93 protein-coding genes and 3 pseudogenes (1 of these 96 running past the window's edge) are annotated in these 115,343 nt (G+C 71.6%); 53 read left to right on the forward strand and 43 right to left on the reverse strand.

What is annotated here, in order from left to right; translation table 11 throughout:
• The 3 genes from JK363_RS31360 to JK363_RS31370 all read right to left on the reverse strand — a co-directional run.
• On the reverse strand, positions 1-315 hold a 315-nt coding region (locus JK363_RS31360; protein ID WP_307821934.1), incomplete at its 3' end, for a phosphoenolpyruvate-utilizing N-terminal domain-containing protein.
• A 78-nt stretch (positions 316-393) separates the two neighbouring features.
• Entirely contained in the window at positions 394-843 is a 450-nt protein-coding gene (locus tag JK363_RS31365) for a PTS sugar transporter subunit IIA (RefSeq protein WP_201880389.1), read from the reverse strand.
• Positions 844-1,027: 184 nt separating this feature from the next.
• Positions 1,028-1,915, reverse strand: a complete 888-nt coding sequence (locus tag JK363_RS31370) for an NAD(P)-dependent oxidoreductase (RefSeq protein ID WP_201880391.1) — start codon at positions 1,913-1,915, stop codon at positions 1,028-1,030.
• Between the two features lie 131 nt (positions 1,916-2,046).
• Between JK363_RS31370 and JK363_RS31375 the strand changes: the two genes are divergently transcribed.
• The 4 genes from JK363_RS31375 (at position 2,047) to JK363_RS31390 (ending at position 4,487) form a co-directional block, all read left to right on the forward strand.
• Positions 2,047-2,472 carry a winged helix-turn-helix transcriptional regulator gene (locus tag JK363_RS31375; RefSeq protein WP_201880394.1) on the forward strand — a complete coding sequence of 142 codons (426 nt, stop codon included), beginning with the start codon at positions 2,047-2,049 and terminating at the stop codon, positions 2,470-2,472.
• Positions 2,469-3,302, forward strand: coding sequence for a dihydrofolate reductase family protein (locus JK363_RS31380; RefSeq protein ID WP_307821935.1), 834 nt, complete (start codon positions 2,469-2,471; stop codon positions 3,300-3,302). The genes JK363_RS31375 and JK363_RS31380 overlap by 4 nt, the downstream gene beginning before the upstream one ends.
• 80 nt (positions 3,303-3,382) lie before the next feature.
• Positions 3,383-3,961 (forward strand): GNAT family N-acetyltransferase, encoded by a 579-nt coding sequence (locus JK363_RS31385; protein ID WP_201880399.1) that lies wholly within the window; start codon positions 3,383-3,385, stop codon positions 3,959-3,961.
• 37 nt (positions 3,962-3,998) lie between these two features.
• Positions 3,999-4,487 (forward strand): hypothetical protein, encoded by a 489-nt coding sequence (locus JK363_RS31390; RefSeq protein ID WP_201880402.1) that lies wholly within the window; start codon positions 3,999-4,001, stop codon positions 4,485-4,487.
• A gap of 41 nt (positions 4,488-4,528) precedes the next feature.
• Here JK363_RS31390 and JK363_RS31395 read toward each other — a convergent pair whose 3' ends face one another.
• Complete coding sequence (locus tag JK363_RS31395) at positions 4,529-5,170, reverse strand: LysE family translocator (RefSeq protein ID WP_201880405.1); 642 nt, start codon at positions 5,168-5,170, stop codon at positions 4,529-4,531.
• A 166-nt stretch (positions 5,171-5,336) separates the two neighbouring features.
• Between JK363_RS31395 and JK363_RS31400 the strand changes: the two genes are divergently transcribed.
• The gene (locus JK363_RS31400; protein WP_201880408.1) at positions 5,337-5,987 is read left to right on the forward strand and encodes an HAD family hydrolase; all 651 of its coding nucleotides are present in this window, start codon (positions 5,337-5,339) and stop codon (positions 5,985-5,987) included.
• A 53-nt stretch (positions 5,988-6,040) separates the two neighbouring features.
• On the opposite strand, the gene JK363_RS31405 is transcribed toward JK363_RS31400, so the two are convergent.
• Together JK363_RS31405 and JK363_RS31410 are read right to left on the reverse strand one after the other, a co-directional pair.
• Positions 6,041-6,748 carry a ribonuclease H family protein gene (locus tag JK363_RS31405; RefSeq protein ID WP_201880410.1) on the reverse strand — a complete coding sequence of 236 codons (708 nt, stop codon included), beginning with the start codon at positions 6,746-6,748 and terminating at the stop codon, positions 6,041-6,043.
• Positions 6,749-7,146: 398 nt separating this feature from the next.
• Positions 7,147-8,163 (reverse strand): MFS transporter, encoded by a 1,017-nt coding sequence (locus JK363_RS31410; protein WP_372444893.1) that lies wholly within the window; start codon positions 8,161-8,163, stop codon positions 7,147-7,149.
• Between the two features lie 149 nt (positions 8,164-8,312).
• On the opposite strand from JK363_RS31410, the gene JK363_RS31415 reads away from it, so the two are divergent.
• On the forward strand, positions 8,313-8,939 hold the full coding sequence (locus JK363_RS31415; protein WP_201880416.1) for an AF_1327 family membrane protein: 627 nt from the start codon (positions 8,313-8,315) through the stop codon (positions 8,937-8,939).
• Between the two features lie 19 nt (positions 8,940-8,958).
• Here the strand turns inward: JK363_RS31415 and JK363_RS31420 are convergent, their stop codons facing one another.
• Positions 8,959-9,621, reverse strand: a complete 663-nt coding sequence (locus JK363_RS31420; protein ID WP_201880419.1) for a DUF416 family protein — start codon at positions 9,619-9,621, stop codon at positions 8,959-8,961.
• Positions 9,622-9,795: 174 nt separating this feature from the next.
• On the opposite strand from JK363_RS31420, the gene JK363_RS31425 reads away from it, so the two are divergent.
• Together JK363_RS31425 and JK363_RS31430 are read left to right on the forward strand one after the other, a co-directional pair.
• Entirely contained in the window at positions 9,796-10,230 is a 435-nt protein-coding gene (locus tag JK363_RS31425; RefSeq protein WP_201880422.1) for a hypothetical protein, read from the forward strand.
• 87 nt (positions 10,231-10,317) lie between these two features.
• A pseudogene (locus JK363_RS31430) lies at positions 10,318-10,737 on the forward strand (ferredoxin reductase domain-containing protein); the annotation flags it as partial.
• A 33-nt stretch (positions 10,738-10,770) separates the two neighbouring features.
• Here JK363_RS31430 and JK363_RS31435 read toward each other — a convergent pair.
• The 3 genes from JK363_RS31435 to JK363_RS31445 all read right to left on the reverse strand — a co-directional run bounded on the left by JK363_RS31435 (position 10,771) and on the right by JK363_RS31445 (position 13,713).
• Positions 10,771-11,457: a hypothetical protein gene (locus tag JK363_RS31435; RefSeq protein ID WP_201880427.1), complete on the reverse strand. Its 687-nt coding sequence runs from the start codon at positions 11,455-11,457 to the stop codon at positions 10,771-10,773.
• A gap of 56 nt (positions 11,458-11,513) precedes the next feature.
• The gene (locus JK363_RS31440; protein WP_201880430.1) at positions 11,514-12,248 is read right to left on the reverse strand and encodes a DUF998 domain-containing protein; all 735 of its coding nucleotides are present in this window, start codon (positions 12,246-12,248) and stop codon (positions 11,514-11,516) included.
• A 175-nt stretch (positions 12,249-12,423) separates the two neighbouring features.
• Positions 12,424-13,713: an MFS transporter gene (locus JK363_RS31445; RefSeq protein ID WP_307821936.1), complete on the reverse strand. Its 1,290-nt coding sequence runs from the start codon at positions 13,711-13,713 to the stop codon at positions 12,424-12,426.
• A gap of 54 nt (positions 13,714-13,767) precedes the next feature.
• Between JK363_RS31445 and JK363_RS31450 the strand changes: the two genes are divergently transcribed.
• Positions 13,768-14,514 carry an AraC family transcriptional regulator gene (locus tag JK363_RS31450; RefSeq protein ID WP_201880434.1) on the forward strand — a complete coding sequence of 249 codons (747 nt, stop codon included), beginning with the start codon at positions 13,768-13,770 and terminating at the stop codon, positions 14,512-14,514.
• Between the two features lie 68 nt (positions 14,515-14,582).
• A complete protein-coding gene (locus JK363_RS31455; RefSeq protein WP_201880436.1) occupies positions 14,583-15,503 on the forward strand; it encodes a cobalamin-binding protein in 921 nt (306 codons plus the stop codon).
• 57 nt (positions 15,504-15,560) lie between these two features.
• Here the strand turns inward: JK363_RS31455 and JK363_RS31460 are convergent, their stop codons facing one another.
• Both JK363_RS31460 and JK363_RS31465 read right to left on the reverse strand, forming a co-directional pair.
• Positions 15,561-17,135 carry a carboxylesterase/lipase family protein gene (locus JK363_RS31460; RefSeq protein WP_201880440.1) on the reverse strand — a complete coding sequence of 525 codons (1,575 nt, stop codon included), beginning with the start codon at positions 17,133-17,135 and terminating at the stop codon, positions 15,561-15,563.
• 212 nt (positions 17,136-17,347) lie between these two features.
• A pseudogene (locus JK363_RS31465) lies at positions 17,348-18,732 on the reverse strand (FAD-binding oxidoreductase).
• 230 nt (positions 18,733-18,962) lie between these two features.
• Here JK363_RS31465 and JK363_RS31470 point away from each other — a divergent pair.
• The 3 genes from JK363_RS31470 (at position 18,963) to JK363_RS31480 (ending at position 21,951) form a co-directional block, all read left to right on the forward strand.
• Positions 18,963-19,577: a TetR/AcrR family transcriptional regulator gene (locus JK363_RS31470; RefSeq protein WP_307821938.1), complete on the forward strand. Its 615-nt coding sequence runs from the start codon at positions 18,963-18,965 to the stop codon at positions 19,575-19,577.
• 223 nt (positions 19,578-19,800) lie between these two features.
• On the forward strand, positions 19,801-21,042 hold the full coding sequence (locus JK363_RS31475; protein WP_236076256.1) for a Glu/Leu/Phe/Val dehydrogenase dimerization domain-containing protein: 1,242 nt from the start codon (positions 19,801-19,803) through the stop codon (positions 21,040-21,042).
• A 150-nt stretch (positions 21,043-21,192) separates the two neighbouring features.
• Positions 21,193-21,951 (forward strand): nucleotidyltransferase domain-containing protein, encoded by a 759-nt coding sequence (locus tag JK363_RS31480; protein ID WP_201880445.1) that lies wholly within the window; start codon positions 21,193-21,195, stop codon positions 21,949-21,951.
• A 272-nt stretch (positions 21,952-22,223) separates the two neighbouring features.
• Here JK363_RS31480 and JK363_RS31485 read toward each other — a convergent pair whose 3' ends face one another.
• The gene (locus JK363_RS31485) at positions 22,224-23,693 is read right to left on the reverse strand and encodes a carbohydrate-binding protein (protein ID WP_201880447.1); all 1,470 of its coding nucleotides are present in this window, start codon (positions 23,691-23,693) and stop codon (positions 22,224-22,226) included.
• 666 nt (positions 23,694-24,359) lie between these two features.
• Here JK363_RS31485 and JK363_RS31490 point away from each other — a divergent pair.
• Positions 24,360-24,548, forward strand: a complete 189-nt coding sequence (locus tag JK363_RS31490) for a hypothetical protein (RefSeq protein ID WP_201880448.1) — start codon at positions 24,360-24,362, stop codon at positions 24,546-24,548.
• 5 nt (positions 24,549-24,553) lie between these two features.
• Here JK363_RS31490 and JK363_RS31495 read toward each other — a convergent pair whose 3' ends face one another.
• The gene (locus tag JK363_RS31495) at positions 24,554-25,462 is read right to left on the reverse strand and encodes an alpha/beta fold hydrolase (RefSeq protein ID WP_201880450.1); all 909 of its coding nucleotides are present in this window, start codon (positions 25,460-25,462) and stop codon (positions 24,554-24,556) included.
• A gap of 146 nt (positions 25,463-25,608) precedes the next feature.
• Between JK363_RS31495 and JK363_RS31500 the strand changes: the two genes are divergently transcribed.
• A complete protein-coding gene (locus tag JK363_RS31500; RefSeq protein ID WP_201880606.1) occupies positions 25,609-27,624 on the forward strand; it encodes an AfsR/SARP family transcriptional regulator in 2,016 nt (671 codons plus the stop codon).
• 13 nt (positions 27,625-27,637) lie between these two features.
• Here the strand turns inward: JK363_RS31500 and JK363_RS31505 are convergent, their stop codons facing one another.
• Both JK363_RS31505 and JK363_RS31510 read right to left on the reverse strand, forming a co-directional pair.
• Positions 27,638-28,396, reverse strand: a complete 759-nt coding sequence (locus JK363_RS31505; RefSeq protein ID WP_201880453.1) for a class I SAM-dependent methyltransferase — start codon at positions 28,394-28,396, stop codon at positions 27,638-27,640.
• A 95-nt stretch (positions 28,397-28,491) separates the two neighbouring features.
• Positions 28,492-29,298, reverse strand: a complete 807-nt coding sequence (locus JK363_RS31510) for an AAC(3) family N-acetyltransferase (RefSeq protein WP_201880455.1) — start codon at positions 29,296-29,298, stop codon at positions 28,492-28,494.
• A 267-nt stretch (positions 29,299-29,565) separates the two neighbouring features.
• Here JK363_RS31510 and JK363_RS31515 point away from each other — a divergent pair, with 267 nt between their 5' ends.
• Positions 29,566-30,033, forward strand: coding sequence for a lamin tail domain-containing protein (locus tag JK363_RS31515; protein WP_201880458.1), 468 nt, complete (start codon positions 29,566-29,568; stop codon positions 30,031-30,033).
• Between the two features lie 91 nt (positions 30,034-30,124).
• On the opposite strand, the gene JK363_RS31520 is transcribed toward JK363_RS31515, so the two are convergent.
• Positions 30,125-32,104, reverse strand: coding sequence for a glycoside hydrolase family 84 protein (locus tag JK363_RS31520; protein ID WP_307821939.1), 1,980 nt, complete (start codon positions 32,102-32,104; stop codon positions 30,125-30,127).
• A gap of 367 nt (positions 32,105-32,471) precedes the next feature.
• On the opposite strand from JK363_RS31520, the gene JK363_RS31525 reads away from it, so the two are divergent.
• A complete protein-coding gene (locus JK363_RS31525; protein ID WP_201880460.1) occupies positions 32,472-33,707 on the forward strand; it encodes a cytochrome P450 in 1,236 nt (411 codons plus the stop codon).
• Positions 33,708-33,712: 5 nt separating this feature from the next.
• Positions 33,713-33,931 carry a ferredoxin gene (locus JK363_RS31530; protein WP_201880612.1) on the forward strand — a complete coding sequence of 73 codons (219 nt, stop codon included), beginning with the start codon at positions 33,713-33,715 and terminating at the stop codon, positions 33,929-33,931.
• A gap of 14 nt (positions 33,932-33,945) precedes the next feature.
• On the opposite strand, the gene JK363_RS31535 is transcribed toward JK363_RS31530, so the two are convergent.
• From JK363_RS31535 to JK363_RS31545, 3 genes are all read right to left on the reverse strand, one after another.
• The gene (locus tag JK363_RS31535) at positions 33,946-35,049 is read right to left on the reverse strand and encodes a branched-chain amino acid aminotransferase (RefSeq protein ID WP_201880462.1); all 1,104 of its coding nucleotides are present in this window, start codon (positions 35,047-35,049) and stop codon (positions 33,946-33,948) included.
• A gap of 157 nt (positions 35,050-35,206) precedes the next feature.
• Positions 35,207-36,346, reverse strand: coding sequence for an acyl-CoA dehydrogenase family protein (locus tag JK363_RS31540; RefSeq protein WP_201880464.1), 1,140 nt, complete (start codon positions 36,344-36,346; stop codon positions 35,207-35,209).
• A gap of 27 nt (positions 36,347-36,373) precedes the next feature.
• Positions 36,374-39,877, reverse strand: a complete 3,504-nt coding sequence (locus tag JK363_RS31545; protein WP_201880466.1) for an indolepyruvate ferredoxin oxidoreductase family protein — start codon at positions 39,875-39,877, stop codon at positions 36,374-36,376.
• 166 nt (positions 39,878-40,043) lie between these two features.
• Between JK363_RS31545 and JK363_RS31550 the strand changes: the two genes are divergently transcribed.
• A complete protein-coding gene (locus JK363_RS31550; protein ID WP_201880467.1) occupies positions 40,044-40,484 on the forward strand; it encodes an Lrp/AsnC family transcriptional regulator in 441 nt (146 codons plus the stop codon).
• Positions 40,485-40,518: 34 nt separating this feature from the next.
• On the opposite strand, the gene JK363_RS31555 is transcribed toward JK363_RS31550, so the two are convergent.
• The 3 genes from JK363_RS31555 to JK363_RS31565 form a co-directional block, all read right to left on the reverse strand.
• On the reverse strand, positions 40,519-41,160 hold the full coding sequence (locus JK363_RS31555) for a LysE family translocator (RefSeq protein WP_201880468.1): 642 nt from the start codon (positions 41,158-41,160) through the stop codon (positions 40,519-40,521).
• Between the two features lie 101 nt (positions 41,161-41,261).
• The gene (locus JK363_RS31560; RefSeq protein WP_201880469.1) at positions 41,262-41,933 is read right to left on the reverse strand and encodes an enoyl-CoA hydratase-related protein; all 672 of its coding nucleotides are present in this window, start codon (positions 41,931-41,933) and stop codon (positions 41,262-41,264) included.
• Positions 41,934-42,202: 269 nt separating this feature from the next.
• Positions 42,203-42,868, reverse strand: coding sequence for a TetR/AcrR family transcriptional regulator (locus JK363_RS31565; RefSeq protein WP_201880470.1), 666 nt, complete (start codon positions 42,866-42,868; stop codon positions 42,203-42,205).
• Between the two features lie 94 nt (positions 42,869-42,962).
• On the opposite strand from JK363_RS31565, the gene JK363_RS31570 reads away from it, so the two are divergent.
• A complete protein-coding gene (locus tag JK363_RS31570) occupies positions 42,963-44,132 on the forward strand; it encodes an ABC transporter permease (protein ID WP_307821940.1) in 1,170 nt (389 codons plus the stop codon).
• Positions 44,133-44,194: 62 nt separating this feature from the next.
• On the opposite strand, the gene JK363_RS31575 is transcribed toward JK363_RS31570, so the two are convergent.
• Complete coding sequence (locus JK363_RS31575) at positions 44,195-44,647, reverse strand: nuclear transport factor 2 family protein (protein WP_201880471.1); 453 nt, start codon at positions 44,645-44,647, stop codon at positions 44,195-44,197.
• A 141-nt stretch (positions 44,648-44,788) separates the two neighbouring features.
• On the opposite strand from JK363_RS31575, the gene JK363_RS31580 reads away from it, so the two are divergent.
• Both JK363_RS31580 and JK363_RS31585 read left to right on the forward strand, forming a co-directional pair.
• Positions 44,789-45,358, forward strand: coding sequence for a PadR family transcriptional regulator (locus tag JK363_RS31580; protein ID WP_201880472.1), 570 nt, complete (start codon positions 44,789-44,791; stop codon positions 45,356-45,358).
• Positions 45,345-46,148, forward strand: coding sequence for an SGNH/GDSL hydrolase family protein (locus JK363_RS31585; RefSeq protein ID WP_201880473.1), 804 nt, complete (start codon positions 45,345-45,347; stop codon positions 46,146-46,148). The genes JK363_RS31580 and JK363_RS31585 overlap by 14 nt, the downstream gene beginning before the upstream one ends.
• A 39-nt stretch (positions 46,149-46,187) precedes the next feature.
• Here JK363_RS31585 and JK363_RS31590 read toward each other — a convergent pair whose 3' ends face one another.
• On the reverse strand, positions 46,188-47,114 hold the full coding sequence (locus tag JK363_RS31590) for an aminoglycoside phosphotransferase family protein (protein ID WP_201880476.1): 927 nt from the start codon (positions 47,112-47,114) through the stop codon (positions 46,188-46,190).
• A gap of 216 nt (positions 47,115-47,330) precedes the next feature.
• Between JK363_RS31590 and JK363_RS43015 the strand changes: the two are divergent.
• Both JK363_RS43015 and JK363_RS31595 read left to right on the forward strand, forming a co-directional pair.
• A pseudogene (locus JK363_RS43015) lies at positions 47,331-47,888 on the forward strand (cysteine hydrolase family protein); the annotation flags it as partial.
• A 30-nt stretch (positions 47,889-47,918) separates the two neighbouring features.
• Complete coding sequence (locus JK363_RS31595) at positions 47,919-48,431, forward strand: GNAT family N-acetyltransferase (protein WP_372444896.1); 513 nt, start codon at positions 47,919-47,921, stop codon at positions 48,429-48,431.
• Positions 48,432-48,476: 45 nt separating this feature from the next.
• On the opposite strand, the gene JK363_RS31600 is transcribed toward JK363_RS31595, so the two are convergent.
• From JK363_RS31600 to JK363_RS31615, 4 genes are all read right to left on the reverse strand, one after another.
• On the reverse strand, positions 48,477-51,149 hold the full coding sequence (locus JK363_RS31600) for a SpoIIE family protein phosphatase (protein WP_201880621.1): 2,673 nt from the start codon (positions 51,147-51,149) through the stop codon (positions 48,477-48,479).
• Between the two features lie 268 nt (positions 51,150-51,417).
• Positions 51,418-52,947 carry an L-piperidine-6-carboxylate dehydrogenase gene (amaB, locus tag JK363_RS31605; RefSeq protein WP_201880478.1) on the reverse strand — a complete coding sequence of 510 codons (1,530 nt, stop codon included), beginning with the start codon at positions 52,945-52,947 and terminating at the stop codon, positions 51,418-51,420.
• Between the two features lie 92 nt (positions 52,948-53,039).
• Complete coding sequence (gene hglS / locus JK363_RS31610; protein WP_201880482.1) at positions 53,040-54,425, reverse strand: 2-oxoadipate dioxygenase/decarboxylase; 1,386 nt, start codon at positions 54,423-54,425, stop codon at positions 53,040-53,042.
• A gap of 58 nt (positions 54,426-54,483) precedes the next feature.
• The gene (locus tag JK363_RS31615) at positions 54,484-55,653 is read right to left on the reverse strand and encodes an NAD(P)/FAD-dependent oxidoreductase (protein WP_236076257.1); all 1,170 of its coding nucleotides are present in this window, start codon (positions 55,651-55,653) and stop codon (positions 54,484-54,486) included.
• A gap of 176 nt (positions 55,654-55,829) precedes the next feature.
• On the opposite strand from JK363_RS31615, the gene JK363_RS31620 reads away from it, so the two are divergent.
• Together JK363_RS31620 and JK363_RS31625 are read left to right on the forward strand one after the other, a co-directional pair.
• Positions 55,830-56,744: a LysR family transcriptional regulator gene (locus tag JK363_RS31620; RefSeq protein WP_201880486.1), complete on the forward strand. Its 915-nt coding sequence runs from the start codon at positions 55,830-55,832 to the stop codon at positions 56,742-56,744.
• A 310-nt stretch (positions 56,745-57,054) separates the two neighbouring features.
• Positions 57,055-58,470 (forward strand): amino acid permease, encoded by a 1,416-nt coding sequence (locus tag JK363_RS31625; protein WP_201880624.1) that lies wholly within the window; start codon positions 57,055-57,057, stop codon positions 58,468-58,470.
• A 91-nt stretch (positions 58,471-58,561) separates the two neighbouring features.
• Here the strand turns inward: JK363_RS31625 and JK363_RS31630 are convergent, their stop codons facing one another.
• Positions 58,562-59,476: a LysR family transcriptional regulator gene (locus JK363_RS31630; protein ID WP_201880489.1), complete on the reverse strand. Its 915-nt coding sequence runs from the start codon at positions 59,474-59,476 to the stop codon at positions 58,562-58,564.
• A gap of 220 nt (positions 59,477-59,696) precedes the next feature.
• Between JK363_RS31630 and JK363_RS31635 the strand changes: the two genes are divergently transcribed.
• The 3 genes from JK363_RS31635 to JK363_RS31645 all read left to right on the forward strand — a co-directional run bounded on the left by JK363_RS31635 (position 59,697) and on the right by JK363_RS31645 (position 65,108).
• Positions 59,697-62,654 carry an FAD-binding and (Fe-S)-binding domain-containing protein gene (locus tag JK363_RS31635; RefSeq protein ID WP_201880492.1) on the forward strand — a complete coding sequence of 986 codons (2,958 nt, stop codon included), beginning with the start codon at positions 59,697-59,699 and terminating at the stop codon, positions 62,652-62,654.
• Positions 62,647-63,795 carry a Glu/Leu/Phe/Val family dehydrogenase gene (locus JK363_RS31640; protein WP_201880495.1) on the forward strand — a complete coding sequence of 383 codons (1,149 nt, stop codon included), beginning with the start codon at positions 62,647-62,649 and terminating at the stop codon, positions 63,793-63,795. The genes JK363_RS31635 and JK363_RS31640 overlap by 8 nt, the downstream gene beginning before the upstream one ends.
• Before the next feature lie 125 nt (positions 63,796-63,920).
• Entirely contained in the window at positions 63,921-65,108 is a 1,188-nt protein-coding gene (locus JK363_RS31645) for a PP2C family protein-serine/threonine phosphatase (RefSeq protein ID WP_307821941.1), read from the forward strand.
• 42 nt (positions 65,109-65,150) lie between these two features.
• Here JK363_RS31645 and JK363_RS31650 read toward each other — a convergent pair whose 3' ends face one another.
• Positions 65,151-65,525: a hypothetical protein gene (locus JK363_RS31650; RefSeq protein WP_201880498.1), complete on the reverse strand. Its 375-nt coding sequence runs from the start codon at positions 65,523-65,525 to the stop codon at positions 65,151-65,153.
• A gap of 191 nt (positions 65,526-65,716) precedes the next feature.
• Here JK363_RS31650 and JK363_RS31655 point away from each other — a divergent pair, with 191 nt between their 5' ends.
• Positions 65,717-66,244 (forward strand): GNAT family N-acetyltransferase, encoded by a 528-nt coding sequence (locus tag JK363_RS31655; RefSeq protein WP_201880501.1) that lies wholly within the window; start codon positions 65,717-65,719, stop codon positions 66,242-66,244.
• A gap of 7 nt (positions 66,245-66,251) precedes the next feature.
• On the opposite strand, the gene JK363_RS31660 is transcribed toward JK363_RS31655, so the two are convergent.
• The 5 genes from JK363_RS31660 to JK363_RS31680 form a co-directional block, all read right to left on the reverse strand.
• The gene (locus JK363_RS31660; RefSeq protein ID WP_201880504.1) at positions 66,252-67,070 is read right to left on the reverse strand and encodes a family 1 encapsulin nanocompartment shell protein; all 819 of its coding nucleotides are present in this window, start codon (positions 67,068-67,070) and stop codon (positions 66,252-66,254) included.
• Positions 67,051-68,154 (reverse strand): Dyp-type peroxidase, encoded by a 1,104-nt coding sequence (locus JK363_RS31665; RefSeq protein WP_201880507.1) that lies wholly within the window; start codon positions 68,152-68,154, stop codon positions 67,051-67,053. The genes JK363_RS31660 and JK363_RS31665 overlap by 20 nt, the downstream gene beginning before the upstream one ends.
• A gap of 170 nt (positions 68,155-68,324) precedes the next feature.
• Positions 68,325-74,720, reverse strand: a complete 6,396-nt coding sequence (locus JK363_RS31670) for a type I polyketide synthase (RefSeq protein ID WP_201880510.1) — start codon at positions 74,718-74,720, stop codon at positions 68,325-68,327.
• 117 nt (positions 74,721-74,837) lie between these two features.
• The gene (locus JK363_RS31675) at positions 74,838-76,154 is read right to left on the reverse strand and encodes a beta-ketoacyl synthase N-terminal-like domain-containing protein (protein ID WP_201880512.1); all 1,317 of its coding nucleotides are present in this window, start codon (positions 76,152-76,154) and stop codon (positions 74,838-74,840) included.
• A gap of 52 nt (positions 76,155-76,206) precedes the next feature.
• Positions 76,207-76,416, reverse strand: a complete 210-nt coding sequence (locus JK363_RS31680) for a DUF5988 family protein (protein WP_201880514.1) — start codon at positions 76,414-76,416, stop codon at positions 76,207-76,209.
• 427 nt (positions 76,417-76,843) lie between these two features.
• Here JK363_RS31680 and JK363_RS31685 point away from each other — a divergent pair, with 427 nt between their 5' ends.
• The 8 genes from JK363_RS31685 to JK363_RS31720 all read left to right on the forward strand — a co-directional run bounded on the left by JK363_RS31685 (position 76,844) and on the right by JK363_RS31720 (position 85,400).
• Positions 76,844-77,335, forward strand: a complete 492-nt coding sequence (locus JK363_RS31685; RefSeq protein ID WP_201880516.1) for an Lrp/AsnC family transcriptional regulator — start codon at positions 76,844-76,846, stop codon at positions 77,333-77,335.
• 131 nt (positions 77,336-77,466) lie between these two features.
• On the forward strand, positions 77,467-78,276 hold the full coding sequence (gene ddaH / locus JK363_RS31690) for a dimethylargininase (RefSeq protein ID WP_201880520.1): 810 nt from the start codon (positions 77,467-77,469) through the stop codon (positions 78,274-78,276).
• Complete coding sequence (gene rocD / locus JK363_RS31695; RefSeq protein ID WP_201880523.1) at positions 78,276-79,520, forward strand: ornithine--oxo-acid transaminase; 1,245 nt, start codon at positions 78,276-78,278, stop codon at positions 79,518-79,520. The genes ddaH and rocD overlap by 1 nt, the downstream gene beginning before the upstream one ends.
• A gap of 377 nt (positions 79,521-79,897) precedes the next feature.
• On the forward strand, positions 79,898-82,192 hold the full coding sequence (locus tag JK363_RS31700; protein ID WP_201880525.1) for a chorismate-binding protein: 2,295 nt from the start codon (positions 79,898-79,900) through the stop codon (positions 82,190-82,192).
• Positions 82,193-82,202: 10 nt separating this feature from the next.
• Positions 82,203-83,507, forward strand: coding sequence for an AMP-binding protein (locus JK363_RS31705; protein ID WP_201880528.1), 1,305 nt, complete (start codon positions 82,203-82,205; stop codon positions 83,505-83,507).
• Complete coding sequence (locus JK363_RS31710; RefSeq protein WP_201880532.1) at positions 83,500-84,351, forward strand: aminotransferase class IV; 852 nt, start codon at positions 83,500-83,502, stop codon at positions 84,349-84,351. The genes JK363_RS31705 and JK363_RS31710 overlap by 8 nt, the downstream gene beginning before the upstream one ends.
• A 67-nt stretch (positions 84,352-84,418) precedes the next feature.
• Positions 84,419-85,036, forward strand: a complete 618-nt coding sequence (locus tag JK363_RS31715; protein WP_201880534.1) for an Rv1733c family protein — start codon at positions 84,419-84,421, stop codon at positions 85,034-85,036.
• A 73-nt stretch (positions 85,037-85,109) separates the two neighbouring features.
• Positions 85,110-85,400, forward strand: coding sequence for a DUF1876 domain-containing protein (locus tag JK363_RS31720; protein WP_201880537.1), 291 nt, complete (start codon positions 85,110-85,112; stop codon positions 85,398-85,400).
• Positions 85,401-85,437: 37 nt separating this feature from the next.
• Here the strand turns inward: JK363_RS31720 and JK363_RS31725 are convergent, their stop codons facing one another.
• A complete protein-coding gene (locus tag JK363_RS31725; RefSeq protein WP_201880541.1) occupies positions 85,438-86,142 on the reverse strand; it encodes a FadR/GntR family transcriptional regulator in 705 nt (234 codons plus the stop codon).
• Between the two features lie 149 nt (positions 86,143-86,291).
• On the opposite strand from JK363_RS31725, the gene JK363_RS31730 reads away from it, so the two are divergent.
• From JK363_RS31730 to JK363_RS31755, 6 genes are all read left to right on the forward strand, one after another.
• Positions 86,292-87,548 carry a cellulase-like family protein gene (locus JK363_RS31730; protein WP_307821942.1) on the forward strand — a complete coding sequence of 419 codons (1,257 nt, stop codon included), beginning with the start codon at positions 86,292-86,294 and terminating at the stop codon, positions 87,546-87,548.
• Positions 87,549-87,809: 261 nt separating this feature from the next.
• Positions 87,810-90,287, forward strand: a complete 2,478-nt coding sequence (locus JK363_RS31735) for a SpoIIE family protein phosphatase (protein ID WP_201880546.1) — start codon at positions 87,810-87,812, stop codon at positions 90,285-90,287.
• A 68-nt stretch (positions 90,288-90,355) separates the two neighbouring features.
• The gene (locus JK363_RS31740; protein ID WP_201880548.1) at positions 90,356-91,756 is read left to right on the forward strand and encodes an MFS transporter; all 1,401 of its coding nucleotides are present in this window, start codon (positions 90,356-90,358) and stop codon (positions 91,754-91,756) included.
• Entirely contained in the window at positions 91,747-92,919 is a 1,173-nt protein-coding gene (locus JK363_RS31745; protein WP_201880550.1) for an anhydro-N-acetylmuramic acid kinase, read from the forward strand. Before JK363_RS31740 ends, JK363_RS31745 begins: the two co-directional genes overlap by 10 nt.
• A 70-nt stretch (positions 92,920-92,989) precedes the next feature.
• Entirely contained in the window at positions 92,990-94,990 is a 2,001-nt protein-coding gene (locus JK363_RS31750) for a hypothetical protein (protein WP_236076258.1), read from the forward strand.
• Positions 94,991-94,995: 5 nt separating this feature from the next.
• Positions 94,996-96,474 (forward strand): ABC transporter substrate-binding protein, encoded by a 1,479-nt coding sequence (locus tag JK363_RS31755; protein ID WP_201880551.1) that lies wholly within the window; start codon positions 94,996-94,998, stop codon positions 96,472-96,474.
• A 225-nt stretch (positions 96,475-96,699) separates the two neighbouring features.
• Here JK363_RS31755 and JK363_RS31760 read toward each other — a convergent pair whose 3' ends face one another.
• The 5 genes from JK363_RS31760 to JK363_RS31780 all read right to left on the reverse strand — a co-directional run bounded on the left by JK363_RS31760 (position 96,700) and on the right by JK363_RS31780 (position 104,400).
• Complete coding sequence (locus JK363_RS31760) at positions 96,700-98,652, reverse strand: ATP-binding SpoIIE family protein phosphatase (protein WP_201880554.1); 1,953 nt, start codon at positions 98,650-98,652, stop codon at positions 96,700-96,702.
• A 45-nt stretch (positions 98,653-98,697) separates the two neighbouring features.
• Positions 98,698-99,417 carry a class I SAM-dependent DNA methyltransferase gene (locus tag JK363_RS31765; RefSeq protein WP_201880557.1) on the reverse strand — a complete coding sequence of 240 codons (720 nt, stop codon included), beginning with the start codon at positions 99,415-99,417 and terminating at the stop codon, positions 98,698-98,700.
• A gap of 77 nt (positions 99,418-99,494) precedes the next feature.
• A complete protein-coding gene (dnaK, locus tag JK363_RS31770) occupies positions 99,495-101,378 on the reverse strand; it encodes a molecular chaperone DnaK (protein ID WP_201880562.1) in 1,884 nt (627 codons plus the stop codon).
• Between the two features lie 114 nt (positions 101,379-101,492).
• The gene (sthA, locus tag JK363_RS31775; RefSeq protein WP_201880564.1) at positions 101,493-102,896 is read right to left on the reverse strand and encodes a Si-specific NAD(P)(+) transhydrogenase; all 1,404 of its coding nucleotides are present in this window, start codon (positions 102,894-102,896) and stop codon (positions 101,493-101,495) included.
• 85 nt (positions 102,897-102,981) lie between these two features.
• A complete protein-coding gene (locus JK363_RS31780) occupies positions 102,982-104,400 on the reverse strand; it encodes an MFS transporter (RefSeq protein WP_201880567.1) in 1,419 nt (472 codons plus the stop codon).
• Between the two features lie 122 nt (positions 104,401-104,522).
• Between JK363_RS31780 and JK363_RS31785 the strand changes: the two genes are divergently transcribed.
• Positions 104,523-105,539 (forward strand): Lrp/AsnC family transcriptional regulator, encoded by a 1,017-nt coding sequence (locus JK363_RS31785; RefSeq protein ID WP_201880569.1) that lies wholly within the window; start codon positions 104,523-104,525, stop codon positions 105,537-105,539.
• A 205-nt stretch (positions 105,540-105,744) separates the two neighbouring features.
• Here the strand turns inward: JK363_RS31785 and JK363_RS31790 are convergent, their stop codons facing one another.
• Positions 105,745-106,473, reverse strand: a complete 729-nt coding sequence (locus tag JK363_RS31790) for a YoaK family protein (protein WP_201880572.1) — start codon at positions 106,471-106,473, stop codon at positions 105,745-105,747.
• Between the two features lie 424 nt (positions 106,474-106,897).
• Between JK363_RS31790 and JK363_RS31795 the strand changes: the two genes are divergently transcribed.
• From JK363_RS31795 to JK363_RS31830, 8 genes are all read left to right on the forward strand, one after another.
• Complete coding sequence (locus tag JK363_RS31795) at positions 106,898-107,929, forward strand: 2,5-dihydroxypyridine 5,6-dioxygenase NicX family protein (RefSeq protein WP_201880574.1); 1,032 nt, start codon at positions 106,898-106,900, stop codon at positions 107,927-107,929.
• Between the two features lie 64 nt (positions 107,930-107,993).
• Positions 107,994-109,265, forward strand: a complete 1,272-nt coding sequence (locus tag JK363_RS31800) for an FAD-dependent monooxygenase (protein ID WP_201880577.1) — start codon at positions 107,994-107,996, stop codon at positions 109,263-109,265.
• 85 nt (positions 109,266-109,350) lie between these two features.
• Positions 109,351-110,751: an MFS transporter gene (locus JK363_RS31805; RefSeq protein WP_201880579.1), complete on the forward strand. Its 1,401-nt coding sequence runs from the start codon at positions 109,351-109,353 to the stop codon at positions 110,749-110,751.
• A gap of 34 nt (positions 110,752-110,785) precedes the next feature.
• Positions 110,786-111,649, forward strand: coding sequence for an FAD binding domain-containing protein (locus tag JK363_RS31810; protein WP_201880581.1), 864 nt, complete (start codon positions 110,786-110,788; stop codon positions 111,647-111,649).
• Between the two features lie 68 nt (positions 111,650-111,717).
• Complete coding sequence (locus JK363_RS31815; RefSeq protein ID WP_201880632.1) at positions 111,718-114,060, forward strand: xanthine dehydrogenase family protein molybdopterin-binding subunit; 2,343 nt, start codon at positions 111,718-111,720, stop codon at positions 114,058-114,060.
• A complete protein-coding gene (locus JK363_RS31820; RefSeq protein ID WP_201880583.1) occupies positions 114,057-114,554 on the forward strand; it encodes a (2Fe-2S)-binding protein in 498 nt (165 codons plus the stop codon). The genes JK363_RS31815 and JK363_RS31820 overlap by 4 nt, the downstream gene beginning before the upstream one ends.
• The gene (locus JK363_RS31825; protein ID WP_201880585.1) at positions 114,555-115,247 is read left to right on the forward strand and encodes an SRPBCC family protein; all 693 of its coding nucleotides are present in this window, start codon (positions 114,555-114,557) and stop codon (positions 115,245-115,247) included.
• A protein-coding gene (locus JK363_RS31830) for an isochorismatase family protein (RefSeq protein ID WP_201880586.1) crosses the window boundary here: on the forward strand, positions 115,244-115,343 show its 5' end (the start). It continues 575 nt past the right edge of the window; the window shows 100 of its 675 coding nt (coding positions 1-100); the start codon lies at positions 115,244-115,246; the stop codon falls past the right edge of the window. The genes JK363_RS31825 and JK363_RS31830 overlap by 4 nt, the downstream gene beginning before the upstream one ends.

The following is a 115,343-nucleotide window of genomic DNA, read 5'->3' on the forward strand; positions in this document are numbered from 1 at the left end:
GGAGTCGTACACGGCGCGCTCGGCCGTGCTTCCGGCGACGATCCGGCGGTCGACGTCGGCCAGGAGTTCCGGATCCCGCGCCATCAACGCCTGCGCCTCGAGGACGGCCCGGGCCTCGCCACCGGCGAGGTGGCCACGGGCGACGAGGTCGGCGGCCACCGCCTCGACCGCCTGCCGCGCCCGGCCCTGCTCGCGAGGCGCCTCCCCTTCGGCTATCCGCTCGGCCGGCGGTTCCAGCATCGCGGTGCCCATGCGGCGTACTTCGCCGATCGCCACTCCGTGGCTCACACCGACGCCTCGCAGCGTTGTTCCCATCTCACCTGTCTCCGGTCGTGCGGCGTCCGCGCCGCGGGGCTGGTTGTCCTGCGCGCCGCCGTGACGACGGCAGCGACGTCACGTCCAGAGGAAGAGACCGTCGCCGGGCTTCACCTCGCCGTCGGCACGGACACCGGACAGGGAGTCGGCCGCCGCCTCGAGCGCCACGACCGGGGACACCGGTGACTTGCCCGCGGCCTCGACGGCGGCGGGGTCCCAGCGCACCACACCCTGGCCACGGATCACGGTGTCGCCCTTGCTGACCAGGAGCTCGAAGCCCTCGCCGCCCAACTGCACCGTGTCGATGCCGAGATGGGTGAGTACACCGTGTCCTTCGTCGTCGACCACGACGAACGCGTGGTGGTGCAGGGACAGCACAACGCCGTCCAGGGGCGCGACCGCCTCCTGCGGCTCCCTGACCGGATCGATGGCGGCGCCCGGACCGACCATCGCCGCCGAGAAGACGGGGTCCGGCACTGCCGCCAAGCCGACGGCACGCCCGGCAAGCGGTGACGTCACACGGGTCACGATGGCCCTCCTGAACAACACGGCAAACGCCCGTTGCCTGATCCATGGGGTGCCGAGCGGCGCATGAGCTGCGCCACTCAGTGGTGTAGACCAGTTGTAGCACGGAGGCCGCCGCACGCGGAACCTCGTGCGTGCGGCTTTCGCCCCGATGCAACTCAGCCCGCTATGGCTGACCTGGTTGTTCTCAGGCCGGTTGCCTGATGCTCTCGATGATGCGGGGGAAGCCCTCCCGTCCGTGACCCGCATCGATCTGACGCTGAATCAACTTCTGCACCACGGCCACCACCTCGGTACTGATGCCCTGCTCGGCAGTTGCGGTCACGAGGTGATCCAGGCTGGAGAACTCGAGGCTCTGCTGCCCTTCGACGGTGTAGTCGCCACCGTCGACCACCGCGGCGAAGCCCTCGAAGGCTCCGGTCATGGCGGTCAGCCAGGGCGCGGCCATGGTGGCGAACTCACCCGCCGTGACACCGGCCGGCGCGACCATGGCGGCCCCGTGCAGGAATCCGGCGAACATGACGTACATGCCCGCGAGGAGGGCGAGGTCGTAGAGGGAGGCCAGCCCGGGGTCGTCACCGAAGTAGGTACTCATTCCCCACAGTTCGAGCAGTGGCTTGTGCTCATGGAAGACCTCGGCCGATCCGCTGTAGAGGACCGATGCCCCAGGCCGGCCGATCATGTCCGGTACGGCCATGATGCCGCCGTCCAGATACGCCACCCCGACACCGGCGGCCCAGGCGGCCATCTCCCGTGACTGCTCCGGAGTGGTGGTCGTGACGTTGATCAGTGTGCGTCCGGCCAGCTCGGCGGTGAGCGGGTCGAGCACCTCGTGGACCGATACGTGGTCCAGCAGGCAGGCAATCACCACATGCCCGGACCGGACCGCGTCACCGGCCGTGGCGGCGGACGTGGCGGCGGACGTGGCGCCCTGCGCCACGAGGTCGTCCGCCTTCCCGGATGTGCGGTTCCAGACGGTGGTCGGGTATCCGGCCTTCACCAGCGCGCCCGCGAGGGCGCTGCCCATCGCGCCCAGCCCGAGAACACTCACCTGGACATCGTTGTTCATTGTCATGATGCGGGGCTCCCCCTCGTGTTGATCGTTCGGTTCGATCCTCTCCGCCGCCGGTAGGGTTGACCAGTACGGACCAAATAGTCAGGTACTCACCTGTGGGTAAGTACACCTGGGAGAGTTGGAGAAGGCGCATGGCATCGTCAGCGCGACGTGGTCCCTACTTCTGCGGTATCGACGCGGCGATGGATGTCGTCACGGGGAAGTGGAAATCGCTGATCCTGTGGGAGTTGCACCACCACGGGACGCGCCGGTTCGCCGAGCTCCGGCGCGGGTTGCCGGGTGTCAGCGAGAAGATGCTGATCCAGCATCTGAGGGAGATGGAAGAAGACGGCCTCGTCCATCGCGAGGTGTTCCGCCAGGTGCCACCGAAGGTGGAGTACTCACTGACCGAGCACGGTGTCTCGCTCAACGCCGCGCTCGCCCCTCTGGGGCAGTGGGGCAGCGAACGCATACAACGGATCGGGGCCGAGAAGATCGGGGCCGCCCAGAAGGGCGCTCACCGATCAGCGCCCGACTGCTCAGCGCACGGACCTACACCGCCCACCAGAACGGGGTGAGTTGGCACCTCACCGCGCTGTTCTACGCCGTTGCCCTCGCGGGGAGCGCACCGGTGGTGACCGAGGTCGACGGCTCTACGGATGCGGCGAGGTGGATGCCCCTGTCGCAGCTGCGCGACTCCACGCTGTCACCGGCCGCCGTCGACGCGCTCCGGCTGCTCGACGAGGTGGCCCCGCGCACCGAGGATCCCGCTTGGCCGACCGCGCAACCTGCGCGCGTACTCCTGACCACTCCACGGAGGTCACACACTGTGCGAAAGCTCATCTACTTCGTCGCCATGACCCTGGACGGCTTCATCGCCTCCCCCGACTCCGACCACTCGATGTTCATCGAGGGCGAGGACCACGGGGCGTGGGTGCTGGAACACATGCCGGAGACGGTCCCCACGGCCTACCGGCACCTGGTTCCGGGCCTTGCCGAGACCGGGAACCGCCGGTTCGACACGGTGCTGATGGGACGGGCGACCTACGAGTTCGGCCTGCGCGACGGCGCTACGAGTCCTTATGGACATCTGCGCCAGTACGTCATGTCCACCAGCCTGGACAGCGTCCCGGACGCCGCGATGGGCCTCGTCTCCGAGGACCCACTGGAGTTCGTCCGCACCCTGAAGAAGGAACACGGACTGGACATCTGGCTCTGCGGCGGCGGCAAGCTCGCCGCCGCGCTCCGCGACGAGATCGACGAACTCATCGTCAAGATCAACCCCGTGGTGATCGGCTCGGGCATCCCGCTCTTCGACTCGGCTCACTCACCGCAGCGATACGACGTCGTCTCGGGCGAGATCTACGACAGCGGTGTCACGATCATGACCTACGCCCGACGCGGCTGAGCGCCCACATCAGCCGTACGTCCGCGTGGGGTTGCGAAATCCCGTTGCCCGCCGGAGCAGCCGCATACGATCCTCCCGGGATGGACCTTCCACCGCAGGTGATCGAGCTGGACGGCGTGACGCTGCGCCGCTTCAACGGCGAGGCGGACCTTCCGGAGCTCTTCCGGGTCCTCGAGGAATCGCTGGAGCACCTGCGCCCATGGGTGCACTGGGTCGCCGAGCACAGCCTGGCCAGGACGACCACCTTTCTCGCCAGCCGCGCCGAGCGCTGGGCGGACGGGGACGCGTTCTCCTACGCGATCGTGCTCGACGGAGGGATCGTCGGCGCCTGCGGGCTGTTCCGGCACGATGACACTCCGGCCAACAGCTACGAGCTCGGCTACTGGCTGCACCCCGCCGCCACCGGCCGTGGTGTCGCCACCCGGGCCGCCCGCGCCCTGGTCGAACAGGCCTTCCGGCTCCCCGGTATCGACTATGTCGAGATCGTCCACGACCCGGCCAACCTCGCAAGTGGCGCCATTCCGGCCCGCCTTGGCTTCATCGAACATCTCCGTCGCCCAGCCGAGCGCCTCGCTCCGGCCGAGACCGGCGAGGATCAGATCTGGCGGCTCACCCGCCGTCAGGCGAAGGCCACCCTGGCCTCCGGCGAGGCACCATGATGACCCGGGCGGGACGACGGAGAAAGGCCATACGACGATGATCACTTCCCTGCCGGATTTCGAGCAGGTCTTCATCCACGCCTGGCCGGATGACCCGCAGGAGAAGATCCCCTCGCTGCTGTCCGTGGTGTACGAGCCGGCGGCGACCGGCCGGCGGTGGCTGCTGTGGGCCGGGCCACCGGTCTTCCGGGAGTTCGTCCCCTTCGACGATGTCGCGCATGTGAAGGAGTTCGCCCAGGCCCTGCTGGACCTTCCGGTGGCGGCCGAGCCGTACGAGCGGGACGTGGACCTCGCGGAGGAGGAGACGGAGGCGGGGGCCGATGACGGGCTGTGTACCGCCACCCTGACCGTCGGCCGGGACGCGGCCCGCGGATACCGCCCCTACCTCGCCTACCAGTCGTACTACGTGTTCCCCGACCGCCCCGATCTGAACGCCCTGGGGGTGGATGTCTGCTGCCGCGACCCTGACGTCGGCCGTCTGCACTCCGAAGCCAGGGCACTGCTCGCGGCGCTGGACGACGCCTGAGGTGCGCGGCGGGCTCGGGTGTGGCGCTGTGACGGAAATCCTTAGTCCTTGCGGCCCGTCACGGCCACACCGAGCCCGAGACCGATCATGGTGAGCCCACCGGCGCCGCCCACCATCGACAGCCGCCGCGGGGAGCGGGCGAACCAATCCCGTGTGGTGCCCGCCACCAGTCCCCACACGCTGTCGCAGACCATCGCGATCAGGTTGAAAACCAGGCCGAGCAGCAGCATCTGCGCGGCCACATCACCCTCGCCGCGGTCGACGAACTGCGGAAGAACAGCGGCGAAGAAAACGATGGTCTTGGGGTTGGTGACGCCGACCGCGAATCCCTCCCAGAAGGTGCGCCGACTTCCCTGGGCGGCACCATCGGGTGACCGGAAAGCCGAGAGCATCGACTTCCGCTGTCGCACCGCCTTGATCCCCAAATAGATCAAATAGGCGGCGCCGCACAGTTTGAGCGCGGTGAAAACGATGACCGACTCCTCGACCACCGTCCCCACGCCGAGCGCCACGGCTACCACCAGTACATACGCCCCCACCGTGTTCCCGGCGACCGTGGTGAGCGCGGCACGGCGGCCCTGCGCCAATGCCCGTCCGATCACAAAGAGGACACTGGGCCCGGGAACAATGATGAGCAGAAATGATGCGGCCGCGAAAACGGCCAGACGATCAGGAGGGACCATACGGCGATCGTAGTCAGGGAATCGGTCGGCCCCAACCCATTATCCCGGGACCAGAACACGAGGGACAGCAAGACCTTCCACTACGGATGATTGCTTCTGAAGCGATGAGAAAGGTCACTCACGATACGGTGAACGCGCAACGCACACCAGCGCTTATGCTGCCGAGATGATCAAGCCGATAGAACTCGTCATCTTCGACTGCGACGGTGTACTGGTCGACAGCGAACGCATCGCCGCACGTGTCCAGGTCGCCCTCGGCGCGGAGTTGGGCTGGCCACTCACCGAGGAGGAAGTCATCGAGCGGTTCATCGGGCGCTCCAGCCTCTCCATCGGTGAGCAGATCGCCGCCCGGCTCGGCGAGGAGACGGCCGCCCTCTGGGAGAAACGGTTCGTACGGCTGCACCGTGAGGCAGTGGACGCGGGCCTCACCCCCGTCGAGGGACTGCCGGAGGCACTCGACGCGCTCACCCTGCCGACCTGCGTCGCCTCCAGCGGCTCCCACGAGAAGATGCGCCACACCCTCGGCCGCACCGGCCTGTACGACCACTTCGCGGGCCGTATCTACAGCGCCACCGAGGTCGCCCGTGGCAAGCCCGCCCCGGATCTGTTCCTGTACGCCGCACAGCGGATGGGTGTCGACCCGGCGGCCTGCGCCGTCGTCGAGGACAGTCGGCCCGGCGTCGAGGCCGCCCGCGCCGCGGGGATGCGCGCCTTCGGCTACGCCGGCGGGCTGACCCCGTCCGAACGGCTCGAAGGCCCCGGCACCATCGTCTTCCACGACATGCGCGAACTCCCCGGTCTCCTCTCCGGACAGTGACCACCCGGCCGGGGTCGCAGGGCCCCGGCCGGGTGGGCGCACGGGAGGGAGTACTAGTCGGCCGCCGTGGCTTCCGTGGCGCAGGAGGGGTGACCCCAGCCGTCGGGGTTCTTCATGATCGTCTCGCCCTTGCCGTAGGGCGTACCGCAGCGGCACCGGCCGGGGAACTTCGCCTTGACGGACGCCTTCGACCGGGTGCCGCTCCCCCGCTGTGCCGCCGTCTTGCGCGGGCGCGCGGCGCCGGTGCGCCCCGAGCGCGACGCCGACGGGGCCTCCGGCGGCGGCAGGGCGGATCCGAGGGAGGTGCCCGCCGGCTGCTGAGTGCGGGCCGTGTGACTGGCCGCCTGGTCCGCGGCCGCGTTGAACGGGTCGCCGTCGACCTGGTGTGCGGGCACGTAGACGAACTCCACCGACCGGCCGTCCAGGAGTTCGTCGATCCGCATCACGAGCTCTCGGTTGGCCACCGGTGAGCCCGAGGCGGTCTTCCATCCCTTCCTGCGCCACCCAGGCAGCCAGGTGGTGACCGCCTTCATCGCGTACTGGGAGTCCATCCGCACTTGCAGGGGCTGGTCCGCGTCGGTGGTCTCCAACAGCTTCTGCAAAGCGGTCAGTTCAGCCACGTTGTTGGTGGCGGTGCCGAGTGGCCCCGCCTCCCAGCGCGCCACCGCACCGTCACTGTCCGCGATGACCCATGCCCAGGCCGCGGGCCCGGGGTTTCCCTTCGATGCCCCGTCACACGCGGCGATGATCTGTTCAGCCATACGCCGATACTGCCAGCACCCGGCCCCGTACGGCGCCGCACCTCCCCCGACGCCGTACGGTGCGGCGCCGGGCACGTCGCGTCAGGCCAGGAGGGCGCGGACAGCGGGGGCGTAGAACTCGACGACCTCGTCGGGGGGAGCGCGACGGCCGACGGGACACGGAGCACGTAGCGGGCCGTGGCGAGACCGATGAACTGGGCGGCCGGCGGACCGAGCCTGCGCTCATCGGTCACGGTCCCCAGGGTGATGCGCATGGGCTGTGCGACGCGGGAAGGGCCGCCGGATGTCGCGGTCTGGCTGGTGGAGATGGTGGCCGAAGGGCTGCGCCGGGTAGGGCGGGTGGCGCCGGTGGTGACCGCTCGCCGGTGACCCCGTCGGCGAGCGCCCCGCCCTGATCCTTAAGCCTGGACGGTCTCGGCGTCCGGTGTCCCGGACGGGGCGGACGCGGGCGCGGCCGGTCTCGACCGCTCGGCCCACCGCACCGCCGGTCCCATCGCATACGACGCGGCGACGAACAGCCCGCCCAGCAGCAGCCATCCCGGTACGCCCCAGGTGACCAGCAGAGCCGTGAGCAGGAGGGGTCCCGCCGTACGGGCCACGGTGAGCCCGGTGCCGAAGAAGCCCTGGTACTCGCCGACCCGGCCGTCCGGCGCGAGGCCGAAGGCGATCTGCCACGACCCGGCCGAGTGCAGCATCTCCCCCACCACGTGCAGCACCGCGCCCGCGAGCAGCACCGAGGCCACCACCCACACCGGCACACCGGCCGCCGACACCGCGAACACCACGCAGGACAGCAGCAGGATCCACCCGGACCTGCGGACGGCGCTCACCGCCGTGCCCATCGAGGTGACCCCTCGCGCGGCGCGCACCTGGAACGCGGCCACGGCCAGGGTGTTGAGCAGGAACAGTGCGGACACCAGCCACTCCGGCGCCTGGGTGTGCTCGCTGATCCACAGCGGTATCCCGAGGCTGAGCAGTGGCATCCGCAGCAGCAGCACCGCGTTGAGCAGAGTGATCAGTGTGAACGGACGGTCCCGCAGCACCGCGAGCGCCGGTCCCCTGGCCAGGGACACCGGGGTGACGGCGGGCAGTCGCCTCAGCACCAGGGCACCCGCCAGGAAGCTCACCGCGTCCACCGCGAAGACGGTGAGAAAACCGCACCGCGTACCGGAGTACAGGGCGATGCCACCGAGCCCGGCCCCCACCGCGAGTCCCGCGTTGACGGTCGACTGCACATGGGCCAGTACGCCGGTCCGTTCACCGGGCGCGACGAGCCCGGCCAGCAGGGCCTGCCGGGCGGCCCCGAGCCCGGACTGCGCGACGGCGTAGCAGCACGCCGCCACCAGGAACGGCCAGAAGGACCGGATGGCGAGGAACGAGGCCACGGACGCGCTGGTGGCCAGCGCAAGCAGCACCGCCGTACCACGCGGCCCCCGTTGGAGTATGCGCCGCTCTTGACCGCGGCGGGGGCCACCCCCATAGTTACCCACTGGTAAGGAGGACGTGCGGCGGTACGTGGCGCGGACCGGCACACTGCGGACCCCACAGAACGGGAAGGTGGACGGTGACGGACGACGCCCGAGCTGCGCTCGACCAGCTCCGCGATGCGAGCCACTTCGAGTGGTATGTGATACCGCTGCTCCTGGTTGTCCTGTACGTGTACGCGGTCGAGGTGGAACGCAGGAACTGGAACGTGCTGTTCGCCGGTCTCGCCCTGTGGGGCATGGACTGGTTCAACGAGATCTGGAACTCTCTGGTCTTCCACTTCACCGACCGCGCCCCCATGTGGGGAGCCCGCGGGGAAACCGCCTATCAGATCCTGATCGGCCTCAATATCGAGATCTGCTTCATGTTCGCCATCATGGGCGTGGTGGCGGCCAAGTTTCTGCCACCACGTGAGGTGCGCATCCTGGGCATGCCCAATCGCCCGGTCCTGATCGCGGTGAACTCCGCCGCGGCGGTGGGTGTCGAGGTCCTGCTGAACCGGGCGGGCGTCCTGACCTGGGACTGGTCCTGGTGGCAGGCGAGCTTTCCGCTGTTTGTGTTCCTCCTGGGCTATGTGCCCTTCTTCATCGCCTGCTTCGCCGTCCACGACATGCGCACGGTGCGCGGCAAGGCCATCGCGGTCACGGCCATCCTCGGTGTGGACGCGGTCGCGCTGACCGTGTTCGGGACGCTCGGCTGGCTGTGAGATCGTCCCGGGGCAGCACCTACGGCTGCGAGCGGTCGGGCTGGACCGGCTGCCGCAGGGTGGTGAGCACATGCGTCGTGGGGCCGGAGTGTTCCAACAGCTCCAGATCGCGCAGCTGACGGCGCGTTTCCCGTTCGACCAGGGGATCGGTGTGTGCGTCCGGCGCCGGATGGGTCGTGGCGGACCGGCGATGGAGGGCGGATGCCAGCGCGGCGTCCCGGCCGTAACGCAGACAGTGACGTGTTTCCAGAACTCCACTGTGGACGGCGACATGGCAGGCACTGGCCACGGCCCATGCGGCATGGACGGCGTTCTCCACCAGCGGCGTGGCGGCGCCGTTCGCCACTCGCCAGGTCTCCCCCACCGAGGTACCCGTGAGCCGATGACCGAAGTCGACGGCGACGAACGCCTGATCCAGGCAGGCCGTGCCCACGGTGACGATGTCGAAGGCGGTCCCGTGTTCCAGCAGGTCCCAGACACCGTCCAGGGCGCCGTGCAGCACCAGTGGATCCCCACACCCGGTCCGTTCATGGAACACCCGGAAGTGCGGAAGCAGACGGTGGGCCACCGACGCCGCCAGCGCCGCCCGGCCCGCCGGAGCCAGGCCGTCGAGCCGCCTCGTCATACGGCGTTCTTCCTCGAGAAACCCGGCGATGCGGCCCCTGTCGCGCTCTTCGTCCACGGGGTCAGCCTAGGACGCCGTGCGTCCCGCGGACGCTGCGAGCGGTCGAAGCTCACCGGCGCACCGCTGGATGTCCTCGCCCGACACCCGCACACCGGCGTGCGCACACCGGCGTGCGCCCGGCCGCAACACGCCGCGACGTTTGCTGCCGGGCCAACTGGTAACGCGGAGACCATGGCCGAAACAAAGAACACACGCACCACTGCCCGGAACGCCACCGCACACGCGAAGGCCACCGCCGCCAAGGCCAAGGAGACGACCGCCTCCCAGGCCAAGGAGGCGACGGACAAGGCCAAGGACACCGCGAAGGAGGCGGGAAAGGCGACGACCCGAACCGCGAGTCGCGCCACACACGCCGCAGCGGACAAGGCGCACGCCACTGCCGAAAAGGCGGTCGCCACCGGCCGTACCGTAGCGGTCGAGGCACCCAAGAAGGCTGCCGCAGCGGCCGGTACCGCCTGGATGGCGGTCAAGGCGCGGAAGGTCCTGACCGCCGCCACCGGTGCCGGGGCTGCCGCAACCGCCGCCGCGGTGGTTGTCCTCCGTCGGCGTGCCGCTCGTCGCCGTCGCCCGCTGGCACGGCTGACCGGCGGCCGATTCGGCGCCTGAGGCGGCTACCGGCACACACGGTTCCCTTTCCGTGGGCCGCCCTACGTTCCACGGCGCGCGACCGCGCACACCCGTGCGCGCTCCGGACGCGGCGCCATCGCCGACCGCCGCGCCCTGGTGGCGACGGGTGCCGAACTCGCCCCGGCGCTGTGCTACTTCGGTTGTGACGCTCCGGACACCGACTTCCTGCACGCCGGGGAACTGCGCACCGCGGAGCGGGCCGGTGCCGTCTCACCGCGGCCCGTCTTCAGTGAGACACCGGTCGATGGGCCGCGGTTCGTCCAGGACCGGATCGCCGCCGAGGGCGAGGAGGTATGGCGGCTGCTGACCGCGGGGGCGACGGTCCATGTGTGCGGTGACGGCGGCCGTATGGCACCCGGTGTGCGCGCCGCGTTCCGGGCGCTGTACACGCGGCACACGCCGGGCGCCGCGGAGGACGAAGCCCTGGACTGGTGGCGGGAGTTGACGGTCCTGGGCCGCTACGTCGAGGACGTCTACGCGGGCTGAGGGCGGGAGGTGGCGGCGTGGCGAATCGGCCGGTCACAGCACGCCGGCGCTCTCCAGCACCGTGTCCACCTCCTGCCGCGCCGCCTTCTCGGGGGACAGGGACACACCGAGGAGAAGGGCCGCACGGTCGTCACGCACCGAGACCAGCGTCAGCCGCAGATGGTGGTCGGTGCCGCTCTCGCGGTCGCGTACGGTCAACGCCACGGTGTGCGCGGGACGGTCGTCCACCTCGACCGCCCGGGACTCCTCCAGGGTCGAGCTGCCGTCCGGGTAGAAGAACTCCGCGTTCGAGCGCGCCGCGCTCTCCGCCCGCTGCCGCAGGGCGGAGGGCGGTACGGGCCCGCCCCGTCCCGCAAGAACCACACTGCCGTCCTCCTCGGCATGGTCCACGGCGCCCGGGGCGTCCTTGGCGCGGCGCTGGGTGATGGAGGAGGTGAAGGCGTCGATGAGGCCACCCTTGTTGCGCTTCCAGCCCTCGGGAATCCCGTACGACAGTCCCGCCGCGCGATCCGCCACCCGAGGCCGCCCGGCCAGGGGTGATCCGTCCTCGTCATGGGTCAGCCACCAGGTCGCACCGGCTCCGGCGGCCAGGACGAGGAGTACCGCGACCGCGCCGGCCGCCCTGCCCCGCCGGACCCGACGCGGGGCTGCGGGGTGCGGAGGAAGGTGGCCAGGAGCGGGCGGGGTGGACCAGCCGGGATGGTGTGGTGCGGTTGTCATGGGGTCAGTGTCCGAGGGCGGGCGGGGCCCTGGCCTGAGCAATGCTACTCAGGTGGCTACTCAGTTCGCCCCGCCGACGGAGCCGCGTTGCGCACCGCGGCCCCCACCGCCCGGGGGGTGTCGGCCGCGGCCGCGCGGAACACGGCGAGGGCCGCGACGACTGTCCAGATCTGGGGCGCGAACGCCGCGACCCGCTCCATACCGCCCAGACCGATACCGGGGCCGTGCTGGCCGAAGAACATCCAGGCCCCGAGTATCGCGGTGGCGGCGATGCCGAGGGTCACCGCCCGCATCCGCCCGAGCGGGGAGTCCTTGCGGACGCATCCGGCGCACAGGAGCCCGATGTTGCCGAGGCCCATGATGAGGAGCGCGCCCAGGACGTGCAGATCCTCATTGACGTCGGCGGGCACCATCCCCACCAGGACCCAGCCTCCGGCGCTGATGACGAACAGGATCCGTGCGGTCCACGCCATCGCTCCCCGGCCCCAGGCGAATCCGGTCAGCAGTACTCCGATGAGCAGCAGGACGCCCTGGACGGCGAACGAGGTGTTCATGAGGCCGTGCAGCGGTGAGCAGACGTAGCGGGGACGGGACTCGTCCCATATCCGGCAGTGGACATTGCCCAGATCGCTGATGTTGTTGCGCTTCCAGCTGTAGGGCGTACGCCAGCGGGATCTCACGATCAGCTGGACGACCAGGAACTGCGCCGCGTTCAGGATCCAGGCGGCGGCGCCGATTCTGGCGGCCAGTTGCCCGCGGGTCCCGGGGCTCGATACGAACGTCGGCTTCACGGCTGCCTCTCCGTACTGATGGTTCGATCGCGACTGATGGTTCGATCACGCGCGCCCGCGGAGCGCGGAACGGTCGTGTGTCACGTTCGCAGTCGGGGCCGGTCCGCACATCGCTGTGGGGAGTGAAGTGCGGACCCTCTGGATAGGGATATCGCTCTGGCTCTTCCGGGGGAGATCAGCCACTCAGGGGGTGGTGGCCGGTGTCCGTGGCGGGTGTCGGCCGCGCGTCGCCGGTCGGCGGAGAGGCAGGAGAGGCCGGAGAGGCTGCCGCCCGGGGCCTGCCGGGGCCGGGGGTAACGGGCTCGGGCGTAGCGGGCTCGGGCAGTGTGCGCAGCAGGAGCCAGCCGAGGCCGGGCAGGGCGATCAGCGGTATCAGGGCGGTGTGCAGCGATGTGGCGTCCGCGAGGGCGCCGATGGCCGGGCTCGCGATACCGCCGACGCTGACGGTCAGGCCGAGGGTGACCCCGCTGGCCGTTCCCATCCGCTGCGGCAAGTAGTCCTGGCCGAGGGTGACATGGAGGGAGAAGGGCACATACAGACCGGCCGAGGTGAGCGCGACGAAGAGGTAGAGCGGCGGACCGGGGACGAACACCACTCCCGCGACGGCGAGGACGGTCAGCGCGTAGGACCACCGTACGACCCTGACGCGCTGGTAGCGGGCCGCGAGTCTGCCTCCGGCCACGGTGCCCACCGCGCCACCGAGGTAGAGCACGAAAAGGGCGGCGGTGCCGGAGGCGCTGCCCGCGCCGGTGCGCTGGCGGACGTAGAGCGAGATGAAGGTGGACAGGCCGACGAAGACGATCGAGCGGCACACGATGGCCCCGGTGAGCTTGGTGAAGGACGTCCAGTCGGCGCGCCCGACGGCCGTGGCCGCGCGGGCGGTGGCCGCCCCGGTGGCGGGTGTGCGGGCCGACCGCAGCGCGGTCGCGCACAGCGCCGCACCGGCGACGGCGGGCAGCGCCAGCAGGGGCGAGGCGTGCAGTCCGGCGGTGGCCACGACGGCGGAGACCATCAGCGGGGCGAGGGCGAAGCCGATGTTGCCGCCGAGGGAGAACCAGCTCATCGCGGTGTGGCTGCCGTGGCTGACCTCGCGGGCCACACGCGCCGCCTCGGGGTGGTAGGCGGCGACACCGATACCGGTCACCGCGACGGCGAGGAGGGTGAGGGGGTAGGAGCCGCCGAGACCGCTCAGGGCGACCCCCGCCCCTGCCGCCAGTGTGCTCACCGGCAGCAGCCAGGGCATGGCCCAGCGGTCGGTGAGTGCGCCGAACAGCGGCTGCACCACGGACGACAGCAGGGTGGCGGCGAGCACGACGCCGGAGGCCGCGGCGTAGGTGTACGCCCGCTCGGAGACGAAGAACGGCACCAGCGCGGCCACCGCTCCCTGGTAGACGTCCACGCAGGCGTGTCCGACGGATATCAGCGTGATGGGCCCGTGGCGTGGCGGGCTCTTGGTGGTTCGCACCCTCCGATCGTGGGCCGGTGGCGGTGTGTCCCGCTTCCGATAAAGTGCCAATCGATGCCGGATATCCGCCACACGCCGAAGGCTCCGACCCGCGCCCGGACACTGGCCGCCGGGGAGAGCATCGACGCGCACCGCCACGACGAGCAGCAGATCATCTACGCGGGCTCGGGTGTGGTGGCCGTCAGCACCGACGCGGGCACCTGGTTCGCCCCCGGCACCCGCGCCCTCTGGATCCCGGCGGGCACCGTCCACGCCCATCGCGCCCACGGCACCCTCGATCTGCATCTGGTGGGTCTGCCCGCCGACGACAACCCGCTCCGCCTGGACGCCCCGACCGTGCTCAGCGTCAGTCCGCTGCTGCGCGAGCTGATCGTCGCGTACACCCGCTCGCCGGACGACACCAGCGCCGAACGCCGCCGTCTGCGGGCCGTGCTGCGTGACCAGTTGCGCACCTCACCCCAGCGGCCCGTACATCTGCCGACGCCCAGCGACCCCCGTCTGGCCGCCGTCTGCGCCCTCGTCCACGAGCATCCGGACGACCCGCGCACCCTGGCCGCCCTGGGTGCGGCGACCGGGGTCGGCGAACGCACCCTCAGCCGCCTGTTCCGCTCCGAGCTCGGTATGACGTTTCCCCAGTGGCGCACCCAGTCCCGGCTCTACCACGCGCTGCGCATGCTGGCCGACGGCATGCCCGTCACCACCGTGGCCCACCGCTGCGGATGGTCCTCGACCAGCGCCTTCATCGATGTCTTCCGCCGCTCCTTCGGCCGCACCCCCGGCACCCACAACCGCCGCCCCTGACCGCTCGGGCCGAGCGTCGTCGGGCCCGCTGATCGGTGTCGGGGCGGGCACGCTCGTAGGCTCGGAGTATGCGCATCGTCTCCCTGCTTCCGGCCGCCACCGACATCGTGGCCGAGCTCGGTCTGCTCCCGGACCTGGTGGGCCGTACCCACGAGTGCGACTGGCCCGAGGGCGAGATCGACCGGGTCCCCGTGATCACCGCGGCCGGGCTGACCACCGACGCCATGACGAGCCGTGAGATCTCCGATGCGGTCGGCGGCGCCACCCACCGGGGCTCGTCGCTGTACACCCTGGACACCGGGGCACTCGCCGGACTGGCCCCGGATGTCGTGCTCACCCAGGATCTGTGCGAGGTGTGCGCGGTCTCCTACGAGACGGTGTCGCGGGCCCTGCGGGTGCTCGACGGCGGCCCGCGGGTGCTCAGCCTGGAGCCGCGCACACTGGACGACGTCCTGGACTGCCTGCTCCGGGTCGGGCGGGAGCTGGGTGTTCCGGATGTCGCGGAGGTACGGTGCCGTGCGCTGCGGGACCGGCTGGGAGCGGTGGAGCGGGCCACCGCGGGGCGCCCGCGCCGCCGGGTGGCCGCCATCGAATGGCTGGATCCGCTGTGGCCCGCGGGCCACTGGGTCCCCGACCAGATCCGGTACGCCGGTGGCGAGCCACTGCTCGCGGCGGCGGGCGAGCACACCGCACCGGTGGAGTGGGAGACGGTACGGGCCGCGAGGCCGGAGGTCATCGTGCTGATGCCATGCGGCTTCAGCCCCGAACGCACCGAGGCCGAGCGGGAGTTGCTGTTCCGGCTGCCCGGCTGGGACGAGCTGCCCGCCGTCCGCGCGGGTGAGGTGTGGGTGGTGGACGGCCCGGCGTACTTCAACCGGCCGGGGCCGCGTGTGGTGCGCGGCGCCGAGGTCCTCGCCCATGTGCTGCACTCCACCACCTCCGGTGAACCCGTCACCGGTGGCGAGGCACGCCGGGTGGCACTGGGCTGAGGGCGGAACGGGGCAGGGACCGGAACCCTGCCCCCGGGGCCGCCTGTCCGGGGCTGCTCAGCCCTGGTCGTCGGAGGTCGGGTGGAGATGGTCCTTCCACAGTTCGCGCTCGGTGCCGCGCGGGTCGTTGACGACTTCGATCGACGGCTCGTTGTTGTGCTCGAAGACCATGACGGGCCGTTGGATGGTGTCGTACGGTGCCCAGGCGGCCGGCTCGCCGCTCCGTGCGAACTCCACCCAGCGGCCGTGCAGTGCGTCGGCGAGCTCCTGGGGCGGGCTGTCACCGGTCAACATCGCGCTGTCGGGGTTGTCGAGTGTGTCCCAGACGAACGGCAGCGGCAGGCTGTGGCAGGCACCGAGCTTGACCCCGACCAGGTTGGGCGCGGTGTCGGTGCGCCAGCCGAACTCGAAGAGATACGTGGCGGCGGAGGCGTCGGCCCGGGCTTCCGCGGCCCGGATCGTGGGGATGCGGAACATCCGGTCGGTGAGCACCGCGCAGGCGATACCCGAGGGCATGGTGCGTACGTAGGGCTGGACGTTGGTCTCGGCGTAGCGGTCGTAGAAGTCGCCCGGAACGCCGTACGCCGCCAAGCGGTCGCGGAACGGTTTCTCACCGGGCCATGACACCAGCGAGGTGGGCACCACGAAGATGCGGAACTCTTCGGTGGTGGTCCCCATGAGCAGGGGAATCTCGCCTCCGGCGCCTCCGGCGAGCGCGTCGATCGGCGCGCGGTGGAGGAGTTCGCCGTCGATGACGGGCATGAAGCCCAGCCCGCAGGAGGCGATGGTGGACGCGCCGAACCGTTCGGGGTCGGTGGTGGCGGCGATGTCCTCGCTGACGGCCTCCTGGGCGAGGAGGAGGTCGTCGACCGGTACGGCGGCCAGGGCCTCGGCGGTCGGCTCGATCCGCAGCCGCTCGGCGACCTCGGCGGTGACCAGGGTGGCGTCCTCGCGGGTCTGCGCGCTATGGGCCGAGCCGCTCTCGACGATGGCCTTGTGGAAGAGGCCGGTACCCAGGGAGAGCAGGGTGAGCACGCTCATCCCCCCGGCGGACTCGCCCGCGACGGTGATGTTGTCGGGGTCGCCGCCGAATCTCGCGATGTTGTCCCGCACCCATTCCAGAGCCGCGATCTGATCGAACAGCCCGCGGTTGGCGGGGGTGGGAGCGTCCGCGACATAGCCGAATCCCTCGATGCCGAGGCGGTAGTTGACGCTCACGCAGACCACGCCGTCGCGGGCGAAGATGGCGCCGTTGTAGGCGGTCACGGCGTTGGATCCGGTGGTGAAGCCGCCACCGTGGATCCACACCAGCACCGGCGCACCGGCGCCGCCGCTCGCGCGGGGGCCGGGTGTCCACACGTTGAGGTTGAGATAGTCCTCGCCCACGACGACCGGATTGGGGAAGAGCTCGCCCACCTTCCCCTTCGGCGGCAGCTGCGGTGCGGTGGCGCCGAACGTGTGGGCGGCCCGCACACCGGTCCACGACGCGGGCGGTTCGGGTGCCGCGAACCGCTTGATGCCCCGCGGCGCGGCGGCGTACGGGATGCCGAGGAAGCGGGCGATCCCGTTCTCGACGAGGCCGGACACCGTGCCGTACGCGGTCTCGACGTTGAGGGTGGTGCTCTCGGACATGCAGCTCCAGGGCCGAATGCCAAGGGTGCGCCCCGTACGCGGGCGACCCTCCCCCGCACGGCTCGACCCGGGTGATCTGTCCGCCCCGAGCGACGAGACAGCTACCCAGCGCCACTGATCGACAACCCAACGTGACTACTGCGGGCCCTCGTTGGCCGGAAGTCGACCTGAGGTCGGCATCCGTCAGCGCGGGCTGGCGGGGGCTGGCGGGGTCATACCGCCGTGGCGGGCTTGATGTTCTGGTTGGCGTGGAAGAGGTTGTCGGGATCGTAGGCGCGCTTGATGCGGGCGAGTCGATCGTAGTGGTCGCGGTAGGTGGCGCGGACCCGTTCCTGCCCCTCCCCCGCGCCCATGAAGTTCACATACGAACCCCCCATCGAGTACGGGTGCATCTCCTCCCAGTAGTCGACGCACCACTGCCTGATGGTCCCGGCGTTGGCCGGGTCGGGGTCGACACCGGCGAAGACACCGGACCAGACGGCGTCGCGGTAGCTCCAGGCCGTGTCGTCCGGGCCCGGCTGGTGGGCGGCGGCATCGACCGGATAGAGGTGCATCAGCGAGAGCGGAGTGGGGAGGTTCTCGCCGTACTTCTGGTGCACATCCATGGCGGCGTCCGGGATGTCGCCGAAGAAGTCGCCGCGCCAGTACCACTGGTACCCGCTGGGGATCACGAGGTCGAGCATGCTCTGCAACGCGGTGTAGGGCATCGGTTCCGCGAAGTGGAAGGCCGGGGGCCGGGCTCCCGCACCGAGGTGAACGCCTCCTCGAAGTGGTCCAGATCCCCGGTGTGACACCACACCACACCGCACATCTTCTGTCCGTGGATCTCCTCGGGGAACGGCGGGCCGGGCGGGATGGCGAAGAGGGCGAAGAAGCCGTACACGTCATCCGGCGCCTGCGGCAGGAACTCGCGGTACCAGGTGAGTACGTCGCGGGTGCGGTCGACCGGCCAGACGGTTATGGCCACCCCGACGGTGTCCACCGGATGGAGCCGGTAGGTGAAGGAGGTCACGATGCCGAAGTTGCCGCCGCCACCCCGCAACGCCCACAACAGATCGGGGTGTTCGGCCTCGCTGGCCGTGACGAAGCTGCCGTCGGCCAGGACGACGTCGGCGGACAGCATATTGTCCGCGGTGAGGCCGTACCTGCGGGTGAGGTAGCCGTGGCCACCACCGAGGGTCAGCCCGCCGACACCGGTCATGGAGATGATGCCGGTGGGGGTGGCGAGTCCGAAGGCATGGGTGGCGTGGTCGAGGTCGCCGAGGTGGCTGCCACCGCCGACCTGGGCAGTCCTGGCAACGGGGTCGACCCGTACCCCCGCCATCGGCGACAGATCGATGGTGACGCCATCGTCGACGAGACAGAGGCCGGGCCCGCTGTGTCCGCCGCCCCGGACAGCGAGTTCCAGTCCGTTGTCGCGGATGAAGGTGACCGCGGCCATCACATCGGCGGCGTCCGCGCAGGACACAAAGGCGGCCGGGTGTCGGTCGATCATGGCGTTGTACACCTGACGGGTCCGGTCGTACTCGGCATCCTGCGGGCCGATCACGGGCCCGCGCAAGGTGGTCCGCATCGCTTCCAGAGTTCCGGTGTCCATGGCGATCTCCTGGTAGTGCGCCGGCGCCCAGACACCCGTCAGCGGCCCGACGGGCAAGCGCACGCCGCAGGGCTGACACTTCCAGGATCCCGTCGGCCGCGGGGCCGCGCAACGCCAGTGGCCGACCGCTGACTGGGGCTCGAGACGCGCACAGCACGACGTCGGACGCCTACGCGACGTGGTTCACCGGGTCCGTCCGGCGCGGTGGGGGCATGTCCTATCCTCATGGCGTGACCCGCAGCCGCAAGGACCCGAGTCTGCGCCGGGGCGAGATCCTTCGCGCCACCGTCTCCCAGATCAAGAAGCAGGGCATCCATCCCCTGCGCATCTCCGACGTGGCACATGAACTGTCGGTGAGCCCGGCCCTGGTGATCTACCACTTCCAGAACAAGGAAACGCTCATCGCCGAAGCCTTCGCCTGGGCCGTACAGCGCGAGCTGGATCATCTGGACCACCTCACCGCCGGACTGCCCACCGCGCTGGAGCGGCTGCGCACCGCTCTGGACTGGTACGCGCCGACCGGGCAGGCCAAGGGCTGGGCCCTGTGGATCGAGGGCTGGGCGGGAGCACTGCGCGAGCCGACCCTGCGCAAGGTCGGGCGGGAACTGGATCTGCGCTGGAAAGAGGCGCTGACCGCGATCATCCAGGACGGCGTGGACAGCGGGGAGTTCACCACCGACGATCCGCGGGGCGCGGTGTGGCGGATCACCGCCCTGCTGGACGGGGTGGCCGTGCAGGCCATCGTTCACCGCGACACTCAGGACCGGAAGCAGGCGGTCGGCTGGTCACGCCAGATCGTCGCCCGTGAGCTGGGACTGAAGAGCACCGACTTGGAGCGCGGCTGAGCGGTCGCGACTCGGTCCCCCGGCGCGGACCCCGGTAACTCCGGTGCGCGGGTGTGGCGTTCCCCGCGTGGGCGCACGGCGCGACCCGGTGGTATTGACAAGCGCGGAACGCTTACTACATCGTCATTCAGTAACCGATAAGCCTGCGGGCCATGTGGCAGGGGCACCCCGCGCGTCGGCCGCCGGGTCTTCGCCCTGGACGGAAGCCATGACAGCGACCCCCTTGAGCACACCTCCCCTCGCCGGTACCACACAGCCGCATCTCCAGCTGATCTGGACCGACCCGGTCACCGGGCGGCGGGGCTTCGTTGTCATCGACCGGCTGATCCGCGGCGTGGCCAGCGGCGGACTGCGGATGCGTGAGGGCTGCACCCTGGACGAAGTGCGCGGCCTGGCGGCCGGGATGACGCGCAAGGAAGCGCTCCACTACGACCCGGACAGCCGCTACATCCCGCTCGGCGGGGCCAAGGGCGGTATCGACTGTAGTCCGCACGATCCGCAGGCCCGCGCGGTCCTCGCCCGCTTCCTGGAGGCCGTGCGCTGCGTCCTGGAACACCACTGGACCACCGGCGAGGACCTCGGGATGCGTCAGGACACCATCGACGAGGCCATCGCCGGGGTGGGGCTGGCCAGTTCCATCCAGGCCATCTACCCCCTGCTGGACGACGAGAGCCGGGCGCGGCAGCGGCTGGCGGACGCCTTTGCCATCGAGGTCGACGGGGTGCCACTGCCCGAGCTGGTCGGTGGCCTGGGGGTGGCCGAATCGGCCCTCACCGCACTGGATCTGATCGCCGTCCCCCACGGTAGGGCACGCGCCGTCGTCCAGGGATTCGGCTCGATGGGCGGCGCGACCGCCCGCTATCTGGCCCAGGCGGGGGTCACGGTGATCGCGGTGGCCGACGCACACGGTGTCATCGCCAACCCGGACGGTCTGGACGTCGAACACCTGCTGCGCAGCCGTGCCCCCCTCGGTGGGATCGACCGCGGCCGACTGCGGCCCGGGGACCGCGAAGCCGACGGCGACTCCTGGCTCGGCATCGACTGCGATGTCCTGGTGCCCGCCGCGGTCTCCTACTGCATCGACGCGGTCAACCAGACCCGGATCAGCGCGCGTGTCATCGCCGAGGCCGCCAATATGCCCACCCTTCCCGAGGCGGAGGCCGCGCTGCACGCACGCGGTGTGCGGGTGATACCGGACTTCGTCGCCAACTCGGCCACGAACGCATGGTGGTGGTGGACCCTCTTCGGCGACATCGGCGCCGACGCCGCCCAGGCCGAGCACCAAGTCCGCGAGTCCATGCGCCGGATCACCTCCGATGTGCTCACCGATGCCCAGCGGCATGGCATCACCCCGCGCGACGCCGCGCTCGGCGTCGTCGCGGACAAGATTGCCGCCATTGACATCCGCTTCGGCCCCGGCACCACCCCGACCAGTCCGACCCGGAGCGCGTTGAACGGGCCGTGACCGGCGGCGGGTTGATGGGGGCGGGGCGGCCACCGCCTGGGCGGCCGTCCGCCGTGAGCTGTCGACCGCCCGACCTCCGCTCCAGCCAAGGCGGGGGCGACGGCACTGTCCCGTGCCCGCGCACACCACCACGGCGATAGCCTTACTGCCATGATCGGCACGACGGACGACGCGTTTCTCGATCCCATCGCCGACCGGCTCGCGGCCCTGCCGACGGTGTGCGCCGTGACCCTCGGCGGCTCACGGGCTCAGGGCAATCACACCCCGGACAGCGACTGGGACCTGGCCGTGTATTACCGGGACGCCTTCGATCCGGACACCTTGCGGGCCGTCGGCTGGGACGGTGAGGTGTCCGACCTCGGCGCCTGGGGCGGCGGGGTGTTCAACGGGGGTGCCTGGCTGACCATCGACGGGCGGCGCGTCGATGTCCACTACCGCGACCTCGATGTCGTCGAACACCAACTCGCCGAGTCCCGGCAGGGCCGCTTCCACTGGGAGCCGCTGATGTTCCATCTGGCGGGCATTCCGAGCTATCTGCTGGTCGCCGAACTCGCCCTGAACACGGTGCTGCGCGGCTCCCTGCCCCGCCCCGCGTTCCCCGAAGCGCTGCGCGCGGCGGCCCCACCGGAGTGGCGGGGCCGGGCGGCTCTGACGCTCCAGTACGCCAGGGCGGCGTACGCACCGCGCGGGCAGGCCACGGAGGTCGCCGGAGCCCTGGCCACCGCCGCGCTCCAGACAGGACACGCCGTGCTGGCGGCGCGCGGTGAACGGGTCACCAACGAGAAACGGCTCCTCCAACGTGCGGGATTGCGCGGCATCGACACGATCGTGGCGGGGCTGCGACCGGAGCCCGCAGCCCTGGCGAAGGCGGTCGACGCGGCGGAGGAGCTGTTCACGACCGCCGAGTGAGCCAGAGTGACGGTGGCGGACGGGGCGGCTTTTGGCGGTGGTCGCCATCGGCGCGCATACCCGTATCGAGGGTGCATTTCTCCGCTTCCACGGATCCTTTCAGGAATTTATGAGGAGAGCACCAGGGAAATTCCCTCGTCATGTCCATAGGCTGCCCGCACTTCCGAGACACCCGAACTTTTGTGCGCACATCCGCGCTCGCCTGCCAGTAATGCCCGAAAGTCACCTCACCATCGACCCGCCTGCCCGAGAAAGCATCGACGCACAGGGTGTCAGTAGGCCACCGTGCCGAACCAGTGGAGATCCCCGCATGGCTCGTGGGTGTCACAGACCGCGGTGATGAACACCGTGTGTCGTCCCCGGACGGCCCGGACCTCGGCGGTGACATCCTCCTGCTCCCCGTCCGCGGGGACGGTGATGGTGGCCCAGGGCTGACTGTCCAGGCAGTCGAGCCGGAGCTCCAGCCGCGCTCCGCTCTCGCTGCCGTTGGACACCCGGGTGACCAGGCGGCCGTCTCCCTCCCCGCCGAAGTCGACCCGGTCGTAGCGAAGCTGGTCCCCGTCGCTCAGAGTGCGCGCCTGCCGGTAGCCGGACGTGGACCCGGCGGTCCCCTTCTGAGCGGTGTACTGGTCGGCGTTCACCCGCAGGCGCACGGAGAGGGAGGGGCCGGTGTCCGGAGGAGCCGTCACACCCGGGTCCTGGCCACCCGGTCCGCAGGTGGCCGGTTCGGACGACTCCATCCACCGCATCGCCAGGGTGCCGACGAGCGCCGTGGCCACGGTGATGCTCACCGCCACAAAGACCGTTGTCCTGCGACGTGTTCCGCGCAACCATGCCATCGCCTTCCGCACCGGCCCGACACCGCGGCGCCGGCGGCGGCCCGCACCCGGGGGACGGGCGCCCGGCGCGGCGCGAACCGGCCGGTCCCGCGGCGGCGTACGGGCGGTGGCCTCCTTGTTCCGCCCGTACTCATCCGCCCGCCACCACCCCAGCAACCGCAGTGGCAGATGCCGTGCCGCGCGGGCGTCGAGCCGCACCAGATCCTCGTAGCGGGCACGGCACCGGGGACACGCGGCCAGATGTGCCGTGACCTCCGGTCCCGGTGGGCTGTAGGGAAGACCGCCGTTGCCGCCGAGAACCTTGATGCAGTCCTCGCTGTCGACCCGCTCGAGGTACAGCTCCATCCGCGAGCGCCGCAGACCACGGTCGGCCGCCGCAAGACGCTCCCGCAGTTGTCGGCCCGCGAGACCGGTGATGTCGGCCACGGCCGCCAAGTCGTCCTGCTCGACCAGGGTGTGCCATAACAGGCACTGCTCCACCGGTGTCAGTCCCTCGTACGCCACCTGCAACTGGCCGTCGTCGTGCATGGGCCACACCGAGCCACTGGCGATCCATGCCATGAACCCGGACGAGAAGGCGTGCGGTTGTTTCAGTGCGTCGGCCACCGCGGCCATCCGGGTGGACTCCAGCAGCTGCAATCGCACACATCCCGCGTGGCGGCCGCGGTCCAGCGGATGCGCTGAGGCCACCCGCTCCCCCAGTCTGGTGAAGGCCACCGACACCAGTTTCGCCGCGAGCCCCGGTGATGTGGTGCAGGTCAGCGCATAGGCGTGAACCGCCGCCTGATGGCGGTCGTACACCTCCCGGAACAGCGAGGTACGGCCCTGCCGTACCGCCCGGAGCGCCGCCATGTCGCCGTCCGCGGACTCACGGACCAGCGACGCCATCGACGACCGGTTCATCGTCCGCCGCCCCTCGGTCCCCCCGCGGCCGGACCGGAGCCGGTGCCGTCACCGGCCACCGGGAGTGGCGCTCGGTCCCCTAACGCACGCTTCGAGAGAACCCGTCGTACGAGGGTGTCTTTCATGGCCTTCCAGGCGAGCAATGGCATGGTCCAACCCCGATGGTGTCAGTTCTTCGCAGAGCCCGCCTGCCACGATTTCGCCGGTGCCCATGCGCGAGTTGGGTGGTCATTTTGCGTTCAACGTCGGCGCATGGCTTCCGGTCTGATGCCGACCGCCTCACGTCGGTGTGAGCGCGGCATGGACGACGGCGGCTGGGGCAGCCAACAGCCGGTCCGATCGTGGGAGTTCTGGGGGGTGCGTGGTCGTCCGGGAACACGTGCATCTTATGCGCCACATGCCATTCTTTTCACCCGCCCAGCAAGAAACTTTCCCAACTCGCCAGTACGGTTTCGGCGATGAAAGGCACGAGCGAGAAGTACGACCGAGTATGTAATTTCGTTTTGAAACATCTGCGCGTCGCCAACACCGCATTTACCTCCGAGTAGTCCTTATGAACGATGGCGAGCGCGCTGTGCACGGGCCGCGTGACGTCCGCGGCCGGCCGGGCGAGGCGGAGGGAACAACTCCCCCGCCCATGACGTTTCCCGATCGAAGGAGGCGACGATGACCCACGCGGAGAACGATCGGAAGCAGCTCCAGGATGCCGCCGAGGAAGGGCGCCGTGCTCGCTTCGGCGCACTGCCGGAGCGTGTCCGCCCCGAGGAGATGGTCGAAGAGCGCCCGGCGACGGCACCGGACCCGGCGAGGAACACCTACAACGACGAGGAGTGGCTGGTTCGTAACGCATTGTAGTCACCTCATCGGGCCAGCAGATCCCTGAGGGCCCTGGTGACCTCCGCGGGTGTCTCCTCGGCCATGAAGTGCCCGCTGGTGACGGTGGTGTGGCGCAGATCGGGCGCCCACGCGCGCCACCGTCCGTCCGCGTCGAAGCCGAGAGCGGCACCCCAGTCCTGCTGGAGCACGGTCACCGGCATCCGCAGCCGGTGACCGGCGTCCCGGTCCGCTTGGTCGTGCTCGACGTCGATCCCCGCGGAGGCACGGTAGTCGGCGACGATCGAGGGCACGGCCGAGCGGCACGCGCCGAGATAGGCGGCGCGCACCTCAGCGGGGATGGCCTGCGGGTCGTGGGTCCAGGTGTCGAGGAAATGGCCGAAGAAGGCGTCCGGACAGCCGCTGATCAGCCGCTCGGGCAACCCCGGCGGCTGCGCCATCAGATACAGATGGAAACCGACGGCGGCGGCGGTCCCGTGCATCACCTCCCACATGTCCAGCGTCGGCAGCACATCCAGGCAGGCCAGCCGAGTGATGGCCGCCGGGTGATCGAGACCGGCGCGGAAGGCCACCAGCGCACCGCGGTCGTGCCCGGCCAGCGCAAAGCGCTCATGCCCCAGGGCATGGGCCAGGGCGACGATGTCGGCGGCCATCGTCCGCTTGGCATAGGTGGTCGCGTCAGTGGCCTCCGGTTTATCGCTGGCGCCGTATCCGCGCAGGTCAGGGCAGATGACAGTGTGATCGGCCACCAGGTCGGCGGCGACATGCCGCCACATCACATGGGTCTGGGGAAAGCCGTGCAACAGCACGATCGCGGGACCCGAGCCCGCGACGGCCACGTTCAGGGACACCCCGTCGTTCAAGGACAGGCCGTCGGCGACGGGAACACGCAGATACTCGAAACCGGCGATGGCCGTGGCGGTGGCGGACGTCATGGTGTTGGTTCTCTTTCCGTAGCTGACCGGGGGCCATCAGCCTGCCGGGCCCGGATGAGCATCCGATGAGCACGCTAGCGTGGGCACCGCCGACGGTGACCTGGGGTGTCCCGAGGTGACGGGGCGCGGAGAAGGAGGTGGCCGGGGTGCGGGTCGTCTTCGGGGTGCTGGGGCCGGTGACGGCCTGGGACGACGCCGGAAACACGATCGCCCTGAAGGGGCCACGCCACCGTGCCGTGCTGGCCCGGCTGATCGTGGCCCGCGGGCGCGTCGTACCGGTGGACCGCCTGGCGGAGGATCTGTGGCCGACCCCGCCCGCGGGTGCAGTCGGCGCGGTGCGCACCTTCGTGGCCGCGCTGCGCCGTGCGCTGGAACCGCAGCGCCCGCCCCGCGCCCCGGCCCAACTGCTGGTGACCGAGGGCCCGGGGTACGCACTGCGCGCGAAGCCGGACGCGGTGGACGCATGGTGTTGTGAAGACGAGGTGGCCGCGGCCGCCACGCTCCCGCCCGAGGGCGCGCTCATGCGGCTGGACTCCGGGCTGGGCCGGTGGCGCGGCCCCGCCTACGCGGAGTTCGCCGATGAGCTCTGGGCCCGCGCGGAGCGCTCACGCCTCGCGGAGCTACGGCTGCACGCCGTCGAACGCCGGGCCGAGGCCCGCCTCGCCCTGGGTCGCGCCGGTGAGGTGGTGCCCGATCTGGACGCGCATGTCGTGGAGCATCCGTGGCGCGAGGACGCCTGGCGGCTGCTGGCCCTGGCGCTGTACCGCACCGGCCGGCAGGGCGACGCGCTGGCGGTGCTGCGGCGGGCACGCGCCCTGCTGGTCGAGCAGTTGGGGGTGGATCCAGGGCCGGGGCTGCGCCGTCTGGAGGCGGACATCCTCGATCACGCGGACCACTTGGAAGATCACTCCGGCCACCTCGAAACCACCGGACACCCCGCGTCCGCCGACGGGGCGGGTGCGGCGGCCGAGCGGGTGTGGGCCCGGGCCACCGCCGCGTACGACCGCACCGTGGCATCCGGTGCGCGGACCCGGCTGGAGTCGACGGTCGGCCTGCTGCGCCATCTCGCGGTGACCGGGGGCGGTGGTCTGGTGGCCGCTCGGGAACACCGGGTGGCGGCCATCGCGGCGGCCGAGGAACTGGGCGACACGGAGCTGACCGCCCGGGTGATCGGCGCGTACGACGTCCCGGCGATCTGGACACGCGCGGACGATCCGCACCAGGCCGCGTGGGTGGTCGCGGCGGCCGAGCGTACGCTGACCGCCCTGCCGTCGAACGGCCATCCGTCCGCGCGTGCCCGGTTGCTGGCCACCATCGCCCTGGAGTCGCGGGGCACCCGTGCGGCGCGCGGCCGCCAGGCCGCCGGGCAGGCGGAGCGGATCGCCCGCGAGCTGGACGACCCCGCACTGCTGGCGTTCGCCCTCAACGGCGCCTTCATGCAGAGCTGTTACCGCGCGGGACTGGCGCCGCACCGGGACGGGATCGGCGCCGAGCTGGTCGCCCTGTCCGCCCGGCACGGCCTGGCCACCTTCGAGGTGCTCGGCCACCTCATCCGCCTCCAGGCGCGCGCCGCGCTCGGCGACTTCGCCGGAGCCGACGGCCACGCGAGCGCCGCGGACCGTCTGGCCGAGCGCCATGAGCTGCCACTGGTGGCCGTGTTCACCCGGTGGTACCGGGTGCTGCGGCTCGCCGCGACCGGCGGCGCACCGGACAATGAGGTGGAATCGGCCTACCGGGACGCCGCCGCCCGTCTGGACGGCGCGGGCATGCCCGGCCTGGAGCGGGGTCTGCTGCCGCTCGCGCTGCTGTCCGTGCGGCTGCGCAGGGGCTGTCCCGCCCCGGTCGACAAGCACATCGACTGGGGTCCCTACGCGCCGTGGACCCGACCGCTGGTGCTGCTGGCGCAAGACCGCCACGACGAGGCCGCCGTGGCGCTGAGCGAGGCCCCGGAACCGCCGCACGACCTGCTGTTCGAGTTCCTGTGGTGTCTGCTGGCCCATGCGGCCGTCGCCATCGGCGACCGGGAGACCATGGAGCGGGCACATCGTGAACTCGCCCCAGCCGAAGCCGAGTTGGCCGGGGCGGGCAGTGGACTGCTGACCCTGGGGCCGGTCTCCCGCCATCTGGACGCCCTCACCGCTGCCCTCCGGCGCCTGCCATGAGCGGGTGGCGGCGTCAGCGCATGGCCACCAGAAGGTCCACCTCGTAACCCTCCTCCACCCTCCCGTCCGGGAAGATCTCCCGCAGATGGGCGCGCTCCTCGGCGAGAAACGCCTGTGTGCCGGTTTCGCCGAGCACGAGGAACGCCGAGTGCGTGGCGATGTTGGACAGATGCAGATCGAGGGAGACCGTACGGCTCCAGCGCACCTGGCGCCGTGTCGGGCTCAGCCCTTCGAGCCCCGCAAGCCGGGCGGCCTGGCTGTCGTCGTGGCGTGCCGCGGGAGGTGATGTCACTCCGCAGTGGTGTGCGATGCGCTCGTGCTGCGCGGAGATCCACGGCACATCGCAGGCGGGGATGTTCCACCACAGGGCGAGCGCACCTCCCGGACGCAGCACACGCAGCGCCTCGGGAACGGAGTGGCCGGTGTCGGTCCAGTGCCACGCCTGCGCGTAGGTGAGGAGGTCGAGGGAGGCGTCGGCGAACGGCAGCGCGTTGCCGTCGCCCCGTACCAGCGGCACATCGGGAAGGGCGGCGCGGAACTCGGCGGCCATCCCGTCGCCGGGCTCGACGGCGATCACATCGGCGCCGCGCTCGCGCAGCAGAGCGGTGGCGATCCCGGTGCCCGCCCCGATATCGGCGACCCGGGCACCTGCGAGGGAACGTCCTATGAGCTCCTCGACGGTGTCGAAGAGGGCGGGTGGATAGGAGGGGCGGCTCGCGGCGTACTGGGCGGCGGCCATGTTGAAGGAGTGTGCGCGCGAGGCAGTCGTCATCTCCCCATCCTCACCTGTTGACCCTCCGCACGGGTGGTGAACCACCGTTATTCCTTGGGGAGACGGCCACGGACCGCCCGAAGCCCCGGGACACCTCATCGGACCGGGCGCGGGCGGTGTTCGGCAAGCCAGGTCTCGGCGTACGCGACCGCGTCGGGCAGGGCGAACAGCCGCACATCGGCCGCGCCCACCCGGCCGCGTATCACCGGGCGTTCCCTCGCGAAGTCCGCCCCCAGGTCCGCGAAGCGCTCCTCGGTGATGGAGGTGTCGCGAACGGTGTGCCAGCGGCGGCCGCGTGGGGTCATCACGGCGAAGGAGTTGTCGGCCCGTGGCGCGGGAATCCGGTACTCGGCGAGGTGGAAGGCGGTGCAGGAGTCGAAGCCCGCACCCAGCAGCAGGATCCGCGCCGCCGCTTCCTCCAGCCGGGCGAGCGGACTGCGTTCGCCCAGTCGGCAGTCCAGGGCATGGCCGTCCACGATCGCGGAGGCGCGCGCCCCGAGGGCCGCGAAGGAGGTCTGCGGATGGGCGCTGCGCAGGGCGCCGGGCCAGGTGCGGAGGGTCTCGGGGATCCGGCCGACACCGTAGGTGGGTGTGGTGCGCGGATCGTAGCCCGGCATCGAGGCACGGATCTCGGCCCACCAGGACTCGGGCACCGGCGGATTGCACCAGCCGCCCGGATCCGAGTTGTCGCCGGAGTGCGTCGGCACCACCAGCGTTCCGTCCGGGCCCAGGACGTCGAGCAACGCCTGCACGACCGTACCCGCGCCCCCGCAGACCCAGCCCAGTGCGCTGAGGGAGGAGTGGACCAGGAGGGTCTCCCCCGGGCGCAGTCCGAGATCACGCAGTTCGACGGCCAGTGAATCCCGGGTGCAGAGCGGGCCGGTGGGCGGTGTTGTCGGCATGAGAGGGAGTGTGCAGGGGCCCTGGCGGTGCGTACCACCGGATTTCGACGAACTGAGCCGGCGCCCCGGAGAGCTGCCGTCCTGCCCACCACACCGTCGGAAAGTCCGCCCTTGCTATGAGCAAGGCAAAATTTGTCCGTATTGTGTAACACGCGGTGTTTCATCCGACTTTGCGGCATTCGGCGCGGCACAGTGATCTCCCCGGCCACCGCCGGGACTCGATCAACGGGACGGCGCACAGCCGTCCCCGCACACCTAGGGGTCACCATGACTCGACTCACCCGCCTTGCCGCAGGCAGCCTCGCCGCCACCGCTCTGCTCGGCACCGCCGCGCTTCCGGCCGACGCCCACACCGGGATGCACCACGGCTGGCGCGTAGTCATCGGAGAGGTTCAGTACAACAGCCCCGGTAGCGACGACTACTCTCGTCGCAGCCTCGCCGCGGAGTGGGTCACCATCACCAACACCGGCCGCCAGCGCGTCGACCTCAGCGGCTGGACCCTCGCCGACACCGCCCGCCACGTCTACCGTTTCGAGGACCTGACGCTGCGCGGCTACGAGTCCGTGCGGGTCCGCACCGGCTCCGGCCTGGACACCGAGCGCGATGTCTACCAAGGCTCGCGCACCTACATCTGGAACAACGACGGGGACACCGCGATCCTGCGCAACGACCGCGGTCGTTTCATGGACGCCAAGTCCTGGGGCCGTGACCGCAAGTACCACCACCACCGCTGACCCCGGCTGAGCCGGCACACCACGGCGGCCCCGGTGCGCCACGTCCTCGGACGTGGCACACCGGGGCCGCCCCCTTGATCCCGTCGAACACCTAGTCGATGCGCTCGGCGGCCCGGGTCAGGAAGGTGTCCAGGACACCGTCGCCCACCTTGGGCCGCACCTCACCCCAGGTGTTGCGGGCGGGGGTGGTGCGCACCGCCTCGGCCTCGCCCTGGAGTTCGCGGGAGGCGGCAACCAGTACATCGGCACGGTCCTGGTCGCCCCGATGCCACGCGGCGAGCGCGTCGGCCATCTTCACCGCCGCCGCGCCCCACAGTTCGGTGGCGTCCAACCAGGCGGCGGCGTCGGTGGTGAAGCCCTTCTGCACCGCACCACCGCGGATGACGGCCGGTGCCTCCCGAATACTGCGCAGATAGGTACGCAGTTCCCGGAGCGCCGTGTCGCGGTCGGCGCCGTCACCGTCCCAGGCGGTCCAGAACCGGGAGATCCGGGCGGCCAGCACAGGCGCCTGGTCCTGCCAGGGGGTGTCCCCGAACGTGGGGGCCAGATGCTCGAGGTCGCCGAAGACCAGCAGAGCGCCGGTGGCCCGGCGATCGCCACCGGCGAGATACGACATGGCGCGCCGCCCGTTCGTCCCGGCCTGGTAGGCACGGTCGTTCCAGCCGAAGTCGGCGGCGCCGAACACCGCGACCTTGCTGGCGTAGGGCTGGTTCATCGGGTTGGCCACAAGCCCGCTGAGGTGCTCGGACAGACCGGCCTCGCGCTTGTCGTACGGAGCGAGCAACAGCCGGCCGCTGGTGTTCCCGTAGTCGTTGACCGGATAGTTGTCCCAGACGAAGACCTTCCGCCCGAAGAGCTTCGATGCCGCATCCGCCTGGGCGGTGGTGATAGTGGGCGGGACGACGTCCGTGCCCGTCCACATCACCTCGACCTCCGGATCGAGTGCGCTCCGGAGCTTCTGCTTGTACGCGGTGTCGGTCAGATCGCCGTACTCGGTGGGGACCATCTGAAGGGGCCGGGCGCCCTCATGGGTGGCGATGAAGTTCTTCTGGATGTCATTGAGCAGATCGACCTGGGCCGCGGCGGCCGCGCCACGTCCGGGGGCGCCGTAGGCCGCGCGGTCGCGGTCACAGTTCCACTTGGTGTAGCTGATGTCGTCCAGCGGGATGGAGAAGGCCCGGGTGCCCTGGTCGTACAGGGCCTGGAGCTTGGCCTTCAGGGCACGGCGGTCGGCGGGGTCGGAATAGCAGATGGACCCGCCGGGAGAGACCGCGAAGGTGAAGCGGACGTGGTTGGCCGTCGCACGACGGACGAGCTCGCCCAACTCCGCCAGCTTGTCGGCCGGGTAGGGATCCCGCCACTTACCGCGGTGGTAGGGGTCGTCCTTGGGTGCGTAGATGTAGGTGTTGGCCTTCACATCACCGTAGAAGTCCATCTGGTCCAGGCGTTCCTGATGGGTCCACGGCGTGCCGTAGAAGCCCTCGATCGTGCCGCGCAGAGCCATCGAGGGATGGTCGCCGACCCGGACGCCGTACACCGACCAGCGGTCGCCGCCGGTGGGGCGGAAGAGCTGGCGCAGGGTCTGGACGGCGTAGAACTGCCCGGCGCCGTCGTGGCCGCCGAGTGCCACCACGGAGGGCCCGTGGCGGTGGTGGCCGACGCGGAGCGCATAGCCCTCGGCGCGCCCGGGAGCGGCGGCGCCGCCCAGGGCGTCGGCGATGTCCGGCCGGGAGGCGGGTCCGAGCAGCACGGTCAGGCCGCGCCCGGAAGCCGGGGGCGGGTCGTCCGGGCCGGTGACCTCGACACGGTCCACGCCGTGTGTCGTGAGGAGCGCGATGAGGCGGTCCTTGGCCGCGGTGTCCGTGCGCTGATCCACGACCAGGACGACCCGGCGCGGAACGGGCACGTCGGCACCGTCGCGGACGAGGGACTGGGGAGTGGGGGAGACGGCGGGCAACGCCGCGGCGGCGGGCTGGGCCGCGGAGGACGGTGGCGGGGCGCTCAGCCCGGTGACGGCGATGGCGGCGAAGGCGGCGAGCGGGGCGCCGAGCCCGATCAGGCGTCTTCTCACGGGGTCTCCAATGCTCACGCTGGGAGGTTCCGGACGGGGCCGTGCGGGGCCGGGACGGCGGCGGGGCGGGACACAGAGCACCGCAAGTGGTCTAAACCACTGGGCTGCCTCGAGAGTCTTACAGCAGCGCGGAGGCCGGTCAACGGCGAGGACCGGCCGAGTTTTCCAGCGTCATTGCGTTACGCCACGGCCGATCTCCGGGCGCCGCCGCTCGGGGCGTATCGGCCCCGCGCCGTCGCGAGACGCCGCCGCTTGGCACACTATTTCCAGGTTCGTCGCAGGTCGGACCTGACATCGGAAGCGATGCCCGCGCACCCGCACTACGCTCGGAAAGGAGGATCCGGTCGTCCGGAAGGGAGGCACTCCCGTGTCGGTCGCTTCGTCCAGATCGTCTCCGGTCTCCCTGCCCCGCCATCGCAGCTGCCCGTTCGATCCGCCCGACGGCTACGGAGAACTGCGCGAGGAGGGACGGGCCGGCAGACTGGCCTTCCCCGACGGCAACGTCGGCTGGCTGCTCACCCGCTACGAGGACGTCCACGCCATGCTGGCGGACGACCGGTTCAGCGCGGACCGGGAGCGAGCCTCCTCCCCCGTCCGCGCGCTCCCCGTCCGGGAGAACGACTCCCGGCGGGTGGGGTCGTTCATCGGGATGGATCCGCCCGAGCACACGCGCTACCGGCGCCTGCTGGCCCGGTGGTTCACGGTCCGGCGGATGCGCGGGCTGATGCCGGACATCGAGGAGATCGTCACCGGCCACCTGGACGCGATGGAACACACCGGCCCGCCCACCGATCTGGTGGCGGCGTTCGCCCGCCCGGTCCCCTCGCTGGTGATCTGTCAGCTGCTGGGGGTGCCGTACGAGGACCGGGCCGACTTCCAGCGGTGGACGTTCACCCTGTTCGGGCTCGACCGGGAGGAGGCGGAGCTCTTCGCCGCCCGGGACGCGCTGTGGGACTACGTGCGGGGTCTGGTGGCGGCCAAACGGCGGCAGCCGGACGAGGCGTTGCTGTCCGGGCTGGTGCACGGTGCGGACACCGCCGCGGACGGGGAGGAACCGCTGACCGACCAGGAGCTGACCGGTGTGGGTCTGCTGCTGCTCGTCGCGGGACACGAGACGACGGCGAACATGCTGGGCCTGGGCACCTACGCCCTGCTGAGCCACCCCGGGCAGGCCGCGCTGGTGCGCGAGCGGCCGGAACTGGCCGACCACGCGGTCGAGGAGCTGCTGCGTTATCTGACCATCGCCCAGTTCGGCACCGTCCGCACGGCCCGGGAGGACGTCGAGATCGCCGGGGTGCGGGTGCGCGCCGGCGAGACGGTGGTCGCGTCGCTCGCCGCGGCCAACCGGGACCCCTCGCTCTTCCCCGCACCCGACGACCTGGACGTCACCCGCGACGCCGGGCAGCACCTCGCCTTCGGCCACGGGATGCACCAGTGTCTGGGCCAGCATCTGGCCCGGATGGAGATGCGAACGGCCTTTCCGGCGCTGCTCCGGCGCTTTCCCACGCTCCGTCTCGCGGTACCGCCCGGCCAGGTGCCGCTGCGGGACGACATGCTCGTCTACGGGGTCCACCGGCTCCCGGTCACCTGGGACGACCGGTGAGCGCGATGCGGATCCGGGTGGACCGCGGCCGTTGCCGCGGCGCCGGTCAGTGTGTGCTGTCCGCGCCGGAGCTGTTCGACCAGTCCGAGGACGACGGCCTGGTCGTGGTGGTCGACGAACAGCCGCCGCCGACGCTCCATGACAAGGCCCGCCTCGCCGAACGGCGCTGCCCGAACCGTGTCATCCGCACCGTGGACGAGGGCAAGGGGGACACCGGGCGGTGACGCGCCCCGCCCGGTCAGGTGCAGGGGTGCAGCCAGCCGTGCGGATCGGTGTCCGCACCGGTCTGCCGCCGCAGCAGTGCCTCGCGCAGCCGCAGGGAGACCGGGCCGGGCCGCCCGTCGGCGATCGTCCACGACGTGTCCGCGGTCCTGGCCTGTCCGACCGGGGTGATGACGGCCGCGGTGCCACAGGCGAACACCTCGCTGATGGAGCCGTCGGCGCAGCCGGTCTGCCAGTCCTCGACGCTGATCCGGGTCTCACGGGTGGCATAGCCCAGTTCACCGGCGAGCGACAGGAGGGAGTCACGGGTGACACCGGCGAGCAGGGTGTCGGTCAGCCGCGGGGTGACGATGGTGGCGTCGGAGCCGGTGCCGTAGACGAAGCACAGGTTCATCACGCCCACCTCCTCGATCCAGCGGCGCTCCACCGCGTCGAGCCAGACCACCTGGTCGCAGCCCTGCTGCGCCGCCTCGGCCTGGGCGATGAGCGAAGCGGCGTAGTTTCCCGCGCACTTGGCGGCGCCGGTGCCGCCGGGGGCGGCGCGGACGTAGCTCTGGGACACCCACACGGACACCGGCTCGACCCCGCCGGGGAAATAGGCACCGGCGGGGGTGGCGATGACCGCGAAGAGATAGCTGGCGGCGGGCCGGACACCCAGTGAGTTCTCCGATGCGATCATGAACGGCCGCAGATACAGGGTGTGTTCGGGCTCCTGGGGAACCCATGCCGCGTCCTCGCGGACCAGCAGTTCGCATGCCTCGACGAAGGTGTCCACCGGCAGTTCGGGCATGGCCAGCCGACGGGCGCTGAGCTGGAAGCGGCGGGCGTTGACCTCGGGACGGAACATGGCCACGGTCTTGTCCGGCTGGGCGTACGCCTTGAGCCCTTCGAAAATCGCCTGCCCGTAGTGCAGGGTCATGTTCGAGGGGTCCATGGGGATCGGTGCGTACGGTTCCAGCCGGGCGTTGTGCCAGCCGCGGTCCTCGGTCCAGGCGATGGTCACCATGTGGTCGGTGAAGTGGCGGCCGAAACCGGGCGCGGCGAGGATCGCCTCCCGCTCCGCGGTCGGCCGGGGCGAGGGGTGGGGGCGCCGCTCGAAGGTGAGGTGCGATGGTGTCACGCTGCGTCCTCGCAAGCACTCGGGCCTGTGGCCAGGCGGGGGTTGGGGGTGCGGTACGGTCCGCGGCGGCCCGGGCACCGCGGTGTTCTTCCGGTGCTCCCGGGCGGCAGGATGTCGGTGCGTGTCGCCGGGTCGGCGGCTTCGGCGGGCGCGCGGGTCAGCGGGCGAGATGACGGCTGATGACCAGCCGCTGGATCTGATTGGTCCCTTCGAAGATCTGCATGATCTTCGCCTCGCGCATATAGCGCTCGACGGGGTAGTCACGGGTGTAGCCGTAGCCGCCGAAGACCTGCACCGCGTCGGTGGTGACCTTCATCGCGGCGTCGGTGGCGACGAGTTTGGCCACGCTGGCCTGGCGGCCGTACGGACGTCCCCGGTCACGGCGGCGGGCGGCGTCGAGGTAGGCGGCGCGGGCGGAGTCGACGGCCGCGGCCATGTCGGCCAGCAGGAAGCCGAGCCCCTGATGGTCGATGATCTTGCGCCCGAAGGTGGTGCGTTCATGGGCGTAGTCGACCGCGGCGTCCAGGGCGGCCTGGGCCAGTCCGGTGGCGCACGCGGCGATGCCCAGACGGCCGGAGTCCAGGGCGCTGAGCGCGATGTGCAGCCCCTGGCCCTCGCTGCCGATGAGCCGCTCGGGCCCGAGGAGCGCGCCGTCCCAGAAGGCGGCGGTGGTGGGGATGGCGTGCAGTCCCATCTTCTCCTCGGGGCGGCCGAAGGTGAGGCCGTCGGCCTGTCCGGGCGCGAAGAAGCAGGAGATGCCGTCGCTGCCGGAGCCGGTGCGGGCGAAGAGGGCGTAGAAGTCGGCCTTGCCGCCGTGGGTGATCCACGCCTTGGCGCCGTTGATCCGGTACCCGTCCGGGTCCTTGTCGGCGCGGCAGGTCAGCGCGGCCGCGTCGGATCCGGCCTGGGGCTCGGAGAGGCTGTAGCCACCGACGAGACGGCCTGCCAGCACATCTGCCGCCCAGGTGGCGCGCTGCGCCTCGGTGCCGAAGGTGAGCAGCGGGAAGGAGGCGAGGGTGTGCACGCTGACGGCCACGGCCACGGTCGCCCAGCGCGCGGCCAGTTCCTCCAGCACCTGGAGGTAGACCTCGTAGGGCTGGTCGCCGCCGCCGTACTCCTCCGAGCAGGGCAGGCTCAGCAGCCCGGCCTCGCCGAGCAGCCGGAACAGCCCTTCGGGATAGCGTTCGGCACGTTCGTGTTCCTCGACGCGCGGGGCGAGTTCCTTGTCGGCGATGTCCCGGACGAGGTCGATCAGATCCTCGGCTTCCCCGGTGGGCAGCAGACGGTCGACGGGCATGGCGGCTCCTGGTCTGGGGCTGGCGGATCAGGCGGAAACGGCCGTGGGGGTGCTCAGTTCGGCGAGGGCGTCGCGGGCGCGGTCGCGGAACTCCGCGATACGGGCCAGCTTGATGTCCTCGTAGCCACGGATGCCCTCGGCGAGCCGCACCAACTCCTCGACCTCAGCGGTGTTGTCCGCGGTCAGAAGGGTCAGTGCGTCCCGGACCAGGTGGCGGTACTCCTCGATCAGGGCGCGCTCCTCGCGGCGGACCCGCGCGTAGCCGAAGATGTCCAGCCGGGTGCCGCGCACCCTCCGCAGAGCGTACAGGGTGCGGAACACGGCGGGGGCGGTGCGCCGCAGCCGCATCTTGCGCTTCATGCCCAGCGCGCGCAGGGCGGGCGGGTGCAGCATGACGGAAACCGCGGCGCCGGGGCCGAACTCCTCGGTGATCCTGGCGCGTTCGACGCTGTCCAGATGCAGCCTTGCCACGTCGTACTCGTCCTTGTAGGCCATAAGCTTGTGCAGGCCCTGGGCGTAGGCCAGGGCGATGCGTTCGCCGTTCTCCTCGCCCGCCCGCTCCCGGGCGGTGGCGGCCACCTGCCGGACATCGGTGGTGTACTGCCGGGCATACGCCTCATTCTGATAGGCCATCAGGTCGGCACCACGCAGCGCCACCGTGTCCTGGAGCCGTCCGCCCGCGGCGACGGCGGTGGCGAGGGCGCGGGCGGCGGGGGTGATGTCCACGACGGGCCGCTCGGGGGTGGTGGTGGCGCGCCGGACGGCCTCGGGGTCGATGACGGCGGCGCGTCCCCACGCGAAGGCCGCCAGGTTGGTGTCCACGGCGGCGCCGTTGAGGCGGATGGCGTCCTCGATGGCGCGCGCGGACAGCGGCAGACAGCCGCTCTGGAAGGCGGCACCGATGAGCAGGGTGTTGGTCGGCATATGGTCGCCGAAGACCGCCTCGGCCAGGCCCTGGGCGTCGAGGTGGACATTGACCTCGGGCCGGGTGGCGGAGGCGATGCGCTCCAGCGAGTCGTCCGGGGAGCCGGGGAGGACGACCCGGTTGGTCACCATGGCGGCGGTGGGCACGATGGCGGTGTTGACGATCGCGATGGTGTGTCCGGAGCGGGCGACCGTGAGGTTGCTGTCGGCGGCGGCCCCGAGCAGGTCGAAGCCGAGCAGGACGTCGGCGGTGGCACGGGAGGCGCGCAGCGCGCCGGTCACCGGCGTGGTCGAGATGCGTACATCGCTGACGACGGGGCCGCCCTTCTGGGCCAGTCCGGTCTGGTCGAGCCCCGCGGCGTAGCGGCCGTCGAGATGGGCGGCCATCTGGAGGATCTGGGAGACGGTCACCACACCGGTGCCACCGATGCCGGGCATCCGCACCAGGGTGCTGTCCCCGGTGACCGCCGGGACGGGGTCGGTCAGCTCCACCGGCAGCGGCGGAACGGGGCGCCGCCGCTTGGTGGCCGGCCCCTCGGTCCCGGCCTTGGGCTCGACGAGCAGGAACGACGGGCAGTCGCCCTTCAGACAGCTGAAGTCGGAGTTGCAGGACGGCTGGTGGATACGGGTCTTGCGGCCGAACTCGGTCTCGACGGGGTGGACCGACAGACAGGTCGACACATCGCCGCAGTCGCCGCAGCCCTCGCAGACCCGCTCGTTGATGACCACCTTCTCGGCGGGGGTGGGCAGTTGACCGCGCTTGCGGAGCCTGCGTTCCTCGGCGGCGCACCGGTCGTCGTGGATGAGGACCGTGACACCTTCGGTGGCGGCGAGGGACTTCTCGGCCTCGGACAGGTCGTCGCGGTGGCGCACGGTGGCGATCGGGTCCAGACGGACACCGCGGTAGTCCGCCGGCCGCGCGGTGGTCACGACGACCTTGCGCACCCCTTCGAGCGCGAGCCAGCGGGTCAGGGCGGGTACGTCCAGGCGGCCTTCGGCGCGCTGGCCACCGGTCATCGCCACCGCGTCGTTGTAGAGCAGCTTGTAGGTCATGGTGACGCCCGCGGCCACCGCGGCCCGGATGGCGAGGGATCCGGAGTGGTGGAAGGTGCCGTCGCCGAGGTTCTGGACGAAGTGGCGGTCGTCGGTGAAGGGGGCCAGACCGATCCACTGCGCGCCCTCGCCGCCCATCTGGGTCAGACCGATCTGGTGGCCGCGGCCCGCGCCGTCCAGGGCGATCATCACATGGCAGCCGATGCCCGCGCCGACGAGGGTGTCGCTGTCGGTGCGGGTCGAGGCGGAGTGCGGACAGCCGGAGCAGAAGTAGGGGGTGCGGGCGGAGACGGTCGGCAGGGCGATACGGGCCGGGGCCTTCGGGGCGAGGGAGGTCAGATGGGCGGTGGCGGTGTGCGGCAGCCGCTCCGTCCCGATGCGGTCGGCCAGGGCGGTGGCGATGTGTTCGGCCTCCAGGGTGCCGCGCGCGGTGAGCAGCGGGCGGCCGTCCTCGCGGTGGCGGCCCACCACGACCGGGGCGTCCTTGGTGCCGTAGAGGGCTTCCTTCAGATGTCCTTCGAGGAAGGGCACCTTGTCCTCGACGACGAGGACCTGCTCGAGGTCGCCGGTCATGGCGACCAGGTCCTCGGCGCACAGCGGATACGGCATCCCCAGCCGGATCAGCCGGAGTCCGAGCGTCTCCATGGCGGCCTCGTCGATGCCGAGGTCGGCCAGGGCGCGCTGGACCACGGCGTAGGAGGTGCCGGAGGCCACCACGCCGAGGGTGGCGCGGGGGGCGCTGTAGGTGATCCGGTTCAGGCCGGCGTCGCGGGCGTAGGCACGGGCGAGGTCGAGGCGGCGGGTGAGCATGTCGTGCTCGGCGTCCAGGGACGCGGGGCCCACGAGGGTGGGGAGGGTGCCGCGGGTGGTACGGCGCGGGGCGGGGATGTCCGGGACCACCCCGTCGAGGTCGACGGTGGCCGAGGCGTCCGCGATATCGGCGACGATCTTCAGCCCGGTCCAGAGGCCGGTGGCGCGGGACAGGGCCACGGCGTGCAGCCCGAACTCGATGATCTCGGCGACGGAGCCGGGGGCGAGCAGCGGCATCGCCAGGCTCTGGCACATCGACTCACAAGAGCTGGGCACGGTGGACGACTTGCTGGCCGGGTCGTCGCCGATCCAGGCCACGGCGCCGCCGAGCGGGGCCGTACCGGCCACCGTGGCATGGCGGATGGCGTCGGCCGCCCGGTCCAGGCCGGGGTTCTTGCCATACCAGAATCCGGTGACGCCGTCGTGGCGGCTTCCGGGGACCTGGTCCAGCAACTGGGTGCCCGCCACCGCGGTCGCGGCCAGTTCCTCGTTCAGACCCGCCTGGAACACCACTCCGGCGGGGTCGAGGAAGCGGTGGGCGCGGCCCATCTCCAGGTCGACTCCGCCGAGCGGCGAACCCTGGTAACCACTGACGAACGCGCGGGTGTTCAGCCCGCGCTCGTCATCGAGGCGGCGCTGTTCCAACGTCAGCCGGACCAGTGCCTGGATGCCCGAGATCAGCACCCGGCCGCCGCGGGCCGTGTACTTGTCGTGCAGCGATACCGCAGCAGGGTCGGTGGTCACTCGAGCCTCCTCGTCGTCGTGGGGTTCGAGCGTTCAGGACAGCAACACTTGCCCCGGGGGCACAAGTAAGTTGCGAGAGATTCGCTCAGAGACGCAAAGCATTCCTCGAATAGTCGATTCCGAGTAAAATTAATTGCGTCCGACCGGGGCCATGGAGGGTGTGCCGATGACCGAGATAGACCAGGTGGACCGCCAACTGCTGCGCATGCTCCGCGAGGACGGCCGCCGCACCTTCTCCGAAATGGCGCCCGAGGTGGGGCTGTCGGTGGCCGCGGTCAAGCGCCGGGTGGACCGGCTGCGGGAGAGCGGGGTGATCACCGGGTTCACGGTGCAGATCGACCACACCAAGCTGGGCTGGGGCATCGAGGCGTTCGTGGAGCTGTCGTACACCGGCACCACCCCGGTCGGCGAGATCGTCCGCACTGCGTACGAGGTCCCCGAGGTGCAGGCGGTGTTCACCATCGCCGGTGACCCGGACGCGCTGGTGCATGTGCGGGTTCGGGACATCGAGCACCTTCAGCAGATCATCGACGGACTGCGCCGGGCCGGACAGGTGACCGGCACCAAGACGCTGATGGTGCTGGGTTCCTGGACGCGCACCGCCTGAGCGGGCGGGCCGTGGCGTGCCGGGCGGTGGGGGCTCAGTCCGGGCGGCCGGTGGCCGCCACCGTCACTCCCAGACCGACCATCGCGAATCCGCCCGCTCCCCCGATCATCGACAAGCGGCGCTCGGAGCGGCCGAACCAGGTGCGGGCCGCCGAGGCCGTCAGCCCCCAGAGGGTGTCGGTGACCAGGCCGATGCAGATCGGCACCAGGCCGAGGACCAGCATCTGGGTGGGCAGCGCACCGGCCGAGTGGTCCACGAACTGCGGGAGGGTGGCGGCGAAGAAGACCAGGCCCTTGGGGTTGGTGATACCCACCATGAAGCCGTCGGCGACCGTGCGCAGATCGCCGCGGGCGGGCTGCGCGGGCGTGTCCACCGTGACCAGCTTCATGTCCTTGCGGCGCCGGAACGCCTGTACCCCGAGGTGGATCAGATAGGCCGCGCCGGCCAGCTTCACAGCCATGAAGACGGCCGCGGAGCGTTCGACCAGCGAACCGAGGCCGAACGCGACGGCGACGACGAGGAGGTAGGAGCCGAGCGTGTTTCCCAGCACGGTCGCCATGACGGTGCGGCGGCCATGGGCCAGCGCCCTGCCGATCATGAAGAGCACACTGGGGCCCGGGATCACGATCACCAGCAGGGACATCGCGGCGAACTCGAGCAACCGGTCGGTGAACATCTCGGCCCCTCACCTCCACGCCGTGGAACGCACCACGTCTCCTGGGTGACGGATCATACCGTTGGCGGCTGTGGGCGAACGGTCCCCGCCCAGCCGCCGGATCAGCCCAGAGGGATGTCCTTCTGCCGCAGCGCCTCGATGGCCGGGCCGTACATCCGTGCCTTGATCCGGCCCAGGGTGGGCCCGGCCTTGGCGGCGAGGGGGCGTGCGATCCCGATGGCGGCCTCCCGGACACCCTGTTCATCCGCCGTACGGTCGACGATGGCGACGGCGAGCGCGTCGTGGCCACCGTAGCGGCGGCCGGTGGTCATGGCCTCGTGGGCCACCTGGGGAGTCAGCCGGGACTGGACAAGGGCCGCCATGCCGTCGGTGAAGGGCAGGGTGATGTCGACCTCCGGCAGACACCACCAGCCGCGGTCGGCGCGCATCACGCGGAAGTCATGGGCCAGCGAGAGCATGGCTCCGGCCGCGAAGGTATGCCCTTGCAGGGCGGCCACGGTGGGCACCGGCAGGGTCAGCGTCCGGGCCAGGAGTTCCTGGGCACGGAGCAGGTAGTCGCCCGCCTGGTCGGCGTGGGCGAACAGCCAGTCGAGATCCAGGCCGTTGGAGAAGAACTTGCCGGTGGCCGCGGTCACCAGGGCCCGCGGCCCTTCCGCCTTCTCCACTTCGTCCAGCAGCGCGCCGACCGAGTCGAGCCAGTCGGGGTGAAAGCGGTTCTCGGTGTCCCCGAGGTCGAGGACGAACACCTCGTCCTGGCGCTCCAGCGTAGGCATGACGGCTCCTTCGGGCAGAGATCACATGGGCCGCGGGGCGTCATGGCTGGTCTCCACGCGACCGCCACGATGGGACACCCCGCCCGGAACTCACTGTCGAGCAGACGGTCACGCCACAGGACGAAGAAGGCGTCGATCGCCTCCAGGGGCACCGGCCCTACTGGTCGGTAACTATACGGGACGGCATGGTCCGTGGAAGGGGTTCGGCGGACTTCCCTCCCCCGGCCCGACGTCGCCGCGCAGGACCGACCGCTGAAGGGCGACCGGACCTACGCGCGGGGGCTGAGCAGCGCGGTGAGCATGTCCCGCAGCCAGGGCCGCAGGGTCGCGAGATCCGGATCGAGCAGCAGCCTGGTCGCCGCCGCGTCATGGATGGTGATGACCGCGCTGGTGAGGGCCTCGGGGTCACGCAGGGCGGGCGGCATGGCGGCCAGGTCCACCGCACCCACGACGACCGGTTGCAGCGTCTCGCGGATGGCTTCGCGGTGCCGGGTCAGGGCGGCCGCGGTCTCGGGGTTGCGGGCGGCGTGCAGCAGGAAGTCGGTGCGCACCAGGACCCAGGTCCGGTCGATGAGCAGGGCGTTGCTGACCCGGTCCAGCAGGGACGGCAGCCCCTCGTCGGGGGTGGCTCCGGCCAGCGCGGCGTGCACCTGGGTCATGGTGTGCGCGGCCTGCTGCTCATAGAGCGCGAAGAACAGCTCGTCGAGGCTGTCGAAGTTGGAGTAGAAGGCGCCGCGGGTGTATCCGGCCGTCTCACAGATCTCCTCGATCCCCGCCCGGCCGAAGCCACGCTCGGCGAAGACCGAGAGCGCGGCGGCGAGCAGGCGCTCCCGGGTTTCGGCGCGCCGCCGTGTGACGCGCGCGGGAGTGCCGTCCGCCCGGAGGCCGGTGCGCAGCGCCCGCCGGTCGAGTGCGCTGTTACTGACGTCAGCCATGCGCCCATCCTAGCGTTCGATACATGAATGCATCCGATACACTCATGTATCGAAACGGGGAGACCTTTCGAACGCAGTGAGGAAGTGCAGTCGAGTGAGTCAGGCGGACGCCGACCGCGAGGATCGCGAGCGCGGAGATCAGGAAGACCACGGGGCAGAGCGCGGAGACCAGGAAGATCACCAGGAGACCTCGCACCGGCCGGCCGAGGAGCCACGCCCCGGCGCCAAGGGCTCGGGCGGCTTCTGGGCCGAGCTGCGCGCCGCGGTCACCCCGCGGATGACGGCACTGATCGCGGGCGCGCTGCTGTTGCAGCTGGGCTTTGTGCTGTCCTACGTGGGCGCGTTCCACCACCCCCAGCCGCACCGGGTCCCGATCGCGGTCGTGGCGCCGGAGCGGACGGCCCAGCAGGTGGTGCAGAAGATCAACGCGATACCGGGTCACCCCCTGAAGGCGACCGCCGCCGATGAACGGGCGGCTCGTGCGCAGTTGCGCGAGGGGGACACCAGTGGCGCGCTGATCGTGAACCCCCAGTCGCGGAACGACCGGCTGCTGGTGGCCGGGGCCGGGGGCGCGTCCACCGCGACCGCGGTGGAATCGGTGATCACTCAGGCCGAGCAGAGCCAGAAGCGCACGGTCTCGGTGGTCGACGCGGTCCCGGCCCAGCCGGGGGACGCCCGCGGGCTGAGCAGTTTCTACCTGGTGGTGGGGTGGACCGTCGGTGGCTATCTCTTCGCCGCGCTGCTGGGTGTGTCCAAGGGCGCACGTCCCGCCTCCGTCCGGCGTGCCGCGGCGCGGCTGCTGGCGGCGGTGCCGTACGCGGTCGTCTCCGGTCTGGGCGGTGCGGCGATCGTGGGCCCGGTACTCGGCGCCCTCAATGACCACTTCCTCGCCCTGTCGGCGCTGGGCGCGCTGGTGGTCTTCGGCGCGGCGGCCGTCACGATCGCCTTCCAGGTCCTCTTCGGTGTGCTGGGGATCGGGGTGACGGTGCTGCTGTTCGTGGTGCTGGGCAACCCCAGCGCGGGCGGGGCGTACGGATCCGATCTGCTGCCCCCGTTCTGGCGCGCGATCGGCTCCGCGCTGCCCAACGGCGCGGCCACCCATGCCGTACGCCACCTCGTGTACTTCTCCGGTCACGGGATCACCGGGAATATGGCGGTGCTCGTCGCCTACGCGCTCGGCGGGGTGCTGACCACCGTCGCGGCCGCCACGCTGATGCACCGGCGGCTGTCGCCCGAGCTGGACCCGGCGGGCGCCCGCGCCTGACCGGTTGCCCCGGCCGCCCGGGTCCGCACCGCTCCCCCGGTGCGGACCCGGGCCCCACGTGCTCAGGCCGGTGTGCCGGCCGGTTGCCCCGTGTCCGGCGCGGTGACGAGGCCGTCGGCCACCAGCCCGGCGTGCACCGCCTCGCCCAGCGCACGCACCGCCGACTGCGGGCGGACCATCACGGTGAACTCCCGGATCCTGTCCGCCTCGTCGAACTGGAGGAGGTCGATGCCATGGATCTCCTTGCCGTTCACCGTGGCGCGGAAGGGCAGCACGACCGACGGGGCCATGGCGCCGTCGGAGCTGGTCTCCGCCGCGCCGTCGAAGTGGCCGAGGTAGCGGAAGCCCTCGAAGGTGCGCAGCAGGACGCCGAAAAGGCCCATCACCATGGGCTTGCCCTCGAACGGGGTGAACTTCACCGGGCTGTAGAAGCGGATGTCGTCGGTGAACAGGTCCTCGAGGGCGGCCCGGTCACCGTTCTCGACGGCGGCCCGGAAACGGTCTGCGGTCGTCATGGCGTACCTCCTCCTGCTCATGAGGCCGCTCGAGCGGCACGCTCAGGCAGCTACTCATGAAGGTGATCAGTCAGTTTCTTGAGTATCATGAGGTGCGGTCCGGCGACCAGAGCGGGAGCGGCGAGGGAGGAGCACAGCCCGATGGCCTTGCGTCATGCCGTACTGGCGGCACTGCTGCACGAGGAGCTGAGCGGCTATCAGCTGGCCAAGAAGTTCGACACCGGGGTGGCGAACTTCTGGCACGCCCTGCCGCAGCAGCTGTACGCCGAGCTGACCAGGCTGGAGACGGAAGGGCTTGTCACCGGGCGGGAGGTGGTGCAGGACACCCGTCCCAACAAGCGGCTGTTCACGGTCACCGGGGCCGGTCTCGCCGAGCTGGAGCGGTTCACCGCGGCCACCGCCAAACCCTCGTTCATCCGGGACGATCTGCTGGTCAAGGTCCAGGCCGTGGACCAGGTGAACGCCGAGGCGGTGCTCGCGCAGCTGCGCGAGCGGGCCGCCTTCGCCGAGGCCAAGGCCGAGCTGTTCGGTTCACTGCTGCGGACCATGCGCGGTGACCGCGACGAGGAGGAGTTCCTGCGCCACGGCGACCGGATCGGACCGTATCTGACCTGTCTGCGGGGGCTGGCCTTCGAGGAGGGCAACCGGGACTGGTGTCTGCGCGGTGCGGCGGTGCTCGAGGAGAGGCGGGCGGCCCGTGCCCGGGGATGAGTATCTGCGGTATGTCGCCCTCGGCGACAGCCAGACCGAAGGGCTCGGCGACGGTGACCACACCGGCGGGCCGCGGGGGTGGGCCGACCGGCTCGCGGAGCGGATCGCGGTCCACCACCCCGGTCTGCACTACGCCAACCTGGCGGTACGGGGCCGTCTCGCCGCCGATGTGCACACCCAGCAGCTCCGCCCCGCGCTCGCCCTGCGCCCCGATCTGGCCACCGTCGTCGCCGGGATGAACGATCTGCTGCGGCCCCGGTTCGACGCGGACGAGACGGCGGGCCATCTGGAGGCGATGTTCGCCGAACTCACCGCCGCGGGGGCCCGCGTGGCCACCCTCACCTTTCCCGACGTCGCACGGATCACCCCGCTCGCGCGCCCGCTGAGCCCCCGTGTCGAAGCCCTCAACCGGCGGCTCCGCGCGGCGGCCGAGCGCCATGGCGTGGTGGTCGCCGAGACCGCGCACCACCGGGTCGTCACCGATCAGCGGCTGTGGAGTCCGGACCGTCTGCACGCCGCGCCGCTCGGCCACGAACGGATCGCCGCCGCCGTGGCCGAGGCCCTCCGGCTCCCGGGCAGCGACAGCTCCTGGGCGCTTCCGCTGCCCCCTCCGGACACGCCCGTCCCGGTGGGGTGGCGCGCGCTGGGAACAGAACTGCGCTGGGCCGGATCGTTTCTCGGCCCCTGGCTCGGCAGACGGCTGCGGGGCCGCTCCTCGGGCGACAACCGCGTCGCCAAGCGTCCGGAGCTGCTGCCGGTGGCGGCCCCCGGGGACACGTCGTCGCCGTGAGACCGCCACCGTCAGGGGCGGCTCACCGGCGCGGTGGCGTTATGCCGAACGCTTCAACACGGCGGTGGTGATGGCCACTTGGACGGGATCGAGGGCGGTTTTGCCGTCCTCGATGTCCCACAGGGCGTTCTGCAGCACCCGGCCGAGTGTCCAGCCGACCGCCCGCCGCCGGTCCACGCCGGTTGCCTCGGTCAGCAGGTCGAAGCGGCGGAGCACCGCGCGCGGCACATCACCGGTGGCCACCACCTCGTCCCATCGGTTGTCCAGTGCGGGCAGCAGCTCGAACCCGGGGTCTCCGGCCAGTGGTTCGGGGTCGATGGCAAGCCAGGGTTCCCGCTCCCCCGCCAGCACGTTGTCGTAGTGCAGATCCCAGTGCAGCAGCCGGTCGCCGGGCTCATCGGTCAACTCGGCGACGGCGGCGGCGCAGTTGCGCACCAGCCGCTGTTCGGCGGGGTCGCGCAGGGCCGGAATCGCCGCTGGGGCCTGGTCGAGCATGGCGGTGGCGAGGCCGGAGAGTCCGCGCACCCCCTCGGGGGCCGGTACGGCGACCAGACGGGCCAGCAGTTCGGCCAGGATCCGCAGGGCCTCGTGGTCGTCGGGCACCGCGGACAGCGGGCGGCCGGCGTCCAGCCGTTCCAGCAGCTGGGTGCCGCTCTCCTCGTCGTGGTCGAGCAAACACACCATGCCCTGGCCGCGCCAGGCGCGGAGCCCGGCGGCGACACCCGCGGTCTCCTCCCGGGGCCGCTGGAGCTTGAGAGCGGCCGGTGTGCCGTCCGCCCGGCGGACGGGCAGGACCAGCGAGGCCATGCCGTGCGCGGGCGGACCGTCGGGCCGCAGCGTCCAGCGGTCGAGGAAGTCATCGCCGATACGAGGCAGTTGGGCGAGCCAGGCACGCTCCTCGGCGCCGTGCGCGCCGTAGGACAGGGCGAAAGTCTCGGGGATGTCGAAGCGCGTCGACGTGGTCATGGAAAAGGTCTCCTTCGTGGGTTCCGGAGCCCGGGTCCGGGTTGCCGGAGCCGGGATACGACGGACGAAGGAGTTCTTGGGGGTGCCCGTGGCTCGGGCAGGTGTCAGAGCATTCCCCCACCCTACGCGCAGTTGCTTGCGCGGCCCCGGGAGAGGCAGCCAGCGCGCAACGGAAAACGACCTGAGGATCCGGTCGGAGGCGCAGATAATGGCGCCATGAGTGACCCCGTATCCCCCGTACACGCCCTGCTCGTTGTCGATATGCAGACGGCCTTCGTCTCCGGTCCGCAGGCCGTACCGGACGCGGCGAGGGTGCTCGAGCGCACCAAGGACCTGCTGGACCGGGCCCGTACGGCCGGTGCGCTGGTGGTCCACCTTCAGAACGACGGGCCGGAGGGCGGGCCGGACGAGCCGGGGACACCGGGCTGGGAGCTGTACCTGCCGGTGGTGGAGGGGCCGCGGGAGGTGGTGATCCGCAAGACGGAGGACGACGGTTTCCATGGGACACCGCTGGCGGAGCTGCTGACCGGGGCGGGGGTGCGGGCGCTCGCGGTGTGCGGGGTGATGTCCGAGATGTGTGTGAGCACGACGGCCCGCACCGCGCTGGAGCTGGACTACCGGGTGGTCATGCCGCACGACGCCCATGCCACGTACGACGTTCCGGCGGCGGCGGGCATCAGTGCGGCGGTTCCGGCCGCGATGGCGTCGCGGGCGGCCGAATGGGCGCTGGGCGATGAGATCGAGATCGTGGCGCGGGCCGTGGACGTCCCCTTCGGCACCGTTCCCGGTCAGGCCGCGGACGCGGTGATCGAGGGGCGCGCCGTTCGGCTGCGTCGTGCCGTGCGAGGGGACGCGGAGCGGTTCCGGGAGATCCTCGGCCATCCGGCCGTGGCCCGCTGGTGGGGCGACGCGCACTCGGAGGCGGCGGAGGCGTGTGATCCGCCGGAGAACATCCGCGCCTATGCCATCGAGTACGAGGGCACGGTCGTCGGCCTGATCCAGTCCTGCGAGGAGCCCACCCCCGAGTACCGCAGCGCGGGTCTGGACATCGCGGTCGACGCGCACCGGCACGGGCGGGGCATCGGTGGCGACGCCCTCCATACGCTCGCCCGCCATCTGTTCGAGGTGGCCGGACATCACCGGCTGACCATCGACCCGGCGGCGGACAACGCGGGGGCGATCCGGCTCTACCGGCGGCTCGGTTTCCGTCCGGTGGGCCTCATGCGGCAGTACGAGCGGCGCCCGGACGGCACCCTGCGCGACGGGTTGCTGATGGATCTGCTCGCCGATGAGCTGGTGGCGCCGGGCCGCTCCTGACCGGCTGGACCGTCCGGAACCGGCCGGGGTCCGGCCGCACCCCGGTCAGCTCGGGACGTCGTCCCACTGGTCGAGCAGATCCTCGTCGGTGCCCGGGGAGGGGGACGCGACACCGGTCAGCGGCAGCTCGGCCCAGATGATCTTGCCGTTGGGTGTGTAGCGGGTGCCCCAGCGCTGGGCGAACTGGGCCACCAGGAACAGACCCCGCCCGCCCTCGTCGGTGGTGGCCGCGCGGCGCAGATGGGGGGAGGTACTGCTGCTGTCGGACACCTCGACGATGAGGCTGCGGCCGCGCAGCAGGCGGACCCGGATGGGGTCGGAGCCGTAGCGGATGGCGTTGGTGACCAGTTCGCTGAGGATCAGCTCGGTGGTGAACCCGACCTCCTCCAGCCCCCATCCGGCGAGCCGCCGGTCGGCCTCGGTGCGGATGCGGGCGACCGCGGCGGGTTCGGAGGGGATGTCCCAGTCGGCCACCGCGTCGGGGGCCAGCAGCCGGGTGCGGGCGACGAGCAGGGCGATGTCATCGCTGGGGTGCGGGGAGGCCATGGTCTCGAAGACCGCCCGGCAGGTCCGCTCGGGGTTGCGTTCGGGGTGTCCGGCCAGGGTGGCCTGGAGCATGTCGAGCCCGGCGTCGACATCCCGGCCACGGTCCTCGATCAGGCCGTCGGTGTAGAGCACCAGCCGGGTGGCCTCGGGCAGCCGCAGCTCGGCGGTCTCCACGGGCTCGCCGCCCAGGCCGAGCGGCGGGGCGAGGGGCACCTCGGGGAAGGTCACGGTGCCGTCGGGGTGAGCCACGGCCGGGCCGGGGTGGCCCGCCCTGGCCAGGGTGCAGAGTCCGGTGACCGGATCGTAGATGGCGTACAGACAGGTGGCTCCGGTGATGGCCGGGGCGTCGTGGTCCTCCGCGGCCTGGTCCTGGTCGAAGCGGGTCACCAGCTCGTCGAGGTGGCCGAGCAGCTCGTCCGGCGGCAGGTCGAGTGCGGAGAAGTTGTGGACGGCGGTGCGCAGCCGTCCCATGGTGGCGGCGGCGTGCAGACCGTGTCCGACCACATCGCCGACGACGAGGGCGACCCGGGCACCGGGCAGCGGGATGACGTCGAACCAGTCGCCGCCCACCCCGGCCTGGGCGGGCAGATAGCGGTGGGCCACCTCCAGGGCGTCCTGCTCGGGCAGGCCCTGGGGCAGCATGCTGCGCTGAAGGGTGACGGCCATGGCGTGCTCGCGCGTGTAGCGGCGGGCGTTGTCGATGGCCACGGCGGCGCGGGCGACCAGCTCCTCGGTGAGCGCCACGTCCTCCTCGTCGAAGGGCTCGGGCTTCTCGGAGCGCCAGAAGGTGGCGATGCCCAGGGTGACGTCCCGGGCCCGCAGCGGAACGGTGATCATCGAGTGGATGCCGAAGTTCACGATCCGCGCGGCCTGCTCCGGGTCCTGCTCCGACCAGCCCCCGAAGGAGCGCAGATCCGGCTCGAGCACCGGCCGTCCGGCGCCGAAGCCGAACGCCTGGGGCGCGGCGCTGACGTAGGTGATCAGCTTGCCGATGCGCCACAGCGGGTGGTCGGGCCGGACCCCGGTGGTGGCGGTGCGGCGCATCGCGCTGCCCGCGGGTTCATTGCCGCGCATCACGGGTTCCACCAGGTCGACGGTGGCGTAGTCGGCGAACCACGGGACCGCGAATTCGACGAGCTCCTCGGCGGTGCGGACGATGTCGAGGGTGCTGCCGATCTTCGAGCCGGAGTCGTACAGCAGCCGCAGCCGCTTCTCCGCCACCTCGGCCTTGCCCGAGAGATCACGCAGTTCGGTGGTGTCGCGCACGGTGGTGACGCTGCCGGGCTGTCCGCCGTCCCAGCCGGTGGGGCGCTGGTTGACGGCCAGCAGCCGATCCCCGGCCAGATGCACCTCGTCGGTGGCCAGCCGTCCGGACGTGAGCAGCTCCTCGGTACGCGGATCCAGGCCCAGCTCGGAGACATGGCGACCCTCGGCGTCCGGGGAGAGGTCGAGCAGCCGCCGGGCCTCGTCGTTGGCCAGCACCAGTCGCCCCTGGTCGTCGACGATGAGCACACCTTCGCGCACGGAGTGGAGCACCGCGTCGTGGTGCTCGTACATCCGCATCATCTGGGCCGGGCCCAGTCCGCGGGTCTGACGCCGCAGCCGCCCGCCCACCAGCGCGGTACCTCCGGTGGCGAGGGCCAGTGCGCCCGCGGCGGTGCCGAACACCAGCGGCAGTTGGTGCTTGACCCGGCCGGTGACGTCCTTGGCCGTCATCCCGGCGCACACCAGGCCGATGACTCGTCCGTGGGCGTTTCGGATCGGAAGGGTGGCCTGCACCTCCTTGCCCAGGGGGCCGTTCACGGTCTCGGTGACCACCTTGCCCTTGACGGCGGGCCGCCAGTTGGCGACGACCTCCTTGCCGATGTACTGCGGCAGGGGGTGGGTGTAGCGGATGCCCCTGGTGTTCGTCACCACGACGAAGTCCAGGCCCGCCCGTTTGCGGGCCAGTTCGGCCCGGGGCTGGAGCACCTTGCTGGGGCTGCTGGAGCGCATGGCCGCCGCGGTACCGGGCGAGCTGGCGAAGGTGTGGGCGACGGCGGTGGACCGGTTGATGGCTTCCGTCTCGCTGTCGTTACGCGCCTGGAAGACCAGCGCCATCGTCGCGACGACGATGAGCACGACGACGAGCACCACCTGTACGGCGAAGACCTGCCCGGCGATGCTGCGCATGCCCAGCAGGGAGCGGAGGCGCTGCCGGGAGGGGATATGCACGGAACGCCTCGATCGACCGAAAAATCCGATCACCCCCTATTCCTAACACTTCCGCCCGCAGGAGGTGAGTGGTTCGAGGAGTCGGATCACCCGGGTCCGGTCAGCGAGACGCTCCGTTCACAGGGTGCGTTCATCCCCGTGCGGTGAGTGTGCGTCCACCGGGCCCACGGACGGGACCCGGTGGCGCTGAGTGTCCGCGCACTGACGTGGCGCGTCAAGAGGTCGGTCAGAGGAAGCTGACGTTCTGGGCGAGGGCCAGGCTGCTGGAGTAGTTGATGGTGTTGGTGGCCGGGCGCATATAGGCGCGCCAGGCGTCGGAGCCGGACTCGCGGCCGCCACCGGTTTCCTTCTCCCCGCCGAAGGCGCCGCCGATCTCGGCTCCGGAGGTGCCGATGTTGACGTTGGCGATACCGCAGTCGGAGCCCTCCGCGGACAGGAAGTACTCGGCCTCCTGCTGGTCGCGGGTGAAGATGCTGGAGGACAGCCCCTGGGGCACATCGTTGTGGAGGGCGATGGCTTCCTCCAGGGTGTCGTAGGTGAGGACGTAGAGGATGGGCGCGAAGGTCTCCTCGCGGACGACGGGGGTCTGCGCGTCGACGCGGACGATCGCGGGCTCGGCGTAACCGGCCCGGGGCGCGGTGTCGGCCAGCCGGCGCTCACCGCCGACGAGGAGGGTGCCGCCTTCGGCCCGGGCACGGTCGAGGGCGCCCCGCATGGTCTCGAGGGCCTGGGTGGAGATCAGCGGGCCGACGAGGGTGCCCTCGTCGAAGGGGTCGCCGATGGGCAGCTTGCGGTAGGCGGCGGTCAGCCGGTCCACGAGGGTGTCGGCGATGTCGCGGTGGACGATGAGCCGCCGCAGCGTGGTGCAGCGCTGTCCGGCGGTGCCCGCGGCGGCGAAGACGATGCCCTGGACGGCGAGGTCGAGGTCGGCGGAGGGCGCGACGACGGCCGCGTTGTTGCCGCCCAGTTCCAGCAGGCTGCGGCCGAAGCGGGCGGCCACCCGGGGGCCGACCTCACGGCCCATACGGGTCGAGCCGGTGGCGCTGACGAGCGCGACCCGCGGATCGTCGACCAGCCGCTCGCCGATGGCGCGGTCGCCGAGCAGCAGCCGGTGCACATCGCGCGGGGCGCCGGTGTCCTCGGCGGCCTGTGCCAGCAGCCGGTCGCAGGCCAGCGAGATCAGCGGGGTGAGCTCGGAGGGCTTCCAGACCACGGTGTCACCGCAGGCCAGGGCGACGGCGGTGTTCCAGGACCAGACGGCGGCGGGGAAGTTGAACGCGGAGATGACACCGACCACGCCGAGCGGGTGCCAGGTCTCGGCGAGCCGGTGGCCGGGGCGCTCGGAGGCGATGGTGCGGCCGTAGAGCTGGCGGGACAGACCGACGGCGAAGTCACAGATGTCGATCATCTCCTGGACCTCGCCCAGGGCCTCGGAGCGGATCTTGCCCGCTTCGATGGTGATGAGGTCGGCCAGGTCGCTCTTGTGGTCGCGCAGCAGCTCACCGAGGCGGCGGACGAGTTCACCGCGGCGCGGGGCGGGAGTGCTGCGCCAGGTGAGGAAGGCGCGGCGGGCGGCCTCGAGTGCCTCCTCGGTCTCGGCCTCGGTGGCGGCGGCGAGGCCGAAGAGGTCCTCGCCGGTGATGGGGGTGCGGGCAGGGAAGTCATCGCCCTGGTCGGGGGTGACGCCGACCCGGCGGAGGCTGTCGAGGGCGCGGTCGCGCAGGGCCTCGGTGGTGGGAAGGGCGGGGGTGGTCATGGGGCTCCCTGAGGGTGTCGGTGGTGGCGTGGGTGGTGCCGGTGGTCGCGCCGCCGGAGGTGCGGGGCCGCGGAGGTGCGGGCCGGTGGCGGTCAGCGGGGTGCGGCGAACAGGTCCAGATCCCGGGCGACGTGGTCCAGGGAGTGGTTCTGCTGCCGCTCGTAGAGGGCGAAGGGGTCGAGGACCTCGCGTCCGATGGCGTCGGAGAGCCACCCGCTGTCGTAGGCGGCGCCCTCGTGGTCGGTGTTCTTGGAGCCTTCGCCACTGAGGTTGGACTGGAAGATCCCGGCCGCGGAGCGGGGCAGGAAGTCCTCGTAGACGATGGGCTCGGCGCGCACCCAGCCCTGGTCCAGCAGTTCGCCGAGGGTGGTGGGCGGGGCGCCGAGCGGCCGGTCCGCGGCCGCGTGGTAGGTGAAGTAGCCAAGGCCCCGCCGGGCCAGTTCGTGTTCGCTGCCGGGGAAGTCCTCGGCCCACAGGGTGCGGGCCAGCTCGGCGCGGTCGGCGGTGGGGTGCTGGGCCGCCTGTTCGTCGACCCGGGCCAGCAGGGTGTCGTAGCGGGCGCGGCCCTCCCGGGTGAGGGCGATACCGCGGGCTTCGACCTCGCCGAACCGCACCCGCAGGGCGCCGCTGCTGACACTGCCGTCGGGGGCGCGCAGGGCGCGGGGTTCGGCCAGGGCGCGGAAGGAGGTCTGGCGCAGCAGGACATCGGGACCGCTCCAGCGCGGAGGGCCCTGGATGGTGTCGATCATCTCGATCCCGCGCTCGGTCATCCGCCGGTAGAGCTCGTCGATGTCCAGCACCCGGGGGGTGAGGTGGTTGATGTGGGTGCTGCGGACACCGCCGATGTCGGCGGCGACGGCGGACACCTTCTCCAAGGTCGCGTACCAGCTCCGGTCGATGGGTTCACAGGACAACTCGAAGGCTTCGACGGCGAGTTGGAGGAAGCGTGTCGCGTCCTCGTCGGGCAGTCCGCGGTCGGTCCCGGCCCGGTCGGCGAGGGTGAGCAGCTCCGGCGGGAAGAGCCGGCGGGAGGCGAGGAAGGTGTCCAGCCGGGCCCGCAGATCGGCGTCGAAGAACCGGGGGTCGGCGGGGGTGAGCATGGAGGTGAAGACCCGGAAGGGGTTGCGCGCCAGTTCCTCACCGTCGATGGGGCGGAAGGCGGTGGAGACGACGGGGACGGCGCTGGCGGCGGCTTCGCGCAGATCGTAGAAGCCGACGGGATGCATACCGAGCGCGCCGAAGATCCGGGCGACCTGTTCCAGCTCCTGCGGGGTGCCGACCCGGATGGCGCCGTGGCGTTCGGCGGTGACACGGCTGATGGTGCCGAGCCGTTCGGCGTTGGCGCCTTCGGCGCGCAGGACGTCCTCGTTCACCTCGTGGGAGACGTCCACGAGGGTGGTGTAGGCGGGGACTTCGCGGCCGTACATGTCCGAGAGCCGCCTCGCGAACGCGGCTCGCAGCTGCCACTGGCTGATCATGTGCGGGGCTGCCTTTCGGTGGGGTCGGTCCGGGTCGGGGTGCCCGGTGGCGCGGGGTTCACACCACGTGGGCTTCGGGGCGGGTCTCGACGCCGCTGGTGCAGCGCTCGGCACCGAACGGGGTGACATCCACGCAGGGTTCCCGCTCCAGATGCAGATCCCGCATGATCTCGCCGACGGCGGGCGCCTGGAGGAAGCCGTGGCCGGAGAACCCGGTGGCGTACAGGAAGTTGGGATACACGGTGGAGCGGCCGATGAGCGCGTTGTGGTCCGGGGTCACCTCGTAGAGCCCGGCCCATCCCCCGGCGATCTCCATTTCGGCCAGCTCCGGGGCGAGGAGGCGGGCGCGGGCCCGGAACAGCTCCAGCCACTCGGGGGTCCAGGTGGTGTCGAAACCGTCGGGCTGATCGGGGTCGGCGAGGCCGAGGAGCAGACCGTCGTCGCTGTTGTGGAAGTACGCCGAGGACGAGAAGTCGATGGTGAACGGGATACGGGGGGCGCTGAGCGGGGCGGTGAAGGCGAGCTGGCGGCGGACCGGGCGCACCGGAAGGCTGACGCCGATCATGTCGCCGATCCCGGCGGACCAGGCGCCCGCGGCGCATACCACGGTGGCGCAGGAGATGGTGCCGCGGTCGGTGTGCACGGCGGTGACCCGGTCGCCGGTGGTGTCCATCCCGGTGACGGTGGTGTGGGTGGCGAAGGTGACGCCCGCGCGGGCGGCGGCCGTGGCGTAGCCGTGGACGACCAGGCCGGGGCGGGCATGGCCGTCGGTCGGTGAGTGGACGGCGGACAGCACACGGTCGGTGGTCAGATAGGGGCACAGCCGCCGGGCCTCGGTGGGGCTGATCATGCGGCTGGGAACGCCCAGGGCGTTCTGGACCGCGACGCTGTTCTCGAAGTCGGCCACGTGGCGCTCATCGGTGAGCAGGAAGAGATAGCCGACGGTGTCGAGCCGGATGTCGGCGCCGGGGCGGCGGGGGAAGTCCTGGTAGGCGCGCAGGCTGCGGCTGCCCAGTTCGATGTTGAGGGGGTCGGAGAACTGGGCGCGGACGCCGCCGATCGGTTTACCCGAGCTGCCGCTCGCCAGCTCGGCGCGTTCGACGACAACGATGCGCCGCACTCCCGCTTCGGCGAGGTGGAAGGCGACGGAGGCGCCCATGACACCGCCGCCGATGATCACGACGTCGGCGGTGGTCGGAACGGTGCCGCGGGTGGGTGAGATGGACAAGGGCCGATCCCTCCAAAGTCCGGTGCCGGTGCCCGCGGACGGTGTCCGTGCGGGGTGGGGCGGGGCTGTGGGTGCGGTACGCGACGGGCTGATCAGCTGTCTGCCCGTCATCGTGACCCACCCCAACCGTTGACGTCCATGAACGATGAGTGCGGCTTTTCTTTTAGGATCCGTATATGGATTGGACGAGTGCCCAGTTGCGCTCGCTGGTGGAACTGACCAGACGCGGCACCATCACCGCGGTCGCGGACGCGCTGGGATACACACCCGGCGGGGTGTCCCAGCAGATCGCCGCGCTGGAGCGGGCTACCGGGATGGAGCTGCTGCACCGGGTGGGGCGGCGGGTGGAGCTGACCGACGCGGGGGTGACGCTGGCCCGCCATGCCGAGCGGATCCTGGCCACGGAGGCGGAGGCGGTCGAGGCGCTGGAGCGCTCGCGCAACGAGGTGTCCGGCGTGCTGGAGGTGGGCCTGTTCGCCACGGCGGCGGCCGAGATCCTGCCGCTGGCGCTGCGGCGGGCGCGGCTGAGCCATCCGGAGCTGACCGTGCACAGCCGCGACATGGACGTGGACGAGGTGTACGACGCGGTCGCCACCGGCGGGGTGGATCTGGCGCTCGGCCTGGACTATCCGGATGTGCCGATCCCCCGCGATCCGGCGCTGCGGGTGATGCAGCTGTACCGGGAGCGGTTCTCGCTCGCGGTACCCACCGGGACGATGCCCGGCCGCACGGTGGTGGGTCTGGCGGACACCCGGGATCTTGGCTGGATCCTGCCGTCGGCGGAGAGCTACTACGGGCGCGCGGTGCGGACCGCGTGCCGCCGGGCGGGGATCGAGCCCGATGTGCGCCATGTGGTGACGGACACCGCGGCCACGCTGGCCCTGGTGGAGGCGGGCATCGGGGTGAGCACGGTGACGGACCTGATGCTCGGGCTGCGGGCCTCGCGCTTCGATGTGGTGCCGCTGCGGGAGCTGGTCGAGCGGCACATCGTGGTGGTGTTCCGGTCCGCGGCCGAACGCCGCCCCACGGTATCGGCGCTGGTCGAGGTGTTGCGGGCGGTGGCCGCCGACCGGAACGGCGCCGGGACGTGAGCCGGCGGGCCGTACCGCGCGCGCCGGTCCCCGGGCCCCCGCGCGGCCGGTGCATCAGGACCCCTTGGTCTCAGGGCCGCAAGGTGTCGCGCTGCCATGTCTTTTGCGGGCGGTGGGTCGTGGGCGATGGTTCCGAGCCAGTGGTGACCCACGCCACGACGCCGGGCCGTCGTGCCCGTCGTTGCCTGACAGGGAGCGAACGATGTCCCCCGCCAACACACCGAAGCCGCCGCGGTCCGCGCTGCTGGGCAGCGGACCGCAGGGAATCTTCCGGCGTACTCTCCCCTCCGAACAGCCCGCCGGGGAACGCATGGTGCGCACTCTGGGCCTCATCCAGCTGACGATGATCGGCATCGGCGCCATCATCGGGGCCGGAATCTTCAGCCTGGCCGCGGCCGTGGCCCGTGATGTGGCCGGTCCGGCCGTGCTGATCTCGTTCCTGGTGGCGGGGGCGGCGTCGCTGTGCGCGGCGTTCGCCTACGCCGAGTTCGCGGGGATGGTGCCCAAGGCGGGCTCGTCCTATACGTACTGCGCCGCGGTCCTGGGGGAGGTCGTGGGCTGGATCGTGGGCTGGGACCTGCTGCTGGAGTACACGGCCATCGTCGCGGTGGTGGCCATCGGGATGTCGGGCTATCTGGGGTTCCTCCTGGACGCGGTCGGTATCCATCTGCCGACCTGGGCCCTGGGCGCGCCCGGCACCGGATCGGGACACCGGATCGACCTCCTGGCGGTGGCGATCTGTCTGGGCGTGGCCTGGCTGCTGACCCGTGGCACCCGTACCTCGGCCCGGGTGGAGACGGTGCTGACCATCGTGAAGATCGCCATCGTGCTGGTGGTGATCGTGGTGGGGTTCACCAAGGTGGACTCCGGCAATCTGCATCCGTTCGCCCCCTTCGGCTACGGCGGGGCGTTCACCGGGGCGGCGACGGTGTTCTTCGCGGTGTTCGGCTATGACGCGCTGAGCACGGCGGCGGAGGAGTCGGTGGAGGCCCGCAGCAAGCTGCCGAAGGCGATGATGCTGTCGCTGGCCATCTCGATGGTGCTGTACGTGCTGGTGTGCGTCGTGCTCACCGGCATGCAGCACTACAGCGAGCTCAATCCGAACAGCGGTATCTCCAGCGCCTTCCAGAGCGTGGGGCTGAGCGGGCTGGCCAATGTCATCGCGGTCGGCGCGGTGATCGGCATCGTCACGGTGACGTTCTCGTTCATGATGGGCGCCTCCCGGCTGTGGTACGCGCTCAGCCGGGACGGGCTGATGCCCGCGTGGTTCGGCGCCATCCACCCCAAGCGCAAGGTGCCGCACCGTGCCACCTGGCTGATCGGCATCGTGTCCGCCGTGCTGGCGGGGCTGCTGCCCATCAACGCGGTGGCCGAACTGACCAACATCGGGGTGCTGCTGGCCTTTGTGGTCGTGTCTGCCGCGGTGCTGATCCTGCGCTACCGCAAGCCGCAGCTCACCCGCTCCTTCCGGTGTCCGGGAATGCCGGTGGTCCCGGTGCTGGGCATCGTGTTCTCGGTCTGGCTGATGTCCTTCCTCCAGTGGGAGACCTGGGTGCGGCTGGGTTCCTGGCTGGTCGTGGGGCTGGTGCTGTACGCCGGCTACGGATACCGGCGCACCCGTGAGGTGATGCCGGGCGGGTCGGTGGACCTGGACGCGCTGGAGGGGATGTCCGACACGGACGGTGCCGGCGGAGGCGATGACACGGCGCCCGCCACGGCGCGGTAGCGCGGGGGCGGGCCGGACGGGCGGCGGTGCTCTCGCCAGGAGTGCCGCCGTCGCCGTCGTGGCGGCGCCCGCGGGTTGTACGTCCGGGGCGCTACACGGCTCCGGCAGGCCGCAGATACGGCTCGCCGCGGGGCACCGCGCGCCGCAGCGCCTCCAGCACCGTGCCGAGCAGCGGGTTGCTGTTCTCGTCGCGGTGCAGGGCGAACACGGTGCGGTGGGCCGAGCGCCGGGTGAGCCGGGTGGCCTCGATGAGGTCGCTGTCCTTGTGGCCGAGGGCCGGGACCACGGCCACCCCGAGGCCGCTGGACACCAACTCCCGTACCACGTCGTAGTTGTTGCTGCGGAAGACCACATCGGCGTCGAAGCCGGCCGCGGCGCACAGCCGGGTCAGTGACAGGGCCCCCGCGGTGCCCTCCCGGCTGGTGATCCAGCGGGCGCGGGCCAGCTGGGGAAGGTCGGCGCTCAGCCCGCTGCCGCGGGCGCGCAGCAGGAGCAGGTCCTCGCCCAGCAGGGGATGCCGGGTGAGCCCGTCGGGCCAGTGCCGCGGGCTGAGCCCGTACTCGTAGATCAGGGCGATGTCCAGATCGCCCTGGGTGAGCAGGGCGATCAGCTCGTCCGGTTCGCCCTCCTCGAGCTGGATCTGCGCCCGGGGCAGTGCGGCCACCGCCGCCGACAGCGCGGTCGGCACCAGCCGGACACCGGCGGTGGGGAAGGTGCCCAGCCGCAGTCGGCCCACGGTGCCGGTGGCCAGCTCCCGCACCTGGTGGTCCAGGTCGTCCATGGCGGCCAGGACCCGTGCGCTGAGGTCGACCAGTCGGTGGGCGGCGGTGGTGGCGCGGATGCCGTGGGCCTCACGCTCGAACAGCACCAGGCCGGTCTCCCTCTCCAGCGCGGAGATCTGCTGCGAGATGGCCGACGCGGTGTAGCCGAGGTCGCGGGCGGCGATGGCGAACGATCCGCTGCGGACGACGGCCTTCAGGGTGATCAGATGCAGAGGCTTGAGCATTCCGGCTCCTGATGGCGCTCCTGATGACAGGGGGACCGAGCATAGGCGCCCTCCGCGCAGCATCAGCATTTCTGGTGCTGGAACGTCATTTCTTTCGCGCTGCTGGCCCTTGTGGCGGCCGGGATCCGGCGCGGATCGTGGTCGGGGCCGGGCCCGGTTCACGGCCGTGGCCGGGCCGGACACCACACGGCCGGTGCGCATTTCGACAGGAGCGAGCACAGTGACGACGTCAGCGCAGGAAACCGCCCGGACTCCCGAGGCGACGGCGGTGGCCGAAGCCCTGGACCGGGCGGACTGCGGTGAGGTGGCCGGGGACGCCGGACGCCGTGCGCAGTACTCCGCCGACGCCTCCAACTACCGGCGGATCCCGCTGGCGGTGGTCTTTCCACGCAACCGCGAGCAGGTGCTGCGCGCGGTGGCGGCCTGCCGGCGTCTGGGAGTACCGATCACCGTACGCGGTGCGGGCACCAGCACCTCCGGCCAGGCCGTCGGATCCGGGGTGGTGCTGGACTTCTCCCGCCACTTCAACCGGCTGCTCTCCCTCGACCCGGCGGCGCGCACGGCCACCGTGCAGCCGGGGATCGTGCTGGACGAGCTCCAGGCTGCGGCCGCCGGGCACGGGCTGCTGTTCGGCGCCGATCCCTCCACCCACAGCCGCTGCACCCTGGGCGGGATGATCGGCAACAACGCGTGCGGTTCGCATTCGGTGGCCTGGGGCCGCACCGCCGACAACGTGGTCGAACTGGAGGTGGTGACGTATCGCGGCACGGTGGTCCGGCTCGGTCCGATGACCCGCGCCGAGATCGACGAGGCGGTGGCCGCTGACGACGACCGCGGGCGGCTGATCGGTGCGTTGGACACCCTGGTCCGGCGCAACCTGGGGCCGCTCCGCACCGAACTGGGCCGGTTCCCCCGACAGGTGTCGGGCTATGCGCTGGAACATCTGCTGCCCGAGCGGCGGTTCAACCTCGCGCGGGCGCTGGTCGGCAGCGAGGGGACCCTGGCCGTGGTGCTCTCCGCCACCGTGACGCTCATCGCCCCTCCCCCGGCGCGGGCGCTGGTGGTCCTCGGTTTCCGGGACGCGTGCGCGGCGGCGGACGCGGTGCCCGCCCTGCTGGAACACCGGCCGCTGGCCCTGGAGGGGCTGGACCACGCACTGACCGACATCGTCACCCGGCCCGAGACCCGGGCGGCCGTCGACTCCCTGCCGCCCGGCTCCCGGGCCTGGTTGTTCGCCGAACTCGGCGGCGTGGAAGAGGAGTTGACCGGTCGGGCGGAGGCTCTGAGCGCCGCGGCCCGGGGCGCCGCCGGGTTCACCGGCAGCGAGGTCGTCACCGACTCCGGGCGGGCCCGGCGGCTGTGGCGGATCCGCGAGGACGGAGCCGGGCTCGCCACCCGGCTGCCGGACGGCTCCGAGGCGTGGCCCGGCTGGGAGGACGCCGCCGTACCCCCGGAGCGGCTCGGCTCCTATCTGCGGGAGTTCACCGAGCTGCTGGACCGGCACGGGCTGCGCGGAGCGGTGTACGGACACTTCGGCGAGGGCTGTCTGCATGTGCGGATCGACTTCGACTTCGGCACCGAGAAGGGCACCGCGGTCTTCCGCGCCTTCGTCACCGACGCCGCCGCGCTGACGGCGGAACACGGGGGCTCGCTCTCGGGTGAGCACGGGGACGGCCAGGCGCGTTCGGAGCTGCTTCCGCTGATGTACGGGCCCGAGATCATCGCGCTGTTCGAGGAGTTCAAGAACATCTGGGACCCCGACCACGGGCTCAACCCGGGCATCATCACCCGCCCGCTGCCGGTGGACGGCAATCTCCGGGTCGCCCCTCACCGCACCCCGCTGCCGCTGGCCACCGTCTTCCCCTTCCACTCCGACGGCGGTGACTTCGCCAAAGCCACCCGCCGCTGTGTGGGTGTCGGGAAGTGCCGCTCGGCCACCCAGCGCGGCGATGTGATGTGTCCGAGCTACCGGGTGACGCGGGACGAGAAGGACTCCACCCGGGGCCGGGCACGGCTGCTGTACGAGATGACCCAGGGCGAGGTCATCACCGGCGGCTGGCGGTCCACCGAGGTGCGGGACGCCCTCGATCTGTGTCTGTCCTGCAAGGGGTGCAGCAGCGACTGCCCCGTCGGGGTGGACATGGCGACGTACAAGTCGGAGTTCCTGCACCACCACTACCGGGGGCGGCCACGCCCGGCGTCGCACTACTCCATGGGCTGGCTGCCGCTGCTGTCGCGGGTCGCCGCCCGGATGCCGCGACTGGTCAACGCGCTCACCGCCTCCCGGCTCGCCCCGCTGCTCAAACGACTCGGCGGAATCGCCCCGCAGCGGGAGATCCCGCGCTTCGCCGAGCGCACCTTCCTGGAGTGGTTCCGCCACCGGACACCGGAGGGCGACGGACGGCGCGGCCCGGTGGTGCTGTGGGTCGACTCGTTCAACAACCACTTCTCCCCCGAGGTGCTGCGCGCGGGCGTGGCCGTCCTGGAGAGCGCCGGATACCGGGTGCGGGTGCCCGACGGCACCCAGTGCTGCGGGCTGACCTGGATCACCACCGGCCAGCTGGGGGTGGCGCGCCGGATCGCCGCGCGCACGGCAGCCGCGCTCGGTCCCGCGGCCCGTGCCGGGGTGCCGGTGGTGGGCCTGGAGCCGAGCTGTACGGCGGCGCTGCGCGGCGATCTGCCGGAACTGCTGGACGGCGACCAGAACGCCGCCGCCGTCGGCCGGGCCACCGTCACCCTCGCCGAACTCCTCGTCGGATACGCCCCCGACTGGCGGCCCCCGGCGGTCGGGTCCCGCGCCATCAGCCAGACCCACTGCCATCAGCACGCCACCTCGGGCTTCGGCGCGGACAGCGCGCTGCTGCGCCGGATGGGCGTGGACAACACCGCGCTCGACTCCGGCTGTTGCGGGCTGGCGGGCAACTTCGGCTTCGAGCGCGGCCACTACGAGGTGTCCGTGGCCGCCGGGGAGCAGGTGCTGCTGCCCGCGGTGCGCGCGGCCTCCCCCGACACGGTCGTCCTCGCCGACGGCTTCAGCTGCCGCACCCAGATCGCTCAGCACACCGACCGCCGCGGGGTCCATCTGGCCCAGCTCATCGCGACGGCCCTGCCCACCGCACCGACCCCGGACACCGTCCGGGAACACGCCTCCACACGACAGGAAGACACCCGTGACTGACGCACTCTCGCTCATCGACGACTGGGGCCCCGAAAAAGTTGTGGTCGTCTCCCACCGGCGCACCGGCATGAAGGGCGTGCTGGTCATCGACAACACCGCCCGTGGTACCGGGAAGGGCGGTACCCGGATGAGCCCCGGAGTGACCGTCGAGGAAGTGGCGCGCCTGGCCCGGGTGATGACCTGGAAGTGGGCGAGCGTGGACCTGTTCTACGGGGGCGCGAAGGCGGGCATCGTGGCCGATCCCGCCTCCCCCGACAAGGAGGCCGTGCTGCGCGCCTTCGCCCGGGCCCTGTCCAACGAGGTGCCGCGCGCGTATGTGATGGGCCTGGACATGGGGCTCACCGAGTGCGACGCGGCCATCATCCAGGACGAGCTGGGCGACCGTGGCGCCGCCGTCGGCACCCCGGAACACCTCGGCGGTGTGGCGTACGACAAGCTCGGGGTCACCGGCTACGGAGTGGCCGAGGCCGCCGACGCGGCGGTGGAGAGCCTGGGGCTGTCGCTGGCGGGGGCCCGGGTGGCGATCCAGGGGTTCGGCGCGGTGGGCAGCGCGGCCGCGCGCCGCTTCGCCGAGCTGGGCGCCGGGGTGGTGGCGGTCTCCACCGCCCACGGCTCCGTGCACGACCCCAGCGGTCTTGACGTACGGGAGCTGCTGGCGGCCCGCGACGAGCACGGCGACCACTTCGTCACCCGCCACCGCCAGGGCACCGCGCTGCCGCCCGGCGCCGAGCTCACCGCCGACTGCGACGTCCTGGTCCCGGCCGCGCTCCAGGACGTCATCAGCCGGGACACCGCCGGGCAGATCAAGGCCAAGGTGGTGGTGGAGGGCGCCAATCTGCCCACCTCCGAGGAGGCGCAGGGCATCCTCGCGGAGCGGGGCATCACCGTGATCCCCGACTTCGTGGCCAACGCCGGGGGTGTGGTGGCCGCGGCCTTCGCCATGGACGCCCGCTACTCCGGCTTCCGCCCCGACACGGGCGCCATCTTCGAGACGGTCTCGGCACGGCTGCGGGCCAACACGGTGACCGTCCTGGAGGAGGCGCGCCGCCGGTCGGCCACCCCGCACACCGCGGGCCGCGGCCTGGCCGAGGAGCGGGTGCGCGCCGCGATGCGCAGCAAGGGGCGGCTGCCCCGCGGCTGACCGGCCTCCGTGCCGCCGGCCGGGGGTGACACGGGGCGCCGCGCGGCGCCCTGGGCCACGCTGGAGAGGAGGACCGTGGTCGTGGGACGGGAGCCGGCTCCCGCCGCACACCGGACACAGGAGGCGTGGGTGCACACGAGGTGATGGCCCGGGACCGGTGGTCCCGGCGGCTCACCGAGGCCGCGAGGCGGCCCGGAACCGCCGAGGGCCTGATGGAGGAGCGCCAGGGCCGGGCGGGACTGCTCGCCCTGGTCCCCGGCCTGCTCCTGGTCTGCGGTGTGCTGGCCGATGTGCTCGGCCCGGTGCCCTACTCAGGGCTTCCGCTGCTGGCCGCCGCCCCGCTCGTGGGGTGCATGGTGCTGCCGTTCCGGGGTGCCGTGATCACCGCGGTGTGCGCATGTGTGGTGTCGGTGGGCACGGATCTGCTGGTGCACCGCCCGGTGCTGGCGCTGGTGGTGGATCTGCTGGATGTGGCGGTGATCAGCGCCATCGCACTGTGGCTGAAGTGGGTGGTGCGCCGCCAGGGGCGACGGTTCGCCGCGGTGCGGGCGGTCGCCGAAGTGGCCCAGCGTGCGGTGCTGCCGCCGCTGCCCGCCCAGGTGGGGGCGCTGTCGGTGGCCACCCGCTACGAGTGCGCGTACGCGGAGGCCCTGATCGGCGGGGACTTCTACGCGGTGCAGTCCTCGCCGTTCGGGGTCCGGGCGCTGATCGGGGACGTACGCGGCAAGGGGCTGCCCGCGGTGTCCACGATGGCCGTGGCGACCAGCACCTTCCGGGAGGCCGCCGGGCGGGTGCCGTCGCTGCGGGCGCTGGCGGACCACCTGGACCACGCACTGGCCCGGTACGCGGCGGACACCGGGGACACCCCGGACGCGCTGGAGGGGTTCGCCACCGCGGTGCTGGTGGAGATCCGCATGGAGGAGGGCGCGCTGCGGGTGTGCAACCGGGGCCATCCTCCGCCCTATCTGATCCGGGACGGTGAGGTACGGGCGCTGGAGCCCGCGGTGGCGGGGCTGCCGCTGGGGCTGGGACTGAGCGAGAGCGAGGTGCCGCCCGGCACCGACACCTTCGCCTTCCATCGGGGCGACTTTCTGCTGCTGGTGACGGACGGGGTCACCGAGGCCCGGGACGAGAAGGGCACCTACTACGAACCGAGCACCGGGCTGTCCGGCCGCGGTTTCCACGAGGCGTCGCACCTGGTGGACACGCTCGTCGCGGACGTCACCGCCTGGACCGGCGGCCAGCGGCAGGACGACATGGCGATCCTGGTGCTGACTCCGCGCCCCACCTCGCCGTCCGCGCCGTCCGCGTGATCGACACTCGTGATCACCTCTCCGCGCGGGGACGCGGAGGCGTCAGATATCGAGACGCAGCGCCACCTCGGACATCGTCGCGCGGGCCGCGTCCAGGTCGACACGGCCGCGGTCGGCCACCAGATACATGAACACACCCTGCCGGGTGCGCTGGCTGAGCGGCCGGATCACGTGGTACTCGGTGTCCAGGGTGACCACGATGTCCTCGAGGCGGTCGGGGGTGTAGCCGAGGAGTTCGAGGGTGGCGAGCTTGGCGCGCAGCACATCGGTGTCGCCGTACCCCACCTTCTCCAGGTCCGGACCCTGGGCGCTCTGCACGGCTCCCAGGGTGATCCGGCTCAGATAGTCCACGAGCGAGGCCGCCAGCGCGCCCTCGACGCGCATGACGTCATGCAGCGCGTCCTCGATGTCGGTCATAGCCCATCATCCTCCCGGTGGGTGAGAGGGTGCGATGCCGACCGGACGGTCCCCGGTGGGCCCGTGCGGCCCACGTTCACGGAATGCCCCAACGAGGGACACATCCACATTTCATCCTTGCACAAGGCGTCGTTCGCCGGAATCCGGGAAACCCAGGACAGCACCTGACGCATAGAAGTACGATGCTCTGCATGAATATTCACACCGTGTCCTTCGGCCACCCCGACGCCGTCCGGCTCAACGCCCGTGTGCAGCGCGAATACGCCGAGCGCTACGGGGACAACGGGGACATCACCCCGCTGGACCCGGCCATGTTCGCGCCGCCGCGGGGCCTGTTCCTGATCGTCTACGACGATCGGGGCACCCCGGTCGCCAGCGGTGGCTGGCGCACCCAGGACACCAACGACGAGGGCTACGCGAACGGCGACGCGGAGATCAAGCGGATGTATGTGATCCCGGAGGCACGCGGCCACGGGCTGTCCCGGCTGGTGCTCGCCGCACTGGAGGACGACGCGCGCGCCGCGGGACGCACCCGGATGGTCCTGGAGACCGGGATCAAACTGCCGGAGGCCATCGCGCTCTACACCTCCAGCGGTTACGAGCCCTGCGCACGGTTCGGGCCCTACCGCTTCGACGAACTCAGCCGCTGCTACGCCAAGCCGCTGACCGCCACCGCGCCCTCCGCCACCGCCACCGCCACCGCCGGTCCAGCGATATGACCCACCGTCACTTACGCCTTCTGCCGGGTGCGGGCGCAAGCGCCACCGCGGCCTCGCTCGTGTACATCAGAAAGGTCAGCGTCTCCTGGAAGTACAGCCGGATCCGGTTCTCGTCGTGGGAGAGATACCCGATGGACACGTCCTGGCCGATGTGGAGTGCGAAGTCGCCGCCCCGGGTGGACAGCAGAAAGGCTCCGTCGATGGCGGGTGCCCAGATGATGTCGCCGTCCAGCACCCGGTCGATGTGCTTGTGGATCGGATAGCCGTGGTCGGAGGTCTCGTTCACGGCGGTGTACGCCTCGGCGCTCAGCGCGAGGGTGTACGCGCCGTCGACACCGGCCAGCCGCAGGGTGGTCACCGCCTGGCTGATGGCGTTGGGGTAGTCGCGGACCTCCGCAGGCAGGATCAGCTCGGGGTTGGAGCTGCTGCGCCGGATTCCGGTGATGCCCGCCGCGGGGTATCCCTCGAAGACCGCCCGGTCCTCGGCGAACGCGATCTTGCGTGCGGCGTCCTTGACCGGCTGCCAGTCCGCGTCCTTGGCACCGCGTTCGACGGAGTCGACCTGACGGCGGTCGACCGTGAAGGGGACCCGCAGTTCGACGACCGGCTCGGACCTGCGGGTGTGCGCGACCACGCCCTTGGCCGGTGGATCGATGGCCGTCAGATGCCCGGTGCCCACCGCCGCCAGCTCCAGGCCCGCCGGTTCGGGCACATCGACGATCCGGCGGCCCGCCAGATGGCGTGTGAAGGTGCGCCGCGCCTCCTCCTCCAGATCCGCCCATGCCGCGTCGGAGACGGGCGCCAGTTCACGGTGCAGGTTCTTCATCGCGGGCGCTCCTCTTCACATCGCCGATCCCCAGGGAACCGTCGTGTGCCGGTGTGCCGGACGGTGCGGTGAACCGGATCCCGGGAAGCGGTGGCGCCGTGTCGTCCGTGTCGGCGGTGGACTCGGCGGCAGCGGCGGGCGGATCGGGCAGGTCCTCCAGGAAGTCGGCGCTGGGCACGAAGAACAGCGTGCCGGTCATGGCCGTGGAGAAGTCCAGGATCCGGTCGTGGGTGGCCTGAGGGCTGCCCAGGAACATGTTCTCCAGCATCCGTTCGGTGACGGAGGGCGTGCGGGCGTAGCCGATGAAGTAGGTGCCGAACTCGCCCTGTCCGGCGCTGCCGAAGGGCATGTTGTCGCGGAGGATCTGTCGCTCGGTGCCATCGGGATCGACGATGGTGGTCAGGGCGACATGCGAGTCGTCCGGCTTGACCGCGTCGTCCAGTTCGATGTCGGACAGTTTGGTCCGCCCGATCACCTTCTCCTGGGCCTCGACCGGAGTTGCGTTCCACGCCCGCAGATCGTGCAGGTACTTCTGCACGATCACATAACTGCCGCCCGCGAACTCCGCGTCCTCGTCGCCGATGAGAACCGCCGCGCTCGCCGCGGGTCCCTCCGGGTTCTCGGTGCCGTCCACGAAGCCCAGCAGATCGCGTACGTCGAAATACTTGAAGCCGTGGGTCTCGTCGCGGACGGTGACCACCCCGCGCAGCCGGTCCATGATCTCGGTGGCCAGCCCGAAGCACAGGTCGAGCCGGGTGGCCCGGATGTGGAAGAGCAGATCGCCGGGGGTGGACACGGCGCGGTGGCGGGCACCGACCAGTTCGCGCAACGGATGCAGTTCGGCCGGGCGCGGCCCGTCGAACAACCGGTCCCACACATCGGATCCGATGCCGACGACGCAACTCAGCGCGCCGTTGGGGGCACGGAAGCCGACCGCCCGCTGGAGCGCGGGGACATCGGAGAGCAGATCACGGGTGCCGGGTTCGCCGCCCGGGTCGACGGTCACCACCAGGAAGATGGCCGCGCTGGTCAGCGGAGACAGCACCGGCTGCGGGATCACCTCCCGCGGGGCGGGAGAGGTCATCGCGCGCCACCTCCTCCCGTCCGGTGCACCGGCCACCCTCGATTGTCCCCCGGGGCCGGAGGTGTCGCATCCGAGGACCGGACGGCCGTGGTTGAAGGGCCCGCGGCCGGTTACGGCACACCCTCCGCACCCCGGCCACAGACCCTTCCCTCAGCGCCCCGACCCACCGGTCAGCCCGTGGCGCCGAGCGGCGGGCCCTCCTCGGCGAGCGGGCCGGACGCCCCCACTCCGGCGTCCGGTTCCAGGCCCATGTGCCGGGCGAGCCCGGCGGCGAGGGCCGCGACGGTCGGGTGCTGCCAGACGAAGTTCCCCGCCAGTTTGACGCTCAGCCCCGACTCCAGCCGAACCCGCAGCTCCATGGCGAGCAGGGAGTCGAATCCCAGGGATTTCAGCGGAGTCTGGGGGTCGAGGGTGGTACTGCTCAGCCGGAGCACGGCACGGATGTGCTCGCTGAGATACGCCTCGAGCGCCGCCCGGCGGGCGAGTCCCACCGGGAGGGCGGTGAGCCGGGCGCGGATGTCGTCGGTGCTCTCGGGGGTGGCCGCGGTGTGCTCGTCGTCGGTGGTGAGCCGGGCGAACAGCGACGAGTGGCGCCCGGTGACGGGGATCCAGCTGTCCGGCTCACCGGGGATCACACCGGTCTGCACCCGGCCGTGAGCCAGCAGGGTGCCGAGCGCCCGCAGACCGTCGTCGGTGGGGATCGTCTCGTAGCCGCGGTCGGCGAAGCCGGTGGCGACACCGGTCTCGCCCCACGCGCCCCAGTTGACCGCGAGGGTGGGGGCACCGCGGGCGGTACGCCAGGCGGCGAAGGCGTCCAGCCAGGCGTTGGCGGCCGCGTAGGCGCCCTGACCGGGGTTGCCGAGCAGGGAGGCCATGGAGGAGAACACCGTGAACCAGTCGAGCGGCTGTCCGGCGGTGGCGTGGTGCAGCCGCCAGGCCCCGGTGACCTTCGGTGTCCACACCCGGTGCAGCTGGTCCTCGCGGATGGTGGTGATCGCCGCGTCGTCCAGGACCATGGCGCAGTGGACGACGCCGCGCAGCGGGGCGCCGTTGTCGGCGGTGGCCGCGGCCACCAGCCGGTCGGCCGTCCCGGGGCGGCCGATGTCACCGAGGATCACCGTCACCCGGGTCCCGGCGGCCGACAGCTCGGCGAGGGTCCGGGCGGTGGTGGCGGTCGGCGCGGAACGGCCGTTGAGCACCAGATGGTGTGCGCCCTGGGCGGCCAGCCAGCTCGCGGTGGCAAGGCCGAGACCGCGCAGCCCGCCGGTGATGATGTAGGTGCCGTCCTCGCGGACCGGGAGCGGACCGTCGGGCAGCACGGCCCGGATCTCGCCATCCTGCGGGACGGTCAGCACCAGTTTGCCGATATGGCGGGCGCCCGCCATCCGCCGGAAGGCGTCGGTGGCCTCGGCGAGCGGGAACGCCGTGCAGCGCAGCGGCTTCAGCCGGCCGGCGGTGAACTCGGCCAGCACCTCGCGCAGCAGGGTGGCCATCACCGCGGGCCGGGCGGCCTGGAGTTCCCTGAGGTCCACCGTGCTGAAGGTGATGTTGTGCTGGAGGGGGGACAGTCCGAGCGGGGCGTCGGAGAGGATGTCGCGGACGCCGAGTTCGAGGAAGCGGCCGAAGGGGCGCAGACATTCCAGTCCGGCGCGGATGGCCGCCCCGGACAGCGAGTTGAGGACGATGTCCACCCCTTCGCCGCCGGTGGCCTCCTTCACCTCGTCCCGGAAGTCCAGCGACCGGGAGTCCATCACCTGGGCGATCCCCATGCCGCGCAGATACCGCCGCTTCTCCTCGCTGCCCGCGGTGGCCAGCACCTCGGCGCCGAGCAGCCTGGCCACGGCGATGGCCGCGAGTCCGGTGCCACCGGTGGCCGAGTGGATCAGCACCCGCTCCCCCGCGGTGAGGCGGCCGATGTGGCGCAGTGCGTACCAGGCAGTGAGGAACGCGATGGGCAGCCCGGCCGCGGTGGCCGGATCCAGGCCCTCGGGGATCGGTCCGGCGCAGTCGGCGGGGACGATGACGAACGAGCCGAAGGCGCCACCGCGGACGTCGACCGCGACCACCCGGTCGCCGGTGCGCGGATGGTCCACACCGGGGCCGACCGCGGTGACCTCGCCCGCGCATTCGAAACCGATCCGGTAGCGGATGTCGTCCGCGTCGCCGGGGAGCAGACCCATGCTGGTGAGCACGTCACGGAAGTTCAGGCCCGCGGCGAGGACGCGCAGTTCCACCTCGCCCGGGCCCGGCGGTCGGCGCCGGGTGGCGGCGAGCTCCAGGGTTCCCAGGTCGCCGAGGCGCCCGGCGCGCAGCCGGAAGCCGTCGGTGCCGCCGCGTACGGTGCGGGTGACGGCCTCGGTTCGCTCCTCGTCGGTGACGGGGGCGTAGGCGAGCCGGGCGACGTAGCGGTCGCCGCCGCGCAGGGCGATCTCGTCCTCGGCGGCGTCGGCGAGGAGTTCGGCCACCAGGTCGCCGGTGCCGCCCGTGTCCACCAACGTGGCGCGCAGTTCGGGGTGTTCGTAGGCGAGGACGCGCACCACACCGCGCAGGGCGCTCTGTCCGGGGTCGGCCGGTTCACCGGGTGCCAGGGCACGGGCACCGCGGGTGACGGCGTACAGCCGGGGCGGTTCGGGGATACGGGCGGTGAGGACCTGGGCGGCGGCGAGCAGCCGCCGGGTGCGGGACAGGGCGTCCGCGCCGGGCGCCGCGGCGCCGCCGGGGGTGTCGTGCCCGGCGGGCGGCGGGGCGCACAGCAGCACCACGCCCCGCAGTTCGCCGCCGGAGCCCGCGAGCCGCCCGGTGAGGGCGTCCCGGAAGGCGTCGAGACTCTCGTCGGTCAGGGCGGTGTCCCAGACCCGGGCCTCGGCACCGGCGGAGCGCAGCGCGTAGGCGAGGGTACGGGCGCCGCCGTCGGCCTCGCCGACCACCAGCCACCGTCCGGGCCGCAGGGTGGCGGGCGCGGCGGGCCGTTCGGCACGCTCCCAGCCGACCTCGAGGAACCACCGGTCGACCTCGGCGGCGGTCTTGGGCACGGTCCGGCGGGCCAGCCGCAGTCCGTCGAGGGCCAGCACGGGTCTCCCCTCCGCGTCGAGCAGCCGGATGTGTCCGACGACGCTCTCCGGGGTGGCCTCGGCCATCCGCGCATGGCAGTGGACGGCGGTGGCGGGGTCGCCGAGGACTCGCGCGCTCTGTACCCGTACGGGCAGCACCAGTCCCGGTTCGTCGTCCTCGAGCAGTCCGGCGACGAGGAGTTGGGCGCACAGGTCGACCAGGACGGGGTGGACGCGCAGTCCGTGTCCGGGGGCGCGGGAGGCTTCGGGGAGTTCGATCCGGGCCCAGAAGCTGTTGCCGTAGCGGGAGGCGTGGACCTCGGTGATACCGCTGAACGCCGCGCCGTGTTCCAGACCGCGGGCGCGCATGTTGCGGTACAGGGCGGCGGGTTCGACGGCGATCGGGTGGCGCAGGGCCAGCGTCTGGACGGAGGCGGGGCGCGAGCGCGGCGGTACGGCGAGTCTGCGGAGGACGGCGGTGGCCTGGCGCACCCAGGTGCCGTCCTCACCCCGTCCGTAGATCTCGCACTCGGCGCGGTCGGTGGCGGCCAGGGTCACGGTGGTGCTGAGGTCGGTGCGGTCGGTGAGCCGCAGCAGTTCACGGAAGCGCAGATCGGTGACCTCGACCTCGGTGGCCGCGGTGTCGAAGACCTCGCAGGCGGTGGTGAGGGCGAGGGCGTAGTACGCGGCGCCGGGCAGGACGGGGGTGCCGTGCACCCGGTGGTCGTCCAGCCAGGGCAGTGCCGCGGTGCCGGTGGTGGCGCGCCAGGAGTGGCGGGGCGGCTGTCCGGGCACTTCGGTGTGGACGCCGGGGAGTTCACCGGCCGCGCGGAGTTCCGCGGGTCCGCCGGGGGCGTCGGGGAGGGGGATGTCGGCCCAGTGGTGGGTGCGGTCGAAGGTGATGGGGGGCACGTCGGCGAGCGCGGCACCGGCGTAGAGCCGGGTCCAGTCCACCGGGACACCTGCGCAGTGCAGCGCGGCGAGTTGGGTGCGGAAGGTGGCGGTCTCGTCGGTGTCGCGGCGCAGGGTGGGCAGGACGACCGGGTCGTCGACGAGTCCGGCCAGGCTGCGGGCCACAGGGTGGGTGACCACGGGGTGCGGGGAGATCTCGGTGTAGACCAGGTGGCGGTCGGCCGCGGCGGCGGCCACGGCGGCGGAGAACCGCACCGGGCGCCGCAGATTGGCGCACCAGTAGTCGGCGTCGAAGACGGGGACGGCGTGCGGGTCGTCGAGGACGGTGGTGTAGAAGGGCACCCGTGGCCGCCGGGGTCTCAGATCGGCCAGCGCGGTGCGCAGATCGGCCAGGAGCGGGTCCATCTGCGGGGAGTGCGAGGCGACATCGACGGCGACGAGCGCGGCGGGAACACCGCGGCGTTCCCAGTCGGCAACGAGCCGCTCGACGGTGGCGGTGTCCCCGGCGACGACGGTGGAACCGGGTGCGGCCATCACCGCCACGGTGACGGTGCCTTCGGCAGCGGCGGCCTCGAGCGCGGACTGCGCCTCGGCGGCGGCCAGGCCCACGGTGGCCATGGCGCCCCGTCCCGCGACCCGGGCGAGCAGCGCGGAGCGGCGGCAGATCACGGCCGCGCCGTCGGCGAGGGAGAGCGCTCCGGCCACGACGGCCGCGGCGACCTCGCCCATGGAGTGGCCGATGACACCGGCCGGTTCGACACCATGGGCGCGCCAGGTGGCGGCCAGCGCGGTCTGGAGGGCGAACAGCACCGGCTGCACCCGGGCGCAGCCGGTGACCGGCTCGCCCGCGCGGACGATGTCGAGCACCGAGAACCCGGCCTCGGCCGCGATGAGTTCATCGGCCTCGGTGAGAGCGGCGGCGAAGGCCCGGTCGCGCTCGAGCAGTTGACGTCCCATTCCGGGCCACTGCGAGCCCTGACCGGAGAACACCCACACCGGCCGCCGGGAGACGGCGGCGCTGACGGAACCGGTCACCACATCGGGGTGGGCCTGCCCGGCGGCGAACGCCCTTAAGCCCTGGACGAGTTCACCGCGGGTGCCGGTGATGACGCCGAGACGGCCGCGCCCGCCGGAGCGGCGCAGGGCGAGGGTGTGGGCGATGTCGCGCAGCGGCACCCCGGCTCCGTCGCCCTCCAGCCAGTCGGCCATGCGGTGGGCCGCGGCGGGCAGCGCGGCGGGCGATCCCGCGGGGACGAGGAACACCTGCGGGACGGACCGGGTGGCGAGCCGGGGGCGGGGGGCCTCCTCGGGGGCGGGGGCGGCGGGGGGCTGCTCCAGCAGCACATGGGCGTTGGTGCCGGAGAAGCCGAAGGAGGAGACGGCGGCCAGCCGGGGGCCGGTCCGCACCGGCCAGGGGGTGAGCTCCCGGGGGATGAAGAAGCGGGTGCGGTCGGCGTCGATGGCCGGGTTCCAGCGGGTGAAGTGCAGATTGGGCGGGATCCGGCCGTGGCCCAGGCAGAGGATCGCCTTGATCATGCCGGTGACCCCGGCGGCGGGCTCCAGATGGCCGAGGTTGGTCTTCACCGAGGCCAGGGCGCAGCGGTCGCGGCCGGTTCCGTAGACCTGGGCGAGGCTGGTGAACTCCACCGGGTCGCCGACCGGGGTGCCGGTGCCGTGGGCCTCGACCATCCCCACGTCGGCGGCGTCGATCCCGGCGCGGCGCAGCGCCTCCTGGTACAGGGCGCGCTGGGCGGTGGCGGAGGGCGCGGCGAGCCCGTCGGAGCGGCCGTCCTGGTTGACGGCGGAGCCGCGCAGTACGGCAAGGACCCGGTCCCGGTCCCGTTCGGCGTCCTCGAGGCGTTTGAGGACGACGATGCCGCAGCCCTCACCGCGGACGAAGCCGTCGGCGGCGGCGTCGAAGGCGTGGCAGTGGCCGGTGTGCGAGAGCATGCCCATGCGGACGAACGAACGGGTGGTCCTGGGCTCGAACATGAGCGTCACTCCGCCGGCGAGGGCGAGGTCGCACTCACCCGCGCGCAGGGCCTGGGCCGCGAGGTGTACGGCGACCAGGGAGGAGGAGCAGGCGGTGTCGAGGGCCACACAGGGGCCGTGCAGTCCGAGCAGATAGGAGATCCGTCCGGCGGCGACGCAGTGGGAGTTGGAGAGGGCGGAGCCCTCGTTCACCCCGGGGTGCCGCTCGAGGCGGTCCATGTAGTCGTTGTAGCTGAGGCCGGTGAAGACGCCGGTGGAGGTGCCGCTGAGCCGGTCGGGCGGCATTCCGGCGTGTTCCAGGGCTTCCCAGGCCACTTCGAGGAGCAGCCGGTGCTGGGGGTCGAGGACATCGGCCTCACGGCCGGAGACGCCGAAGAAGTCGGCGTCGAAGCGGGAGACGTCGCGCAGATAGCCGCCATGGGTGGGGAGGCCGATGTGGGCGGACGGTTCGTCCGGCCACAACTCCCGCCGCTCGGCGGGGGGTTCGCCGACCGCGTCGCGGCCTTCGGTCAGCAGATGCCACAGGGCGGCGGGCGAGTCGATGTCACCGGGGAGCCGGCAGCCCATGCCGACGACCGCTATACGGCTGGGTGCGGATATGTCATGACGCATCGGGAACTCCGTGGGGTGGTGCTCGGCCGGGGTGGGGCCGTGTGAGCCGTGGGGAGGGTGGTCCTGTGGGGGAGGTGCCCGTGGGAGTGGTGAGTGGTACGGAGCCGGGTTCCGGACTCAGGTGGCGTCCGGGCTGCCCAGCAGCATCACGTGCTTCACACCACCGATCTGGTAGTTGAAGCTCAGCGCGTAGTCGAAGTCGAGCGGGCGGGTGCGGTGTCCGGGGACGGGGTCGAAGGGGAGGCCGTCCGAGGGCTGTTCGCAGTTGGCGGTGGGGCACACCTCGCCGAGTTCCATCATCATCAGCGTGAGGGCGGCGCCGAGGCAGCCGGCGGGTGAGCCGTGGTGGCCGAAACAGCCCTCCTGGGAGGACATCAGCACGGAGCCGTCCGGGCCGTAGAGCTCCCGGATGGTGCCGGCTTCCATGGCGGTGACGGCGGCGCCGCCGTCGCTCGCGCCGTTGACGTAGGGCACTTGGTCGATCCGCCACCGGTCGCCGAGGCAGGCGCGGACGGCGCGGACGAGCTGGGCGCCGGTGTGGTCGGCGGCGAGGGGGTTGGCGAGGCCGTCGCGGGTCATGGCGGTGGCGAGCACCTGGCCGTAGAGGTGGGCGCCGCGGCGGACGGCGTGGTCCCGGCTCTCCAGGATGACGGTGGCGGCTCCCTCGCCGTGGTTGATGCAGTCCGCCCGCCGGTCGTAGGGGCGCATCAGGGAGTCGAAGGACGGGAGGAGGTCCGGCATACCGGCGGCGTCCATGCTGTCGTAGGCGTGCTGGGCACCGCGCAGCAGCCGCTGTCCCTTCTGTATCAGGCCGAGGTTGAAGACATCGACGCCGGTGACGACGGCGATATCGGTCTCGCCGGTGGCGATCAGCCGGCGGGCGTTGCCGATCTGGACGGCGGCGGAGGAGCAGCCGCAGGAGACGGTGTAGCAGGGGCCGACGGTCCGGGTGAGGGCGCCCTGGACGACGGCCACATCGGAGGGGGACACCGCCTGTTCGGCGGCGACGAACATCTCCAGGGCGTCCAGCGTGGCGGTGCCGTCGGGGTCGACGTTGAGCAGGGAGAGATAGCTGTCCACATTGGCGTCCACGCTGCCGCGGCCGACGAGGATCGCCGATTCGCGCAGATCACCGGCGCGGAAGTCCAGTTCGGCGTCGGCGCATGCCTCCACCAGGGAGACCAGGCCGAGCCGGTGGGCGCCCGTGTAGTGGCGGGAGAAGAACTCCGGGATGTCGGGGAGACGTTGCTCGAACTGTTCGGCGGTGAGGTTCACCGAGCCGTAGTAGATGTCGTGCTGGACGAGTGCGGAGCGGCCGTGTGCGGCGATCTCCCAAACCTGCCCGGCGGTGAAGACGGGTTCCTCACCGCCGGGCAGACAGAAACCCAAGCCGGTGACCACCGCGTCGCGCGCATTTCCGCCGCCTTTCATCATGGCGATCCCTTTCCCTGTAGCAGACCGCGGACGCACCGCTGCGCGGCGGGCCCTACTCTGCTATGAATGTGCGGTGGCACCACCGGTAGACAGGGATCAGCTCACCCTCGAATTCGGCGCACTCGCCCGCGGATTCGAAATGTTCATAACCGTTGCCCCGCTGGATCTTGACCCGCTCCAGCCCCATGACAGCGGGAGCGGCCCATACCTGGGGAGTTCCGGGCGGTCCGCCGACCAGGAGGACAAATGCCGGTTGAGACATGGAGGGACCCTCGGTGGATCAGGAGCAGATCGTCGCTCGGAACGTGTGTGGATTAACTGACGCTACGCCGTCAAGAGGGCCTACCGGTAGGTGGTGTCGAATCACCGAGGCGGCTGCGAATAGTTCGGCACCCTGTTTTGCACGCCCGGCGCCCACCACACGCCACCGAGCGGGAAATGCGGCCCGACCTCTTTCTCACGCCCCCTCTTACGGAAACTTCCTGTAAGCAGACAGAAAACGGACGGAAAAACTCGCGTCTTTGCGGTACCGGTTACGGAACGCCGTTCATCGCGGGCATCTCATCGGCACGTCGTCTTGGCAGTTCATCACCTGTTGTTTCCGGTACGGGTATCATTGGACGGTTTGCGCGCGTGGCAGAGTTCCCTTCCCTGACCCCTTGGCAGTCGACCGCAAAGGATTGCAAAACATGGCAAATCAGTCCGTGCCGTTCGATGACCTGGATCGCAAGATCGTTGCGGCACTGGTCGCGAACGCCAGGGCGAGCTTCACCGAGATCGGAGCCGCGATCGGCCTGTCCGCCTCGGCGGTCAAGCGCCGGGTGGACCGGATGCGGGACAACGACGTGATCACCGGTTTCACCACCACCGTGCGGCCGGCCGCCCTGGGCTGGCGGACGGAGGCGTATGTGGAGGTCTACTGCGACAGCGCGGCGCCGCCCCGGCGGATCGCGGAGGTGGTGCGCGACTATCCGGAGATCATCGCGGCGATGACGGTGACCGGCGGGGCCGACGCCCTGCTGCATGTGATGGCGACCGACGTGGACCATTTCGAGGAGGTGCTGGAGCGCATCCGGGCCGAGCCCTTCATCCGCAAAACGATCAGTTACATGGTGCTGTCACACCTGCTCACGGGCAGTCCGGAGGCCGGTGCGACCCCCGTCACTCCCCCGACGCAATGATCCGGCGCCGACCCGCCGCATCACGCAGCATCGATGCGCCTACACGCAGCTCTCCTTTCTTGTCCCGGGTCTCCTCCGCTTTCTACCTTTGATTCATCCCCGGTCGCCTGCGGAAGCGAGAGGAAACCTCCGTGCCTGATGAGCGCGTGCCGCGCCCCCGGCGCTATCTGACCTGTCCTCCCAGATATTTCGACGTGCGCTATGCCATCAATCCCTGGATGCGCGAGGACGCGGAGGTCGACACCGACCTCGCCCGCTCGCAGTGGGAGACGCTGATCCGCGTCTACCGCGACCACGGCCATCAGGTGGAGACCGTCGAGCCGGTGGCGGGGCTGCCGGACATGGTCTTCGCGGCCAACTCCGCCCTGGTCCTGGAGGGCCGGGTGTTCGGCTCCCGCTTCCACGCCCCGCAGCGGCGCCCGGAGCAGCTGGCCTACGAGACCTGGTTCAAGGCGGCCGGATACGACGTCCACCCGCCGGAGTCGGTGTGCGAGGGCGAGGGCGACCTGGTGCCCGCGGGCCGGTTCATCCTGGCGGGCACCGGTTTCCGCACCACCCGGACCGCCCATCAGGAAGTGCAGGAGTTCTTCGGGGTGCCCACCATCAGCCTGCTGCTGGTGGACCCGTACTTCTACCACCTGGACACCGCGCTGTTCACCCTCGACGACGAGAACATCGCCTACTACCCGGAGGCGTTCTCCCCCGGCAGCCGTGAGGTGCTGGAGCGGCTCTACCCGGACGGGCTGCTCGCCACCCGGGAGGACGCCATGGCCTTCGGGCTCAACTCCGTCTCCGACGGACGCCATGTCTTCGTCGCCCCCCAGGCGACCGGCCTCATCGACCGGCTCACCGAGCGCGGTTACGTCCCCGTCCCCGTCGACCTGTCGGAACTGCACAAGGCCGGCGGGGGCATCAAGTGCTGCACACAGGAGATCCGCTGATGACCGCCCCCACACGTACCGCCCCGCACCACGGCTCCCGTTCCGCGCGGTCGTCGCAGGAGCTGATCCGCGCCGAGGAGTCCTCGCTCGCCCACAACTACCACCCGCTGCCGGTGGTCGTCGCCCGCGCCGAGGGCGTCTGGGTGGAGGACGTCGAGGGCCGCCGCTACCTCGACATGCTGGCGGGATACTCGGCCCTCAACTTCGGCCACCGCCACCCGGAGCTCATCGCCGCCGCCCACCGGCAGCTCGATGAGCTCACCCTCACCTCACGGGCGTTCCACAACGACAAGCTCGCCGGGTTCGCCGAGGACCTGGCGGAGCTGACCGGCCTGGACATGGTGCTGCCGATGAACACCGGCGCCGAAGCGGTGGAGAGCGCCATCAAGGTGGCCCGCAAGTGGGCGTACGAGGTCAAGGGCGTGGCCCGGGACCAGGCCACCATCGTGGTGGCGGCGGACAACTTCCACGGCCGGACGACCACGATCGTCAGCTTCTCCAGCGACCCCACCGCCCGCGAGGGGTTCGGCCCGTTCGCGCCCGGCTTCCGGGTCGTGCCCTACAACGACCTCGCCGCCATGGAGGCGGCGATCGACGAGACCACGGCCGCCGTGCTGATCGAGCCCATCCAGGGCGAGGCGGGCGTGCTCATCCCCGACGACGGCTATCTGCGCGGGGTGCGTGAACTCACCCGGCGGACCGGGGTGCTGTTCATCGCCGACGAGATCCAGTCGGGTCTGGGGCGCACCGGCACCACGCTCGCCGTCGACCACGAGTCGGTGCGGCCCGATGTGCTGACGCTCGGCAAGGCCCTCGGCGGCGGTATCGTCCCGGTCTCCGCGGTGGTCGCCGACCGTGAGGTGCTCGGGGTGCTGCGCCCCGGTGAGCACGGTTCGACGTTCGGCGGCAATCCGCTGTCCGCGGCGGTCGGCACGGCCGTGGTGGACCTGCTGCGCACGGGCGAGTTCCAGCGCCGCGCGGCCGAGCTGGGCGAGGTGCTGAAGGACGGTCTGGCGGCGCTCAGCGGCAAGGGCGTCGTGGGGTACCGCTGCCGCGGGCTGTGGGCGGGTGTCGATGTGGACCCCGCGCTGGGCACCGGCCGCGAGGTGAGCGAACGCCTCATGGGCGAGGGGATCCTGGTCAAGGACACCCATGGTTCGACGATCCGGCTTGCTCCGCCGCTGACCATCACCCGCGAGGAACTCCAGACGTCGCTCGCCGCCCTGGAGAAGGTGCTCGGCTGACCGACCCCGCACCACCGACAGCGCTCAAGCGCCGGGCCGCATTCAGTGTTATACGGCCCGGCGCTTCGTTGTGTTCACCTTCCGGCGGAGTTTTTTCCCGCGCTCTCCGGACAGGCAACCGGAACCTAAGATAACGCCCAGGTCACGGCCACCTGTCTGGGATTTTATGTACGTTGTTGAGCATTCCATCGGTGCCAACCATCCGTTGTGGAACACTTCTTTTCGTCTTCACCGGCCGACCTGCTGGAAAGCCGGAAGCCCTCGCGGGTCGAACGCGGTGGAGAGGTCCCCGCCCTCGGCATCAGGCGAGCGGCCGTTGGGGCGCCTGTCCGGGGAGAGCGATGTCCGGACGGCTGGAATGCGAGGAGGCAATCCGGATGGAATCGCTGAGGACGCTCCTCATCGATAATTATGACTCGTACACGTACAACCTCTTTCATCTGCTGACCGAGGTCAACGGCGAGGAACCGGAGGTGCTTCTCAACGACGCACCGGAATGCGCGGCCATCGACCTTGCGGAGTTCGACAACATCGTGGTGTCCCCCGGCCCGGGTCATCCGGCCGACGGCCGGGACTTCGGCGCCACCACCCGGCTGATCGACCGCTCCTCCATCCCCGTGCTGGGAGTGGGCCTCGGCCACCAGGGCATCGCGCTCGGCGCGCAGGCGCGGGTGGTGCCCGCACCACAGCCCCGGCACGGACATCTGTCCCGTATCAGCCACGGAGGCCGCGGACTGTTCCGCGGCCTTCCACCGGATTTCACGGCCGTCCGCTCCCATTCGCTGTGTGTGGCCGAGCCGTTGCCGCTGGGTCTCCAGGGCATCGCCTGGTCCGAGGACGGCGTGCTGATGGGGCTGCGGCACCGCGCCCGTCCGCTGTGGGGCGTGCAGTTCCATCCGGAGTCGGTGCTCACCGGATTCGGCTACCGCATGCTGGTCAATTTCCGCGATCTGACCGTCGAACACGCCAACGGGGAATCGGTCACCTCCATCACCGATCCCCGTCGCGCCCGCCCGGCGGGCGTACCGGCCCCCGGGCCGGCACCGGAGCGGACCCCACCGCCCGCGGCGAGCGCTCCCGCCCGAAGGGCACCGGCGACCGCCCGCAAGGCCCCGGCGACCGCCCCCAGCACGGACCAGGAGCCGGTCCCGGAGCGCCACTACCGGCTGCACGCCCGGTGGCTGGCCGACGCCACCGACACCGAGGCGGCCTTCACCCGGCTGTACGCGGACGCCCCGGGCGCGTTCTGGCTGGACAGCGCCCGCACCGAGTCCGGTGAGGCACGCTTCTCCTTCCTCGGCGACAGCCGGGGCCCGCTGGCCGAGTTCGTCCGCTACGACGTCACCCGGGGCGTCTGCGAGATCGAGCGGACGGGGCGGCCCGGCGCCCGGTTCGAGGGAAGTGTCTTCGACTATCTGGACCGGGAACTGGCCCGCCGTCAGGTCAGCGCACCCGATCTCCCCTTCGACTTCACCGGCGGCTACGTCGGGTACTTCGGCTATGAACTCAAGGCCGACTGCGGCTCCTCCAACCGCCACCGGGCCACCACCCCGGACGCCTGCTGGCTGTTCGCCGACCGGTTCGTCGCGGTCGACCACCAGGAGGGCGTCACCTATGTGTGCGCGCTCGCCGAAGACACCCCCGACGGCCACCAGGGGGCGAAGGACTGGCTGGACGCGACCGTCACCGTGCTCACCGGAGTGCCGGCACCCGCCGGACCGGTCCCCCAGCCGCCACCGCTCACCTCCACCACCGCCGTGGAACCCTGGCTGGTCCGGGACCGCGAGAGCCATGCGGCCGCGGTCGGGGCCGCGCTGCGCGAACTGCGCGCCGGGGTGAGCTACGAGATCTGCCTGACCGACTCCGCCTGGCTGCCCGCGCCCAGCGACTCCTACACCTTCTACCGGGCGCTGCGCCGGTCCGATCCGGCGCCGTACGCCGCCTATCTGCGGTTCGGCGGTACGGATGTGGCCTGTGCCTCCCCCGAGCGCTTTCTGCGCGTCACCCCCGACGGTCTCGCCGAGGCCAAGCCGGTCAAGGGCACCATCGGCCGCGGCCGGGACGCCGAACAGGACGCGCGGGCCCTGGCGGCCCTGGGCACCAGCCCCAAACCCCGCGCCGAGAACCTGATGATCGTGGACCTGCTCCGCAGCGACCTCGGCAGGGTCAGCCAGCCGGGCAGTGTGTATGTGCCGCGGCTGATGAACACCGAGTCCTACGCCACCGTGCACCATCTGGTCTCCACGGTGCGCGGGCGGCTGCGCCGGGGCACCTCCGCGGTCGACTGCGTACGGTCCTGCTTCCCGGCCGGTTCCATGACCGGCGCCCCCAAGCCACGCACCCTGGAGATCATCGACACCCTGGAGACCGAGGCCCGCGGAGTCTACTCCGGGGCCATCGGCTTCCTCAGCTGCAATGGCGCGGCCGACCTCAACGTGGTCATCCGCACGGCCGTGTTCACCGGTGGCCGGATGCACATCGGCGCGGGCGGCTCCGTCGTCGTCGGCTCCGATCCGGCCGAGGAGTACGAGGAGATGCTGCTCAAGACGGCCGCCACGATGCGCGCCCACGACGCCGTGCGGTCAGGGTCGTACGCAGCCCGCGACGGTCTGCTCGTGGGGAGCACAGCCACCTCCGCGGCAGCCACCTCCGCGTCCGGCTTCGAAGGTTGAGGACCTGGATATGTTGCAACGGCTGCTTCCCGAGCGTGGGTTCTATCCGGGGCTGATGTTCCAGGAGGCCGCGGCCCGCCACGGCCGGGTGCCGGTCACCCTCGACCGTCCCCTGGACATCGCGCCCGAGGCCGGTACCGACCTCGGCTACTCCGAACTGGCGGACCTCGTCGACGACATGGCCGGACGGCTGTGGTCGGCGGGGGTCCGGCCGAGCGAGCATGTGGCGATCCTCAAGCGCGACAACGCGGACGTCGTGTTATTGGCGTGTGCCGCGTCCCGGATCGGGGCGGTCCCGGCGCTGCTGTCGCCCGCGCTGGAGGGTGGTGTGGTGGCGGTGCTGCTGGACCGGCTGCACGCGCCCTGGCTGATCACCGACCGGGAGGCGCTGATGTCCACGCTGAGCGGCGTGGACATCACGCTCGCCCGGGGTGTGCTGACGGTGGACGAGGCGCCGGGGAAGATCCTCGCGCTGGCGGGCCTCGCCGGTGTGCCGCGCCGTCCGGCGATCCGGCTGCACCCCCATGAGCCCTCCCTGATCACCCATGGCCCGGAGATCGCCGGGATCCCCCGTCTGGAGGTGCACTCCCCGCACACACTGTGGAACCGGCTGGTGCCGCAGCAGGCGCTGGGCCGGGCCACCCGTGGTGAACCGGCCGCGCTGCACCTGCCGTTCGCCCCCTGCCGGATCCATCAACTGCTGGGCGTACTCCTGCACTTCGGCAGTCCGCTGCTGCTGCTCACCGACCCGGACCCGGCACAGGCGGGGCCGCTGCTGGCGGCGCACCGGCCCGGCATCGTCGAGACGGATCCGCACACCCTCACGCTGTGGGAGGAGCTGGCCGACGCCCCCGGCGGGCCGCTGTCCCGGGTCCGGTCGTACGGCAGTCCCTTCGACACCCTCCCTCCGCGCACCGTGCGGCGGCTGCTGGACGCGTCCCGGCGCCGGGACCCCCGGCTGGTGCAGCTGTACGGACAGGGCGAGACGGGTCCGATCGCCTTCGGCTGGTACACCCGGCGGGGTGTGGACCGGGCGCACGGCCGCCGGGTGGGCACCGGTATCCCCGGCTTCACCCGGATCCGGGTGGTCGACGAGCGCGGCCGCACCTGTCCGCCCGGTGCGCCGGGAGCGGTCGAGGCCCGTACCCGGGGCCGGATCCTCACCTATCTGGGCGCGCCGGAGAGTTACGCCCGGCAGGTGGACCGGGGGTGGTGGCGGATGGGCGACACCGGCTACCGGGACCGGTGGGGCGCGCTGTATCTGCTGGCCGCGGGAGAACTGCCGGGCTTGAGCGGGGCGTCGGCCCATGGGTGAACATGCGCGGGGCTGGGGCGGGCTCGAGGACTACCGGCCCGACCAGAAGCAGTGGACGCTGATGTGGCGTGAGGACGGCGGACTGATGCCCTCGCGCGCGGTGCCCGACAGCGCGGTGCTGGCCGCCGACTCCTGGCTGGTGGACGACGGGCGGGTGCGGGCGCTGGACCGCCACCGTCGCCGGTTCCTCGCCGCGTGCACCGAGGCCACCGGGGACTCGCCCGCGCGGATCGAGAGCTTCTGGCGGGACGCGATGGCGATGGTGCCGCGGACGGACCGCTGGTTCCCCCGGGTGGAGCTGGCGGGCCCGGAACCGGCCCGGCTGTTTCTGCGGATCCGTCCCGCGCCGCCCCGTACGGCCAATGTGACGGTGTGTCTGACCGAGGAGTTCGATCCACGGGCGGCTCCGCGCCGCAAGGGCCCGGATCTCTCGCTGCTGGCGCATCTGCGCGAGCGGGCGGCGGCGCGCGGCGCGCAGGAGCTGCTGCTCACCACGGACACGGGGCTGGTGCTGGAGGGCACCAGCGCGAACGTCATGTGGTGGGAGGACGATGTGCTGTGTCTGCCGGACCCGGAGCTGCCGCTGCTCGCGGGTGTCACCTCGGCGCTGATCGAGGAGCGCGCGGCGGAGCTGGGCCTTCGCCTCGAGCACCGCAGATGTGCCCCGCACGAGCTGGACGGCCGGGAGGTGTGGCTGGTCAACGCCCTGCACGGGATCCGCCCGGTCACCGCGTGGCTGGGCCGCCCGCTGCGCGCGGGCCCGGCGCTGCGCGCCGCCGGCTGGCAGACCTGGCTGGACGGCAGCGCCGAACCGTTCGTGACGACGAACGGAGTCCACCGATGACGGGCGCCCCCGCGGCCCGCGAGGCGGCGGACCCGACCGTACCCCGGCACCCGCTGGAGGCCACACCATGAACACCCATGGACCGCGACGTGCGTTCGGAACGCATCAGCCCCGGCTGCGGGCTCCGGCCCGGGGCCGGAATCCGCTGCGGCGCCGGTCGGACCGGATCCAGACCTGGTGCACCGTGCTGTTCCTGCTGACGCTGGTGTGCGGGCTCCCGGCGGCCGCGCTGGGCGCGGCCCACGCGGCGTACGGCTCGCAGATGAGGGTGGTGCGCGCCGAGGAGGCCGGGCGCCACCGGATCACCGCGCGGCTGGCCGAGACCCCGCCGGGCGGGCCGCGCGCCGCGGACGAGCGGTCGCCCCGGCAGGCGCGGGTCCGCTGGACCGGCGCGGACGGCGGGCGCCACTCCGGCCTGACCATGGTGACGGGCGGTACGGAGGCGGGGGACGCGGTACGGGTGTGGGTGGACCGCGCCGGGGCGCTGGTGCGGGCACCGGCCTCTCCCTCGACCGCGCGGACGGTGGGCTGGTTCACCGGCTGTCTGACCGCGGCGGCGGTGGTCACCCTCGCCTGCGCGGCCCGGTCCCGGACCCGGCGGGCGCTGGATCGCGCCCGGTACGCGCGATGGGAGGCAGAGTGGAAGGTGGTGGAACCCGCGTGGTCCGGCAGGAACCGTCGCTGATCCGGGCCCCGGCTCGGTCCGGCCGCGCGTCCGGCCGGCGTCCGCGCGGCATGCGGAAGGTGAGGAGCGGACGATGTCGCACACAGTGGAGTGGAAGGTCTACCTCTATCTCTTCGAGGACGAGGGCAAGACCAAGGCACGGGTGGAACTGGACACCGGGAAGTCGGCGCTCACCGGGCGGGGCCATGCGCGCTGCAACCCCGACGACGAGGACGTACCGGTGATCGGTGACGAGCTGGCCGCGGGCCGGGCGCTGCACGACCTCGGGGACCAGCTGATGCGTGCGGCCGAGCACGACATCGAGCGGGTGGGTGCGCCCCCGGCGTCGCCGCGCCCGCGCCCGGGATACGGCTGGATCGCCTGAGATATCGCCTGAGATCGAGACAAGGAGCGCCCGACGCTCAGGCCCGCTGGGTCGTCGCCGTCCCGAGGTCCTCGGCCGCCTTGGCGAGCAGATCGAGCATGGCCCGTTCGGCGCGGGGCGCGTCCCGGTCCCGTACGGCCTGAAGCACCCGGCGGTGGCTGGGCACCGGGTCGTCGGCGTCGCCGCGGCCGTGCACCAGCCGGTCGCGCTCGCGCAGTCCGGGCTCCAGGACCAGATCGAGCCGGGCGAGCAGCTCATTGGCGGTGGCGGTGAGCAGAGCGCGGTGGAAGGAGGCATCGGCCTCCGCCTCCGCCTCGAGATCGCCGCGGGCGCCCTCCATCGCGGCCAGCGCCGCGTCCAGCGCGGCGAGGTCGGCGTCGGTGCGGCGCAGCGCGGCGCGGTGGGCGGCGGCGGGTTCCACGACGGCGCGGATGTCGGTGAGGTCGCGCATCAGCCGCTCGCCGTCTCCCCCGGCCATGCGCCAGCGGATCACATCGGCGTCCAGGAGGTTCCAGGCGGAGCGCGGACGGACGAAGGTGCCGCGCTTCTGGCGTGCGTCGATGAGCCCCTTCCCGGCCAGGACCTTCAGCGATTCACGCATCACGGTGAGGCTGACGTCCAGGTCCTCTCCGAGGGCACGGACGTCCAGGATGTCGCCCTCGGCGAGGTCCCCGGCGACGATCCGGGCGCCCAGCCACTGGACCACTTGGCCGTGGACACCTCGCCCCGCGTAGGACGTCATGGGTGTACTCCTCCTGTCCGCCCCCGTACGGCACCCTTTCGATAAAGCCCATTTTTATGAATACATCTTGACACCTTCACAACGGGCCCCGAACGATGAACCGAGTCTCATCGCCGAGCCGCCGAGCCGCCGACCACGGGGAGCCCCCTGTGACGCTGTCGCCGCATCTGCCGGACACCCTGACGATCACTCTGTGGGACTTCAGCTGGTACACCCGCGGCGGGCCGGGCGAGCCGTTCGCCGATCTCGACCGCGCCTTCGAGGAGGCCGTGGCGCGCGGCTACAACACGGTACGGGTGTGCGCCATGCCGTTTCTGCTCTTCGGCTCCGGGCTCGACACCGGCCGGCTGCGGCTGGGCCCGCTGGGCGGCGGATACGGACAGCGGACCCGCTGGTACGACGTGGGAGGCGGCACCGAGATCGACGGACGGGAGCGGCTGCGCACACTGTTCGAGGCGGCCCGCCGCCATGAGTGCTTCGTCATCCTCTCCAGCTGGGAGTACCAGCAGAGCCCGTCGTTCGCCGCGGACCGCGCGTGGCTGGACGCGCTGACGGCGGTGGCGCCGGAGCGGCGTGCGGAGGTCCTGGCGGAGGCGCTGGCGGATCTGGTGGACTTCCTGGTGGCGCACGGCCTGGACGACCGGATCGCCTTCACCGAACTCCACAACGAGGTGCAGGGCAGCCGGCTGACCGAGGGGCTGCCGGAGGGCGACCGGGTGGTGGCCCTGCGTCCGCGGCTGGAGCGTGGCATCGCCCGGTTCAAGGAGCGCCATCCGCGGCGGCCGGTCACCGTCAACTACGCGAAGGTGCCGGTCGGTTCGCTGCGCGGTATCCCCGACGGCGTCGATGTCGCGGTCTTCCACCCGTATGTCCACGGGGTGCTCGACGATCTGCTGGAGACCTTCGCGGTACGCGACCGCGGCCGTCCCTTTCCCCAGGAGCGGGTGCGGCGGGAGCTGCTGCGCCCGGGCGCGCCCGATCTGGCCGACTGGGCGCCGCCGGCCGACGAGCGGTGGCGGCTGGAGGCCACCACGGTGGGGCCGCGCGAGATCTATGTGCACGACTGGTGCGACCCGGCCCGGTGGGACGCCTGGCTGTACGGCCGCTACGCGCTGCACCGGCAGGCGATGGAGCAGCGGCTGGTCACCTGGATCGAGGCGGCGGCGGACTGGGCGGCGGGCCATGGGGTGCCACTGGTCTTCGGGGAGGGCTGGATCGGCTACACCCCGCTGTACGGGACCTTCGAGGAGGGACCGGTGGGGGCGGCGTTCTGCCGCCGCGCCGCCGAGGAGTCGGCGCGGGTGGGGGCGTGGGGTTCGGTGGTGTGCTCCAACGCGGCGCCGCACCATCCGATGTGGCGGGACATGGCGTTGCAGCGGGAGTGCAACGCGGTGGTACGCGGCTGAGCCCGTGGTTCTCGGGCTCCGGACTTCCGTACGCTCCGCTGACGATGACGCAGCGGTGTGCCGGGCCGGGGTCCACGGCGGGAGGGAAGGAGGCCATCCCTCAGATAAATATGAATTAATAGGGCCCGCCAAGCCCCCCACGCCATCGGCACCGCCGACCGGCGGCATAGCCATCCGGCATATCCACTTATTTCCGCTTAGCGTGGCAGGTGCGAGTAACATTGCGCTTCACGTGCTGGAGGCAGAGCGAAAGCGGATCTCATGGGCGACAGCACCTTCCGCGGGTGGCCCCACCACCTTCCCGATCTGGTCTCCGAGGCCGTCGCCGTGGTCGATGAGGGGGGTGTCCTCACCGGCTGGAGCCTCGGGGCGCACCGGCTGCTCGGCATTCCCGCGGAAGAGGCCGTCGGACGGCCCGCGACCGAGTTGCTCGCGGACGGCGCCGGGCCGCCGCACGGGATCGCGGCGTACACCGTCCCCGGGGGAGGACCGGCTGTCCTGCGCCACCGGGACGGCGGTGAGATAGCCGTCGTGCTGTGGGCGCAGCCGTGGGCGCCCGGTGACGGGGGGCGCCACTGGCTGGTGCAGGCCACCCCCGAGGAGGCGATACGGCGGCAGGACGTCGGGCGGGCGCTGCTGGACAGCCTGGGCTCGGAGGCGCCCGTCGCCATGAGCGTCTACGACACCGACTGCCGCTGTCTGATGCAGAACGCCGCGCTGCGGCGGCTGAGCGGCCTGACCGACGAGGAGCGCATGGGGCGGACCCTCCGGGAGTCGCTGCCGGAGCTGGAGGTCACGGAGATGGAGGCCGTCCAGCGGCGGGTACTCGGGGGCGGCAGCCCGGTGGGGGACGTGGATGTCCGCGGCCGGGTACCGGCCGACCCCGGCCGGGAGCACGCCTGGTGCAACTCGGCCTTCCCGCTGAAGGACCGTTCCGGGGAGATCTTCGCCGTCTGCCACGCGGTGGTCGATGTGACCTCGCAGCACCGCGCCCGGGAGCGGCTGGCGGTGCTCAACGACGCAAGCGCCAGTATCGGCAGCACCCTGGACCTGCTGCACACCGCGCAGGAGCTGACGGACGTGGCCGTTCCCCGGCTCGCCGACTTCGCCTGTGTGGATCTCATCGACTCGGTCTTCGAGGGCGAGGAGCCGCCGTCCGGCCAGGTGGCCCGCGAAACCGCCTTCCGCCGCGCCGCGCATCGCTCCATCGTGCCCGGCTCCCCGGAGGCGGTGACCGAAGTGGAGGACGTGGACGTCCACGCCTCCGCCCCCAACTCCCCCTTCGCCCGCGCCCTCGCCACCGGCCGCCCGGTGGTGGAGTCGGCGAACGGCCCGGGGCCGGCGCCCGCATGGCTGGCCGACGACCCGGCGCGGGCCGCGGGCATCCGGGTGTGGGGCATCCACTCCTGGATGGTGGTGCCGGTGCGGGCGCGCGGCAGCACGCTCGGGGTGGCGGTGTTCCTGCGCCGTCAGCGCCCCGAGCCGTTCGAGGAGGACGATCTGCTGCTGGCCGACGAGATCGTGGCACGGGCCGCGGTGTGCATCGACAACGCCCGCCGCTATACCCGGGAGCGCGGTACGGCCCTCGCCCTCCAGCGCAGCCTGCTCCCCCAGCGCCTGCCCGACCAGGCCGCCGTGGAGGCGGCTTCGCGCTATCTGCCGGCGAGCGGCCGGACGGGGGTGGGCGGCGACTGGTTCGATGTGATCGCACTCTCCGGCGCCCGGGTGGCGCTGGTGGTCGGGGACGTGGTGGGACACGGGATGAAGGCGGCTGTCACCATGGGGCGGCTGCGCACCGCCGTCCGCACCCTGGCCGATCTCGATCTCCCGCCGGACGATCTGCTCACCCATGTCGACGCCCATGTGCGGCGCCTGATCGACGAACAGGCCGATGAGCACCACGACGTGGCCGCATCGGGGCCGCCGCCCGCCGAACCGCCCATCGACACCTGGGCGTTCGGGGCCACCTGCGTCTACGCGGTCTACGACCCGATCACCCGGCGCTGTACGTTCGCCCGCGCCGGGCATCCACCGCCCGCCGTGGTCCTGCCGGACGGCCGGACCCGGTTCCTCGACTCCGCCGGAGGGCCGCCGCTGGGGGTGGGCGGGCATCCGTTCGAGAAGGCGGAGGTCGAACTGCCCGACAACAGCATGCTCGTGCTCTACACCGACGGTCTGGTGGAATCCCGGGACCATGACATCGACGCCGGTCTGGAGCGGCTGCGCCGCGCCCTGGACGACGGCTGCCGTGAGCTCTCGCTCGACTCGGTGTGCGACTCCGTGGTGCAGGAACTGCTGCCGGAGCATCCGCCCGACGATGTGGCCCTGCTGGTGGCCCGCACCCGGGCACTGGACGACGACCGCTGCGCCTCGTGCGAGCTGCCCCCGCAGCCCGCGGTCGTCTCCCGGGCCCGCGCCTTCGTCAGGCGGCAGCTGTCCCGGTGGGAGCTGAGCCATCTGGCGGCCACCACCCAGCTGGTGGTCAGCGAACTGGTGACCAACGTGATCCTGCACGCCGACGGCCCGATCCAGCTGCGGCTGGTCCGCAACGAGTCGCTGATCTGCGAGGTCTCCGACAGCAGCGCCGCCGCCCCGCATCTGCGCCGGGCCGGCCCGCTGGACGAGGGCGGACGCGGTCTGTTCCTCATCGCCCAGCTCAGCAGGCGGTGGGGCACCCGCTACGCCGGGGACCGCAAGACCGTCTGGGCGGAACAGCCGCTGGAGAGCCCTGAGCCGTAATCACCGCCGCCGCGGGGTACCCACTTCACATTCCCCTTCCCGGCGGTGTACGGCTGAAAGGGCCCGATGTGACCACTCCCCTCCCCGACCCGGCCGACTCCCTCCCGCACCGGGCCGGGCACGCCCGGCCGACGGTCGCCCCCGCTCCGCGCCGTGCGCTGGTCGCCGGTTCGGTCGGCAACTTCATCGAGTGGTACGAGTTCGGCGTCTACGGCTTCTTCGCGACCGTCATCGCCGCCAACTTCTTCACCCCGGAGGGCGGAAGCGAGCTCGAGGGGCTGATCAAGACCTATGCCTCGTTCGGGCTCGCCTTCTTCTTCCGTCCCATCGGCGCCGCCGTCTTCGGACGGGTCGGGGACCGGATCGGCCGCCGTCCGACGCTGATCCTGGTGCTGCTGCTGATGACCGGCGCCACCACGCTGATCGGGCTGCTGCCCACCTACGCCACGCTGGGTGCCGCGGCCCCCTGGCTGCTGACGCTGCTGCGGGTGCTCCAGGGGCTGTCCGCGGGCGGGGAGTTCGGGGGCGCGGTGTCCCTGATGACGGAGTTCGCTCCCCCGGGCCGCCGCGGACTGTACGGGGCCTGGCAGTCGTTCACGGTGGCGCTGGGGCTGCTCGCGGGCGCCGGGGCGGCGGCGGTCCTGGCCACCGTGCTGAGCGAGCCCGCGCTGCACGACTGGGGGTGGCGGGTGCCGTTCCTGCTCACCCTGCCGCTCGGGCTGGCCGCGCTGTGGCTGCGGCTGCGGCTGGAGGAGACCCCGCCCTTCCGCGCGGTCCCCCAGGTGGAGCGGGTGGCGGAAACGGCGGACCGGGGTGAGGTGGCGCGTGCCGTCGTCCTCGGGGCCGGGCGCATCATGGGCTGGGCGGCGGCCGGTTACACCTTCCTGGTCGTCATGCCGTCGTATCTCCAGAGCACCCTGGACGCCTCCTTCCGGCAGGCGCTGATCGCCACGGTGGTGGCCAATCTGGGGTTCGCCCTGTCCATCCTCCCCGCGGGTGCGCTCAGCGACCGGATCGGACGGCGCCCGGTGATGCTCACCGGGGCGGCGCTGGTGGCCGTGCTCGCCTTCCCGCTGCTCAACGTGGTGCAGGATCCCGGGAGTTCGGCCCTGGCCCAGGGGGTGGCCGTATGCGTGGCGGGTTCCGTCGTGGGGCTGATGGCCGGGCCCGGTCCGGCGATGCTCGCCGAGATGTTCCCCACCCGGGTCCGCTGCACGGGGCTGGGGCTGGCGTACGCGCTGTCGAACGCGGTGTTCTCCGGATGTGCCGGGCTCATCATCACCGAGGCCATCAAGAGAACCGGCGACGCCGACATCCCCGCGTACTACGTGACGGTCACCTGCGCCGTCAGTCTGCTCGCCCTGCTCCCCCTGCGCGGCGACCACCACCGCGGCACGCTGCGCGAAACCACCGGAACACCGACCGACCCCGGAACACCACCACACGGGAAGGAGACGTCATGCGGGTGATCGGACTGATGTCGGGGACCTCCCATGACGCGATCGACGCCGCGGCCGCCGATCTGGTCCTCGATGGCGACACCCTGATCCTGGTCCCGCTGGGACTGGTCAGCGACCTCTATCCGGAGGCACTGCGCGGTGCCCTGCGGGCCGCGTTGCCACCGTCGGCGACCACGCTGAAGGAGGTGTGCGCGCTCGACACCCGGATCGGCCAGGCGTTCGCCGCGCTCGCCGTACGGGCCGACCGGGAGCTGTGCGGCGAACGGGCCGATCTCGTCGCCTCCCACGGCCAGACCGTGTACCACTGGGCCGAGAACGGCCGGGTGCACGGCTCCCTGCAACTGGGGCAGCCCGCCTGGATCGCCGAGGCCACCGGTGTCCCGGTGGTGTCCGATCTGCGCTCCCGGGACATCGCCGCGGGCGGCCAGGGCGCTCCGCTGGTGAGCCTGGTGGACACGCTGTGGCTGAACGGACGGCCCGGGGTGTGCGCCGCGCTGAACCTCGGCGGCATCGCCAATCTGACCGCGGTGCCGAAGGGCGGCGCTCCGCTGGCCTTCGACACCGGCCCGGGGAACGCCCTCATCGACGCGGCGGCGGCCGAGCTGACGGACGGACGGCTCGGCTACGACGCGGACGGGGCGATGGCGGCACGCGGCACGGTCCATCCGGGGCTGCTCGACCGGCTGCTGACCGAGCCGTACTACGCCCGGCCCGCGCCCAAGACCACCGGGAAGGAGCTGTTCCACCCGGCGTATCTGCGAGCCGCCCTCGCCGAGGCCGGATCGGTCGCGCCGGACGATGTGCTGGCCACCGTCACGGAGCTGACGGCCCGTACGGTGGCGGACGCGGCCCGGTCGGTGCATGCCACCGAGGTGATCGCCTCGGGCGGTGGCCTGCGCAACCCGGTGCTGATGGCGGCGCTCGGCCGGGCCCTGGCCGGGATCGCGCTGCGGACCTCCGACGAACTCGGCCTTCCGGCCGCCGGGAAGGAGGCGTACGCCTTCGCCGTACTGGGCTACCTGACCGCCCATGGGCTGGCGGGCACCGCACCGAGCTGCACCGGAGCGCACCACCCGAGCGTGCTCGGCTCGCTCACCCCGGGGCACAGGCCGCTGCGGCTGCCCGAGCCGGGGCGCGGCGCGCCGTCCCGGCTGGAGATCTTCCGGCGCTGAATTCCGGAAGCCGGATGTCCTGGAGCACAGACCGGATCAGAATGGGTGAACGCGGGTAAACTCAGCGTAGTTGACGGGGGGCGAGGACATGGGGGAGTCCGGGATGGGTGTCGGCCTCAGAGGCCGCAGCGGGATCATCAGTCTGGCCGAGGAGTGTCTGAGGCTGCCACCGGAGGCCGAGCGGCCGGTGATCACACTGCTCGGCCCGCGCGGCAGCGGGGCCAGTGAGGCGCACAGCGCGCTGATGGAGCGGTTCGGCCCCGAGAATCCGTTCGCCTATGTCAATCTCGGCGGGGAGCAGTCGCTGCTGCCGCGCTACGCCCTGGCGCTGCTCGCCCGCCAGTTGGAGCGCAAGCTGCCGCGCTTCCGCCGCTCCCACTTCCCCCGGCTCACCCTGGGTCTGCTCGCCTCCGACCACCAGTTGCGCATGACCAGCCTGGCGGAGGGGCGGCGCACCATCCGGCGCGAGCTGGACGCCTTCCAGGAGCAGGCCGAGGCGCGCTACGGCGACTATCTGGCCGCCTTCTTCGAGGTGGCCGGCGGGGCGGTGGGCGCTCCCGACGGGGCTTCGACCGCCGCGCTGGCGCTGCTGCGGGACGCGCTGCGGCGCGGCCGCAGGCGGCTGCCGGGGCGCAAGTTCACCGGCAGCGCCACCTGGTACGGGGGCCATCGACTGCTGCGCAGCCGGGACCCGTGGGAGGCGCTGGTCGAGCTCAACTTATGGCGCCACGAGGGCGACGCCCATGACCTGGAGCGGCTGGACCGGGTGCTGTTCTCCGCCTTCCTGGAGGACCTGCGCGGCAACGTGGCCCACTCGTTCATGCCCCGCTCGTATCTGCTGCTGCTGGACAACTCCCATACGGAGTACGGGCGTCGCTTCCTCGATCTGCTGATCCGCTCGCGCCATGACGACGCCGTGGTGGCGGGCACCGTCTGCGATCCGCTCACCGTGGTGGCCAGCTCCAACCGCTGGCTGCCGCGCTGGGGTCCGGCCACCGGCGACCAGTGGCCGTGGCAGCTGCGCGGCCCCGACCGGGCCTCGCTCGCCGACTGGCAGGAGCACCGGCCCCCCCGCGACAGCGACGACACCTGGTGGTATCCGCTGCGACTGCGCGACCTCAATCTGGACGAGGTGCGCATCCGGATGGAGCTGGAGCTGCGCCACCACCCCGATCTCGCGCCCTTCACCCGGCTCGCGCCCTTCGTCCACCGGCTGACCGCGGGGCTCCCCCGGGCCGTATCGCAGGTGCTGGAGGTGTTCCGGCAGTCGGATCTGCCCGCGGAGGACGGCTTCGAGCAGGACCGCTGGCTGCGTACGCTGCCCGATCGAGCCCTGCGGGGCGGCGAGGACACCCGCCCGCTCGCCGAGGCGGCCCTGGGCCATCTGCTGAAGGGCTTCGACGCGGCGCAGCGGGCCACCCTCGCCGAATGCGCGGCCGCCCGCGATCTGTCCGTCGGCACCCGGCTGCTCGCTTCGGGCGACTCGCTGTTCGGTGAGATCCGCGACCGCTGGCTGCTGCTCAGCCCGGGCACGGTGACCCCGGTGCTCCACCCGTGGCTGCGGCGGCTGCTGTTGTGGCGGCTGGCCGGGCGCCCGGAGGACTGGGACGCGGTGCACGAGCTGCTGGCCGAGCACTTCCGGGCCGAGGGGCGCACGGTCCAGGAGATGTACCACCGGCTGGCGGCGGAGCGGATCGACGAGGTGACGGGGTATCTGGTGGCGCGCTTCCCGGTGGTCCCCGCGGCCCAGTGGATCAGCGAGTTCAACCTGGTCACGGCCGCGCCGGGCCGGTTCCCCGCGGCGGGCGGGCCGCTCGATCTGCTCGCCGGGCTGGCTCCGGAGGAGCCTCCGGAGGCGGTCACCGCCGCGTCGGTGATCCGGGAGCTGATCACCGCGCGCTGGGTGTGGAGCGATCCGCTCGCCGACCCGGGCCGACGGCTGGGCGATGTGCTCGCCGACGGCTTCAACCAGCTGTCCCGGCTGAGGAGGAACGACATCGTGGCCCTGTTCAACGAGGCGGAGCGATACCGCCACTGGCGCCATCCGCTGACCGCCGCCGGTGAGGGGTGAGCCCGGTGGCCAGACTGGAGTGGCCGCTGCACATCGTGCGCCGGGTGGTGGCGGGGGTGGTGGTCGTCGCCGTGCTGGCGGTGGCGGTGCCGCTCACCGTGAACTGGATCCAGGAGAGGCGGTCGCGCTGCGGCGCGGGTGTGGTGAAGCTGGGTGACGGGGGCGAGTGCGTGGGGGTCACCGACGGCTCGTACCACTTCGCCGGTCATCTCACCGCGGTGGAGAAGAAGATCAAGGCGGAGAACGACCGGGTGACGGCCAACGCCGACAAGGATCCGTATGTCAGCGTCGCCTATATGGCCTCTTTCACCCTGACCGACGACGACAGCAACTCCGAGGAGTCGGTCCGGCACGAGCTGGAGGGCGCCTATCTCGCGCAGTACCGGCACAACCGCGGCGATCTGTCCTCCACGCCCAAGATCAGGCTGCTGATCGGCAACATGGGGAGCAACGCTGCGCACTGGCAGCACACCGTCGACGAGCTGATCGACCGCACCGGCCCGTCCGACAAGCTGGTGGCGGTGGCCGGGCTCGGTCCGAGCACCAGCCGGACGCTGGAGGCGCTGCGGCGCCTCTCCGACCACGGCCTGGCCCTGGTGGCCAGCACCATGACGGCCACCAACATCAAGGGCATCCAGGGGTTTGTGCGGGTCTCGCCGACCAACGTGGACGAGGCGCAGGCCGCTTCGGCCTATCTGAAGCAGGAGAAGGTCCGTACCGCGGTGGTGGTGCAGGACGACGCGAAGAGCAACTACTACGCCAAGACGCTGGGCGACGCCTTCACCGATGTCTTCCAGGACACCAAGGGCCACCGGCTGGTGGCGGACCGGATGACCTACGACTCCTCGGTGCGCAGCGCCTGGCAGAACGAGCTGCGCTATATGCCCGGCCAGCTGTGCGACCAGAAACCGCAGGTGGTGTATTTCGCGGGCCGGGGCCGTCATCTGACGCGTTTCCTGGACTCCCTGGCCAACCGCCCGTGCCAGGGGCGGAAGTTCACCGTCATCGCGGGGGACGACACCTCCAACCTCACCGCGCGGCAGCTGGCGCACGCGGCCGAGAGCGGGGTGCGGGTGCTGTACACAGGGCTGGCCCACCCGGACATGTGGCGTCAGGATCCGCTCCATGTGTCCGGTCCTTCGGCTCGCCACTTCCAGGCGAACGGCTCGCTGGACCGCTGGTTCCCCAACGACCCCCGCTACGACGGCCAGGCCATCATGGCGCATGACGCGGTGCTCACCGCCGCCCACGGAATCCAGATGGCGGCGGGCTGGCAGGGCGAGGTGACCGGGGACGCGGTGGCCCGGATGTTCCATCAGATGGAAGGGCGTCAGCAGGTGGCGGGGGCGAGCGGTTTCATCTCCTTCCAGAACGACGGGAATCCGCGGAACAAGGCGGTGCCGATCCTGCATCTGTCCCGGACCGGCCGGTCGGAGCTGGTGGGGGTGTCGGCGCCGCGCGGGGAGCCGCCGCGCAAACAGTGACCACCCCCCGGATCGCCGGGTGTGCCGGGCGGCCTCAGGTCCTGTCCGGTGGGTCTTTGAGGAGCAGCCCGCGGCGTCTGGTGAGGGGGCACCTCCCAGCGGTAGCTGGGGGAGGATCGCAAGGCGGAGGATCGCCCTCGTACTGGGCGTACTCGGGCGACTCCGACAACGCGGCGAGGTGCGGTGCCAGGCGTCGCGGGCCCGATAAGACCCACCGGACAGGGCCTAGTCGTCCGGCATCTCCATCCGGCGGCCCTTGGGCAGTTGCTGCTCGAACCAGACCACCTTGCCCGTGCTCAGCCGGGTGGCGCCCCAGCGCTGGGCGATCTGGTTGACCAGGAACAGTCCGCGACCGCCCTCGTCGCCGGGCCGGGCGTGCAGCATCCGGGGCACGAAGGGCGAATCGTCGCCCACCTCGCAGCGGAGCACATCGGTGCGCAGCAGCCGCAGCGACAGCGGACGGCTGGCGTAGCGCACAGCGTTGGTGACCACCTCGCTGACCATGAGCTCGGTGGTTTCCAGCAGGGATTCCAGCCGCCAGCGCTGGAGTGTTCTGCGGGTCAGTCGCCGGGCCCGGCCGGGGGTCTGCGCCTCCGGCTCCAGGAACCAGTACGCCACGTTGTACGAGGGGATGCCGTGGAAGCGGGCGGCGAGCAGGGCGATGTCGTCGTCCCGTTCGCTGGGTCCGACACCGCCGACCACCGCGTCGCACAGCAGCTCCAGCGGTGGCGGGGTGAGCACATGAGCGGTGGCGTGCAGCCGGTCGCGCAGCAGTTCCACCCCGGTCCACACATCGGTGTCCCGGGACTCCACCAGCCCGTCGGTGTAGAGCAGCAGGGTGGCTCCGGTGGGCGCGTATATCTCCACCGTCTCGAAGCCGACCCCGCCCACACCGATCGGCGCGCCGGGCGGCACCCTCAGCACCTCCCCGCGCCCCTCGGGGTGCAGCAGCACCGGCGGCGGATGGCCCGCGTTGGCCACCTGGAGCCGGTGCGCGATGGGGTCGTAGATGGCGTAGAGACAGGTCGCCATGTGCTGGCTGCCCAGGCGCTGGGCCTGCTCGTCGAGGTGGTGCAGGACCTCGTCGGGGGTCAGGTCGAGTCCGGCGAGGGTCTGCACGGTGGTGCGCAGCTGGCCCATGATCGCGGCCGAGGTCATGGAGTGGCCCATCACATCGCCGATCACGAGCGCGACGCGGTTCCCGGGGAGCGGAATCGCGTCATACCAGTCGCCGCCGATCCGGGCCGTTTTCGAGGAGGGCAGATACCGGCTGGCCAGCCGTACGCCCATGGGCTCGGGCAGGGAGGAGGGGAGCATGGTGCGCTGGAGGGCGTCCGCGACGGATGCCTCGCGTCCGTAGAGCACCGCCTTGTTCATGCCCAGGGCGGTGTGGGTGGCGAGCTGGGAGGCGACGAGCAGATCGTCCCCGGTGAAGGCCGGGCGGTCGGCGTTGCGCAGCAGGACGGCGGCGCCCAGCACATGGCGGCGTCCGCGCAGCGGGGCGATGATCAGCCGTCGGCCGGGCGGTACGGAGCCGGGGCCGCTCTCGTCCCCGCCCAGCAGCTCGGCCGCCGCGGCGGCCACACCGGGGGTGTCACAGAAAGCGGGCCGTCCGCCGTTCAGCAGGTCGGCGAGGCTGCCGCTGATCGTCCGCCGGGTGGAGTCGGTGGGCGCGGGCCCGTCGGGGGGCAGCCCGGTGGCGGCCGTGATCACGCCGGGGGTGCCACAGGGCGCGGGGTCGTCCGGGTCGCCGGCGCAGGCCGGGCCGGTGGTGTGCGGGCGCAGGACGAGCGGACCGGGTGACTCCTCGTCCCCGGCGGGCAGCGGGTCGCGCAGATGGACGACGGCGACGTCGGCGAAGGCGGGGACGGCCGCCCGGCACAGCTCGTGCAGGGTCTCGTCGAGGTCCATACCGCGGGCGATCTGCCGGGTCGCGGTGTCGAGGTAGCGCAGCCGGTCGGTCTGTGTCTCGGGCCCGTGCGGCGCCTCGTCCCGGAGCTGCTCGGCGGGGGCCTCGGGGGGCGGTGGATCGCCACCGCCGCGGCCGCGCTGAGGCGGTGGCTGCGGAGCGCCCGGCCCGGCGGCCGGGGGCTGCGCGCCGCGGCCCCGGAGCGCGGCCCGCCCCTGGGCCCGGCCGGTGGGGTGGTCCGGGCCTTCGCGGGGAGGGGGGTGCGCCATCACACGAGTCGTTCCGTCCGGAAGGGGCACGGCGGCCGCGCGGCCTCAGCCGCCGCGTTCGCAGTGAAGGAAGATCTGTTCCTCGGGCGGCACGTCCGAGGTCGCCGGGGCGTAGCTGTAGGAGGTCTCCCCGAGGATCTCGAAACCGGCGGTTTCGACGACCTGGAGCAGTTCGTCCCGCAGATAGCCGGAGACCCGGATGGTGTGGTGCAGGAACGGGATCGCGAAGTCGTCCACGTCGGCCTCCACCATCGACAGGGCGAACAGCCCGCCGGGGACCAGCAGGCGGCGGATGGTTCCGAGGGCGTAGGGGATCTCGGCCCGCGGCAGCATCAGCAGCGAGAAGAAGGCGGTGACCGCGTCGAACGTGCCGAGGTCATGGGAGCCGCCGGGGCGCAGATCGGCGATGTCCAGCCGGTGGAAGACCGCGCCGGGGACATACTCCCTGGCCAGCCGCACCATTCCGGCGGAGAGATCGACGCCGACAACGCGCAGCCCCGCGTCCGTCAGCTGGCGCGCGGTCGGCAGCCCGGTGCCGCAGCCCAGGTCCAGCACCCGGGATCCGGCCGGGAGCCTGCCGATCAGCCACTCACCGGCGACGAGCTGCCCGTCCTTGTGCGGGAACGCCTCGTCGTAGCGGGTGCCTATGGCATCGAATGCCTCGGCCTGACCCGTGCGGTCGAGCCGTATGTCCTCGTAGCCGGTCTCGCTGGTCCCGTTGCTCACGCCTACATCCTTGAGGTACTCGGTACCCAATATTTTCATAATGGTCCCGTTTTGCGCTACGACCTGATCGCGGGCGGGACCGCGGACCGGATCGCGCTTCCCCGGGCCGTGCGCGGTCAGTCACCATCCCCCTTCGGCTTCTCCTCGTCGACGATCTCGGCGTCGACGACCTCGTCGTCCGCACCGGCCCGGCTCTCGCCGTCACCGGAGCCGCCCGCACCGGACGCCCCTCCTCCGCCGCCGGATGGCGGCTGTGCCTGCGCGTAGATCGCGGAGCCGATCTTCTGCCCGACCGCCGCGGTGCGCTCGGTGGCCTCCCGGATCGCGGTGGTGTCCTCGCCCTTCAGCTTCTCCTTCAGGTCCGCGACCGCCGCCTCGGCCTCTTCCCGGACGTCCCCCGGCACCTTGTCCGCCTGGTCCCGCAGCAGCTTCTCGGTCTGGTAGACGAGCTGCTCGGCCTGGTTGCGGGTCTCGGCGGCCTCGCGGCGCCTGTGGTCCTCCTCCGCGTACTGCTCGGCCTCCCGCATCATCCGGTCGATGTCGTCCTTCGGCAGCGCGGAGCCACCGGTGACGGTCATCCGCTGCTCCTTGCCGGTGCCCAGGTCCTTGGCGGAGACGTGCATGATGCCGTTGGCGTCGATGTCGAAGGCCACCTCGATCTGCGGCACGCCGCGCGGGGCCGGCGGCAGACCGGTCAGCTCGAACATCCCCAGCTTCTTGTTGTACGCCGCGATCTCCCGCTCCCCCTGGAAGACCTGGATCTGCACCGAGGGCTGGTTGTCCTCGGCCGTGGTGAACACCTCGGAGCGCTTGGTCGGGATCGTGGTATTGCGCTCGATCAGCTTGGTCATGATGCCGCCCTTGGTCTCGATACCGAGGGACAGCGGGGTGACGTCCAGCAGCAGGACGTCCTTGACCTCACCCTTGAGCACACCGGCCTGGAGGGACGCGCCGATGGCGACGACCTCGTCCGGGTTGACGCCCTTGTGCGGCTCCTTGCCGGTCAGCTCCTTGACCAGGCCGGTCACGGCGGGCATCCGGGTGGAGCCGCCGACCAGGATCACATGGTCGATATCGGAGGTCTTGGTCCCGGCGTCCTTGACCGCCTGGTGGAAGGGGGCCTTGCAGCGCTCCAGGAGGTCCTCGGTGAGCTGCTGGAACTGTGAGCGGGTGAGCTTCTCGTCCAGATGCAGCGGGCCCTCGTCCGAGGCGGTGATGTAGGGCAGGTTGATCGCGGTCTCGCTGGCCGCGGACAGTTCGATCTTGGCCTTCTCGGCGGCCTCGCGCAGCCGCTGGACCGCCATCTTGTCCTTGGACAGATCCACCCCGTACCCGTTCTTGAACTGCTTGATCAGATGGTCGACGATCCGCTGGTCCCAGTCGTCGCCGCCGAGGTGGGTGTCGCCGTTGGTGGCCTTGACCTCGACCACGCCCTCACCGATCTCCAGCAGGGAGACGTCGAAGGTGCCGCCGCCGAGGTCGAAGACCAGGATGGTCTGGTCGTTCTCCTTGTCCAGTCCGTACGCCAGGGCCGCGGCCGTGGGCTCGTTGATGATCCGCAGCACCTTCAGCCCGGCGATCTCGCCCGCCTCCTTGGTGGCGGTGCGCTGGGTGTCGTTGAAGTACGCCGGGACGGTGATGACGGCGTCCGTGACCTCGTCACCGAGATACGCCTCCGCGTCGCGCTTGAGCTTCTGGAGCACCCGGGCGGAGATCTCCTGGGCGGTGTAGCGCTTGCCGTCGATGTCACCGGTGGCCGGGAACCGCCACCCCGCGTCCTCCATGTGGCGTTTGACCGAGCGCGCGGTGCGCTCCACGTTGGTCACGGCCTGGCGCTTGGCGACCTCACCCACCAGCACCTCGCCGTTCTTGGCGAACGCCACCACCGAGGGGGTGGTCCGGGCGCCCTCGGTGTTGGTGATGACGGTCGGCTCACCGCCCTCCAGGACGGACACCACCGAGTTCGTCGTTCCCAGGTCGATACCGACTGCGCGGGTCATCTCAGCCCTCCTCCCGATCTGCCTCAAGTATCCCAAAAGGGATTTTGCAGGCTTGATCCATGGGCCAGGCCCTCCGCGCCCGCCCGGGCCGGGCGGGGTCGCCGGGCGGCGCGGTCACTCCCGCAGGTGGTCGATCTCGCGTATCCGGTTGGTCGCGTCCAGGGCGGCGACCTTGTAGGACTCGGCGAACGTCGGGTAGTTGAACACCGCGTCCACCAGATAGTCCACGGTGCCGCCGCACCCCATCACGGCCTGGCCGATGTGGATCAGCTCGGTGGCGCCGGTGCCGAAGCAGTGCACTCCGAGCAGCCGCCGGTCCTCCGGGGAGACCAGCAGTTTCAGCATGCCGCTGGAGTCACCGACGATCTGGCCCCGGGCCAGTTCGCGATAGCGCGACACCCCGGCTTCGAACGGCACCCGCGCCTCCGTCAGCCGGTCCTCGGTCCGTCCGATGAAGCTGATCTCCGGGATGGTGTAGATCCCGATGGGCTGAAGGTCGTGGATCGGGTTCACCGGCTCGTCGCACGCGTGGTACGCCGCGCTTCTGCCCTGCTCCATGGAGGTGGCGGCGAGAGCCGGGAAGCCGATGACATCGCCGACGGCGTAGATGTGCGGCACGGCCGTGCGGTAGTGCTCGTCCACCGTGATCCGGCCCCGCCGGTCGGCCGTCAGACCGGCCCGTTCCAGATCGAGCCCATCGGTCAGGCCCTGGCGTCCCGCGGAGTACATCACCGCCTCGGTGGGGATCTTCTTCCCGCTCTCCAGCACGGTCAGGGCGCCGCGCGGATGCCGCTCGACCGCGGCGACCGTCTCCCCGAAGCGGAAGGTGACGGCCAGGTCGCGCAGCCGGTACTTCAGGGCCTCGACCACTTCGACATCGCAGAAGTCCAGCATTCCGTCACGTTGCTCGACCACGGTGACCTTGCTGCCGAGGGCGGCGAACATCGAGGCGTATTCGATGCCGATCACCCCGGCCCCCACGATCACCATCGAGCGCGGCACCCGCTCCATGCTGAGGACGCTGTCCGAATCCATGATGGTCCGCTCGTCGAACTCCACACTCGACGGACGGGCCGGGCGGGTACCGGTGGCGATGACGATATGGCGCCCGGTCAGCAGCTGTTCCCGGCCCCCGGGATCGGTCACGGCCACGGTGCGGTCGTCCACGAACCGTCCGGTGCCGGGGAACAGCGCCACGCGGTTGCGGGTGAGCTGGCTGCGGACGACCTCCACCTCACGGCCCACCACATGGCGGGTACGGGCGGTCAGATCCGCGACGGTGATCTCTTCCTTGAGCCGGTAGCTCTGGCCGTACAGATCCCGCTGGGTCAGACCGGTGAGATAGAGGACCGCCTCACGCAGGGTCTTGGACGGCACGGTCCCGGTATGCAGGGAGACCCCACCCACCCGGTCCGGACGGTCGATGACAGCCACCCGGCGACCGAGTTTGGCAGCTGCGATGGCAGCTTTCTGGCCGCCGGGGCCGGACCCGATCACAAGCATGTCAAAGTCGGTCACGGAAGGAGTCTGACACCGGGAAGACCGGCCCGGAAGGGCGGCAGCTGCTCAACCCCCCGTGGACGCAAGGGACGTGACGGGACACTCATGGGGCCACGTCCGTCGTGCGGTCTTGGTCCCGGCGCGAACGGCCCTCGGTGGCCCCGCTCTTGGACGCCGCCGTCGGTACGAAGACGTACGCCAGCACGGCACCGGCGATCCCGGCCGCCGCCGCGGCCATCAGCACCCGGTCCAGCCCCTGCGCCGGAGTGGCACCCTGCCGGAACAACACCCCGAACACCGCGACGCCCAGCGTCTGTCCCAGCTGCCGGAAGGTGGTCATGGCTCCGGCCGCCATCCCGCCGCGCTCGGGCGGCAGCGCCGCGAACACCGCGGCACCCATCGCCGGGCCCATCAGTCCGACGCCGACACCGGTGACGGCCAGGCCGAGGGTCACCGACCCGGCAGAGGACCCGGCGTCCAGCCCGGACTGGAGCGCACAGCCGACCCCGCTGAGCAGCAGACCGGTGCCGAGCACGGCACGTGGCGACCTGCCGTGCAGCGCACGTCCGCTGAGCAGCGAGGTGGCGAAGGACGCCAGGGCGAGCGGCATCAGGGCCAGACCGGCGCGCACCGGGCCGAGGCCGAGCCCCGACTGGAGCCACACCGAGGTGTAGACGAGCGCGGCGAAGGCGGCGGTCGAGGCCACCACACACATCATCACGGCGGAGAAGGCGGCGCGAGTGAAGAGCCGGATGTCCAACAGCGGTACGGGACAACGCCGTTCGGCGCGTACGAAGGCGGCGAGGCCGAGCGCGGCGAGCGCCGCCCAGACCGCCACCACGGCCGGGGAGCGATCTGCCTCGCCCGCCGTGGTCAGCGCGTAGGTGAGGGATCCGGCGCACAGCGCGAAAGCCGCCGTTCCGGGCACATCGAGCCGTGCCACCGCCGCGCGGCGCTCCGGAGCCGGACGCCGCTCGGGGGCGGGGAGCCGGGTGGTCAGCGCGAGGGTGAGCAGGACCAGCGGGACGTTCACGAAGAAGGCCGCCCGCCAGCTCAGCCACTGGGTGAGCACCCCACCCGCCATCGGCCCGGCCGCCGCCCCCAGTCCGGTCACCGCGCCGAACACGCCCATCGCCCGGCCCATGTCCGGGCCACGGTAGACGGAGCCGATGAGCGCGAACGTGGTCACCGACATGGCCGCGCCGCCGACACCCTGGAGTCCGCGCGCGGCGATCAGCACCCCGGTGGTGGGGGCCAGACCGCAGCCGAGCGAGGCGAGTCCGAAGACGGCGAGCCCGGCGATGTACACGGTGCGGGCGCCGTACCGGTCGGTGAGCGCGCCCATGGTGAGCATGAGGACGGCGAGGACGAGGGTGTAGATGTTCGCCACCCACTGGAGTCCGGACAGCGAAGCGGACAGATCGCCACCGATGTCCGGGAGGGCGACGGTCAGGACGGTCGTGTCGAGCAGGAACAGGAAGGTGCCGAGGCAAACGGCCACCAGGGGCCACCACGTGCGCATGTGAGGTCCTTGCGGAAGGCGGGAGCGCGAAGAGCGCGAGAACACCCACACATTCCGCCCCGCCCGCCCGGTACCACCAGCCAGGTGGCGACTGGTGACGGATACTGGCAGGCTGAGGCCCGATGTCATCGAATACCGTCATCCTTGATGAGACCGACCATCGCCTGGTGCATGCACTGCGGATCGACGGCCGCGCTCCGCTGCGCACCCTCGGGGAGGCGCTCGGAGTCTCGGAGAACACCGTGGCCCGCCGCTACCGACGGCTGCGCTCGACGGGGATTCTGCGCGTGGTGGGCACCCTGAACGGCTCCCGGCTCGGCTACAGCGCCTGGACCATCCGGCTGCGGTGCACCCCGGACGCGGCGGGTGCGCTGGCCACGGCGCTCGCCGCCCGTTCCGACACCTCCTACGTCCATCTGCTGTCGGGCGGCACGGAGATCTCGTGTTCCACGCAGACCCGGTCCGGCGACGAGAGCGACGCGCTGCTGCTGCACAAGCTGCCCCGCACCGCCCGTATCACCTCGGTCTCCGCCCATCTGCTGCTCGGCCACTACGCGCTGCCCAGCAGCTGGGCGGGGCCGGACCGGCTCACCGCGGAGCAGATCGCACTGCTCACCCCCACCCCGGACCCGAGCGCCATCGGAGACGCCACCGGAAACGCGGCCGGCGCCACCGAGCCCGAGGAGCCGCCGGTGCTGGGCGAGGGCGACCAGGCGCTCTTCGCCGTACTGGCGCGCGACGGCCGGGCGAGCTACGCGGAACTGGCCGCCGCCACGGGCTGGTCCGACTCCACCGTGCGCCGCAGGCTCACCGTGCTGCGCAGGTCCGGGGTGCTGGCCTTCCTGGTGGACATCCCGCCCGCCGCGCTGGGTTTCCGGGCCGAGGCGCGGCTGTGGATGTCGGTGCGGCCCTCACGGCTGACCGCCGTGGCGTCGGCGATGGCCGAGCACCCCGAAGTGTCCCTGGTGGCCATGACCACCGGCCCGACCAATCTCCTGGCGGCTGTCAACTGCCGTGACACGCTGCACCTTTCGCGCTATCTCACCGAGCGGATCGCCTCACTGGACGCCATCCGCGCCCTGGAGACGGCACCGGTCATCCGTACCGTCAAGCGCGCCGGAGCGCCGCTCCCCCTCTAGGCCCTGACCGGCGGATCTCATCGGGCCCGCGACGCCTGGCACCGCGCCCCCAGCTACCGCTGGGAGGTGCCCCCGGCCGCGTTGTCGGAGTCGCCCGAGTACGCCCAGTACGAGTGCGATCCTCCGCCTTGCGATCCACGGCACCAGACGCCGCGGGCTACTCCTCAAAGATCCACCGGACAGGGCCTTAGGACGCCACGGCGGGTCAGGGCGGGCGCGGCCAGAGCCTGCCATCGGCGTCCCTGGCCAGCGAGGTGAGGGAGGCCAGCAGGACCAGCGCGACCAGCCCGGTGGGCAGGGCGGGCGCGGCCCGTGCGGCATGGGCCACCAGCAGTCCACCGCAGGCCGCGCCCGAGACCAGGGCCGCCAGCAGCGACAGGTCCACCCAGCGCACCCGGCGGCTACGGGCCGCCTCGACCAGCAGTCCGGTGAGGACGCCGGTGAGATAGGTGGTGGAGAACCCGGGCGGGCAGACGGCGCGCACCAGCCCGCCCTGTCCGCCCATGGCCAGTGCGGCCACCGCGAGCAGCCCCAGCTGACGGCCGCCCGCGGGGTGGCCCCCGGCGGTGTCCCACACCGCCCACAGGACACCGAGGGCCAGCAGTTCCACCGCGAGTGCCCAGCGGGCCCGCCCGGCCGTACGGCGGCCCCGGACGATCCGGCCGCTCATCAGCGCGCCGATGACATAGCCGCACAGCGCCACCGCGGCGTCCCGGGCGAGATCGGGATCGCGGGCGCCGGTCGACAGGCCGAGCAGGGAGAGATTGGCGGTCATGACACTGGTGAACACACCACCCAGCGCCAGGAAGCTGATCGCGTCCATCGCGCCGGTGGCCACCGTCAGCGCCACGGCGGCGGTCAGTCCGCCCGCCCTGTGGGCCCGGCCCCGGCGCCGTCCGCCCGGTGCGGACATCCCCTCGGTCGCATCTGCCATCGGCACTCCTCCGGCCGCCCCGCGGGTGCCCCCGCCACCGGGCGGGAAACAGCGGAAGACACGCCTCCGCGGCCCCCTGGGACGACCTCGGGAAACCGTCCGAAGCTGATGGTCACTCAGGAAATAACGGCACCGAGTCCGGGTACGACCCCTTGCCAAACCCAGATCGTACGTGTTCGGATTATCTCCATCGGGCCCTGACGGCCCTTGTGAAACCGCTGCTCAGACCCGGTACCACGGGTCGAGACCGGTCTGTCCGGCCGATATGTCGGTGTGCTGATATATCGACTCACTGCCTCTGTCCATCCATCGCCGTATCCCGGAATCCTCCTCCCTCGCGCTCCGCGGCCCCTGCCTCCCGCACCGACCGGGACGGCCGCCCCGGCGCTGTCTGGTACCACCCATCAGTCCTTGGAGGGACCCCGTGTTCGATCTTTCCTCCGTCGACCTCCTCGACGCCTTCACCCGTGAGCTGGAGCTGTGCAAGCTCCGCGAAGGGGAGCATGTGGTCGTCCTCGCGGAGCCCGCGAGCCGCGGCGACTACGTCGCGGCCGCCTTCGGCGCCGCGAAGGCGTGCGGCGCCCATGTCATCGCCGCCACGGTCCCCGGCGGCAGCCCCGCTCCCATGCCCAGCACCCACACCGGCGCCGGGCCCGGGCTGACCTCCGTGCTCACCGACACCACCGCGCAGGACCTGCTGAAGTCGGCCGATCTGGTGGTCGACCTCACCCAGGAGGGCTTTATCCACGCCCCCGTCCAGCAGGAGATCCTCCGGGCCGGTACCCGCATCATCTTCGTCTGCGACGCCCCCGACGTGCTCATCCGCAATCTGCCCCGCCCCACGGACAAGGACGAGGTCCTCGAGGGGGTCGGACTGCTGGAGCGGTCGGAGGTCATGCGGGTCACCTCCGCCGCGGGCACCGATCTGACCGTCCGGCTCAGTGGCGCCAAGCCCGAGTTCCAGTGCGGGTTCGCCGACGATCCGGGCCGCTGGGACCACTGGCCCAGCACCATGGTGCTCTGCTGGCCGGAGATCTCCGACGGCCGGATCGTGCTGGCCCCCGGCGACATCCTGCTGCCGTTCAAGGAGTACGTCCGGGACCCCGTCACCCTCCAGGTCGAGGGCGGGCACATCGCGAAGGTGTCCGGTGGCGCCGAGGCCGATCTGCTCGCCACCTTCTTCGACGACGCACAGGACCAGTGGGCGCGCAGCCTGTCGCACATGGGCTGGGGCCTGATGCGCACCGCCGACTGGTTCGCCACCGCCATGTACGGCAAGGGCGATCTGATGGGCATGGACGCCCGGGCGTTCGCGGGCAACTTCCTGTGGTCCACCGGTCCGCATCCGGTCCTGGGCCGCGAATCGTATGCCCACCTGGACATCGCCATGCGCGGCTGCACGGTCTCCGTCGACGGCACCGACGTCGTGGTGGACGGCACCCTCCAGGACCGCTGACCCGCACCTACGCATCGCACCGCGGCCGTGGCCGAACGGACCGCATTCGGAAGCTGGAGGAGAAGTGGCGTCCACTCAGTCGTACGAAGTCACCATCGTGGGCGGCGGGCTCGGCGGGCTGACCGCGGCGCTCGCGCTGCGCCACCGCGGGCTGCGGGTCACGGTTCTGGAGCAGGCACCCGAGCTCGGCGAGGTCGGCGCGGGCATCCAGACCGCGCCCAACGCCAGCCGGGTGCTGCTGGGTCTGGGTCTGCGGCGCCGGCTGGAGGCCATTCACACCGAGCCCCTGGACCAGGTGCGGCGGCGGTGGCAGGACGGCAGTGTCATCGGGCTGACCCCGCTGGGCGAGCGCTGCACCAGTGCGTACAACGCCCCGTACTGGCACTACCACCGGGCCGATCTGCACCGGGTCATCATGGACGCCTGTGTGGACCCCGCGGGCCCCGGCCCGGTGGTGGCGCTGCACACGGACAGCCAGGTGTCCGGTCTTGACACCACTGATCCGCGACGGCCGGTGGCCATCACCGAGGACGGCCGGCGGTTCCCCTCGGACGTACTGATCGGCGCGGACGGGGTACGGTCCCGGGTGCGCGATCTGATGGGCGCGCCGGACACCCTGGTGTTCTCCGGCGAGATGGCCTTCCGCACCCTGATCCCGGGTGAGCTGATCGCCGCCGATCCGGCGACCCGCTGGCTGGTGGACCGCTTCCAGAGCACCATCTGGTACGGCCCGGACCGGCATCTGGTGCACTACATGATCCGCGGTGGCGAATACCTCAACGTCGTGGCGTGTGTGCCGTGCACCGAGGAAGTGGCCGAGCGCTGGACCGCGGCCTCCTCCGCCAGGGAGCTGGTGGACGCCTTCCCCGGCTGGGACGACCGGGTCCCGGCCATGCTGTCCAAGGCCAAGGACGACGTCACCTGCTTCGCCCTGTACTACCGCCGCCGGGACCCGGTGTGGACCGACGGCCGGGTGGCCCTGCTCGGTGACGCCTGCCACGCCATGCTCCCCTACCAGGCCCAGGGCGCCTCGCAGGCCATGGAGGACGCCGCGGTCCTGGCCGAGGAGCTGGGCGCGGTCACCGCCGACGGCGCCACCGCGGCACTGCGCCGCTACGCCGACCGGCGGGCCAAGCACGCCGGCATGGTCCAGGAGGCGTCACTGCGCAACAAGACCCTCTACCACCTCCCCGACGGGCCGGAACAGCGGGCCCGGGACGAGAAGCTGCGCCGCGGCTTCGACGGGGAGTCCGATCTCTCCTACGACTGGCTGTGGGGCGGCACCCCGCTCAACGACCCCGATCTGGGGGCCTTCTCCTACCAGTTCGCCCGCTGAACCGGCCGCCCACCGCGGTCCGCGTCCGGATCACGTCCGCCATGGTGCGGCACGTGCTCACCTCGAACGACACCATGGAGCACACGTGAAGACGGGAAGTCAGATCGTCCAGGAACTCCCCTGGAGATGGGGAGTCCAGGGCAAGATATTCATCATCGGTGGCCTCGGCTATCTGTTCGACGCCTATGACATCGCCCTCAACGGCTTTCTGATGCCGCTGCTGGGCAAGGAGTTCGGCCTCTCGCTCTCCGAGCGCGGGCTGGTGGCGACCGCCAACCTCATCGGCATGGCCGTCGGCGCCATCGTCTGGGGCGGGATCGCGGACCGGATCGGGCGCAAGCGGGCGTTCAGCGTCACGCTGCTGATCTTCGCGGTGTTCTCGGTGCTGGCCGCGTTCTCCCCCACCTACTGGCTCTTCCTGGCGCTCCGCTTCCTCGCGGGGGTCGGTCTGGGCGGCTGTATCCCGGTGGACTACGCGCTGGTGGGCGAGTTCTCACCGAGGAAGTACCGGGGGCGGGTACTCACCGCGCTCGATGTGTGGTGGCCGGTCGGGGTCACGCTGTGCGGGCTGGTCTCCACCGCGATGCTGCCGCTGGACGGCAACTGGCGCTGGATGCTGGCCACCATGACGCTGCCCGCCCTGCTGCTGTTCTGGGTGCGGCGTGGTATCCCCGAGTCGCCCGTCTACCTCGCCGAGAAGGGCCGGGAGGCCGAGGCCCGGGAGGTCATCGACGACCTGGTGGCCCGGACCGGCGCGACCGTGGAGCCGTATGCGATCCCGTCTCCCGCCGAGCGCGACGACCGGGTCCGGGGGCTGACCGCCGCCGTCGAACAGCTGCGAGGCGTCTGGCGGTTCAGCCCGCGGATCACCTCGGCCGCCTGGCTGGTGTTCGCCACCGTGATGCTGGTCTACTACGCGGCACTGAGCTGGATGCCGACCATCCTCAAGGAGGAGGGCCAGGGCGACACCGCCGCCTTCTTCGGCACCACGCTGATGAGCGGGGTCGGCATCGTCGGGGTACTGGTGTCGACCGTCCTGGTGGACGTCGTCGGCCGCAAGTGGCTCATCGGTGTCACCGCGCCGCTGGCCACGCTGGCGCTGGTAGCGTTCGCGCTGGTGATGAAGATGCCGACGGCGCCTCTGGTCGCCATCGCGGTGTTCGGCTTCCTGATGCAGCTGACCATCCCCGCCATGTACGCCTACGTGTCCGAGCTGTACCCGACCCCGCTGCGGGCGAGTGGTTTCGGCTGGGCCTCCTCGGTCAGCCGGGTGCTCACCGGCTTCGCGCCACTTCTGTTCGGCTCGCTGATGTGGCCCCTGCTCGGACTGCCGCTGACCTTCGGGGTACTGGGGCTGGCCGTCCTGGCCGCGATGGTGTGGATGGCCGTGGCCGCCCCGGAGACCCGTGGACGGGCGCTGGACGAGACCGGCGAGGCGACCGCCGCCCCGGTGCGGCCGGCCCCTGGGAAGGCGGTCCGCGCCTGACCGGCGAGGGCCCCCACGACGCGACAGGAGAGAGATGAAGCCCGCCCCGTTCGTCTACCACCGGGCCCGTGACGCCGTCGGCGCCACCCGGCTGCTGAGCGAGCTCGGTGATGAGTCGAAGGTCATCGCGGGTGGCCAGAGTCTGGTCGCGATGATGAACTTCCGCCTCGCCCGGCCCCGCCACCTGGTCGACGTCGGCGGCCTGAAGGAGCTCGACCATCTGCGCACGGGCCCCGACGGGGCCCTGCACATCGGGGCACTGACCACCCACCACACGGTGGAGTGCGCGTCCGACGAGCGGCTCGGCAGCGGGTTCGCGGTGCTGCGGGCGGCGATGGAGTGGGTCGGCCATCTGCCGATCCGCACCCGCGGCACCGTCGGCGGCAGCATCGCACACGCCGACGCCACCGCCGAGTGGTGTCTGCTCGCGGTGGCGCTGGACGCCGAGATGGTGGCCCTGGGGCCGCGCGGTGAGCGCCGTATCCCGGCCGCCGACTTCTTCCAGGGCTACTACACCACCGCGCTCGACCCGGATGAACTGCTGGTCGAGGTGGTCTTCCCCGGTCCGGCACCGTACGCGGCGCTCACCGAATTCGCCGAGCGGCGCGGGGACTTCGCGATCGTGTCCACTGTGGTGGCGCTCGATCTGCGGGACGGCGCGGTGCACGGTGGCCGGGTGGCGCTGGGCGGTGTCGCGCCGCTGCCGGTGCGGTCCCCGGAGGCGGAAGCGGTACTGGCCCGTGGCGGCCCGGCCGGTCCCGAGCTGTTCACCGCGTGCGCCGAGGCCGCCGCGGCGGCGGCCGATCCCCCGGGCGACGGAGGCGGCGACTCCGCCTACCGCACGGCCCTCATCCGCGAACTGGTCCGGCGCGCCTGCGAGGAGGCGGTTTCCCGGTGAACGACACCACTGACGCACACCAGCGGGCCACCGGGCAGGGCCGGGCACCCGCCCCGGACGGAGCGTGGATCGGCGCCTCGGTCGGCCGCCGGGAGGATCCCCGGCTGCTCACCGGCCGCGGCCGGTTCACCGACGACATCCAGTTGCCGGGGATGCTGCATGCGCAGTTCGTCCGCGCCACCGTCGCCCATGCGACCGTCACCGGGATCGATCTGTCGGCGGTGCGTGATGTCCCCGGTGTGGTGGCCGCGTTCACCGCCGAGGACCTGGAGCTCGGTGACATCACGGCCCGGCTGGAGCGTCCGGCCTCCGAGTTCGTCGCCACCGCCATGCCGGTGCTGGCCCGTGACCGGGTCCGCTTCGTCGGCGAGCCACTGGCCGTCGTGGTGGCCCGCGACGCGTACGCCGCGGAGGACGGCCTGGAGGCGGCGAAGGTGGCTTACGAGCCCCGCCCGCCGGTGGTCTCCGCCGAACGGGCCCTCGCCCCCGAAGCGCCTCTGGTCCATGACGAGGCACCGCACAACACCCTGGTGGATGTGTCGATGTTCGCCACCGAGGGCATCGACGCCGTCTTCGACAGCGCCCCGCATGTGGTGCGGGTGCGAGCCCGGACCGGACGGCAGAACGCGCTGCCGCTGGAGACCCGGGGCGCGGTGGCGAGCTGGGACGCCAAGGAGGAGCAACTGCTCCTGCACACCTGCACCCAGGTGCCGCACCAGGTCCGCACGGTGGCCGCGCGCTGTCTGCGGCTGGACGAGCGCGCGGTGCGGGTGGTCGTCCCCGACATGGGCGGTGGTTTCGGCCTCAAGTGCGTGGTGGGGCGCGAGGAGATCGCGGTGGCGGCGGCCGCGCTGCGCCTGCGCCGCCCGGTCAAGTGGATCGAGGACCGCAAGGACGCCCTGACCGCGTCGTTCCTCGCCCGGGAGCAGCACTACGACGCGCGGGCGGCCTTCGACGCGGACGGCCGGATCCTCGCGCTGGACGCCGACATCGTGTGCGACATGGGCGCGTACTCGTGCTATCCGTTCACCGCCGGGATCGAACCGCTGATGGCCTCCGCCGAGATGCCCGGGGTGTACAAGGTCCCCGCGTACCGGGTACGCGGCCGGGCGGTGACCACCAACAAGGCGCCCACCGCGCCGTACCGCGGAGTCAGCAGACCGCAGTATGTGATGGTCGTGGAGCGGCTCTTCGAACGCGCCGCCCGGGAGCTGGGGATGGACCCGGTGGAGATCCGGCGGCGCAACGTCATCACCGACTTCCCCTACACCGGCGTCAACCGCGTCACCTACGACCCCGGCTCCTACCGGGAGTCGCTGGACCTGTGCGAGCAGGTGGTCAAGGACGAGGGCTGGTACACGGCCCGGGAGGAGGCGGCGACCGAGGGGCGCCACCTCGGCATCGGCTACGCGTGTTTCAGCGAGCGCACCGGCTATGGCTCCGCCGCCTTCGCCCAGCGCAAGATGGCGGTGGTCCCGGGCTTCGACATCTCCGAGATCCGCATGGACACCAGTGGCGCGGTGGTGGTGACCACCGGGACGATGAGCCACGGGCAGAGCCACGAGACCACGATGGCGCAGATCGTGGCCGATGAACTCGGCCTGGACATCGCCAAGGTCCGGATCCACCAGGGCGACACCGATCGCGTCACCTACGGCTGGGGCACTTTCGCCTCCCGGTCCATCGCGGTGGGCGGCAGCGCGGTCCGGCTGGCCGCCGCCAAGCTGGGCGAGAAGCTGTGCCGGATCGCCGCGGCGCGCTGGGAGCTGTCCCCCGACGCGGTGGAGTTGGTGCCCGGCGGGATCCGCAGACGGGACGGATCGGGCGAGGTGCTGGGGTTCGAGGAACTGGCGGACATCGCCTACCTCAAGGCGCATCTGCTGCCCAAGGACGTGGAGCCGGGGCTGTCCGCCACCGCCACCTTCGACGTGTTCAACGACGGCACGTTCTCCAACGCCACCCACGGGGTGGTGGTGGAGCTGCATCCGGGCACCGGGCAGGTGGAGATCCTGGCGTATGTGTGCGTCGAGGACTGCGGGGTGGCGATCAACCCCCAGGTGGTCGAGGGCCAGTGCCGCGGCGGTATCGCCCAGGGCATCGCGGGCGCCCTGTTCGAGCAGGTCACCTATGACGAGCAGGGCGAGCCGTCGGCCACCAGCTTCATGGACTACAAGGTCCCCACCGCATCTGAGATCCCGGATGTGCTGATCCGCCATCTCGAGACTCCGTGCGCCTTCACCGAAACGGGGGCCAAGGGCGCGGGCGAGGGCGGGACCATCGGAGCGCCCGCGGCCGTGCTCAACGCGGTCAACGACGCCCTGCGGTCCACCGGAACCGAACTCGACACCACCCCCATCACCCCGGAGACCGTCCAGCGCGCCTTCGGCCGGACCGTGGAGCACACCTCATGACCGACACCGCCCCGCGGGAGCGGCAGCTCATCACGCTCGACGTCAACGGGGAGCGCCATGAGCTGCTGATCGAGCCGCGCCGCACCCTCGTCGACGCCCTCCGCCACGATCTGCTGCTGACCGGCACCCACGTCGGCTGCGAACACGGCATCTGCGGCGCCTGCACCGTCCTGGTCGACGGACGCCCGGCCCGCGCCTGTCTGATGTTCGCCGCCCAGGCCGAGGGAGCCCAGATCCGCACGGTCGAATCCCTGGACGACGAAGGCGAACTCAGCGATCTGCAAAGAGCGTTCACCGAACATCACGGGTTGCAGTGCGGTTTCTGCACCCCCGGTTTCCTGATGCTCGCCGAGGGTTTTCTCGCCGAGCGCCCGGAGGCGACCAAGGAGGAGATCCGCGAGGTCGTGGCATCCAATCTGTGCCGCTGCACCGGCTACCAGACCATCGTCGAGGCAATCGACGACTGCGCCGCCCGGCGCCGGAAGGAGATGTAGATGCACCTGTCCAACACGGTCCCGGTCCCGGCGCCGCCGGAGGCGGTGTTCGCCCTCGTCAACGATGTGGAGCGGGTCGCCTCCTGTATGCCGGGCGCCACCCTCGACGGCCGCGACGGCGACACCTGGCGCGGCCGGGTGAAGGTCAGGGTCGGCCCCATCACGGCCGCCTACGCGGGCACGGTCCGCTTCCTGGAGGTCGACACCGAGCGGCGTCGGCTGCGGGTGCAGGCGCAGGGCGCGGACGAGCACGGCAATGGCGACGCGGAGGCCGAAGTCACCCTGGAAGTGGCGCAGGCCGCGGAGGGGGCCCGGCTGGACATCTCCACCGACCTCGTCATCCGCGGCAAGATCGCCCAGTTCGGCAAGGGCGCGATCGGGGCGGTCTCCGACCGGATCCTCCAGCAGTTCGCACAGAACCTCGGCGGGCTGCTGGACCAGGACCGGGCCGCCGCCGCATCAGGGGCCCCGGCCCCCGCCGCCACGTCCGCCACCGCTTCCGTCCCCGTCTCCCGTCCGCCCGCGCCCGCCGCGGACGCCGAGCTCGACGGGCTGTCGCTGATCGTCGGTCCGGTGCTCGCCAAGTACGGGCCGCTGGCCGCGGCGTTCGCCTTCGGCCTGTTCGAGGGCTGGCTGCTGGGGCGGCTGACCACCCAGGAGAAGCAGTTGCGCGCGGCGGGGAGGATCCGATGAGCGCAAGCACCTACGGCGAGGAGACCGACCGCACCTACCAGCGGGCCGGGTTCGGCGCGTCCGTGCGCCGCGGCAGCCGCCCCGCCGTGGTGGTCG

The sequence above is a fragment of the Streptomyces coffeae genome (genome assembly GCF_016741875.1).
Lineage (GTDB): Bacteria > Actinomycetota > Actinomycetes > Streptomycetales > Streptomycetaceae > Streptomyces > Streptomyces coffeae.

What these genes read in the sequence shown, in the direction of transcription:
- JK363_RS31785 (WP_201880569.1), top strand. Translation starts at nt 104,523, where the DNA reads ATGTCATCGAATACCGTCATCCTTGATGAGACCGACCATCGCCTGGTG.
- JK363_RS31485 (WP_201880447.1), bottom strand. Translation starts at nt 23,693, where the DNA reads ATGAACCGGTCGTCGATGGCGTCGCTGGTCCGTGAGTCCGCGGACGGC.
- JK363_RS31620 (WP_201880486.1), top strand. Translation starts at nt 55,830, where the DNA reads ATGGATTGGACGAGTGCCCAGTTGCGCTCGCTGGTGGAACTGACCAGA.
- JK363_RS31515 (WP_201880458.1), top strand. Translation starts at nt 29,566, where the DNA reads ATGACTCGACTCACCCGCCTTGCCGCAGGCAGCCTCGCCGCCACCGCT.
- JK363_RS31655 (WP_201880501.1), top strand. Translation starts at nt 65,717, where the DNA reads ATGAATATTCACACCGTGTCCTTCGGCCACCCCGACGCCGTCCGGCTC.
- JK363_RS31685 (WP_201880516.1), top strand. Translation starts at nt 76,844, where the DNA reads ATGGCAAATCAGTCCGTGCCGTTCGATGACCTGGATCGCAAGATCGTT.
- JK363_RS31820 (WP_201880583.1), top strand. Translation starts at nt 114,057, where the DNA reads ATGACCGACACCGCCCCGCGGGAGCGGCAGCTCATCACGCTCGACGTC.
- JK363_RS31650 (WP_201880498.1), bottom strand. Translation starts at nt 65,525, where the DNA reads ATGACCGACATCGAGGACGCGCTGCATGACGTCATGCGCGTCGAGGGC.
- JK363_RS31745 (WP_201880550.1), top strand. Translation starts at nt 91,747, where the DNA reads ATGCGGGTGATCGGACTGATGTCGGGGACCTCCCATGACGCGATCGAC.
- JK363_RS31700 (WP_201880525.1), top strand. Translation starts at nt 79,898, where the DNA reads ATGGAATCGCTGAGGACGCTCCTCATCGATAATTATGACTCGTACACG.
- JK363_RS31555 (WP_201880468.1), bottom strand. Translation starts at nt 41,160, where the DNA reads ATGTTCACCGACCGGTTGCTCGAGTTCGCCGCGATGTCCCTGCTGGTG.
- JK363_RS31705 (WP_201880528.1), top strand. Translation starts at nt 82,203, where the DNA reads ATGTTGCAACGGCTGCTTCCCGAGCGTGGGTTCTATCCGGGGCTGATG.
- hglS (WP_201880482.1), bottom strand. Translation starts at nt 54,425, where the DNA reads ATGATCAGCCAGTGGCAGCTGCGAGCCGCGTTCGCGAGGCGGCTCTCG.
- JK363_RS31565 (WP_201880470.1), bottom strand. Translation starts at nt 42,868, where the DNA reads ATGGCTGACGTCAGTAACAGCGCACTCGACCGGCGGGCGCTGCGCACC.
- JK363_RS31540 (WP_201880464.1), bottom strand. Translation starts at nt 36,346, where the DNA reads ATGCCCGTCGACCGTCTGCTGCCCACCGGGGAAGCCGAGGATCTGATC.
- rocD (WP_201880523.1), top strand. Translation starts at nt 78,276, where the DNA reads ATGACCGCCCCCACACGTACCGCCCCGCACCACGGCTCCCGTTCCGCG.
- JK363_RS31580 (WP_201880472.1), top strand. Translation starts at nt 44,789, where the DNA reads ATGGCCTTGCGTCATGCCGTACTGGCGGCACTGCTGCACGAGGAGCTG.
- JK363_RS31455 (WP_201880436.1), top strand. Translation starts at nt 14,583, where the DNA reads ATGCGCATCGTCTCCCTGCTTCCGGCCGCCACCGACATCGTGGCCGAG.
- JK363_RS31450 (WP_201880434.1), top strand. Translation starts at nt 13,768, where the DNA reads ATGCCGGATATCCGCCACACGCCGAAGGCTCCGACCCGCGCCCGGACA.
- JK363_RS31560 (WP_201880469.1), bottom strand. Translation starts at nt 41,933, where the DNA reads ATGCCTACGCTGGAGCGCCAGGACGAGGTGTTCGTCCTCGACCTCGGG.
- JK363_RS31825 (WP_201880585.1), top strand. Translation starts at nt 114,555, where the DNA reads ATGCACCTGTCCAACACGGTCCCGGTCCCGGCGCCGCCGGAGGCGGTG.
- JK363_RS31630 (WP_201880489.1), bottom strand. Translation starts at nt 59,476, where the DNA reads ATGCTCAAGCCTCTGCATCTGATCACCCTGAAGGCCGTCGTCCGCAGC.
- JK363_RS31590 (WP_201880476.1), bottom strand. Translation starts at nt 47,114, where the DNA reads ATGACCACGTCGACGCGCTTCGACATCCCCGAGACTTTCGCCCTGTCC.
- JK363_RS31400 (WP_201880408.1), top strand. Translation starts at nt 5,337, where the DNA reads ATGATCAAGCCGATAGAACTCGTCATCTTCGACTGCGACGGTGTACTG.
- JK363_RS31725 (WP_201880541.1), bottom strand. Translation starts at nt 86,142, where the DNA reads ATGACGTCCTACGCGGGGCGAGGTGTCCACGGCCAAGTGGTCCAGTGG.
- JK363_RS31715 (WP_201880534.1), top strand. Translation starts at nt 84,419, where the DNA reads ATGAACACCCATGGACCGCGACGTGCGTTCGGAACGCATCAGCCCCGG.
- JK363_RS31375 (WP_201880394.1), top strand. Translation starts at nt 2,047, where the DNA reads ATGGCATCGTCAGCGCGACGTGGTCCCTACTTCTGCGGTATCGACGCG.
- JK363_RS31710 (WP_201880532.1), top strand. Translation starts at nt 83,500, where the DNA reads ATGGGTGAACATGCGCGGGGCTGGGGCGGGCTCGAGGACTACCGGCCC.
- JK363_RS31370 (WP_201880391.1), bottom strand. Translation starts at nt 1,915, where the DNA reads ATGACAATGAACAACGATGTCCAGGTGAGTGTTCTCGGGCTGGGCGCG.
- JK363_RS31810 (WP_201880581.1), top strand. Translation starts at nt 110,786, where the DNA reads ATGAAGCCCGCCCCGTTCGTCTACCACCGGGCCCGTGACGCCGTCGGC.
- JK363_RS31435 (WP_201880427.1), bottom strand. Translation starts at nt 11,457, where the DNA reads ATGACAACCGCACCACACCATCCCGGCTGGTCCACCCCGCCCGCTCCT.
- JK363_RS31670 (WP_201880510.1), bottom strand. Translation starts at nt 74,720, where the DNA reads ATGCGTCATGACATATCCGCACCCAGCCGTATAGCGGTCGTCGGCATG.
- dnaK (WP_201880562.1), bottom strand. Translation starts at nt 101,378, where the DNA reads ATGACCCGCGCAGTCGGTATCGACCTGGGAACGACGAACTCGGTGGTG.
- JK363_RS31395 (WP_201880405.1), bottom strand. Translation starts at nt 5,170, where the DNA reads ATGGTCCCTCCTGATCGTCTGGCCGTTTTCGCGGCCGCATCATTTCTG.
- JK363_RS31600 (WP_201880621.1), bottom strand. Translation starts at nt 51,149, where the DNA reads ATGCGCAGCATCGCCGGGCAGGTCTTCGCCGTACAGGTGGTGCTCGTC.
- JK363_RS31460 (WP_201880440.1), bottom strand. Translation starts at nt 17,135, where the DNA reads ATGTCCGAGAGCACCACCCTCAACGTCGAGACCGCGTACGGCACGGTG.
- JK363_RS31665 (WP_201880507.1), bottom strand. Translation starts at nt 68,154, where the DNA reads ATGACCTCTCCCGCCCCGCGGGAGGTGATCCCGCAGCCGGTGCTGTCT.
- amaB (WP_201880478.1), bottom strand. Translation starts at nt 52,947, where the DNA reads ATGACCACCCCCGCCCTTCCCACCACCGAGGCCCTGCGCGACCGCGCC.
- JK363_RS31390 (WP_201880402.1), top strand. Translation starts at nt 3,999, where the DNA reads ATGATCACTTCCCTGCCGGATTTCGAGCAGGTCTTCATCCACGCCTGG.
- JK363_RS31490 (WP_201880448.1), top strand. Translation starts at nt 24,360, where the DNA reads ATGACCCACGCGGAGAACGATCGGAAGCAGCTCCAGGATGCCGCCGAG.
- JK363_RS31505 (WP_201880453.1), bottom strand. Translation starts at nt 28,396, where the DNA reads ATGACGACTGCCTCGCGCGCACACTCCTTCAACATGGCCGCCGCCCAG.
- JK363_RS31765 (WP_201880557.1), bottom strand. Translation starts at nt 99,417, where the DNA reads ATGAAAATATTGGGTACCGAGTACCTCAAGGATGTAGGCGTGAGCAAC.
- JK363_RS31405 (WP_201880410.1), bottom strand. Translation starts at nt 6,748, where the DNA reads ATGGCTGAACAGATCATCGCCGCGTGTGACGGGGCATCGAAGGGAAAC.
- JK363_RS31735 (WP_201880546.1), top strand. Translation starts at nt 87,810, where the DNA reads ATGGGCGACAGCACCTTCCGCGGGTGGCCCCACCACCTTCCCGATCTG.
- JK363_RS31385 (WP_201880399.1), top strand. Translation starts at nt 3,383, where the DNA reads ATGGACCTTCCACCGCAGGTGATCGAGCTGGACGGCGTGACGCTGCGC.
- JK363_RS31760 (WP_201880554.1), bottom strand. Translation starts at nt 98,652, where the DNA reads ATGGCGCACCCCCCTCCCCGCGAAGGCCCGGACCACCCCACCGGCCGG.
- JK363_RS31680 (WP_201880514.1), bottom strand. Translation starts at nt 76,416, where the DNA reads ATGTCTCAACCGGCATTTGTCCTCCTGGTCGGCGGACCGCCCGGAACT.
- JK363_RS31675 (WP_201880512.1), bottom strand. Translation starts at nt 76,154, where the DNA reads ATGATGAAAGGCGGCGGAAATGCGCGCGACGCGGTGGTCACCGGCTTG.
- JK363_RS31495 (WP_201880450.1), bottom strand. Translation starts at nt 25,462, where the DNA reads ATGACGTCCGCCACCGCCACGGCCATCGCCGGTTTCGAGTATCTGCGT.
- JK363_RS31790 (WP_201880572.1), bottom strand. Translation starts at nt 106,473, where the DNA reads ATGGCAGATGCGACCGAGGGGATGTCCGCACCGGGCGGACGGCGCCGG.
- JK363_RS31550 (WP_201880467.1), top strand. Translation starts at nt 40,044, where the DNA reads ATGACCGAGATAGACCAGGTGGACCGCCAACTGCTGCGCATGCTCCGC.
- JK363_RS31625 (WP_201880624.1), top strand. Translation starts at nt 57,055, where the DNA reads ATGGTGCGCACTCTGGGCCTCATCCAGCTGACGATGATCGGCATCGGC.
- JK363_RS31575 (WP_201880471.1), bottom strand. Translation starts at nt 44,647, where the DNA reads ATGACGACCGCAGACCGTTTCCGGGCCGCCGTCGAGAACGGTGACCGG.
- JK363_RS31510 (WP_201880455.1), bottom strand. Translation starts at nt 29,298, where the DNA reads ATGCCGACAACACCGCCCACCGGCCCGCTCTGCACCCGGGATTCACTG.
- JK363_RS31425 (WP_201880422.1), top strand. Translation starts at nt 9,796, where the DNA reads ATGGCCGAAACAAAGAACACACGCACCACTGCCCGGAACGCCACCGCA.
- JK363_RS31720 (WP_201880537.1), top strand. Translation starts at nt 85,110, where the DNA reads ATGTCGCACACAGTGGAGTGGAAGGTCTACCTCTATCTCTTCGAGGAC.
- JK363_RS31780 (WP_201880567.1), bottom strand. Translation starts at nt 104,400, where the DNA reads ATGCGCACGTGGTGGCCCCTGGTGGCCGTTTGCCTCGGCACCTTCCTG.
- JK363_RS31480 (WP_201880445.1), top strand. Translation starts at nt 21,193, where the DNA reads ATGATCGGCACGACGGACGACGCGTTTCTCGATCCCATCGCCGACCGG.
- JK363_RS31660 (WP_201880504.1), bottom strand. Translation starts at nt 67,070, where the DNA reads ATGAAGAACCTGCACCGTGAACTGGCGCCCGTCTCCGACGCGGCATGG.
- JK363_RS31530 (WP_201880612.1), top strand. Translation starts at nt 33,713, where the DNA reads ATGCGGATCCGGGTGGACCGCGGCCGTTGCCGCGGCGCCGGTCAGTGT.